At 70.5% G+C, this 115343-nt stretch carries 102 protein-coding genes and 1 pseudogene (2 of these 103 running past the window's edge); 58 read left to right on the forward strand and 45 right to left on the reverse strand.

The genetic code is table 11. From position 1 onward, the window contains the following. Positions 1-233, reverse strand: the 5' portion of a protein-coding gene (locus JOE64_RS01495) for a hypothetical protein (protein ID WP_204962580.1). It extends 61 nt beyond the left edge of the window; 233 of the gene's 294 nt are visible here — the first part of the coding sequence; its start codon is at positions 231-233; its stop codon lies off the left edge, out of view. Positions 234-389: 156 nt separating this feature from the next. On the opposite strand from JOE64_RS01495, the gene JOE64_RS01500 reads away from it, so the two are divergent. Further along, the gene (locus tag JOE64_RS01500) at positions 390-2630 is read left to right on the forward strand and encodes an ATP-dependent Clp protease ATP-binding subunit (protein ID WP_204962581.1); all 2241 of its coding nucleotides are present in this window, start codon (positions 390-392) and stop codon (positions 2628-2630) included. A gap of 376 nt (positions 2631-3006) precedes the next feature. Here JOE64_RS01500 and JOE64_RS01505 read toward each other — a convergent pair whose 3' ends face one another. The 5 genes from JOE64_RS01505 to JOE64_RS01525 all read right to left on the reverse strand — a co-directional run bounded on the left by JOE64_RS01505 (position 3007) and on the right by JOE64_RS01525 (position 7976). Continuing rightward, positions 3007-3870: a UbiA family prenyltransferase gene (locus JOE64_RS01505; RefSeq protein ID WP_307821440.1), complete on the reverse strand. Its 864-nt coding sequence runs from the start codon at positions 3868-3870 to the stop codon at positions 3007-3009. 83 nt (positions 3871-3953) lie between these two features. Next, positions 3954-5216 carry an FAD-dependent oxidoreductase gene (locus JOE64_RS01510; RefSeq protein WP_204962582.1) on the reverse strand — a complete coding sequence of 421 codons (1263 nt, stop codon included), beginning with the start codon at positions 5214-5216 and terminating at the stop codon, positions 3954-3956. Next, positions 5213-5923 carry a methyltransferase domain-containing protein gene (locus tag JOE64_RS01515; RefSeq protein WP_204962583.1) on the reverse strand — a complete coding sequence of 237 codons (711 nt, stop codon included), beginning with the start codon at positions 5921-5923 and terminating at the stop codon, positions 5213-5215. Before JOE64_RS01515 ends, JOE64_RS01510 begins: the two co-directional genes overlap by 4 nt. After that, entirely contained in the window at positions 5920-7290 is a 1371-nt protein-coding gene (locus tag JOE64_RS01520) for a type III polyketide synthase (RefSeq protein WP_204962584.1), read from the reverse strand. Before JOE64_RS01520 ends, JOE64_RS01515 begins: the two co-directional genes overlap by 4 nt. Before the next feature lie 104 nt (positions 7291-7394). Beyond that, positions 7395-7976: a nitroreductase family protein gene (locus JOE64_RS01525; protein WP_204962585.1), complete on the reverse strand. Its 582-nt coding sequence runs from the start codon at positions 7974-7976 to the stop codon at positions 7395-7397. A 694-nt stretch (positions 7977-8670) separates the two neighbouring features. On the opposite strand from JOE64_RS01525, the gene JOE64_RS14745 reads away from it, so the two are divergent. The 4 genes from JOE64_RS14745 to JOE64_RS01545 all read left to right on the forward strand — a co-directional run bounded on the left by JOE64_RS14745 (position 8671) and on the right by JOE64_RS01545 (position 12495). After that, positions 8671-10020 carry a response regulator transcription factor gene (locus JOE64_RS14745; RefSeq protein ID WP_204962586.1) on the forward strand — a complete coding sequence of 450 codons (1350 nt, stop codon included), beginning with the start codon at positions 8671-8673 and terminating at the stop codon, positions 10018-10020. 116 nt (positions 10021-10136) lie between these two features. Further along, positions 10137-10607 carry a ribonuclease E activity regulator RraA gene (rraA, locus tag JOE64_RS01535; RefSeq protein ID WP_204962587.1) on the forward strand — a complete coding sequence of 157 codons (471 nt, stop codon included), beginning with the start codon at positions 10137-10139 and terminating at the stop codon, positions 10605-10607. A gap of 58 nt (positions 10608-10665) precedes the next feature. Further along, positions 10666-11046, forward strand: coding sequence for a VOC family protein (locus tag JOE64_RS01540; protein ID WP_204962588.1), 381 nt, complete (start codon positions 10666-10668; stop codon positions 11044-11046). Between the two features lie 141 nt (positions 11047-11187). Continuing rightward, positions 11188-12495: a cation:proton antiporter domain-containing protein gene (locus JOE64_RS01545; protein ID WP_204962589.1), complete on the forward strand. Its 1308-nt coding sequence runs from the start codon at positions 11188-11190 to the stop codon at positions 12493-12495. Positions 12496-12510: 15 nt separating this feature from the next. Here the strand turns inward: JOE64_RS01545 and JOE64_RS01550 are convergent, their stop codons facing one another. From JOE64_RS01550 to JOE64_RS01565, 4 genes are all read right to left on the reverse strand, one after another. Beyond that, positions 12511-13617 carry an ABC transporter permease gene (locus JOE64_RS01550; RefSeq protein WP_204962590.1) on the reverse strand — a complete coding sequence of 369 codons (1107 nt, stop codon included), beginning with the start codon at positions 13615-13617 and terminating at the stop codon, positions 12511-12513. Then, positions 13614-14498: an ABC transporter ATP-binding protein gene (locus tag JOE64_RS01555; protein ID WP_204962591.1), complete on the reverse strand. Its 885-nt coding sequence runs from the start codon at positions 14496-14498 to the stop codon at positions 13614-13616. The genes JOE64_RS01550 and JOE64_RS01555 overlap by 4 nt, the downstream gene beginning before the upstream one ends. Before the next feature lie 125 nt (positions 14499-14623). After that, a complete protein-coding gene (locus JOE64_RS01560; protein ID WP_204962592.1) occupies positions 14624-15334 on the reverse strand; it encodes a response regulator in 711 nt (236 codons plus the stop codon). Further along, complete coding sequence (locus JOE64_RS01565; protein WP_204962593.1) at positions 15331-16608, reverse strand: sensor histidine kinase; 1278 nt, start codon at positions 16606-16608, stop codon at positions 15331-15333. The genes JOE64_RS01560 and JOE64_RS01565 overlap by 4 nt, the downstream gene beginning before the upstream one ends. Before the next feature lie 159 nt (positions 16609-16767). Between JOE64_RS01565 and JOE64_RS01570 the strand changes: the two genes are divergently transcribed. Continuing rightward, positions 16768-18162 carry a hypothetical protein gene (locus tag JOE64_RS01570; protein WP_204962594.1) on the forward strand — a complete coding sequence of 465 codons (1395 nt, stop codon included), beginning with the start codon at positions 16768-16770 and terminating at the stop codon, positions 18160-18162. Between the two features lie 66 nt (positions 18163-18228). Here the strand turns inward: JOE64_RS01570 and JOE64_RS01575 are convergent, their stop codons facing one another. Continuing rightward, positions 18229-19065: an exodeoxyribonuclease III gene (locus tag JOE64_RS01575; RefSeq protein ID WP_204962595.1), complete on the reverse strand. Its 837-nt coding sequence runs from the start codon at positions 19063-19065 to the stop codon at positions 18229-18231. 266 nt (positions 19066-19331) lie between these two features. On the opposite strand from JOE64_RS01575, the gene JOE64_RS01580 reads away from it, so the two are divergent. After that, entirely contained in the window at positions 19332-19754 is a 423-nt protein-coding gene (locus JOE64_RS01580) for a hypothetical protein (RefSeq protein WP_204962596.1), read from the forward strand. A gap of 233 nt (positions 19755-19987) precedes the next feature. Here JOE64_RS01580 and JOE64_RS01585 read toward each other — a convergent pair whose 3' ends face one another. The 3 genes from JOE64_RS01585 to JOE64_RS01595 all read right to left on the reverse strand — a co-directional run bounded on the left by JOE64_RS01585 (position 19988) and on the right by JOE64_RS01595 (position 24299). Further along, the gene (locus tag JOE64_RS01585) at positions 19988-20836 is read right to left on the reverse strand and encodes a hypothetical protein (RefSeq protein ID WP_204962597.1); all 849 of its coding nucleotides are present in this window, start codon (positions 20834-20836) and stop codon (positions 19988-19990) included. 464 nt (positions 20837-21300) lie between these two features. Further along, positions 21301-22710, reverse strand: a complete 1410-nt coding sequence (pntB, locus tag JOE64_RS01590; protein WP_204964905.1) for a Re/Si-specific NAD(P)(+) transhydrogenase subunit beta — start codon at positions 22708-22710, stop codon at positions 21301-21303. 32 nt (positions 22711-22742) lie between these two features. Continuing rightward, entirely contained in the window at positions 22743-24299 is a 1557-nt protein-coding gene (locus tag JOE64_RS01595) for a Re/Si-specific NAD(P)(+) transhydrogenase subunit alpha (protein WP_204962598.1), read from the reverse strand. A 151-nt stretch (positions 24300-24450) separates the two neighbouring features. Here JOE64_RS01595 and pyrE point away from each other — a divergent pair, with 151 nt between their 5' ends. Beyond that, positions 24451-25026: an orotate phosphoribosyltransferase gene (gene pyrE, locus JOE64_RS01600; protein WP_204962599.1), complete on the forward strand. Its 576-nt coding sequence runs from the start codon at positions 24451-24453 to the stop codon at positions 25024-25026. A gap of 54 nt (positions 25027-25080) precedes the next feature. Here the strand turns inward: pyrE and JOE64_RS01605 are convergent, their stop codons facing one another. Then, positions 25081-25929 (reverse strand): universal stress protein, encoded by an 849-nt coding sequence (locus tag JOE64_RS01605; protein ID WP_204962600.1) that lies wholly within the window; start codon positions 25927-25929, stop codon positions 25081-25083. A 128-nt stretch (positions 25930-26057) separates the two neighbouring features. Between JOE64_RS01605 and JOE64_RS01610 the strand changes: the two genes are divergently transcribed. Continuing rightward, positions 26058-26855, forward strand: a complete 798-nt coding sequence (locus JOE64_RS01610) for a MerR family transcriptional regulator (RefSeq protein ID WP_204962601.1) — start codon at positions 26058-26060, stop codon at positions 26853-26855. 434 nt (positions 26856-27289) lie between these two features. Here the strand turns inward: JOE64_RS01610 and JOE64_RS01615 are convergent, their stop codons facing one another. The 6 genes from JOE64_RS01615 to JOE64_RS01640 all read right to left on the reverse strand — a co-directional run bounded on the left by JOE64_RS01615 (position 27290) and on the right by JOE64_RS01640 (position 33067). Next, positions 27290-27469, reverse strand: a complete 180-nt coding sequence (locus JOE64_RS01615) for a hypothetical protein (RefSeq protein WP_239531667.1) — start codon at positions 27467-27469, stop codon at positions 27290-27292. Between the two features lie 153 nt (positions 27470-27622). Continuing rightward, entirely contained in the window at positions 27623-28831 is a 1209-nt protein-coding gene (locus JOE64_RS14750; RefSeq protein ID WP_204962602.1) for a GDSL-type esterase/lipase family protein, read from the reverse strand. Then, on the reverse strand, positions 28828-29634 hold the full coding sequence (locus JOE64_RS01625) for an alpha/beta hydrolase (RefSeq protein ID WP_204962603.1): 807 nt from the start codon (positions 29632-29634) through the stop codon (positions 28828-28830). The genes JOE64_RS14750 and JOE64_RS01625 overlap by 4 nt, the downstream gene beginning before the upstream one ends. Before the next feature lie 51 nt (positions 29635-29685). After that, entirely contained in the window at positions 29686-31008 is a 1323-nt protein-coding gene (locus tag JOE64_RS01630) for an MFS transporter (RefSeq protein WP_204962604.1), read from the reverse strand. A gap of 153 nt (positions 31009-31161) precedes the next feature. Further along, positions 31162-32238 (reverse strand): LacI family DNA-binding transcriptional regulator, encoded by a 1077-nt coding sequence (locus JOE64_RS01635; RefSeq protein ID WP_204962605.1) that lies wholly within the window; start codon positions 32236-32238, stop codon positions 31162-31164. A 19-nt stretch (positions 32239-32257) separates the two neighbouring features. Next, positions 32258-33067: an HAD-IIA family hydrolase gene (locus JOE64_RS01640; RefSeq protein WP_204962606.1), complete on the reverse strand. Its 810-nt coding sequence runs from the start codon at positions 33065-33067 to the stop codon at positions 32258-32260. A 43-nt stretch (positions 33068-33110) separates the two neighbouring features. Between JOE64_RS01640 and JOE64_RS01645 the strand changes: the two genes are divergently transcribed. Beyond that, positions 33111-34067 carry an SDR family NAD(P)-dependent oxidoreductase gene (locus tag JOE64_RS01645; protein ID WP_271202416.1) on the forward strand — a complete coding sequence of 319 codons (957 nt, stop codon included), beginning with the start codon at positions 33111-33113 and terminating at the stop codon, positions 34065-34067. 526 nt (positions 34068-34593) lie between these two features. On the opposite strand, the gene JOE64_RS01650 is transcribed toward JOE64_RS01645, so the two are convergent. Both JOE64_RS01650 and JOE64_RS01655 read right to left on the reverse strand, forming a co-directional pair. Next, positions 34594-35232 carry a metal-dependent transcriptional regulator gene (locus tag JOE64_RS01650; RefSeq protein ID WP_204964909.1) on the reverse strand — a complete coding sequence of 213 codons (639 nt, stop codon included), beginning with the start codon at positions 35230-35232 and terminating at the stop codon, positions 34594-34596. Between the two features lie 77 nt (positions 35233-35309). Further along, positions 35310-36584: an Nramp family divalent metal transporter gene (locus JOE64_RS01655; RefSeq protein WP_239531844.1), complete on the reverse strand. Its 1275-nt coding sequence runs from the start codon at positions 36582-36584 to the stop codon at positions 35310-35312. Positions 36585-36911: 327 nt separating this feature from the next. On the opposite strand from JOE64_RS01655, the gene JOE64_RS01660 reads away from it, so the two are divergent. Then, the gene (locus JOE64_RS01660; protein WP_204962609.1) at positions 36912-37655 is read left to right on the forward strand and encodes a TrmH family RNA methyltransferase; all 744 of its coding nucleotides are present in this window, start codon (positions 36912-36914) and stop codon (positions 37653-37655) included. A 63-nt stretch (positions 37656-37718) separates the two neighbouring features. Here the strand turns inward: JOE64_RS01660 and JOE64_RS01665 are convergent, their stop codons facing one another. From JOE64_RS01665 to mmsA, 4 genes are all read right to left on the reverse strand, one after another. Further along, positions 37719-39050: an MATE family efflux transporter gene (locus tag JOE64_RS01665; protein WP_204962610.1), complete on the reverse strand. Its 1332-nt coding sequence runs from the start codon at positions 39048-39050 to the stop codon at positions 37719-37721. A gap of 149 nt (positions 39051-39199) precedes the next feature. Beyond that, on the reverse strand, positions 39200-40309 hold the full coding sequence (locus tag JOE64_RS01670; RefSeq protein ID WP_204962611.1) for a substrate-binding domain-containing protein: 1110 nt from the start codon (positions 40307-40309) through the stop codon (positions 39200-39202). A 113-nt stretch (positions 40310-40422) separates the two neighbouring features. Next, positions 40423-41733: a multiple monosaccharide ABC transporter permease gene (mmsB, locus tag JOE64_RS01675; protein ID WP_204962612.1), complete on the reverse strand. Its 1311-nt coding sequence runs from the start codon at positions 41731-41733 to the stop codon at positions 40423-40425. Between the two features lie 48 nt (positions 41734-41781). Continuing rightward, positions 41782-43326, reverse strand: a complete 1545-nt coding sequence (gene mmsA, locus JOE64_RS01680; RefSeq protein ID WP_204962613.1) for a multiple monosaccharide ABC transporter ATP-binding protein — start codon at positions 43324-43326, stop codon at positions 41782-41784. A 270-nt stretch (positions 43327-43596) separates the two neighbouring features. On the opposite strand from mmsA, the gene JOE64_RS01685 reads away from it, so the two are divergent. The 4 genes from JOE64_RS01685 (at position 43597) to JOE64_RS01700 (ending at position 48696) form a co-directional block, all read left to right on the forward strand. Further along, positions 43597-44790 (forward strand): ROK family transcriptional regulator, encoded by a 1194-nt coding sequence (locus tag JOE64_RS01685; protein ID WP_271202417.1) that lies wholly within the window; start codon positions 43597-43599, stop codon positions 44788-44790. Next, a complete protein-coding gene (locus tag JOE64_RS01690) occupies positions 44787-45551 on the forward strand; it encodes an ATP-binding cassette domain-containing protein (protein ID WP_204962615.1) in 765 nt (254 codons plus the stop codon). The genes JOE64_RS01685 and JOE64_RS01690 overlap by 4 nt, the downstream gene beginning before the upstream one ends. A 92-nt stretch (positions 45552-45643) precedes the next feature. Further along, entirely contained in the window at positions 45644-47623 is a 1980-nt protein-coding gene (locus JOE64_RS01695; RefSeq protein WP_204962616.1) for a M13 family metallopeptidase, read from the forward strand. Continuing rightward, a complete protein-coding gene (locus JOE64_RS01700) occupies positions 47620-48696 on the forward strand; it encodes a serine hydrolase (protein WP_271202418.1) in 1077 nt (358 codons plus the stop codon). Before JOE64_RS01695 ends, JOE64_RS01700 begins: the two co-directional genes overlap by 4 nt. A 23-nt stretch (positions 48697-48719) precedes the next feature. On the opposite strand, the gene JOE64_RS01705 is transcribed toward JOE64_RS01700, so the two are convergent. Together JOE64_RS01705 and JOE64_RS01710 are read right to left on the reverse strand one after the other, a co-directional pair. After that, positions 48720-49904, reverse strand: coding sequence for a 4-hydroxybenzoate 3-monooxygenase (locus tag JOE64_RS01705; protein WP_204962617.1), 1185 nt, complete (start codon positions 49902-49904; stop codon positions 48720-48722). Between the two features lie 83 nt (positions 49905-49987). Further along, positions 49988-50737 carry an IclR family transcriptional regulator gene (locus tag JOE64_RS01710; protein WP_204962618.1) on the reverse strand — a complete coding sequence of 250 codons (750 nt, stop codon included), beginning with the start codon at positions 50735-50737 and terminating at the stop codon, positions 49988-49990. A gap of 44 nt (positions 50738-50781) precedes the next feature. Here JOE64_RS01710 and JOE64_RS01715 point away from each other — a divergent pair, with 44 nt between their 5' ends. Together JOE64_RS01715 and JOE64_RS01720 are read left to right on the forward strand one after the other, a co-directional pair. Further along, positions 50782-51195: a DUF3054 domain-containing protein gene (locus JOE64_RS01715; RefSeq protein WP_204962619.1), complete on the forward strand. Its 414-nt coding sequence runs from the start codon at positions 50782-50784 to the stop codon at positions 51193-51195. Between the two features lie 48 nt (positions 51196-51243). Beyond that, positions 51244-51906, forward strand: coding sequence for a nucleotidyltransferase domain-containing protein (locus JOE64_RS01720; protein WP_239531668.1), 663 nt, complete (start codon positions 51244-51246; stop codon positions 51904-51906). 21 nt (positions 51907-51927) lie between these two features. Here the strand turns inward: JOE64_RS01720 and JOE64_RS01725 are convergent, their stop codons facing one another. Together JOE64_RS01725 and JOE64_RS01730 are read right to left on the reverse strand one after the other, a co-directional pair. Next, the gene (locus JOE64_RS01725) at positions 51928-53217 is read right to left on the reverse strand and encodes an MFS transporter (protein WP_372432878.1); all 1290 of its coding nucleotides are present in this window, start codon (positions 53215-53217) and stop codon (positions 51928-51930) included. 130 nt (positions 53218-53347) lie between these two features. Next, positions 53348-54265 (reverse strand): LysR family transcriptional regulator, encoded by a 918-nt coding sequence (locus JOE64_RS01730; protein WP_204962620.1) that lies wholly within the window; start codon positions 54263-54265, stop codon positions 53348-53350. 129 nt (positions 54266-54394) lie between these two features. Here JOE64_RS01730 and JOE64_RS01735 point away from each other — a divergent pair, with 129 nt between their 5' ends. From JOE64_RS01735 to ilvD, 8 genes are all read left to right on the forward strand, one after another. Next, positions 54395-55423 (forward strand): amidohydrolase family protein, encoded by a 1029-nt coding sequence (locus JOE64_RS01735; protein WP_204962621.1) that lies wholly within the window; start codon positions 54395-54397, stop codon positions 55421-55423. A gap of 22 nt (positions 55424-55445) precedes the next feature. Continuing rightward, positions 55446-56153: a 4-carboxy-4-hydroxy-2-oxoadipate aldolase/oxaloacetate decarboxylase gene (gene ligK, locus JOE64_RS01740; RefSeq protein ID WP_204962622.1), complete on the forward strand. Its 708-nt coding sequence runs from the start codon at positions 55446-55448 to the stop codon at positions 56151-56153. A 1-nt stretch (position 56154) separates the two neighbouring features. Next, complete coding sequence (locus JOE64_RS01745) at positions 56155-57120, forward strand: amidohydrolase family protein (RefSeq protein ID WP_204962623.1); 966 nt, start codon at positions 56155-56157, stop codon at positions 57118-57120. A gap of 2 nt (positions 57121-57122) precedes the next feature. Then, positions 57123-58526, forward strand: a complete 1404-nt coding sequence (locus JOE64_RS01750; RefSeq protein WP_239531669.1) for a protocatechuate 4,5-dioxygenase subunit alpha/beta — start codon at positions 57123-57125, stop codon at positions 58524-58526. Next, positions 58523-59488, forward strand: a complete 966-nt coding sequence (locus tag JOE64_RS01755; RefSeq protein WP_204962624.1) for a Gfo/Idh/MocA family oxidoreductase — start codon at positions 58523-58525, stop codon at positions 59486-59488. Before JOE64_RS01750 ends, JOE64_RS01755 begins: the two co-directional genes overlap by 4 nt. Next, positions 59488-60579 carry an aldo/keto reductase gene (locus JOE64_RS01760; RefSeq protein ID WP_271202429.1) on the forward strand — a complete coding sequence of 364 codons (1092 nt, stop codon included), beginning with the start codon at positions 59488-59490 and terminating at the stop codon, positions 60577-60579. The genes JOE64_RS01755 and JOE64_RS01760 overlap by 1 nt, the downstream gene beginning before the upstream one ends. Before the next feature lie 14 nt (positions 60580-60593). Continuing rightward, positions 60594-61412, forward strand: coding sequence for a substrate-binding domain-containing protein (locus tag JOE64_RS01765; protein ID WP_239531671.1), 819 nt, complete (start codon positions 60594-60596; stop codon positions 61410-61412). 696 nt (positions 61413-62108) lie between these two features. Next, a complete protein-coding gene (gene ilvD / locus JOE64_RS01770; RefSeq protein ID WP_204962627.1) occupies positions 62109-64010 on the forward strand; it encodes a dihydroxy-acid dehydratase in 1902 nt (633 codons plus the stop codon). 371 nt (positions 64011-64381) lie between these two features. Here ilvD and JOE64_RS01775 read toward each other — a convergent pair whose 3' ends face one another. The 4 genes from JOE64_RS01775 to JOE64_RS01790 form a co-directional block, all read right to left on the reverse strand. After that, on the reverse strand, positions 64382-65026 hold the full coding sequence (locus JOE64_RS01775) for a winged helix-turn-helix transcriptional regulator (RefSeq protein WP_204962628.1): 645 nt from the start codon (positions 65024-65026) through the stop codon (positions 64382-64384). 7 nt (positions 65027-65033) lie between these two features. Next, positions 65034-65495, reverse strand: a complete 462-nt coding sequence (locus tag JOE64_RS01780) for a VOC family protein (RefSeq protein WP_204962629.1) — start codon at positions 65493-65495, stop codon at positions 65034-65036. A 220-nt stretch (positions 65496-65715) separates the two neighbouring features. Beyond that, positions 65716-66597, reverse strand: coding sequence for a formyltetrahydrofolate deformylase (purU, locus tag JOE64_RS01785; RefSeq protein WP_204962630.1), 882 nt, complete (start codon positions 66595-66597; stop codon positions 65716-65718). A 102-nt stretch (positions 66598-66699) separates the two neighbouring features. After that, on the reverse strand, positions 66700-67881 hold the full coding sequence (locus tag JOE64_RS01790) for a cobalamin-independent methionine synthase II family protein (protein WP_204962631.1): 1182 nt from the start codon (positions 67879-67881) through the stop codon (positions 66700-66702). A gap of 374 nt (positions 67882-68255) precedes the next feature. On the opposite strand from JOE64_RS01790, the gene JOE64_RS01795 reads away from it, so the two are divergent. From JOE64_RS01795 to JOE64_RS14765, 16 genes and pseudogenes are all read left to right on the forward strand, one after another. Then, positions 68256-69131, forward strand: coding sequence for a MurR/RpiR family transcriptional regulator (locus tag JOE64_RS01795; protein ID WP_204962632.1), 876 nt, complete (start codon positions 68256-68258; stop codon positions 69129-69131). A gap of 143 nt (positions 69132-69274) precedes the next feature. Further along, a pseudogene (locus JOE64_RS14925) lies at positions 69275-69696 on the forward strand (ABC transporter ATP-binding protein); the annotation flags it as partial. A gap of 291 nt (positions 69697-69987) precedes the next feature. Further along, positions 69988-70440 carry a TOBE domain-containing protein gene (locus JOE64_RS14930; RefSeq protein ID WP_307821696.1) on the forward strand — a complete coding sequence of 151 codons (453 nt, stop codon included), beginning with the start codon at positions 69988-69990 and terminating at the stop codon, positions 70438-70440. A gap of 76 nt (positions 70441-70516) precedes the next feature. Next, positions 70517-71866 carry an extracellular solute-binding protein gene (locus JOE64_RS01805; protein ID WP_271202419.1) on the forward strand — a complete coding sequence of 450 codons (1350 nt, stop codon included), beginning with the start codon at positions 70517-70519 and terminating at the stop codon, positions 71864-71866. After that, entirely contained in the window at positions 71863-72663 is an 801-nt protein-coding gene (locus JOE64_RS01810) for a tyrosine-protein phosphatase (RefSeq protein WP_204962634.1), read from the forward strand. Before JOE64_RS01805 ends, JOE64_RS01810 begins: the two co-directional genes overlap by 4 nt. After that, the gene (locus JOE64_RS01815; protein ID WP_204962635.1) at positions 72660-73574 is read left to right on the forward strand and encodes a phosphodiesterase; all 915 of its coding nucleotides are present in this window, start codon (positions 72660-72662) and stop codon (positions 73572-73574) included. Before JOE64_RS01810 ends, JOE64_RS01815 begins: the two co-directional genes overlap by 4 nt. An 8-nt stretch (positions 73575-73582) precedes the next feature. Further along, the gene (locus tag JOE64_RS01820) at positions 73583-74536 is read left to right on the forward strand and encodes a carbohydrate ABC transporter permease (protein ID WP_204962637.1); all 954 of its coding nucleotides are present in this window, start codon (positions 73583-73585) and stop codon (positions 74534-74536) included. A gap of 9 nt (positions 74537-74545) precedes the next feature. Beyond that, complete coding sequence (locus JOE64_RS01825) at positions 74546-75463, forward strand: carbohydrate ABC transporter permease (RefSeq protein ID WP_204962638.1); 918 nt, start codon at positions 74546-74548, stop codon at positions 75461-75463. A gap of 23 nt (positions 75464-75486) precedes the next feature. Further along, complete coding sequence (locus JOE64_RS01830; RefSeq protein ID WP_204962639.1) at positions 75487-76197, forward strand: GNAT family N-acetyltransferase; 711 nt, start codon at positions 75487-75489, stop codon at positions 76195-76197. A gap of 177 nt (positions 76198-76374) precedes the next feature. After that, positions 76375-77070, forward strand: a complete 696-nt coding sequence (locus JOE64_RS01835) for a cyclase family protein (RefSeq protein ID WP_204962641.1) — start codon at positions 76375-76377, stop codon at positions 77068-77070. Further along, a complete protein-coding gene (locus JOE64_RS01840) occupies positions 77067-77501 on the forward strand; it encodes a hypothetical protein (RefSeq protein ID WP_239531673.1) in 435 nt (144 codons plus the stop codon). The genes JOE64_RS01835 and JOE64_RS01840 overlap by 4 nt, the downstream gene beginning before the upstream one ends. 81 nt (positions 77502-77582) lie before the next feature. Continuing rightward, on the forward strand, positions 77583-78041 hold the full coding sequence (locus tag JOE64_RS01845; protein WP_204962642.1) for a MarR family winged helix-turn-helix transcriptional regulator: 459 nt from the start codon (positions 77583-77585) through the stop codon (positions 78039-78041). Between the two features lie 94 nt (positions 78042-78135). Next, positions 78136-78558, forward strand: coding sequence for an organic hydroperoxide resistance protein (locus JOE64_RS01850; protein ID WP_204962643.1), 423 nt, complete (start codon positions 78136-78138; stop codon positions 78556-78558). Between the two features lie 44 nt (positions 78559-78602). Then, the gene (locus JOE64_RS01855) at positions 78603-78740 is read left to right on the forward strand and encodes a hypothetical protein (RefSeq protein WP_204962644.1); all 138 of its coding nucleotides are present in this window, start codon (positions 78603-78605) and stop codon (positions 78738-78740) included. An 88-nt stretch (positions 78741-78828) separates the two neighbouring features. Continuing rightward, positions 78829-79962 (forward strand): o-succinylbenzoate synthase, encoded by a 1134-nt coding sequence (gene menC / locus JOE64_RS01860; RefSeq protein WP_204962646.1) that lies wholly within the window; start codon positions 78829-78831, stop codon positions 79960-79962. 422 nt (positions 79963-80384) lie between these two features. Further along, entirely contained in the window at positions 80385-83351 is a 2967-nt protein-coding gene (locus JOE64_RS14765) for a discoidin domain-containing protein (protein WP_204962647.1), read from the forward strand. A 326-nt stretch (positions 83352-83677) separates the two neighbouring features. Here the strand turns inward: JOE64_RS14765 and JOE64_RS01870 are convergent, their stop codons facing one another. Beyond that, complete coding sequence (locus tag JOE64_RS01870) at positions 83678-87217, reverse strand: alpha-L-rhamnosidase-related protein (protein WP_204962649.1); 3540 nt, start codon at positions 87215-87217, stop codon at positions 83678-83680. Between the two features lie 178 nt (positions 87218-87395). Here JOE64_RS01870 and JOE64_RS01875 point away from each other — a divergent pair, with 178 nt between their 5' ends. From JOE64_RS01875 to JOE64_RS01900, 6 genes are all read left to right on the forward strand, one after another. Continuing rightward, the gene (locus tag JOE64_RS01875; RefSeq protein ID WP_204962650.1) at positions 87396-88418 is read left to right on the forward strand and encodes a LacI family DNA-binding transcriptional regulator; all 1023 of its coding nucleotides are present in this window, start codon (positions 87396-87398) and stop codon (positions 88416-88418) included. Between the two features lie 122 nt (positions 88419-88540). Beyond that, the gene (locus tag JOE64_RS01880) at positions 88541-89872 is read left to right on the forward strand and encodes an ABC transporter substrate-binding protein (RefSeq protein WP_204962651.1); all 1332 of its coding nucleotides are present in this window, start codon (positions 88541-88543) and stop codon (positions 89870-89872) included. A gap of 67 nt (positions 89873-89939) precedes the next feature. Further along, a complete protein-coding gene (locus JOE64_RS01885; RefSeq protein ID WP_204962652.1) occupies positions 89940-90851 on the forward strand; it encodes a carbohydrate ABC transporter permease in 912 nt (303 codons plus the stop codon). Next, entirely contained in the window at positions 90848-91732 is an 885-nt protein-coding gene (locus tag JOE64_RS14435; RefSeq protein WP_204962653.1) for a carbohydrate ABC transporter permease, read from the forward strand. Before JOE64_RS01885 ends, JOE64_RS14435 begins: the two co-directional genes overlap by 4 nt. Before the next feature lie 42 nt (positions 91733-91774). Then, a complete protein-coding gene (locus JOE64_RS01895) occupies positions 91775-92860 on the forward strand; it encodes a glycoside hydrolase family 130 protein (RefSeq protein WP_443673341.1) in 1086 nt (361 codons plus the stop codon). Next, positions 92857-93648, forward strand: a complete 792-nt coding sequence (locus JOE64_RS01900) for an HAD-IIB family hydrolase (RefSeq protein WP_204962654.1) — start codon at positions 92857-92859, stop codon at positions 93646-93648. The genes JOE64_RS01895 and JOE64_RS01900 overlap by 4 nt, the downstream gene beginning before the upstream one ends. A gap of 45 nt (positions 93649-93693) precedes the next feature. Here JOE64_RS01900 and JOE64_RS01905 read toward each other — a convergent pair whose 3' ends face one another. Then, entirely contained in the window at positions 93694-95136 is a 1443-nt protein-coding gene (locus tag JOE64_RS01905; RefSeq protein WP_204962655.1) for an SPFH domain-containing protein, read from the reverse strand. A 174-nt stretch (positions 95137-95310) separates the two neighbouring features. Between JOE64_RS01905 and JOE64_RS01910 the strand changes: the two genes are divergently transcribed. Next, positions 95311-95703 (forward strand): DUF4870 domain-containing protein, encoded by a 393-nt coding sequence (locus tag JOE64_RS01910; protein WP_372432879.1) that lies wholly within the window; start codon positions 95311-95313, stop codon positions 95701-95703. Here JOE64_RS01910 and JOE64_RS01915 read toward each other — a convergent pair whose 3' ends face one another. Together JOE64_RS01915 and JOE64_RS01920 are read right to left on the reverse strand one after the other, a co-directional pair. Then, positions 95704-96618 (reverse strand): NAD(+)/NADH kinase, encoded by a 915-nt coding sequence (locus JOE64_RS01915; protein WP_204962656.1) that lies wholly within the window; start codon positions 96616-96618, stop codon positions 95704-95706. 1 nt (position 96619) lies between these two features. Then, on the reverse strand, positions 96620-97627 hold the full coding sequence (locus tag JOE64_RS01920) for an SPFH domain-containing protein (RefSeq protein ID WP_204962658.1): 1008 nt from the start codon (positions 97625-97627) through the stop codon (positions 96620-96622). An 89-nt stretch (positions 97628-97716) separates the two neighbouring features. Here JOE64_RS01920 and JOE64_RS01925 point away from each other — a divergent pair, with 89 nt between their 5' ends. Beyond that, positions 97717-98400 carry an NUDIX hydrolase gene (locus JOE64_RS01925; protein WP_204962660.1) on the forward strand — a complete coding sequence of 228 codons (684 nt, stop codon included), beginning with the start codon at positions 97717-97719 and terminating at the stop codon, positions 98398-98400. Between the two features lie 144 nt (positions 98401-98544). Here JOE64_RS01925 and JOE64_RS01930 read toward each other — a convergent pair whose 3' ends face one another. Next, the gene (locus JOE64_RS01930; protein ID WP_204962662.1) at positions 98545-100110 is read right to left on the reverse strand and encodes a class I SAM-dependent methyltransferase; all 1566 of its coding nucleotides are present in this window, start codon (positions 100108-100110) and stop codon (positions 98545-98547) included. Between the two features lie 159 nt (positions 100111-100269). On the opposite strand from JOE64_RS01930, the gene JOE64_RS01935 reads away from it, so the two are divergent. Next, positions 100270-101658 carry a glycine--tRNA ligase gene (locus JOE64_RS01935; RefSeq protein ID WP_204962664.1) on the forward strand — a complete coding sequence of 463 codons (1389 nt, stop codon included), beginning with the start codon at positions 100270-100272 and terminating at the stop codon, positions 101656-101658. A 226-nt stretch (positions 101659-101884) separates the two neighbouring features. Here JOE64_RS01935 and JOE64_RS01940 read toward each other — a convergent pair whose 3' ends face one another. The 3 genes from JOE64_RS01940 to JOE64_RS01950 all read right to left on the reverse strand — a co-directional run bounded on the left by JOE64_RS01940 (position 101885) and on the right by JOE64_RS01950 (position 105173). Next, a complete protein-coding gene (locus tag JOE64_RS01940) occupies positions 101885-102466 on the reverse strand; it encodes an HhH-GPD-type base excision DNA repair protein (RefSeq protein ID WP_204962666.1) in 582 nt (193 codons plus the stop codon). Between the two features lie 125 nt (positions 102467-102591). Next, entirely contained in the window at positions 102592-104424 is a 1833-nt protein-coding gene (locus JOE64_RS01945; protein WP_204962667.1) for an amidase family protein, read from the reverse strand. Continuing rightward, complete coding sequence (locus JOE64_RS01950) at positions 104421-105173, reverse strand: cohesin domain-containing protein (RefSeq protein WP_204962669.1); 753 nt, start codon at positions 105171-105173, stop codon at positions 104421-104423. The genes JOE64_RS01945 and JOE64_RS01950 overlap by 4 nt, the downstream gene beginning before the upstream one ends. Before the next feature lie 279 nt (positions 105174-105452). Here JOE64_RS01950 and JOE64_RS01955 point away from each other — a divergent pair, with 279 nt between their 5' ends. Continuing rightward, on the forward strand, positions 105453-106469 hold the full coding sequence (locus JOE64_RS01955; RefSeq protein ID WP_204962672.1) for an ATP-binding cassette domain-containing protein: 1017 nt from the start codon (positions 105453-105455) through the stop codon (positions 106467-106469). Beyond that, positions 106466-107290: an ABC transporter permease gene (locus tag JOE64_RS01960; RefSeq protein ID WP_204962674.1), complete on the forward strand. Its 825-nt coding sequence runs from the start codon at positions 106466-106468 to the stop codon at positions 107288-107290. Before JOE64_RS01955 ends, JOE64_RS01960 begins: the two co-directional genes overlap by 4 nt. Positions 107291-107331: 41 nt before the next feature. Here JOE64_RS01960 and JOE64_RS01965 read toward each other — a convergent pair whose 3' ends face one another. Continuing rightward, positions 107332-110262, reverse strand: a complete 2931-nt coding sequence (locus JOE64_RS01965; RefSeq protein ID WP_204962676.1) for an ATP-binding protein — start codon at positions 110260-110262, stop codon at positions 107332-107334. 145 nt (positions 110263-110407) lie between these two features. Here JOE64_RS01965 and JOE64_RS01970 point away from each other — a divergent pair, with 145 nt between their 5' ends. The 6 genes from JOE64_RS01970 (at position 110408) to JOE64_RS01995 (ending at position 114855) form a co-directional block, all read left to right on the forward strand. Next, complete coding sequence (locus tag JOE64_RS01970) at positions 110408-112072, forward strand: protoporphyrinogen/coproporphyrinogen oxidase (protein WP_204962678.1); 1665 nt, start codon at positions 110408-110410, stop codon at positions 112070-112072. A gap of 121 nt (positions 112073-112193) precedes the next feature. Next, positions 112194-112592 (forward strand): hypothetical protein, encoded by a 399-nt coding sequence (locus JOE64_RS01975; protein ID WP_204962680.1) that lies wholly within the window; start codon positions 112194-112196, stop codon positions 112590-112592. A 1-nt stretch (position 112593) separates the two neighbouring features. Next, positions 112594-113004, forward strand: coding sequence for a phage holin family protein (locus JOE64_RS01980; protein ID WP_204962682.1), 411 nt, complete (start codon positions 112594-112596; stop codon positions 113002-113004). Continuing rightward, positions 112994-113266, forward strand: a complete 273-nt coding sequence (locus JOE64_RS01985) for a hypothetical protein (protein ID WP_204962684.1) — start codon at positions 112994-112996, stop codon at positions 113264-113266. The genes JOE64_RS01980 and JOE64_RS01985 overlap by 11 nt, the downstream gene beginning before the upstream one ends. Positions 113267-113506: 240 nt before the next feature. Then, on the forward strand, positions 113507-114310 hold the full coding sequence (locus JOE64_RS01990) for a uroporphyrinogen-III synthase (protein ID WP_204962686.1): 804 nt from the start codon (positions 113507-113509) through the stop codon (positions 114308-114310). 80 nt (positions 114311-114390) lie between these two features. Continuing rightward, entirely contained in the window at positions 114391-114855 is a 465-nt protein-coding gene (locus tag JOE64_RS01995; RefSeq protein ID WP_204962687.1) for a hypothetical protein, read from the forward strand. A 41-nt stretch (positions 114856-114896) separates the two neighbouring features. Here the strand turns inward: JOE64_RS01995 and JOE64_RS02000 are convergent, their stop codons facing one another. Next, a protein-coding gene (locus tag JOE64_RS02000; protein ID WP_204962688.1) for an ABC-2 transporter permease crosses the window boundary here: on the reverse strand, positions 114897-115343 show its 3' portion. 381 nt of this gene lie beyond the right edge of the window; 447 of the gene's 828 nt are visible here — the last part of the coding sequence; its start codon lies off the right edge, out of view; the stop codon is at positions 114897-114899.

Raw genomic sequence — 115343 nt, forward strand, 5'->3', positions numbered from 1 at the left:
TCTGCCGCGCCATCGGCGCGCTTCTGGAGCTGGTCCACACGATCCGCGAGGTCTTTGCGGCGACGATCCCACCCCGAGGCGAACTCGCCCACGGCGGAGGCGAGTCGGGTATGCGGGATCATTCCCGACAGGGCATGCGCATCCCCGTCCGCGGCGGTGAGGGTGCCATGGACGGTCGCGAGCTGGGACGCGAGGTTTCGGAGGTTGTCCGTATTGACGACGAGATCGGCCACGTCGTCACTTTAGGCGGGCGGTCGGCGGGACGCGATGGGGAGTACTGCCCATCGTCCGTGCCCCGTGTCGGCCGCCCCTTGCCGCAGGCATTGCTGTTTGGTAAAGTTGAGCCCAGATGGCTCAAGTTTGAGAATCGCAGATTTCGAGGAGAACGAATGAACGCACAGCCCCAGCCCGGGCAGGACGAGCAGCAGAGCGCGCTCGAACAGTTCGGGATCAACCTCACCGACCGTGCCCGCCAGGGCAAGCTCGACCCCGTCATCGGCCGCGACAGCGAGATCCGCCGCGTCAGCCAGGTGCTCACCCGCCGCACGAAGAACAACCCCGTCCTCATCGGCGAGCCCGGCGTCGGCAAGACCGCCGTGGTCGAGGGCCTCGCCCAGCGCATCGTCGCCGGAGACGTGGCCGAGTCGCTCAAGGACAAGGAGCTCGTCTCGCTCGACATCTCCGCCCTCGTCGCGGGCGCGATGTACCGCGGTCAGTTCGAGGAGCGCCTGAAGAGCGTCCTCAAGGAGATCACCGAGTCCGACGGGCAGATCATCACCTTCATCGACGAGCTGCACGTGCTGATGGGCGCGGGCGGCGGCGAAGGCTCCGTCGCGGCATCCAACATGCTCAAGCCCATGCTCGCGCGCGGCGAGCTGCGCCTGATCGGCGCGACGACCCTCGACGAGTACCGCGAGTTCATCGAGAAGGATGCCGCGCTCGAGCGCCGCTTCCAGCAGGTGTACGTCGGCGAGCCGAGCGTCGAGGACACCATCGCGATCCTCCGCGGCCTCAAGGAACGCTACGAGGCGCACCACAAGGTCGCCATCGCCGACGGCGCGCTCGTGGCCGCGGCATCCCTCTCGAACCGCTACATCCCCTCTCGCCAGCTGCCCGACAAGGCGATCGACCTGATCGACGAGGCCGCATCGCGGCTGCGCATGGAGATCGACTCGGCCCCGCTCGAGATCGACGAGCTGCGCCGCCACGTCGACCGGCTGAAGCTCGAAGAGCTCGCCCTCAAGCGCGAGAAGGATGCCGCGTCGAAAGAGCGCCTCGCGACGCTCCGTGACACGCTCGGGGGCGAGCAGAAGCGCCTCGACGAGCTGCAGGCCCGGTGGGAGCGCGAGCGCGCGTCGCTGAACGCCGTCGGCGACCTCAAGACGCGGCTCGACCAGGCCCGCATCGAGGCCGAACGTGCGCAGCGCGAGGGCAACCTCGAGAAGGCGTCGCGCCTGTACTACGCCGAGATCCCGGCGCTGGAGCGTCAGGTCGCGCAGGCCGAGAACGCCGAGGCCGCCGAAGGGGGCGAGCGGATGGTGAACGATCAGGTGACCGACGCCGACATCGCCGCGGTGATCGCCGCCTGGACGGGCATCCCGGTAGGGCGCCTGCTGCAGGGCGAGAGCGAGAAGCTCGTGCATCTCGAAGCCGAACTCGGCGAGCGACTGATCGGGCAGAAGGATGCCGTGAAGGCGGTCTCCGACGCCGTGCGCCGCTCGCGCGCCGGCATCAGCGACCCGAACCGGCCGACGGGGTCGTTCCTGTTCCTCGGACCGACGGGTGTCGGCAAGACCGAGCTCGCCAAGGCGCTCGCCGAGTTCCTCTTCGACGACGAGCGTGCGATGGTGCGCATCGACATGAGCGAGTACGGCGAGAAGCACTCCGTCGCCCGGCTCGTCGGCGCCCCTCCGGGGTACGTCGGCTATGAGCAGGGCGGTCAGCTCACCGAGGCCGTGCGGCGGCGCCCGTACTCGGTGGTGCTCCTCGACGAGGTCGAGAAGGCGCACCCCGAGGTCTTCGACATCCTCCTGCAGGTGCTCGACGACGGACGTCTCACCGACGGTCAGGGACGGACCGTGGACTTCACGAACACGATCCTGATCCTGACGTCGAACCTGGGCTCGCCGATCCTGATCGACCCGACCCTGTCGCCCGCCGAGAAGCGCGAGCAGGTCATGGCGCTCGTGCGGACGGCGTTCCGCCCCGAGTTCCTCAACCGCCTCGACGACATCGTGATGTTCCAGGCGCTGTCGCAGGACGACCTGGCGCAGATCGTGGAGCTCTCGGTCGACGCGCTGCAGCGGCGCCTGCACGACCGTCGCCTGACGCTCGCGGTGACCCCGGATGCCCGGGCCTGGCTCGCCGAGCGCGGCTACGACCCGATCTTCGGCGCCCGGCCGCTGCGCCGCCTCATCCAGTCCGAGATCCAGGACCGTCTCGCGATGGCGTTGCTGTCGGGCGGCGTGCGCGACGGCGACCTCGTGAAGGTCGACGTCGCCGCGGACGGGTCCGCGCTCGTGCTGACGAGCGCGGGCGCCTCGCCGGAGACCGTCGCGGAGGCCGCGGATGTCTCGGACGCGTCCGCTGCCGATGACGACGTGATCCAGGCCGAGCTCCTCGACGAGTAGGCCGCCCGCCGGGCATCCTGATGCGGGGCTGTGTCGTTGCCGCGCGCGGTCACGCATCGCCACGGCCTGCCGTTGCTGGCCGCCGAGAAACCACTTTCGTCGCGAGAAACCACTTTCGTCGCGAGAAACCACCCCCGCAGGCGTTTCTCGCGACGAGAGTGGTTTTTCGTGTGTGTGGGGCGTCGCGCAGGTGCCTGCGGGCGGGGGCGGCGTCGCGCGCGAGAAACCACGTTCGGGGTGAGGAACCACGGCCGCACGTGTTTCTCGTGTCGGTGTTGGTTTCTCGCGGTGTTCGTGTGGGAACTATGCGCGGGTGCGTCGGGTCTCGCGCTCGGTGATGCGCCTCGCGGGTGACGATCCGAACGGATGCCAGGAATCAGCCCGCGAGGCGCACGCCGGTCAGGGCGAGTTGCAGCACGAGGACGAGTGCGGCGAGCATCACCAGGCGGAAGACGACCCGGTCGGGGTTCCGCAGGGCTCTGACGAGCCCGGTCGCGCCGATCACGACGACGCCCAGCAGCCCCAGTCCTGCGACGAGGACCGCGATCGAAACCTCCCCGCGTGTTCCCGCGAGAAGCGCGCCCCCGAGAGCGACGGCGGCGGCGCCCGCCGTGAGCGCCGCGAACGCGATGATCGCGCTCGCGCGGCCGCCGACACGGTGGGGGAGGCCGCGCACGCCCGTGGCGGCATCGTCGTCGAGATCGGGCAGCACGTTCGAGAAATGCACCGCGATGCCGAGCGCCGCCCCCGCGGCCGTCGCCCACGGCGAGGCGACCATCGGGTCGGCGCCGGCGAGGGTCGCCAGCGATGGGAACAGGCCGAAGCTCACGGCGAACGGCGCAACGGATGCTGCGGTGCGCTTGAGCCACAGGTTGTAGCTCCATGCCGAGGCGAGCGCGACGGCATGCGCCGCGAGAAAACCGGCACCGAGCAGCGCCGACAGGGCCAGGGCGAGGAGGAGCGCGGCGCCCGCGGCCGACCCCACCCCGCGCGCGGAGATCTCGCCGCGCGCGATCGGCTTGTCGAGGCGGCCGACCGTGCCATCCCGCCGCGCGTCGATCGCGTCGTTCGACCAGCCGACCGACAGCTGACCCGCGAACACCGCCCCGACCAGCAGCGCCAGTCGCGAGAGATCGAGCCCCGCCGCGGTGCCCAGCAGGAGCGACAGCGTCGACACGACGACCGTGGGCCCCGGATGGCTCGACCGCCACAGTGCGCCGAGCACGGATGCCCGACGCACTCGGCGCCGTGGTGCACTCCGCTCATCCGCAGACGAGGGCCAGGCGCCGGGGCGGTGCACCGGGCGCCCGCCGCCCGTCGCACTCACCGCGGCACCTCGAACAGTCGCGCGCCGGGGTCGAAGCCCATCGCGTACGCGCGGGCCAGCAGGCCCGCCGCCGGCGTGGCGAGAGCGGCCCGCACCCCCGCCACGGCGACCGGACGCGCCGGTCGGCCGAGCGCCGTGTTGACGCCGGCGATGCGACCGGCGCGCGACGCGGCGGCGAGCCGGGCCCGCTCCCAGGCCGCGAGGGGGCCGGCGACGTCCGCCGGCACAGTCGCGGGGGAGCGGCCGGCACCGACGCCCGCGCCTGGCGCCGTCGACCTGATGGCTCGACCGGATGCCCGTGACTCGGCACGGACCCAGCGCGCGAGCAGGGGGGCGAGTGTGACCGCATCGATGAGGCCGAGATTCATGCCCTGCCCACCGATCGGGCTCACCTCATGGGCGGTGTCGCCGATCGCGATGACACGGCCGGAGCGCATCGCCGCGAGACCCGATCGGGCGACCCCGAACGCGGTCGCATCGCCCACGGCCGAGGCGGCGGCATCCGACGCGGTCCGTGTCGCGACGGCCTCGCGCAGCCGGTCCGCGGGGGCGCCGTCGTCCCCGGGCCCGATCCAAGCGACGTAACGGCGTCGTCCGGCCGGCAGGGGGAACGATTCGAGCACTCCCCGCGCGTCGAGATGAACGACCGCGCGGTCGCCGTCGGGACCGTTGTCGGTGCAGTCGGTCATCAGGTACCGGTCCGGGTATCGGCGCATCCGGGCCGCCAGCGGCAGCAGCCCACGCGCGCGTACGCCGCCGGCGACCACGACGATCCGCGCCGCTCGGGCCGTTCCGTCGGCGAGGCGCACATCGACCCGATCGCCGTGCGGCGCGAGCGCGGTCACCGCCACGCCGCGGTCGGGCGCGGGTGCGCCCCAGTCCGCCGCCGTTTCGACCACCGCGGCCTCGGTCTCGGGTTGGGGGAGGGTGGCGACGTAGGGATGCCGCGTGCGCAGCCGCTCGAAGCGGACGACCCCCAGGGTGCGGCCGGCGCGACGGGCTTCGCCCTCGTGCACTCGCCGCGCGCGGGCGAGCAGTCGATCGGTCGCTCCCGACGGCTCCATCGCCGCGAGCGTGGTCGCGTGCACGCCGACGGCGCGGGTTCGGAGAGCCGCCGCGGCCGGGTCGGCTTCCGAGGCCGCATCGGCCCGGCGCCGTTCGATCACCGCGGCGGAGACCCCGTGGCGCGCGAGCTCTGCGGCGAGCAGCACGCCGACCGGGCCACCGCCGACGATGACGACGTCCTCGAGCGGTGTCATGCCGGGCTCCGGCGGGTCACGAGCAGACGGAATCGACCGCCGTGCTCGACGGTCCAGCCCTCCGGCAGACGTGCGGCGAGCTCGCCGGGTGTCCAGCTGCGCCGGATGGAGCGCAGGCCGTCCGTCCGCAGGAAGCTGCCCGGTGCGAGCGGGGTGATTCCCGCGGCGTAGGCGGCGTATGCGAGACGCGACCGGGAGATGTCGGAATGCACCACGAGCGCCGTGCTCAACGACGCCGAATCAGCGAGTAGACCGCGCAGCTGTGCATCGTCGAGGTGGTGCAGCAGGTGGTTCGAGATCACGACGTCGAACTGGCGACCGCCGCGCTCCCCCTCCGCGACGAGGTCGGCGCTGTGCGCCTGACGGAAGGTGACACCGTCCACGGGACGGCGTCGCGCCACCTCGAGCGCCCGGGCGTCGGGGTCGATGCCGACGCCCTCGAGCGAGATCCCATCCCGTGCTGCGGCGGCGGACAGCCGTCGCAGCACGTCGCCGCCCCCGCACCCGATGTCCAGCACGGTGAGGCGGCCACCGCGCTCGCGGGCAAGCGGGCGCACGTGGCGGCGGTACACATCGCCCCAGCCCGAGACCAGCCGGTTCACGATGTCGAAGCGCTGGAGGGTCCGGCGCAGCCGCGCGGGATCGCACTGGGGGTCGTCCATCAGTTCGCGCAGGTCCGCGTCGCGCCGCCCGAGCCCGGCGCTCATCGCACGGCGACCGCGTCTGCACGGGTGCGTGAACCGTCGGCGACGTATGGGCGGGCGGGCGCCGCGGCATCCGTCTCGTGTGCACCCTGCCGGATGCCGGTGCGCACCGTCATCCGCGCCGACTCGACGGTCAGCCCCGGCGCGAAGGCGACCGCGACGAGCGGGGCGCCGTCGACCGCGCTCGGGTCGTCCAGGAGCCGTTGCAGGATGAACACGATCGTGGCGGACGACATGTTGCCGTAGTCGCGCAGCACCTCGCGCGAGTGGCGGAGCGCGCCGGGGGCCAGAGCGCACGCCGACTCGACACGGTCGAGGATGCTGCGCCCACCCGGGTGCACCGCCCACACGGCCTGCGCGCTCGAAGCCTCCGCCGCCTCCGCCGCCGAAGACTGCCGATGCTCGTCCGCGCCACCGCCCGAGGCAGGCAGCAGATCGCCGGCGACGGGCGCGAGCGCGGCCCGAACCTCTCGCCCGACGATCCGCGGCACCTCGGCGGTGAGGGTCATCTCGAAACCGTGGTCGCCGATCGTCCAGCCCATGGCCGACTCGCCCTCGTCGGTGATCGCGGTCGCGAACCGGTCGAGGTCGATCCGGGGTGTCGTGGGGTCGGATGCCGCCGTCACGACCGCGGCGGCGGCCCCGTCGGCGAAGACCGCCGACGACACGATCTGGTCGGGATCGGTCGAGGCGCGCACATGGATCGTGCACAACTCGGCGCAGACGACGAGGACGACGGCGTCCGGTTCTGCGGCACAGATCCGTGCGGCCGAACGCAGCGCCGGCAGGGCGGCGGCGCACCCGAGGAACCCGAGATGCTCGCGCGAGACGGTCGTGCGCAGGCCCAGGTCGCGCACCAGGCGAAAGTCGGGGCCGGGCGCGAAGAACCCGGTGCACGACGCGGTCACGACGTGGGTGACGGCGGAGGCATCCGTCTGCGACCGCGCGAGCGCGTCACGGGCCGCGGCGGCGAAGAGGCCCGGTGCTTCGCGCACGTAGACGTCGTTGCGGACGCCGGTCGGCGGAGACAGGATGCGCCGGTCGCCGGCGTCGACGAAGGCTGAACCGGCGGGCGCATCCGCGGTGTCGCCGGGGCCTGCGGTGGTCGCCAGCTCGGGCAGCACGCTGTGCCGCGTGGCGATCGAGGACTGGTCGAACGCCGCGCCGATCAGACGCCGGGTCAGTCGGTCGGCTCCGGGCTGCACCGCGAACAGATCGCGCACCGCATCCTGGGCCAGCCGGGTGGGCGGGACGGCGGTTCCGATCCCGATGATCGCGGCCGTGCGCCGCTCACCGATCGGGCGGTCGCCGCCCGCCGGCGGAAATCCGGATCCCGACGCGGGGCGCGGGGGTGCGGAGTGCTCGGCCATATGCGCAGGCTACGTGTGCGAGCCGCGCGGCGACAGACCGGTTGCGCCTCGACGGTGGGTGTGCTGCATCGCGTCGGTCCCGTCCGATGCAGCACACCACCGGATCAGTCGTCGAGAAGGAGCGACTCGGCGATCGGGCGCCGTGTGCGCGGGGCGAGTTCGCGCTCGCGCAGGGCCTCGGGGGCCGTGTCGATGTCGCCGAGAGCGCCGACGGCCATGACCGTCACCGCCGCGAGGTCGTCGCCGAAGCCGAACGCCGCACCGATCGCGTCGCGGTCGAAACCGCCCATCTGGTGCGTGTGCAGTCCCGACGCGTGTGCCTGGACGGTGAAGTGCGCAGCGGCCTGGCCGGTGTCGTACGCGGCCCACGGCAGCGGCTTGCCGTCGAGGGATGCCGCGGCGGCGAAGACGACGAGCGCAGCGGCATCCGCGGCCCACGACTGGTTGAAGCCCATGAGCGCGCCGACGATCTGCGCGTGCGCGGCAGACCCGCGGCGGGCCACGACGAAGCGCCACGGCTGCGTGTTGCTCGCGGACGGAGCCCACCGCGCGGCTTCGAGCGCGCTCGACAGGGCATCTTCGTCGATCGGCGTGGTTGCGTCGAAGATCCGGGTGCTCCAGCGCTCGGCGAGGACGTCGAGGATGGGCGACGCGGTGTCGGCGGTGTGGGTGATGACAGAACTCATGACGACTCCTGAGAACGGTGGGTGGGACATCCGATGAGGGGACGCCGTCGGCCCCGACCGATCCAACAGCATGGACCGTGGATCTGTTCCCACGCTGACGCGGGATGACCGCGGCAGCGCGAGAATGGGGTATCTGCGGGGGTATTTTTCGCCGCGAGGCGGTCGGCGGCACCTGAGGAATCGATGCGCGCCTGCATACTCGACCTCTGATGACACGGTCATCGGCTCTCCTCATCGTGGAGCGCGGCGTTCGCCCTCCCGATGGGTGGCGCCCGACCGGGGATGTCGGGGGGGGGGGGGGGGTCCCCGGCAAGGCGCACAGCGCCCGGGGCGACTGCGGCCCCCGAGGCGGCCTGAACCGGATGGCGGCGGCCGGGGCGGTACGCTCGGTCCGAACGGCCGGCACGGGAGGCATGCGCCGGTGGACGTCCTGCCGAAGGGTGAGCACAGTGAGCGATGCCGGCCCCAGCGAGCTCGACACTCTCGAGGCGTTGCTGATCGAGCGGTGGTACGACATCGACGACGCGGCCGCGCGGCGTATCGTCGCCGCCGCTCGGGAACTGACCGACGTCGACCTGCTGCAGCATCCGACCTTCGCGGTGGGGGCCGTGATCGCTTCGGATCTCGTCCGAGACGCCGGAGGTGCGCCCGGCGGAGATCGTGCGTCTCTGCTGGAGCGTTTTCGTGCCGTGCCGTGGTCGCGGAGGCGATCTCCCTCGAAGCCGGCCATGACTCGAGAACTCCGCGGGGTCCCCGCTGGGTGCTGGCGGGCATGGTCGCCGCGCGCTGGAGCGGGGACTTCGCGACCGCGGAGTCCCTTTCTCCGCGGCTCGCGTCCGTCCCGACCGGCGCCGGCATCCGGGCGCAGCTGTTCGACGAGGCGCACCAGCTCGATCGTCCCGGCCAGATCGCCCTGCAGCGAGGCATCACCGAACTTCTCGTCGGCCGGACCGGCGCAGCCGTGGAGCTCTTCGCTCAGGCCCACCGCGCGGGCGGAGAGCCTCCCTTCCGTCATTTCGCCGGTGTGAACGCCGCAGCCAACGCCGCAATGCTGGCGGCGATCGACGGACACGATGTGGTCGCCGAGACCTGGTTGAGGCGCGCTGGACCGCTGGAGAGTCTTCCTGAGTGGTGCCGCGACCTCGTGGGGCTGGGATCCGTGGTGGCATCCACTGTGCTCGCGGCCGATGCGCTGGATCTCGCGACGGCGGAGGAGCTGGCGGCGCGTCTGGAGAACGCGGGGGACCGCTTCGAGCTCTGGCCGTTCCAGCTGTACGCGCTCACCCAGGTCGATCTCGCCGCCGGTAGACCGGTTCGCGCCTACACCCGGCTCAAGCAGGCCGGATTCGAGCGCAACCTCACCATCGCCACCGAGGCCATCGCCGATCACGTGGTCTTCCGCGCCTATCTGGACACGCTGATCGCCGGCGGCGAGGGCGGACTCGTCTTGAGGCTCGCCGAGCGGCTCGGCACGCCGCTGCGCTCTCTCGTCCCGATCGCTCGGACGCGCCTCCTCGCCGGCGCCGACCTGGGCGCGGCGCGCGTCGCCGCGCGGGGGATGCGGCGGGTGCTCATGCCGAAGCGCGATCTGTGGGAGTCGGCTGTCGTGCACGCGGTCGCCCGCATGCGGCTCGGTGATGCGGAGGCCGCCCGGCGCTCCTTCCACATCGTCGTGACCGACGATCCCCGGTCGCTGCCGTCGATCCTCGCTCGGCAGCGTGCCCAAGACGTCGAAGACCTCTACGCGCTGACCGGCGCCGACGCGCCGGATGTGCCGCGCTACTCGGCCCCGGTGCCGCTGGACGCGAGTGTGGCCGCGCTCACGCCGCGCGAGCTCGGAGTGCTGCAGCACATCGTCGACGGGCTGAGTGTCGCGCAGATCGCCGCCGCCGACGTCACGTCCGAGCACACCGTGCGCACGCACATCAAACGGATCTATCGAAAGCTCGGTGTCTCGGGGCGGCAGGAGGCCATCGCGCGAGCCAACCAGGACGGTATCGTGCGCTGGGAGCATCAGGACGGACGGATGGGCACCCGTGTGTAGAGCCGTCGCCTCGCTGCCGAAAGCTCACGCTGCGCCCTTGCCGCGGCGTGAACAACCGCGGATCTTCCCGTCGGATGCCTCGTCCCCCGCGGTCTCGGGCGGCGTAGCGTGACGTCATGACCACCATCGCCACGGCCGACCTGTACGATGAGCGCGCGGGCGAGGTCGACTCGCTCGCCCTGCAGCTGCACGATCTCGGGGGCCGTATCGCGTTCGACGGGCCTGTTCGCACGATCCGCTGCCACCGAGACAACGCCCTCGTGAAGGCGACACTCGCCTCGCCCGGAAACGGAGCCGTCCTCGTCATCGACGGCGGAGGCTCGCTGGAGTCGGCCCTGGTCGGCGACATCATCGCGGCATCCGCCGTCGCCCACGGGTGGGCGGGACTCATCGTGCACGGCGCGGTCCGCGACCGCGCGGCGATCGCGGACCTGCCCCTCGGGGTCAAGGCGCTCGGCTCCAATCCGCGCACCAGTGCGAAGGAGGGCATCGGCGAGGTCGACGTGCCCGTCGAGATCGCGGGAGTCGTCTTCCGCCCGGGTGCGCACGTCTGGGCCGACGCCGACGGGGTGCTCGTCGAACGATAGGGCTTGCGTCCCGCCGTGCAGAGGCGGAGGGTGGACCCATCGGACGAGGGGAGTCTCCATGATCGCGTTCACCGGTGCCTTCTCCGGATTCTCGGTCGACGACGTCGATGCCGCGGAGGCCTTCTACCGCGACCGGTTGGGCCTCGACGTGGTTCGCAACGAGATGGGCATTCTGGAGATCGCCCTCCCGGGCGGCGGTCGCGTCATCGCCTATCCGAAGCCCGATCACGCGTCGGCCGTGTTCACGGTGCTGAACCTGACGGTCGCCGACATCGACGCCGCCGTGGACGCGCTCAACGAGGCGGGCGTCGTGACCAAGATCTACGACGATCCCGACGACGGCACGGATGCCCGGGGCGTGTCCCGCGGCCGCGGGCCCGACATCGCGTGGTTCCGTGACCCGGCCGGCAACGTGCTGTCGGTGATCGTTCCGGTCTGAGCCGACGTCGACCCGAGGACCCCGGGCCCTCCCTCCGGCATCCGTGCGCCCGATCACACCCGGCGGCATCCGGACGGCGGGCGCGGGCTCGGGCAGACTGTTCCCCGGGGCGCCGCCGGGGTGCCGACGGAAAGGTGCACCGTGCCGCTGATCTTCCTGTGCGGGCTCGTCGTCATCGCGCTGTGGTCGCTGGTCAGCCACCGGTTCGAGCGGAGCGGCGTGGCCGGTCCGGCCGTCCTGGCCGCCGCCGGCGCCGCGCTCGTCTTCATCGATCTCACGGGGTTCGCCGACGCGGTCGGAAGCGATGGGGCCGAGCACGTCGTCGAGCTGATCCTGGCGGTGCTGCTGTTCGTCGACGCCTGCGAGGTCGAGGGTGGGATGTTCGGCGGAGAGGGTCGCGTCATCGCGCGGCTCGTGCTGATCGCGCTGCCGCTGTCGCTGCTCGCCGCCGTGCTCAGCGGCTTCCTGCTGCTGCCCGATCTGAACGTGCTCGTGCTCGTGGTGGTGGCCTGCGTCGTCATGCCGACAGACTTCGCCCCCGCGGCGACCCTGCTGCGCTCGCCGCGGATCCCACCGCGCATCCGGCGGATCCTCAATGTCGAGAGCGGCTACAACGACGGCCTCGTCTCGCCCGTGTTCGGCATGGCGCTCGCCGCCGCCGTCGCGCTGCCCGCGCTGGTGGCCGCCGCCGACGGCACCACGCTCAGCGCCCAGACCGAGGCCGAGCTCGAAGAGCACGCCGCCGAGTTCGTCACCGCGTTCTTCGGTGCCGTCCCTGCGACGCTCGTCGCGATCGTCATCGGGGTCGCGCTCGGCGGATTGTTCGGCTTTCTGGTCCGCGGGGCGGTGCGGCGCGGATGGGCGGATGCCGCGGGCATCCGCTATGCGATGCTCCTCGTGCCGCTCGTCACCTTCGCGGTCGCGACGCTCAGCGACATCGCGGCGAACGGATTCGTCGCGGCGTTCGTCGCCGGCATCGTCTACCGCATCACCCGCACGCGCCGGCTCGAGGACCGGGCGATCCCGCACGCCGAGGTGCTGCTGGTGGAAGAGGCGGGCACCCTCGCCGCGAACCTCGTCTGGTTCGTCCTCGGCGCGATGACGACGATCGTCGTGCTGAACGGCTTCGATGCGCGGATGCTCGTGCTCGCACTCCTCGCGCTGACCCTGTTCCGCGCCGTGCCGGTGTACCTCGCCCTGCTCCGCTCGTCGGTGCCGTGGTCGTCGCGCACCCTCATCGGCTTCGTCGGCCCGCGCGGCACGGCCACGATCGTGTTCGGGCTGCTCGCCTTCAACAAGCTGCCCGACAAGGAGGGGCTCGATGTGCTCGCCCTCACCGTGTTCACGGTGGTCGGCAGCATTGTGCTGCACGGGCTCGTCGCTCCGCAGATCGTGAAGCGGCGGATGCCCCCGTCGGTGTCGACGGGGGCATCCGCCACCCTCCGCTGAGGAAGGTCGCCGCGGTCAGCCGCGGATCGCCTCGCCGAGCTTCACGCGGGCGCCCATCCGCAGGATCGAGTTCTCGTAGATCTTCGCTCCGCCGAGGATCGCCAGCACGCAGGTGACGAGCAGGATCGCGAGCGAGACGAGCGGCTCCCACCACTGCGCCTGGCCGAGGAACAGACGCGTCGGCATTCCGACGGGCGCCGAGAACGGTACGTACGACATGACCGTCAGCACCGTCGGGTTGTTCCAGAAGAAGATCACCAGGAAGTACGGCGCGAGGATCAGGAACATCAGCGGCGTCGTGGTGGAGCCGATGTCCTCCTGACGCGAGACCATCGCCGCCGCCGCCGCGAACAGCGACGCGAGCAGCACGAACCCGAACAGGAAGAAGATCGCGAACCACGCGATCGGCCCTCCGACACCCTGCAGGAAGGCCGTCTGGCCGGTGACGGTGAGGCCGACGACCGCGATCGCGGCCAGCACGAGCACCTGGGCCATGGCCAGGACCGTGTTGCCGATGACCTTGCCGGCCAGAAGCGCCCGGGCGGGTACGGCCGAGATCAGCAGCTCCACGACCCGGGTCGACTTCTCTTCGACCACGCTCTGCGCGATCGTCGCTCCGAAGGTCTGCGCGGCGAGCAGGAAGACGATGCCGAACCCGATCGCGGCGATGTAGCCGATCCAGTCGGTGGCGCTCGACGGGTCGAGGACGACGACGTTCGGCGACTGCGACAGCGACGTCAGCAGCCCGGTGGGGGCATCGGATTCCACGATCACCGAGAACCCGAGCGGCGGGGCGTCGTCGGCGACGACGGCGGCCTTGACGGTGCCGTCGGCCACGAGGGCTTCGGCGGCGGCGCGGTCGCCCACCGTCGTGAGCTCGAGGTCGGGCACGTTCTGCACGTACTGCGCGGCGTCGCTCGTGACGGCGACGGCGGTGGTCGAGGCGTTCTTCGCACTGAAACCGGCCCAGATGACGCCGCCGAGGGCGATCGCGAACAGGATGCCGAACGAGATGAGGAACGCCTTGCTCCGCAGCTTCGAGCCGATCTCACGCTCGGCGACGAGCCACACGCTCTGCGCGAAGCCGGGGGCGGGGGCGAGGGGGGCGGACTGCGCGGTCACTGGATGACCTCCTTGAAGATCTGGGCGAGGGAAGGATGCCGGGGAGCGAAGCTCGCGACGTCGCCGGCGGCCACGGCGCGGCGCAGCACCCGCTGCGCCGTCGCGTCGGAGTCGGCGTCGAACAGGGCGTAGCCGCCGTCGAACTCGACGACGTCGACGCCGGGCTCGTCGCGCAGCCAGCCCGCGTCGCCGGAGGAGACGAGCTCGTACCGGTGACCGGCGTGGGCGGCGCGCAGCGCGTCGCGAGAGCCGGATGCCCGGATGGTGCCGCCGGCGATGATGACCAGCTCGTCGCACAGACGCTCCACGACATCGAGCTGGTGCGACGAGAACAGCACCGCGGTGCCGCTCGCGGCACGCGACTGCAGCACGGCGGCGACGACGTCGACGGCGAGCGGGTCGAGGCCCGAGAACGGCTCGTCGAGGATCAGCACCTCGGGGTCGTGCACGAGCGCTGCGGCGATCTGCGCGCGCTGCTGGTTGCCGAGCGAGAGCGTCTCGATGTTGTCCTGCAGGCGCTCGCCGAGACCGAGTTCGGTGAGCAGCGCCTCGGCGCGCGACGTGGCATCCGCCTTGTCGAACCCGTGCAGCCGCGCGAGGTACACGATGTGCTCGAGCACGCGCATCTTCGGGTAGAGACCGCGCTCTTCGGGCATGTAGCCGAAGCGGCGGCGGTCGGCGGAGGTGACGGCGGCGCCGTCCAGGGTGACCGTGCCGGCGTCGCGGGCGAGCACGCCCAGGACGATCCGCATGGTCGTGGTCTTGCCGGCGCCGTTCCCGCCGACGAAGCCGGTGAGTCGGCCCGGCGCGACGGTGAACCCGACGTCGTCGAGCACTCTCTTCGTGCCGTAGCTCTTGGTGATCCCGCTCAGTTCGAGCATGCGCTCCTCCTCCTCGGATGATGCTTCGACGCTACGGGCGAGTGCGGGTGCGGACCTCCCCCGCGGGGTGGGAATCCGCGGTGGAGGCATCCGCCGTCCGGGGGAGGGCGCGCGGCGGGGATGCCTCAGGCGAGTCCGTGCCGATGCGCCCAGACGACGGCCGCCACCCGGTCGCGGGCGCCGAGCTTCTGCAGCACGTTCGACACGTGCGTCTTGACGGTCGCCTCGCCGATGTAGAGCGCGGCGGCGATCTCGGCGTTGCTGCGGGCATCGGCGAGAAGGCGCAGCACCTCGCTCTCGCGCTCGGTGAGGGGGACGACGGGTGCGAGCGCCTCGTCGTCGGGCGCGATCGGTTCCGGCACCTCCGGGGAGGTCCTCGACGGATGCCCGTGTCCGGTTTCGGTCGCGTGCGCGAAGCGCTCGATCACACGGCGGGTGACCGAGGGGGCGAGCAGCGCGTCGCCGGCGGCCGCGACGCGCACGGCGGTCACGAGGTCTTCGGGGCCGGCGTTCTTCAGCAGGAAGCCGCTCGCCCCCGCCTCGAGCGCCTGGAAGAGGTAGTCGTCGCGGTCGAACGTCGTCACGACGACGACCGCGGCGGTGATCTCGGGCGACGCGACGAGTCGGCGGGTGGCCTCGAGTCCGTCCATGTCGGGCATCTGGACGTCCATGCAGATGACGTCCGGCTGCAGGACGGATGCCTGCGCGAGCGCCTGCGTGCCGGTGCCGGCCTCGCCGACCACACGGATGTCCGGCTCGGCCTCGAGGATCATCCGGAAACCCGCCCGCATCACGGCGTGGTCGTCGACCAGGAGGACGCGAAGCTCGTCGGTCATGTGCGTGCTCCTTCACGGGTGGGTGCCGCCGACGGCAGCGGGACGCGCAGCCGCACGAGGAAGCCGCCGCGGGGCCGGGGTCCGGCTTCGAGCGATCCGCCCGAGGCCGCGGCGCGCTCTCGCATGCCGACGAGTCCCAGGCCCGGTCGGCCGACCAGGTGGGAGCGTCCGGTGTTCGACACCTCGAGTTCGACGGCGTCGGGGGCATAGCGCAGGCGCACGTCGGCCGTCGCCCCCGGCCCGCCGTGCCGGCGGGCGTTGGTGAGGGCCTCCTGCGCGATCCGGTGCACGTTGACCTGCACGAGCTCTGAGACGGAGACCGGGTCGCCGATGACCGTGAAGGTCGTGGGCAACCCGTTCGCGGTGGCGTGCGCGACGAGGTCGGGCAGTGCCGACAGGTGCACGGTCGCGTCGGTGGGCGTCTCGGCATCGGGTGTGCGGAGGGTCTCGAGCAGATGGCGCAGTTCGCCCAGCGCGTCGCGGGCCGACTGCTCGACCGTCTGCAGCGCCTGTCGCGCGGCGACTGGGTTCCGCTCGAGCACGGCGCGGGCCGCGCCGGCCTGCACGCCCATCGCCGAGACGTGATGGGCGACGACGTCGTGCAGCTCGCGCGCGATGCGCACGCGGTCGAGGGCGACCGCCTGCGCGGCCGTGAGCTCGCGTTCGCGCTCGAGCTCGCGGGTGCGCTCTTCCAGCACGTCGCGCGCACGGGCCTGCGCCCAGGCCCGCTCGCCGAACAGGTAGGCGCCGCCGAAGAACGCCGCATTCACCAGGAACTGCAGCAGCATGTACGCCGCGAAGGGGGAGAAGAGTCCCGCTCGCGAGAGGGACTCGTCGTCGATGCTCACCGCGGCCTGGAACGTCGTGGCGACCAGCCACACGAACATGCCGACGATGACGACCAGGCGCACGATCGTGGCGCGACGCCTGTCCGACACCCACGCGCCGACGCTGTACATCGCGATGAACAGCGTCACGTTTCCGACATAGATCTCGGGGATCCGGTACGACACCCCGACGAAGAACGCTGCCGCGACGAGTATCAGCACCAGTTCGGGTGCGCGGCGCCGGTACGCCGTGGGCAGGGTGATCGCCGCCGAGTACACGAGCGCCCACGCGAACGCCGGCTTCTCGGCGCCGTACACACCAGCGACCTGGCCGAGCCAGGCACTGAGGATCGCACTGACGAGCAGAGCGAGCGCGAGCCAGAGGTCGGCTCGCCGTGCGTCGGCGCCGAGAGGCCTCGTCCACGGGAAGCGCTGGGCCGGGGTCATCCCTTTACGCTAGACGGCAGAGGATGCCCGAGCCTCCCCCGCAGGACGGAGAAGAGGTCTCCGCCCGCGCTGTCGCGCGCCCGTGCACTCAGCGAATTGCCAGCAGATCGTCATACGAACTCCACCTGGCTCTCAGTGCATATCTTTACACTCGGTACGGTGACGACTGCCTCCACGGTTCGCCGCGCCACCAGCGCGAGCGGAACAGATTCCCTCGCGTGGCTCCCCACCGGCGCACGACGCCGGGTGGAGCATCTGCTGAGCATGCGCGCCCCGTTGCTGCGCTTCGCCCTGACCCGCCGCGGTCTCATGATCGGCTTCGCCGTCGTGCACGGCGTGTACCTGCTGGGCCTTCTGCCCACGATCCTCGCCGGTCAGGCTCAGGGCGATCTGCCGCTCTACCGCCTCTGGGCCGAGCAGGCCCGTCTCGGCTACTGGCCCGTCATCGACATGCCGTGGGTGTACCCCGCCGGCGCCCTCGCCCCGATCATGGCGGCCATCGCCGCGGGGCCCTTCTACTACCAGCTCGGCTGGTTCGTGCTCATGGTCGGCGCCAACTTCCTGGCGATCATGGCACTCACCGGCAACCTCCGCCGGCGCTCCGGGTATCTCGCCGCGTGGTTCTGGCTCGCGATCCAGGTGCTGCTCGGCCCGGTGTCGATGCTCCGCCTCGAGGGTTTCTCGGCGCCGCTCGCCATCGCGGGTCTCGCGCTCCTCGCCCGTCGCCCCGCGGTCGCCGGGGCGCTCATCGCCGCGGCCACGTGGATCAAGGTGTGGCCGGCGGCCATCGCCGCCGCGGCCGTGACGGTCATGTCGTCGCGTCTGCGCATCATCGGCGGCGGCGTCGTCGTCAGCGTCGTCATCTCGCTCACCGTGCTGTTCTACGGCGGCGGGTCGAACCTGTTCAGCTTCGCCACGATCCAGGGCGATCGCGCGCTGCAGCTCGAGGCGCCCGTCGCGACGCCGTGGGTGTGGGCGACCGTCCTCGGTCTTCCCGGCGCGGAGATCCGCCAGAACTACGTGCTCGCCACGCGTGAGGTCGCCGGTCCCGGCGCCCACATCGCCGGCGACATCGTCGGCATGCTGATGCCGATCTCGTTCGCCGTCATCATGCTGCTGCTGTGGCGCGCGCGCCGGCTTGCGGTGCGCCAGAACCGCCTCACCTCGACGCTCGAGCTCAAGCTCGTGCTGAGCGGTAGCTTCGCGCTCACGGCCGCGCTCATCGTCTTCAACAAGGTCGGCTCGCCGCAGTACATGCTGTGGATCGCCCCGATCGTCGCCGTCGCCCTCGTGGTCGATCGTCAGGCGTGGGCGCGTGCGGCCGGATGGCTGGCGGCGACCTGCTTCCTCACGACGCTCGTCTTCCCGGTGCTGTATGTGCCGCTCATCAACGGTCAGCCGTTCGCCGCCTCGATCCTGTTGGTGCGCAACGTCATCGTGTGCGGCCTGTTCGTCTGGAGCGTCGTCGCGCTCTGGCGTGCGGGCAGCGAGAACGTGCGCGAGAGCGACACCGCTCTTGCCGGCGTTCGCGTCCCGGCTCTCGCCCAGGGCTGAGCCGGGGCGGACCGTCCGGGCAGCCGAGTCGGCCCCGGGGTCGCCGGCGCCGACCGTCCGCTCCGGTCAGAAGATCATCGGCCGATCGTCGTCGTCACCGGCGAGATCGAGGTCGACGGCCACCGGAACGTGGTCGCTCGGGATCTCGCCCTTGCGCTCGTCGCGGTGGATGGATGCCGCGACGACGGCGTCGGCGAAGGCGTGCGATCCGAGGATGAAGTCGATGCGCAGACCCTCGTTCCGAGGAAAACGCAGCTGCTTGTAGTCCCAGTACGTGTACCCGGCCGGCACGAGGGGGCGCACGGTATCGCTGAGGCCGGCGTCGATCAGCGCCTGGAAGGCCTCGCGCTCGGGCGGTGAGACGTGCGTCGTGACGCCTTCGACGACCGTGGGGTCGCCGTTGTCGGCATCCGTCGGGGCGATGTTGAAGTCGCCGGTGAGGGCGAGGGCGCGGTCGGGGTCGTTCCGCAGCGTGTCGAGAGTGTAGCCGCGCAGCGCCTCGAGCCAGTCGAGCTTGTAGCGGTAGTGCGGGTCGTCGAGTCCCCGGCCGTTCGGCACGTACAGGCTCCACAGTTCGACGCCGCTGATGGCCGCGCCGATCGCGCGTGCCTCCTGCGGGGCATCCGGGCCGTCGTAGCCCTTCGCGAACCCGGGCATGTCGGGAAAGCCGATCTGCAGATCCTCGATCGGCTCACGGCTGGCGATCGCGACGCCGTTCCACTGGTTCAGCCCGTGCGCCTCGACGGTGTAGCCCGCCTCCTCGAACGGTGCGTACGGGAACTGCTCCGGCTTGCACTTGATCTCCTGCATCAGCAGCACATCGACGTCGTGGCGCACGGCGAAATCGACGGTGCGGACGACGCGGGCGCGGATCGAGTTGACGTTCCAGGTGGCGATGCGCATGGCATCCAGCGTATTCGCCCGCGCCGACGGTGCCCGCGCGGCGGTCCCGCGCTCCCGCGGTGTTGCGCTACCGCGGTCGGTCGACGAGCTCGAGACCGTGCCTGCGCGTCGAGACCGACGATCCGAGTCACGGTCTCGACGCGGGATCTCTGTGTCGGTGTACGCACGCGGAGTGGGGAGGGGCGTATCCGGGCGTGGGGATGCCCGGGGTTTCTTCCGGCACGGAGCCTGTGGCTCGGGCTCGGGCGCCGCGTAGCGTCGGCATCATGTGGCGCAGGACGCGAGGCATCCGGACCGGGCTGGCGGTCGTCGCGTGGTTCGAGCTCATCTCCTGCCTGATCGGTGCCGTGCTGGGCGTGTTCTTCGGCGGGGCGGGTGTGCCGGATGCCTGGCTCGATGACACCCCGTTCACCTCGTTCGTCGTGCCCGGCCTGATCCTCGGAGTCGTCGTCGGCGGAGCGCAGGCGCTCGCGCTGGTCGCGCATCATCGCCGGCTCCGCCTCGCACCAGGTCTGCACGTGGCCGCCGGGCTCGTGATGATGACCTGGATCTTCGCCGAGATCGCGCTGTTGCAGGTCTGGTCGCCGCTGCAGGGCCTGTACTTCGCGACCGGACTCGTCCAGGTCGCCCTCGCCGTACTCGCCCTCGGCGCGTGGCCGCGCCCCTTCTTCGCCCGCGATCCGGAGTGATCGCGCAGCTCCGGTTCGCCACCGCTCCGATCCGGATGACGGGCGGGCCGCCCGCCCTGGCTCGTCACCGAGACCGCGCTTGCGCGTCGAAACCCGGGTTCCGAGTCACGGTCTCGACGTGAGAACGCGGTCTCGAGGTGAGGCGAGGCGAGGCGAGGCGAGGCGGAGCCCCGGGCGCTGGGTGGCGGATGCCACGCGGCATCCGCCACAGGGGCATCCGCCCCGCGACGGCGTCAGCCGCCGACGCGCGTGAGGGCCGTGAACACGATCGTGAGCACTGTGCCCGCGAAGGCGAGCGCCGCCGCGGCGATCCCGACCCCGATCCACACCATGGTGGGGATTTTGCGACGCAGGCGTCGGTCTTCGCGGGCGACGGTGTTCGTGGCATCCGTGGCCGCCTCGTCGTTCGCGGCGGACGAGCCCTCGAGGGTGAGTGAGGGCGGCGCGGCGCGCTCGTCGGCATAGAGGTCGGTCTGCGACCACGCCTTCTGTCCCACCGTGGCCCGGATGCGGGCGAAGCGCTGCCAGGTCGCCGGATCGGCGAGATCGACGCCGCCCGGCCGCAGCACGATGAGCTGGTCATCGCGCACCTCGACGTCGAGGTCGCCGGTCTCATCGATCAGCAGGGCCATGAGATCCGTCATGAACACGGAGAGCGCGTCACGTTCGTACCCGCGCGGTGCGTACAGGTGGAAGTGTCGGTCGAAGTCGCCCTCGAGCGACAGGCGTCGGTCGCGCGTCGGGCGCTGCCGTCGCTCGCGTCCGTTGCCGGTCGCATCGATCAGCAGGTGCGGCAGTCGGCGCGGCGGCGTCATGGCAAGGTATTCGATGCGCATGCTGCGCTCGGGCGTCGCCACCGAGACGGTGCGCGTGATCGTGAGGCGTCCCCTCTGCTCGGTGCGCGAGGCGCTGCGGTCGCCGCCCGTGATGTTGCCCGCTTCCCAGCCGTCGCCCGACACCTTGTCGCGCACGACGCCGCTGGATGCCTGTTCCCACAGGCCCTCGCCGAGCGCGAGCGGGTCCCCCTCGGCCTCATAGCGCCATCCGGATGCGGCGGCCAGAGCGGCGATCTGCTCGTTCATGGCCCCACCCTATGGACGCGGCATCCCCTCACACCCACGTGCCACGTGCCGCGTGCCGCGTGCCGCGTGCCGCGTGCCGCGTGCCGCGTGCCGCGTGCCGCGTGCCGCGTGCCGCGTGCCGCGTGCCGCGTGCCGCTGGCGCGCCCCCAGCCGTCGAGACCATGGTTTCGCGTCGAGACCGTGACTCGCACACGCGGTCTCGACGCACGGACACGCTCTCGACGGGTGGCGCCCGCGGTCGCGACGGAGGGCTGGGGCCGCACCCCCGGACGCACGCTCAGCAGCCTGGCGGGCGTGTGCCGTCGGCGCGCCCGCCATCGAGACCGTGGTTTCGCGTCGAGACCGTGACTCGTACACGCGGTCTCGACGCACGGACGCGGTCTCGACGGATCAGGTCCGCGCCCGAGCCCCGAGCCCGGGCCCAAGACCCGGCCCGGGGACCGGCGCGGAATGCCCGCGCCGGGTCACAGCGCCGTGACGATCTCCTCCACGCGTTCCTTGGCGTCGCCGAAGAGCATCTGGGTGTTGTCGCGGAAGAACAGCGGGTTCTGCACGCCGGCATACCCCGACGCCATCGACCGCTTGAACACGACGACGTTGTGCGCCTGCCACACGTGCAGCACCGGCATCCCGGCGATGGGCGAGCTCGGGTCCTCGGCCGCAGCGGGGTTGACCGTGTCGTTCGCGCCGATGACGAGTACGACGTCGGTGTCGGCGAAGTCGTCGTTGATCTCGTCGAGTTCGAGCACGATGTCGTACGGCACCTTGGCCTCGGCCAGCAGCACGTTCATGTGTCCGGGCAGGCGCCCCGCGACGGGGTGGATGCCGAAGCGCACCTCGATCCCGCGTTCGCGCAGCTTCTTGGTGAGGTCGGCGACGGGGTACTGCGCCTGCGCGACGGCCATGCCGTAGCCCGGGGTGATGATCACCGAGCGGGCGCCCCGCAGCAGTTCGGCGACCGCTGCGGCATCCGTCTCACGATGCTCGCCCTGTTCCTTGTCGCCGCCGCGCGGCGCTTCGATGCCGAAGCCGCCCGCGATCACCGACAGGAACGACCGGTTCATCGCCTTGCACATGATGTACGACAGGTACGCGCCGCTCGAACCGACGAGGGCGCCGGTCACGATCAGCAGGTCGTTGTTCAGCAGGAAGCCGGCCGCGGCGGCCGCCCAGCCCGAGTAGCTGTTCAGCATCGAGACGACGACGGGCATGTCGCCGCCGCCGATGGATGCCACGAGGTGCCAGCCGAGCGCGAGCGCGAGCACGGTCACGGCGACGAGCAGCCAGATCGAGGGCGTCGCGACGTACCAGACCGTCAGCACGAGGAACAGGACGAGCGCGCCGACGTTCAGGCCGTTCTTGCCCGGCAGCATGAGCGGCTTCGACGACATCCGCGCGGAGAGCTTGAGGAACGCGACGATCGACCCGGTGAAGGTGACGGCGCCGATGAAGACGCCGATGAACACCTCGGCGTGATGGATGCCGACGAGCTCGGGCGCGATGCCCTCGGCGTACAGGGCGCCGTTCCAGCCGACGAGCACCGCGGCGAGTCCGACGAACGAGTGCAGCAGGGCGATGAGCTCCGGCATGCCGGTCATCTCGACGACACGGGCACGCCAGAGACCGATCGCGCCGCCGACGAGGACGGCCGCGACGAGTAGGCCGACACCGAGCCAGGCGGTGACATCGTCGGGCACGAGAGTGCCGCCCGCGACGACGAGCACGAAGGTCGCGAGCAGGGCGATCGCCATGCCGGCGATGCCGTACACGACGCCGCGGCGAGCGGACTGCTGCTTGCTGAGTCCCGCCAGGGCGAGGACGAACAGAAGTGCCGCGACGATGTATGCCGCGGTGGCGATGGACTGGGCCAGCATGAGGCCGCCGGTGTCGCCGACGAGTGCATCGGTCACTTCTGGTCCCCCTTCTGGAACATGGCGAGCATCCGGCGGGTCACGGCGAAGCCTCCGAAGATGTTGATGGATGCCAGCAGCACCGCGATCGCGGCGAGAATCTGCACCACGGGGTTCGGCACGATGATCTGCGTCATCGCCCCGACGACGATGATGCCGCTGATGGCATTCGTGATGCTCATGAGCGGCGTGTGCAGGGCGTGGGCGACCTTGCCGATGACGTAGAAGCCGATCACGACCGACAAGGTGAGCACCAGGAAGTGCTGGGGCAGCGGCGGGGGCGCCACGGCGCAGACGAGGAACAGGGCGGCGATGCCCGCGACGATGAGACCCGTCTTGGCGGCCGGCGACAGGGTCTTCTTCTCTGCCGGAACCGAGGCCGGCGTCGACGCTGCGCCCGGTGCCGCGGCGGGCGCGGCCGAGACCTGGACGGGCGGGGGAGGCCAGGTGACGGCGCCGTCCTGCGTGACGGTGACGGCACGCTGCACGACGTCGGATTCGTCGATGCGCAGGGTGCCGTCCTTGCCGGGGGTGAGCAGGGTCAGCAGGTTCAGCAGGTTGGTGCCGTAGAGCTGCGAGGCCTGCTGGGGCAGGCGCCCGGCGAGGTCGGTGTATCCCAGGACGGTGACGCCGTTCGCGGTGACGACGCGCTCGCCGGCGACAGAGCCCTCGACGTTGCCGCCCTGGCCGGCGGCCATGTCGACGATGACGCTGCCCGGCTTCATCGCTGCGACATCGGAGGCGGTGATGAGGCGAGGTGCGGCGCGGCCGGGGATGAGCGCCGTCGTGATGATGATGTCGACGTCGGCGGCCTGGTCGCTGTAGAGCTTCGCGGCTGCGGCGTCATAGGCGGCGCTCGTCGCCTTGGCGTACCCGTCGGACGAGACTTCCTTCTGCTCGTCGGGGACGACGACCTCGAGGTAGGTGCCGCCGATGGATGCCACCTGGTCGGCGACCTCGGGGCGCGGGTCGGTGGCGCGCACGATCGCGCCGAGGCTCGAGGCGGCGCCGATCGCGGCGAGTCCCGCGACACCGGCGCCCGCCACGAGCACCTTCGCCGGCGGCACCTTGCCGGCGGCGGTGACCTGCCCGGTGAAGAAGCGGCCGAACTCGTTCGCCGCTTCGACGACGGCGCGGTAGCCGGCGATGTTGGCCATCGAGCTGAGCACGTCCATCGACTGTGCACGAGATATGCGGGGAACGGCATCCATCGCCAGTGCGGTCACGCCGCGCGCGGCGAGTGCCGACAGCAGCTCGGGGCGGCGCGCGGGGGAGAGGATGCCCACGAGGGTCGTACCGGGGTGAAGCAGCGCGATCTCGGCATCCGTCGGCGCGGTGACCATGAGCACGACGTCCGCAGCCCACGCGTCATCGCGCGAGGCGACGGTCGCACCGGCATCCGCGTACGCGCCGTCGGGGAACGACGACGCGGCGCCCGCTCCGGTCTCGACGACGACGTCGTATCCGAGCGCGATCATCTTCGCCACGGTGGGGGGAGAGGCGGCGACGCGCGTCTCGCCGGGCTGCTCGCGGACGATGCCGATGCGGGCCATGGTGCTCCTTCGATCGTGCACGGCCGGGGCATCCGGGCCACGCCCGCGCACCGCGCCGGGTGACGTTCCCGACTCTAGGGGGCGGCGTGGATGCCGGGGCCGGGGATGTCGCGGAAATAATCCCGGTTCTTCGATCCGTAGACTCGGGTGCATGACCGCCGCCTCCACGCCCGAGCTCGAGTCCGAGCGCCGCGCCCTCGTCGACCTGATCGCCGCCGAGGCCGTCTTCCACGGTGATTTCACGCTGTCCAGCGGCAAGAAGGCGACGTACTACGTCGACATGCGCAAGCTCACGCTCGATCACCGTGCGGCTCCCGCGATCGGTCGTCTCGTGCTCGACGCGGTGCGCGACCTGAACGTGGACGCCGTGGGGGGGCTCACCCTGGGCGCCGACCCGATCGCGAATGCCGTCATGCACGCGTCGGTCGCCGCCGGCACGCCCGTCGACGCGTTCGTCGTGCGCAAGGAGCCCAAGGACCACGGCCGCGGCCGTCAGATCGAGGGCGCTGAGGTCGCCGGAAAGCGCGTCGTGATCGTCGAAGACACCTCGACCACCGGCGGCTCGCCGCTGAAGGCCGCCGACGTGGCCGCCGCGGCCGGCGCCGAGATCGTCGCCGTCGTCACGGTCGTCGACCGCAAGACCGGAGCGCAGGCCGCCGTCGAGGCCGCCGGCTACGAGTGGCGGTCGATCATCGACCTCGACGACCTGGGGCTGGCCGCGCAGTAACGGGCCGCGCCGACGGGGGCGACGACCGCCGCGGGCCGCCACCGCGGCCCCGCGTCACCGCACGACAGCAGTGACAGTGGCGAGTCGGGCGAGCACCTCCTGGCTGATCGAGCCGAGCAGGAAACGGGCGAGTGCGCCGCGTCCGTGCGTGCCGACGACAGTCATCCGGGCATCCTGCGCCGCCTCGTTGAGCACGTGCGACGGATACCCCTGCACGGCCCGCCGCTCGACGGCCAGGTCGGGGTAGTCGACGGTGAGGCCGGCCAGGGCGAGAGCGAGCACCTCTTCGGTGGCCGCCTGCATGTTCGTCAGGTACATCTCGGGGTACACGGCGAGCGAGTTCCGCGGTGCGGAGAGCGGCGTCCAGGCGCTCACCGCGATGAGCTTCTCACCGAGGCGCGCAGCCTCGGCCGCGGCGAAGCGCAGTGCGTGCTCGGACGACGTCGACCCGTCGACCCCGACGACGACGCCCGACCTCGGCCGCTCCTCGAGAGCGGGCACGACGACGACCGGGCACTCCGCGCCGGCGACGATGCGCACGCCGTGCGCACCTCGCGCGGGACGGTCGGACGATCCGCGGTAGTCGCTGCCGATGACGAGCAGCGTCGCGTCGCGGGATGCCTCGTTGAGCACTCGCACCGGATCGCCCGCCGCGACGCGGGTCGTGATCGAGAGGCTCGGATGTGCCGCGCGCACTCGTTCGACGTGCGTGTCGAGCAGCTCTTGCGCGGCGGTCAGGGCTTCGGCGACGATGTCGTCCTCACCGACCGCACCCACTGCGCCGCCGACGACCGCAACGAGTTCGACGGCCTGCCTGCGGGCGATCGCCCGTTCGACGGCCCAGTCCACGGCGTGGCTGCTGACCTGGGCATCCTTCACGCCGACGATGATCGTGTTGTTCATGGTTCCGTCCCTTCATTGGGAGTGTCCGTGACTCCACGCTACGCGAGCGGCGCGGTGCGTGCCCCGGTGGGCACCGTGAAAACACTCGCTTGACTCTGCCGCAACGGCAATGCCTAGCGTGGGGTGACATGAGCATGCGGACGGATGACGACGCACCGGGAACGGGTGGGAGCGACATGATGGAGTGGCCGATCAGAGACCTCGCCCGGGCGACCGGACTCACCAGTCGCACCCTTCGCCACTACGAACAGATCGATCTGCTGCGCCCGTCCCGTGTGGCGGGCAATGGGTATCGCTTCTACGCAGACGCGGAGGTCGCGCGGCTCTACCGCATCCTCTCGCTCCGCGCGCTCGGGCTCCCGCTCGCGGGCATCCGTCTCGCGCTCGACGACGAGACGTCGCTCGCTTCGGCGATCGAGTCCCACCTCGCGCTCCTCGAGGAGCGACGAGACCACACCATCCACCAGATCGCCGTCGTCCGAGACACCCTCGACGCGGTGAGGAAAGGACGATCCATGTCGATCGACGATGTTTTCTCCGGGGTCGACCCGAGTCGGTACGAGACCGAGGTGCGCGAGCGCTGGGGTGACGACGCCTGGGAGCGCTCGGCCCGGCGACGCGCCGACCTGACCGACGAGCAGCGCGAGGCCGACGACCGCAGGAGTGTCGATGTCAACGCCGCCCTCCGGGCTGCCGCCGATGCGGGGGACGACCCGAGCGGCCCCCGCTTTCAGGCGCTGATCGCCGACCACCACCGGTGGGTCGCCGAGCAGTGGGGCGGACGGTCGCCGGACCGGGCGGCCTACACCGGCCTCGCCGAGATGTACGTGACGGATGCCCGTTTCGCCGCGGTCTACGGCGGTGTGCCCAGCGCCGAGGTCATCCGCGCGGCGATCCACCTCTGGAGCCGCGACCACCTCGCGTGATCGGGCTCGCTCGCCTCGTCTCGTGGGACCCGTATCGTGCGGCGCGTCTCACCCGGCTCGTCTCCCTCGGTTCGGGGTCTGGTGTGGTCGGGTCGGGGTGGTTGGGGCGGCCTCGCGCGGCCCCGAACTGGTGCGAGCGCGGCGCGGCGGGTTTGGGGTCTGGTGTGGTCGGGTCGGGGTGGTTGATGCGGCCACACGCGGCCCCGAACTAGTGCGAGCGCGGCGCGGCGGGTTTGGGGTCTGGTGTGGTCGGGTCGGGGTGGTTGATGCGGCCTCACGCGGCCCCGAACTGGTGACCTGGCGGCCTCACGGGGCCCCGAACCCGTGGCCTGGCGGCCTCGCGCGGCCCCGAACCCGTGCCGGGCGGCCACACGCGGCCCCGAACGTGTGTGGGCGCGGCCGCAGGCGGCCCCGAACGGGTCACACGAGAGGACTCAGCGGAAGATCGGCAGCTGCGACGCGAGGGCGAGCACGAGGCCCGCGAGGGTCAGCAGCAGGATGCCGCGACCGTTCGGCAGCGGGGTGCCCTGCGGGGCATCCCGTCGCCCGCGGACGAACAGGACGAGGGCGACGATCAGCAGGATCATCGCGGTGACGACGAGGACGATCCCCATCAGTCATCGCCCCGATCGCGCCGGCGTCCTCGCACGAACTGCACCACGAAGACGACGAGCGTTCCCGCGAGGATCAGCGCGCTGGTGGCCAGCAGCAGGGTCTGCTCGGTCGGGTTCACGACGCCTCCTCCGCCCGGGCACAGGCGGGCAGTGTCAGCCTAGCTCGCGGCGCGGGACGAGCCCGTCCTCCCCGAACACGGCGGCGGCGAAGCGGGCGGCGATCTCGGCGTACAGCTCCGCGTCGGGGTGCAGGCTGTCGGGCAGCGTGTAGCGGGCCTGGTCGTCGGGTCCGAACAGGCTCAGCCCGTCGAGGTAGGAGATCGGTTCGCCGGATGCCGCGCGCACGCGTGCGACCTCGGCGAGCTGCCGCCGCGACTCCGTCATCGTGAGCGCGCCCTTCGCGACGTCGCCGGCGGCGCCCGTCGTGTGGCAGCGCACACGCCCGCCCTCGAGGAACTCCACATCGGCCGGCCCGGGCACGTCCTCGCTGCCCGGCCAGAGGATCGAGGACGCCAGCACGATCGGCGTGTCGGGGTGGCCGACGCGTACCCGGTCGAGAAAGCCGTGCACCGCCGGGGTGAAGGTGCGCTGGTCCATCGAGCGGGCGCCGACGATGTTGACGCCCACCTTGAGGGAGATGACGTCGGCGGGACTCGCCGCGATCGCATCGGCGACGAATGGATCGAGCATGCACTGTCCGCCGAAACCCAGGTTGACGAGCGACAGGTCACTCCTCCGTGCGGCGATGACCGGCCACGCCCCGGTCGGTGAGGGAGTTTCGACGCAGTGGCTGATCGAGCTGCCATGGTGGATCCACACCGGCGCCCGAGAGGGCTCGGCGGCCGCGACCGGGGCATCCGCGCTCAGATCCTGCAGGTCGACGGTCATGCCCTGCGGCAGCCACACGGTGACGTCCTTCTCGCCGGCGCCGTCGAGGGTGAACTCGAGCGTCGCGGGGGGCGACATGATGGACGAGCTCGCCGCATCCCCCGTCCAGGACAGGCGGCGGATGTCGGTGACCGGCGCCCGCACGACGTGCACCGGCGCGCCGTCGACCTCGACCACGATGTCGTTCACGGGACCGGGGAGCTCGTCGAAGAACAGCTGCGTGCAGCGCAACGTCAGCGACAGCCGCGTCGCCGCCGTCGTGAGGCGCACACGCACGCCGCTCGCGTTCGAGGTGATGGCGCGCAGGATCTCGCCGTTCGGCGGAAAGTGCGCCCCAGCGCGGCGCGGCAGACGCAGCGGGCGGATGCCGTCGGTGTCGTCGATGTCGAGGTGACCTTCGAGCAGCACGTCGACAGCGCCGAGGCGCACGACCTCGCCGATGCCGGTCGCGGGGGCGATGAGCGGAGTGGTCACGAGGCGGTCCTTTCGGAGTGGTTCTGGATGAACGAGACGGTGCGCGCGATGAGGTCGTCGCGCTGGGGCAGCTGCGCCCAGCCGTGGTCGGCTCCCTCGACGACGACGAGTTCGGCGCGCTCGCCGAAGACATCGGCCTGCGTGTACCTCTCGGCGCAGCGCAGGGGCACGAAGTCGGCCGTGCCGTGCAGAAGCAGCGCGGGCCCGCGGTAGGCGGCCGCTCTCGCGTACGGGTCGAAGCCGAGCGCGTCGTCACGCATGGCCGGGCCCATGCGCATGCCGAAGAAGTCGAAGAACCCGCCGGGCGCATCGAGCGCCGCGAGCGAACGGCCCTGGATCTGCCCGGCTCGGATGTCGTCGACGAAGACCGATGCGGTCGACCACATCGTGAGCGAGCGGACGTCCGCCTCCTCGGCTGCAACTGCGGCGGCGATCACCGACCCCAGGCTCATGCCGACCAGGTGCACGTCGTCGGCGTCGACCTCGGGGAGTGCGCGCACCGCGGCGAGCACGTCGCGCGTGTCGGCGATGTCGCCGGATGCCGTCGTGTCGAAGAACTCGCCGTCGCTCTCGCCGTGGCCCGCGCGGTCGAACGCCACGACGCCGATACCCGCCGCGACGAGCGCGCGCGCCAGCGTCACGAAGACACCGGTCGTCTCGACGCGGCTGCCGCCGAATCCGTGCAGCAGCACCGCCGTGGTGCGCGGCGCAACCGGCCCGGTCGGTGAGGGGTCACCGGGCAGGTAGTGCGTGCCGCGGAGGGTGAGCCCGCGGACCTCGGTGGCGAAGGGCTGAACGTTCATGGGGCATCCGATCTCTCGATGGGCGGAACGGGGTGATGTGGCCCGGCTCGGTCAGGGGCGCAGCGGGTCGCCGGCGAGAACCGGCGCGACCGGGGATGCCGCGGTCACCAGTCGATCCTCGACGTCGAACTCGTTGCGCACGCCCCGACGGAAGCCGACCCAGCCGATGAAGAAGCCGAGCGCGGCGACGATCGACACCCCGGCGTACACGCCGCTCGGGTTGAGGACGAGCAGAGCCGGGGTCACGACGTTGAATCCGGCCGTCGCGAAGCGCGCCACGGCGTAGACCGTGCCCTGCGCGGTCGAGCGCAGCATGGTCGGGAACGATTCCTGCGTCCACACCTTCATGATCGTCTCGAAGCAGAACGCTCCCGCGAACGTCGACACGAGCACCGACACGATGAGCGCGGGCAGGGTGAAGCCGAAGACGACCGGCACGAGGTTCGCCGCGACGACGGCGATCGACCCGGCGACGAAGTACGACATCCGCCAGCGCGTGTCGGCCACCGCCATGAACCACACGGCGCCGAGGATCGCGGCGGGCATCGCGAGCAGCGTCCAGGTCTGGTACTCGTTCACCGGGATGCCGGCGACGTTGACCGCCACGAAGGGACCGAAGCTGCCGGCGACGCTGACGGCAACGGAGGCGAGCGTGTAGTACACCAGCAGCGTCACGAACGGGCGGCGGTACGGCGCGCGGCCGAAGTCGCGCAGACGGCCCCGCTCGGCCCGGACGGTCTGCACACCGCTGAGGCGTTCGTCGCGGGCGGCGATCCACGATGCCGACTCGGGGATCGTCAGGCGCAGCAGCAGGACGACGATGCCCACGCCGCCGAATGCGGCGAACATGATGCGGCCTCCGGTCTCGCCGAGCGCGCCGAAGAAGATGCCGATGAGGACGGCCAGCAGGATGCCGAACCCGCCGAGCAGGTTCGAGAAGACGAGGATCTTGCCCCGGTTGCGGTCGGTCGCCGCCTCGGAGATCGAGGCGAGGGCGGCGGGGAGGTCCGCGCCGACGCCGAGGCCGATCAGGGCGATGCCGGGGAGCAGGAGACCGATGGAGACCCCGAGGAACGGGGTGAGGGAACCGAGGACGATGAGGGTCATCGTGACGAGGAAGACGCGTCGGCGCCCGAATCGGTCGGCGAGCCTGCCGCCGACGAGCGAGCCCACCGCGACACCGGCGGTGAGGACACCGGTCAGCAGCCCGACCTGGTCGAACGTGAGCCCGGCCGCTCCCGGAGCCGGTGACTGGAACAGCACCAGAGCGACGGCGATGCCGGTCGTCGCTGCGGCGTCGACGAACGTCGCCATTCCGCAGACGAAGCCCACCCACCAGGGGTTGGGAGAGGTGCGAGCGAGGGTGGCGCTCATGGTCATACTCCTTTGTACGTGCGGATGAAGGAAAACGGCGGCGGCATCCGTGCCCGACATCGGTCCTTCCGGGCATCGGTGCCGTCGAGACACAAGCTATACCGATTTAGCTGGAACGGCAAGACCCGCTCGCACACGACGAAAGAGGGCGATTCAGTCGCGAGGCGGGGCGATCGAGGCGCCGTCGGTCGGAGGCATCCGCAGTCGTTCGACGCGCGCCTCGCCGTGCTCCAGAAGGAGCTCGGCGGCACGGCGCCCGATCTCGACCTGCGGCAGGCGCAGCGACACGAGTGCGGGGTCGGATGCCGCGGCGAGCAGGCCGCCGTCGAACGACACGAGCGACACGTCGGTCGGTACGTGGAGCCCCGCGCGCCGCAGGGCGTTGCCCACGCCGATCGCGACGGCGTCGTTGATGCAGACGAGGGCGCGAGGGACGACGCCGTCGGCCAGCAGTCGCTGCGCGGCGGCGAACCCGTTGCGCACGTCCCAGTCGTCGTCGATCGCGACCTCTCCCGCGAGATCGGTTCCGGCGTCCTGCAGGGCGTCGCGAAGCCCCCGCAGGCGCAGGGGGAGGGCCATCGGCCCCCACGCGTGCCAGGCGTCCCCTCCGGTGCGGCCCGGGGGGAACGTGCCGACGAACCAGATGCCTCGGTCGTGACCCGCCTGCAGCAGCAACTGCGCGGCGGCCGCACCGGCCTGCTCCTCGTCGGGGATCACGGACGAGACGGCCGGGCCCTCCGTCGCTTCGCAGTTCATCAGCACCAGCGGCACCCGCCGGGCCGACGCCGGCACCTCGACGCGGCGCGTGAACATCGACGCGTACAGGATGCCGTCGATGTCGCGTGCGATCAGATCGTCGAGAAAACGCTGTTCGACCTCGGCATCGCCCTGCGTGTCGACCGTGAACAGCAGCAGGCCCGCCTCGCGCAGGCGTTCCAGAGCCCCTCGCACCATCGAGTTGGCGAACGAGGTCGAACTGACGAAGTCCGAGACGAGCGCGACCGTCCCCGATCTGCCCGTGCGCAGCGTCTTCGCCGTGACGTTCGCACGGTAGCCGAGGTCGTCGGCGGCGCGGCGCACGCGGGCCATCGTCTCGGCGGACAGGCGCTGATCCAGGCGTCCGTTCAGAGCGAAGGATGCCGCGGAGCGGGAGACCCCGGCTCTCTCGGCGACCTCGGCGAGCGTGACGCGGCGTCCCGAACCGTCGGGTCTCGCGTCTTCGCTCGTCACTCCGCCGCCTCGGCCCCGCTCACAGGATGTCCGGGTCCTCGGATTCGACCGGCTCGGCGGAGAGCAGGTCGGCGACCGAGTCGAGGACCTCGTCGGGGCGGAAGGGGTAGCGCTCGATCTCGGCGTCGTCCGAGATGCCGGTGCGCACGAGGATCGTGTGCAGGCCCGCTTCGATGCCCGCCACGACGTCTGTGTCCATCCGGTCGCCGATCATCCCGGTGTTCTCGGAGTGCGCGCCGATGCGGTTCATCGCCGAGCGGAACATCATCGGGTTGGGCTTGCCGACGACGTACGGCGCCTTGCCGGTCGCGTGCGTGATGAGCGCGGCGAAAGACCCTGTCGCCGGAACGACGCCGAACGGGGTGGGTCCGGTGGCATCCGGGTTCGTGATGATGAACCGGGCGCCCGCGTTGATGAACCGGATCGCCTGCGTGATGCGGTCGAACGAGTAGTTGCGCGTCTCGCCGACGACGACGTAGTCCGGCTGCGTCTCGGTCATGACGTAACCCGCCTCGTGGAGGGCGGTCGTCAGGCCCGCCTCGCCGATGACGAACGCCGTGCCGCCCGGATGCTGCGAACGCAGGAACTGCGCCGTCGCGAGCGCCGAGGTCCAGATGCGATCCTCGGGCACCTCGAGCCCCGAGATCCGCAGCCGAGCACTGAGATCGCGCGGTGTGTAGAAGGGGTTGTTGGTCAGCACGAGGAAGGGTGTTCCCGTGTCGCGCCACTGCGCGAGAAGCTCCGCAGCCCCGGGGATGGGCTTGTTCTCGTGGACGAGAACGCCGTCCATGTCTGTGAGCCAGCACTCGATATCGGCGCGTGTCCGCATACCCCCCACCCTAGCGGGGGCGCGGGGGCCTAGTCTCAGTCTCGTGGCACGCGACGATTGGCACCCGGACCGCCTCGCCGACCTCGAGGGCAGGCGGTACCTCGTCACGGGTTCGACGGCCGGGCTGGGGTTCTTCGCGTCGCTGCAGCTCGCCGAAGCGCGTGGGCACGTCATCATGACCGGTCGCAATCCGAACCGGCTGGCATCCGCTCGTGCTGCGGTGCGGCGCTTGGTTCCGGATGCCTCGGTCGAGACGCTTCTGCTCGACACCAGCAACCTCGGGTCGGTGCGTGCGGCCGCCGCGACCGTGCGCGGTCGCGCGGGTCTGCACGGCCTGCTTCTGAACGCCGGCATCGTGCATCCGCCCAAGCATCGCGAGACCACTCCGGACGGTCACGAGGTCGTCTTCGCGACGAATGCCCTCGGCCATTACGCGCTCGCGGGCGAACTGCTGCTGCCGCTCGCGGCCGGGCGAGGGCGCATGGTCTGGGTCGGCTCCATGTCGACGTCGATGTGGCCCTACGACCCGCTCGACCCCGAGCTCGAGAACGGCTACACGCCGTGGCGTGCGTATGTGCAGTCGAAGGTCGCGACGGCGGCTCTCGGGCTCGAGGCCGACCGGCGTCTGCGCGCCGCCGGAGTGCCGATCGCGAGTCTCGTCGCGCACCCCGGGTTCTCGATCGGCGGCCGCACGCGCGGCATCGTCGGGATCAACGAGCCGTCGCTCGCCAAACGCTTCACCGACAACCTGCAGGCGCCGATCACGCAGTCCAAGGAGCGCGGTGCCTGGTCGCTGGTGCGCGCCCTCGTCGACCCGGATGCCCAGGGCGGCGACTTCTGGGGACCCTCGCGGATCGTGCACGGCGCCCCGCGACTCGCCACACCGTCGAAGATCACGCGCGACCCGGAGATCGCCGCACGCCTCTGGCACTACTGCGAGCACGCCACCGGCCTTCCGTGGCCCTACCTCAAGGCCAGCCGCGCCCGTCGCCGCCGCTGATCCTGCGGCATCCGTCCCGCTGCCGGGCGTTGCTGGTGCTGCGGGTGCCGCGAGGCGCTGCGAGTTGCTGTGGGTATGTGAGGCGCTGTGGGGTGCTGTGGGTGCTGTGGGTGCTGTGGGTGCCGCGAGGCGGTGCGGGGTGCTGTGGGTGCCGAGTCGGGGCCTTGTCCCCTTTTGTGCGGGTGCATGTCCCACTTTCGGCGGAGCATGTCCTACTTTCTGTCGTTCGGCGAGTGTCCGGACGACAGAAAGTGGGACACGGTGTGGCTGCGGCGGGAGTGGAGCGGAGGTGAGGCATCCATGTCGCGCTCGGGGGACATGGTGGGTGGGATGCCTGGTGAAGCGCATCCGGCTGGGGCAGGCGTGCCCGGCGTGGTCTTCCTTGGCGGGCGTGTCCCATTTTCTGCAGGCTGTGTCCCAGATTGTGCTGTTCGGCGAGGGGCCAAGCGACAGAAAGTGGGACACGGTGGGCGTTTCCGGGGCAGTCGCCGCCCCGAGCTCCCCCCCCGGTCGCGGCAGCGCCGGGTCAGACGGTCAGCCAGACCGCGGATGCCGCGCCGGCGGGCAGTTCCAGGGTCGCGCCGCCATCCACGCGCACCGCATCGCGCCCGGCGACCGTGACGGTGTGACCCACGTCGACCCCCGCGGACTCGAGTGCGCGCAGCAGCGCGGGGTCGCGGTCGCTCACGCGCAGCACGCGTCCGACGTGCCCGATGCGCGCTTCGGCGAGCAAGACGAAGGGCTCACGCACGACCGCGCCCGAGGCATCCGGGATCGGATCGCCGTGCGGGTCGCGCGTCGGATGCCCGAGGCGCGCCGACACCCCCTCGAGAAGCCGGTCGCTGATCGTGTGCTCGAGCACCTCCGCCTCGTCGTGCACCTCATCCCACGCATAGTCGAACTCGCGAACCAGCCATGTCTCGATGAGCCGGTGCCGCCGCACCACGGCCGCTGCACGCACACGCCCGGCCTCCGTCAGCGACACGGGGCCGTACGGCCGGTGCGACACCAGCCCCTGTGCGGCGAGTTTCTGCACCATCTCGGTCACCGTCGAGGGCGCGAGGCCGAGCTCGGATGCCAGCTGCGACGGCGTCACGGGCGCGGTCTGCCACTCGGTGTGGTGGTAGATCGTCTTCAGGTAGTCGTCGACGGCCGAGGACTGGATGTGCACGCACACAGGCTATCCGGCGCGCGGCGGGTGGGCCCTGTCCGCTCTCACCCGCGGGTGGCACCGGTTCGCCCTCACCCGCCGGTGAGCACGAGCCACAGCAGCAACCCGTTCAGCGCGATGAGGAACACGGCGGCTACGGCGCCGGCCGCGGTCGTCCACCACCTGTTGCGCAGCCCACCGAGCACATCGCTGCGGGCGGTGAGGGCGACCAGCGGCACGAGTGCGAACGGGATGCCGAAGCTCAGCACCACCTGGCTGAGCACGAGTGCCCAGGTCGGATCGGCGCCGAGCGCGAGGATCGCGATCGCGGGGACGAGCGTCACGAGGCGTCGCAGGATCATCGGCACGCGCACGCGCAGCAGCGACTGCATGATCTCCGCACCGGCGTACGCGCCGACCGCCGTGCTCGCCAGGCCGCTCGCCAGCAGCCCGACGGCGAACAGCGTCGCGACCACGGCGCCGAGCCCGGTGTGCAGCGCCGCGTAGGCGCCCTCGAGGGTGTCGGTGCCCGGCACGCCCGCGAGGTTCGCCGCGGCCAGCAGCAGGATGCAGAGGTTCACCGTGCCCGCGATCACCAGCGCGACCGTGACGTCCCAGCGGGTCGCGCGCAGCAGACGCGGGATGCCTGCGGCGCGGTCCTCGGGCCGCGCCGACGCGGCCACGAAGCGGTCGCGCGCGAGCGCACTGTGCGCGTAGATCGCGTGCGGCATGATCGTCGCCCCCAGGATCGACGCGGCCAGGAGCACGGAGTCCGACCCCTCGAAGCGGGGGACGAGACCCGCGGCGACGCCCGCGCCATCCGGCGGGGCGGCGAACACGCCGAACGTGAATCCGAGCGCGATGACGGCGAGAAGCCCGATGACGACGAACTCGAACGCGCGCGCGCCGCGCCGTTGCTGCACGAGCAGCAGCACGATCGACACGGCGCCGGTGATCAGCCCACCGAGCGGCAGCGGCACGCCGAACAGCAGCCACAGCGCGACGGCTCCACCGATGACCTCGGCGACGTCGGTCGCGACGGCGACCAGCTCGGCCTGCAGCCAGTAGGCGCGGCGCGCCCAGGGGCTGCGCATCCGATCGCCGAGCACCTGGGCGAGGCTGCGACCAGTGACGACGCCGAGCTTGGCCGACAGGTACTGGATGAGCCACGCCATCGCATTGCCGAGCACGACGACCCAGACGAGCAGATAGCCGAAGCGCGCACCGGCCGTCATGTTGCTCGCGACGTTGCCGGGGTCGAGGTAGGCGACTCCGGCGACGAGGGCCGGGCCGAGCAGCCACGCGGCGCGCTGACCGCGCGGGGTCCCGCCTGTGGGAGCGGACAAGTCGTTTCGCGGGGTGCGCATCGGCCGGGTCGGGACGTCAGATTTCGGCATGCCGAAAAATTAGCAGATATTTCGGGTGACCGAAATATCCGCGCCACGGGCCGAACTCCTCCATATCGGTGGGTGTGGAACACGCGCCCCGCGGCTTTCTGCGGGGCGGTAGCTCCGGAGCGTGCGTGATGGAGGAGTTCGGGCCGGGCCGCGCGCGAAGGGGCCAGGGCGGGGCGGGTGAGGGGCCGGGCGCGGGCCAGGACGGGGTGCGGGTGCGGAGCCGCGCGAGGGGGAAGGGCGCGAGCCAGGACTGGGGCGGGCCGAGGCGGGGGCGGCGCCAACCGTTAGCCTGATGCGGTGAGTCAGACCGAGGACCCGGCGCGCCGAGAGCCGCAGTCGGAGCCCGCGGAGCCCACGGAACCGACGGAGCCCACGGAACAGCCGGAGCCGGCGGAACCGACGGAGCACGCCGAGCCGGCCGAGCCGGCCGAGGTCGAACTCCCCGTCGGAGTCGGCCCCTGGCCGGGCGGGCCGGATGCCTGGCCCTCCGACCCGCGCTACGACCCCGATCTGCTGGCGAACGGCGACCGCCGCAACGTCGTCGACGCGTACCGCTACTGGACCATGGCGGCGATCGTCGCCGATCTCGACGCGCACCGGCATCCGTTCCATGTCGCGATCGAGAACTGGCAGCACGACATGAACATCGGCTCGATCGTGCGCAGCGCCAACGCCTTCGGCGCGGCCGTGGTGCACATCGTGGGTCGTCGGCGCTGGAACCGCCGCGGCGCCATGGTCACCGACCGCTACCAGCATGTCCGTCACCACGACGATGTCGCCGCGCTCGCCGCCTGGGCCCGAGACGCGAGCCTGCCGATCGTCGCCGTCGACAACGTCGACGGCTCGGTGCCGGTCGACCGGGCCGATCTGCCCGAGGCGTGCGTCCTGCTCTTCGGTCAGGAGGGTCCCGGGCTGTCGGGCGAGGCGATCGCCGCGGCATCCACCGTCGTCGAGATCACCCAGTACGGCTCGACCCGCTCGATCAACGCGAGCGCGGCCGCCGCCGTCGTGATGTACGAATGGTGCCGCCGCTGGGCGTGAGCGCTCCGTCTGCTCGCATCGCGGTGAGCCCGCGGGCGATCCGTGCCGCAGAGGCGGCGCCGGTCATGCCCCCGCGGTGAGCCACTGCGGGCGCCGCACACGCCAGCCCAGGGTCGCCAGACGCGCCAGCATGTAGACGCCGAAGAAGCACGCGGCGAGCCACGCGAGGCCGACCGCGCCGGTCGGATGCAGCAGCCAGACGGCGACCAGTGCGGGGGCGTACGGCACGAGGTTGAGGGCGCCCGCGAGCGCGAGGTAGCGGGCGTCTCCCGCTCCCATCAGCACGCCGTCCAGCACGAACACGACACTGCACACGGGCTGCGCGACGGCGAGCACGATCAGCGCGGGCTGCACGAGCGCCGCGACATCCGACGATCCCGTGAAGACGAGCCCGATCACACCCGAGAGAGTGCCGATCGTGCCCCCGACCACGACACCGAACCAGGCGCCCCACGCCACCGTCCGGCCGAGCACGCGGCGTACGAACAGCTCGTCGGCGGCTCCGAGGCCGCGACCGATCAACGCCTGCGCGGCGATCGCCAAGGCATCCAGTGCGAAGGCGGCCGTCGAGAAGATCGTGAAGGCCACCTGCCATCCGGCGAGCTCATCCGTGCCGATCGAGGTCGCCACGACGACGGTTGCGAGGAACGCGGCGCGCAGCGACACGGTGCGCAGGAACAGCCACCCGCCCGTTGCCGCCGACCCGCGCAGCCCCTCGCGCTGGGGCAGAACGGATGCCGCATGCCGCCGTGCCAGGCGCCCGATGACGAACGCGTACGCGCCGACCATCGACCACTGCGCGAAGACCGTGCCCGCGGCCGACCCTGCGATGCCCCAGCCGAACCCGTAGATGAAGAGGGCGTTCAGCGCCGCGTTGAGGGCGAAGCCGATCCCGGCGATCCACAGCGGCGTCACCGTGTCCTGCATGCCGCGCAGAAGGCCCGTCGCGGCGAAGACGATGAGCATCGCCGGAAGGCCCCACATCGACAGCTGCAGATAGATGACCGCCTGGTGGCCGACCGCGGGGTCGGCGCCGAACAGCGAGACGAGGCCCGTCGTGGCGAGAGAGCCGACGACGGCGAGGACGGTGCCGAGCGCGAGCGCGAGCCACAGACCGTCGATCCCGGCGCGCACGGCGCCCCCGTGCTCACCGGCGCCGAATCGGCGTGCGACGGCCGGCGTCGTCGAATAGGCGAGGAACACCATCAGTCCGACGATCGTCTGCAGAATGGCCGATGCGATCCCGAGCCCCGCGAGGGGGACGACGCCCAGATGCCCGACGAGGGCGGCGTCGACGATGAGGAACATCGGCTCGGCGATCAGCGCGCCCAGCGCCGGCACCGCGAGGCGCAGGATCTCGCGATTCAGAGAGCGGGTCTGGCGGGACGTGGGCATGCAGAGAGCCTATGCGCGGTGGCGTGGCAGGGAGGTGCGGCGGCTGGCGGCGCGCGGTGGCGGGCGTGAGCCGGTGCGGACGCGAATGCGAACGACGAAGAAGGCGGTGAGGGGATGCTCCCCTCACCGCCTTCTCTCTCAGACGCTGATTACTTCAGCAGCGCGAGACGCGACGGGTCCTTCGCGAAGACCTCCTGCGCGTTGTCCTTCGTCACGACCACCGGGTCGAGCTGGTAGACGTCGACCTTTCTGGTGCCGTTGTCGACCTGCTCGCTCGGGGCGGGCAGCGCCTTACCGGCCTGCAGGTCCTTGATCAGCTCGATCGTCTTGTCGACGAGCTGGTCGGTCGGCTTCGCGACCGTGGAGTACTGCTTGCCCTGCCAGATCGAGACGATCGACTCGTTCTCGGCGTCCAGACCGGTCACGACCGGGACGTCCTGGCCGGCCTGCTGGGCCGAGGTCAGGATGGCGCGAGCGATGCCGTCGTTGGGGGACAGCACGCCGTCGATCTTCTTGTCGCTGTACGAACCCGACAGCAGCGAGTCCATGCGGGCCTGGGCCTTGGAGTTGTCCCAGTCCTGCGTGGCGACCTGCGTGAACTGCGTCTGGCCCGACACGACCTTCAGGGTGCCGTCGTCGATCTTCGGCTGCAGCACCTTCATCGCGCCCTCGAAGAACGCCGGGGCGTTCGGGTCGGCGGGACCGCCGCCGAAGAGCTCGATGTTGTAGGGGCCGTTGCCCTTGCGAGCGGCGAGGCCCTTGAGCAGCGACTCGCCCTGCAGCTCACCGGTGCGCACCGAGCCGAACTGCACGACCGCGTTGACGGCGGCGGTGTTCTCGAGCAGACGGTCGTAGCCGATGACCGCGACGCCGGCGGCGGCGGCCTTCTCGAGCACCGTGCCGAGCTGCTTGCCGTCGACGGGGCCGACGACGATGACCTTCGCGCCCTGCTCGATCATGGCCTCGATCTGCTGCTGCTGCTGCGGCGCCTTGTTGTCGGCGGCCTGGACGAGAGGCGTGAAGCCCGCGTCCTTCAGCTTGCTGGTGAACAGGTCGTCGGCCTCCTTCCAGTTCTGGGTGCCGAGCCAGGGGAGCGAGATGCCGATGGTCGCGTCGGCCGCGAAGCCGTTCGCGGATCCGGAGGCGTCGGTGCTTCCGGAGGCGTCGCCGCCGCGGCCGCCACCGCTGCAGGCGGTGAGCGCGAGCGCCGTTGCGGCGAAGACCGCCGCGAGTCCGAGGGTTGTCTTCTTCAGCTTCATTGGTGGATTCCTCACTGTTGGGTACTGCGGATGGGTGGGTCAGGGGGTGTTTCCGGCACGCCGGTCACCGCCGTCCTCGCAGGGCGAGGCGGGATGCCCGGTGTGCCGTTCGGTCAGGCCTGGGGAGCCTGGGGGGTCTTGCCTGCCTCGTCGCGACGCAGGCCTGCGCTGACGGCGACCGGCTTCTCGGGGGCGGATGCCCCGCCGACGCTGAGCGGCTGCTTGTTCGCGAAGAGGCGGCCGGTGATCGAGGGGCGGCCCTGCTGCTTGTTGTAGACGTCGAACGCGACGGCGGCCAGCAGCACGAGGCCCTTGATGATCTGCGTCTTGTCGGCGCCGATGCCCATGAGCATGAGGCCCGAGTTGAGGACGGCCATGACGAGGCCACCGATCATCGATCCGATGACGGTGCCGATGCCGCCAGAGACCGCCGCGCCGCCGATGAAGACGGCTGCGATGGCATCCAGCTCCCACGCCGTGCCGTCACCGGGGCCGGCCGAGGTGGAGCGGCCGACGAACAGCAGACCGGCGAGGGCCGCGAGGAACGACATGTTCATCATCACGAGGAAGTAGGTGCGCTTGGTGTTGACGCCCGACAGCGCCGCCGCCGTGCGGTTGCCGCCGACCGCGTAGATGTGGCGGCCGAACACCGTGCGCTGAGTGATCACGTGGTACACGATCACCAGCAGGACCAGGATCACGCCGGGAACGGGGAACGAGGTTCCGGGGCGGCCCGAGCCGAAGATCCAGGTGAGGTAGCCGATGACCGCGGCGATCAGCAGGAAGCGCACGACGCTCACCCACAGGGGCGACGGCTCCGAACCGGAGCGGATGAGTGCGGCGCGGCGGCGGAACTCCGACCAGCCGAAGAAGGCGATCGCGATGAGGCCGAGCAGCAGCGTGGAGTTGTTCATGCCGGTGAAGGTGGGGCCCCACTCGGGCAGGTAGCCGGCGCCGAAGTAGCGGAACTCCTCCGGAACGGGAACGCTGATCGAGTCGCTCATCCAGATCACCGCGCCGCGGAAGATCATCATGCCGGCGAGGGTCGTGATGAAGCCGGGGATGCCGAGCTTGGAGAGCCAGAAGCCCTGCCAGGCACCGATCGCCGCGCCGATCACGAGGCCGAGGATGATCGCCATCCACCACGAGAGCCCGAAGTCCCGGGCCGACAGCGCCGCGGTCATCCCCACGAAACCGGCCACCGATCCGACGGACAGGTCGATCTGCCCGATGACGATGACCATCACCATGCCGATGGCGAGGATGAGCACGTACGCGTTGCCGGAGATGAGGTTCTGGAAGTTGGAAGAGGTCAGCATGCGGCCGTCCGACCACACGTTGAAGGCGAGTAGGAGCGCGACGAGCGCGATCACCATCGTGTACTGACGGATGTCTCCGCCCAGTACTTGCTTGAAAACCTTCATGATTCCTGTCCTTCGGGGTTCGTCATTGAGCTGGTCCGAGAGCTGCGATCAGGCAACGTCGCGGGAAGAGGTGGTCATGAGGCGCATCAGGCGTTCCTGGTCGGCCTCTTCGCGAGCGAGCTCGCCGGTGATGCGGCCCTCGCAGATGGTGTAGATCCGGTCGCTCATGCCGAGCAGCTCCGGCAGCTCGGACGAGATGACGACGACGGCCTTTCCGGCGTCGGCGAGCTCGTGGATCAGCTTGTAGATTTCGTACTTCGCGCCGACGTCGATGCCGCGGGTGGGCTCGTCGAGGATGAGCACGTCGGGGTCGGGGAACATCCACTTGGCCAGCACGGCCTTCTGCTGGTTGCCGCCGGACAGCGTCGAGATGCCGACGTCGACGGAGGGTGACTTGATGCGCAGCGAGGTGCGGTATCCGTTGGCGACGCTGAGCTCTTCGCTGCCGTCGATGAGCCCGCCGCGGACGATCGCGCCCAGGTTGGCGGACACGATCGTCGCCTTGATGGTGTCGAGCAGGTTCAGGCCGAGGGTCTTGCGGTCTTCGGGCACGTAGGCGAGGCCGGCGCGGATGGCTTGCTGCACCGTCGTGGCGTGCACCTCGCGACCACGGATGAACATCTGGCCGGAGCGGTAGATGCCGTAGTTGCGGCCGAACAGCGAGCGGGCGAGTTCGGTGCGCCCGGCGCCCATGAGGCCCGCGAAGCCGACGATCTCACCGGCGCGGACGACGAAGCTCGAGTCCTTGCAGATGTAGCGTCCGGGGATCTGCGGGTGCTCGACGCGCCAGTCGCGTACCTCGAACAGCACGTCGCCGATGTCGGGCGTGTGCTCGGGGTAGCGGTGGTCGAGCGAGCGGCCGACCATCGCTCGGATGATCCGGTCCTCGTCGACGTCGCCGGCGGTCACGTCGTAGGTCTCGACCGTGCGGCCGTCGCGGATGACGGTGACGGAGTCGGACACCTCGGCGATCTCGTTGAGCTTGTGCGAGATCATGATCTGCGCGATGCCGCGCGAGCGCAGCCCCTTCATCAGAGCGAGGAGGTTGGCGGAGTCCTCCTCGTTGAGTGCCGAGGTCGGCTCGTCGAGGATCAGGAGTCGCACGTTCTTCGACAGCGCTCGCGCGATCTCGACGAGCTGCTGCTGTCCGACGCCGAGGTTCTTCACGGCGGTGTCGGGGTCGGCCTCGAGACCGACGCGCGCCATCAGCTCGAGAGCGCGGCCACGGGCCTCGGACCAGTCGATGATGCCGCGCTGGACGATTTCGTTGCCGAGGAAGATGTTCTCGGTGACCGAGAGCTCGGGGATGAGGGCGAGCTCCTGGTGGATGATGACGATGCCGGCGCGCTCCGAGGACTTGATGTCCTTGAACTCGACTTCCTGGCCGTCGAGCAGGATCTCGCCCTCGTAGGTGCCGTGCGGGTACACGCCCGAGAGCACCTTCATGAGGGTGGACTTGCCCGCGCCGTTCTCGCCGCAGATGGAGTGGATCTCACCGCGCCGTACGCTCATCGTCACATCGTCGAGGGCCCGGACACCGGGAAATTCCTTCACGATGTGGCGCATCTCGAGGATGACCGAATGCTCTGTCATGAGAACCCCAACGTTCTAGTTCGTCTTCACTGTCGACCGACAGGGATCACGGTAGGGGTCCGCACCCTCGCGCGCAATTGAGAATTTGATCCGATACCCGTTTGTTATCTTCGAGACTCGATGCCAAGCAGGGGAAAACCGCGGAATCACGGCGGAGTCGGCTGTGGGAATCGCCGAAAATTTGTTTCGAAGAGATTCGAAGACGCGGTTGACTTCGACCACTGAACTCATGGTCGGATGGTTATCGTTCCCACCGCTACCATTCGAGGGGTGAGGACAACGCCGCCGCAGTTGGGATCGCAGCCCGCGCTGCGGGAGGCCAACAGCCAGCGGATCGTCACGGCCATCCGACACCACGGAGCCCTCACCCAGGTCGAGATCGCGGCGGCCACCGGACTGTCCCAGGCGACGGTCTCGACGATCGTCAAGCATCTGGTGGGGCAGGGCGTCGTCGACACCCGGACCACCGTGCGCACGGGGCGTCGGGCGCAGCTGGTCACCCTCGCGCAACGATCCGGTCTTGCGGTCGGCGTGCAGATCGGCAGCCGGTCGCTGCGGGTGCTGGTCGGAGACAGTGGGTACGAGGGCCTCTCCGAGAGGGTGCTGCCGCTTCCCCGCGACCACCGCGCCGACACGACCCTCGACAGGGTCGCGCTGCTGATCGTCGACCTCCTCGAGGACCTCGGCGCCGACCTCTCCGACGTCGTCGGCGTGGGGATCGCCCTGCCCCCCTCCCGAAGCCCCGGGACGGAGCGGCTTCGCCCGGTCGATGCCGCCGACGAGTGGCACGAGACCGATGTCGCAGAGGTGCTCTCCCGACGGCTCGGCGTGCCGGTGGTCGTCGAACAGGATGCCACGGCGGGGGCGGTCGGCGAGCTGCGCTTCGGTGCGGGCCGGGGTGCCACCGACATCCTCTACGTCCGCTGCTCATACCTGGTGAACGCGGGAATCGTGCTCGGCGGCCGGCCTTTCCGTGGCCGCCGCGGTCTGTCGGGCGAGGTCGGTCACGTCGAAGTCGACCCGTCGGGCGCCATCTGCACGTGCGGCAGCCGCGGATGCCTCAACACGGTCGTCGGCGCCGATGCGCTCACCGATCTGCTGCGCATCTCGCGCCCGCGGATCACGCTGCGCGACCTCATCGCCCTCGCTCTCGAGGGCGATGCGGGTTGCCGGCAGGTGATCGCGGACGCCGGCGCCGCGATCGGCGCGGTCGTGGCCGGACTCGCCCTCGCCCTCGATCCCGAAAAGGTCGTGGTCGGTGGCGAGCTCGCCCAGACCGGCGAACTGCTGATCGGTCCGCTGCGCGACGCGCTCTCCCGACGCGTGCCGTTGGCGGGCGTCGGCGGGGTGGACGTCGTCGCGGGCGAACTCGGCTCCGAGTCGGAAGTGCAGGGTCTGGTCGCCCTCGCCTTCGATGCGGCGGCCACGGGGGCGACCGCCTCCGCAGGAAAGGAACAGACATGAGCGATCGCGGTGCTCCGCTGCTCGAGTTGTGCGGCGTCACGAAGCATTTCCATGCAGTCGAGGCGCTCGTCGACGCGGAGCTGGTCGTCGAGCGCCGCGAGGTCGTTGCGCTCGTCGGCGACAACGCGGCGGGCAAGTCGACTCTCGCACGCATCGTGTCGGGCGTGTACACGCCGGATGCCGGTGTCGTGCGCCTCGACGGGGAGGAGGTGTCGCTGTCGACGCCCACCGAGGCGTTCCGCAACGGCGTCGCGGCGGTGTTCCAGGAGCTTGCCCTCGCGGAGAACCTCGACGTCATCTCGAACATCTTCCTGGGGCACGAACTTGTCCGCGGCGGCCTGCTCGACATCGACGAGATGACGCGGCAGTCGCGCGCCTTCCTCGATCAGCTCGGCGGGGGCGTGCCCAATCTGCGGGTGCCGGTCTCGGAGCTCTCCGGCGGGCAGCGCCAGTGCGTCGCGATCGCGCGCACCCTCGTCGGGTCGCCTCGGCTGGTCGTCCTCGATGAGCCCACCGCTTCGCTCTCGGTCGCGCAGTCGGCGCAGGTGCTCAGCTACATCGAGCATCTGCGCGAGCTGCGCGTCGGGGTGATCTTCATCAGCCACAATCTCGCCGACGTGCGCGCGGTCGCCGATCGCATCGTGGTGCTGCGGCACGGCCGCAACAACGGCATCTTCGATGCGGCCTCGAGTCGGTACGAGGACGTGATCGCCGCGATGACCGGGGCCCGTCGGTTCGACGAGAACGGCGAACCGCGCTGACGCGCAGAGCGGGCGGCATCCGCAACCTATGACCCTCCCGTGACCTCGCCCGCGGGCTCGGCGGCGTCGGGGGTGCCGCGTACTCTGGAGCCATGACCGAGAACTCCCCCCGCTCGGGGATCGAGCTGTCCGAGTTGAGTGCCGATGTCCGCCCCCAGGACGACCTCTTCCGCCACGTCAACGGCGCCTGGATCGAGCGCACCGAGATTCCCGACGACAAGGCCCGCTGGGGCTCGTTCCACCTCATCGCGGAGCAGGCCGAGAAAGATGTCCGCGCGATCATCGAAGAGTCGGTGTCGGCCGAGCCCGGCACCGAAGCGCGCAAGATCGGCGACCTCTACACGAGCTTCATGGACACCGAACGCATCGAGCGGCTCGGCGCGGCACCGCTCGCCGCGCAGCTCGCGCGCGTCGACGCGATCGACTCGGTGCCCGCTCTGCTGCGCACCGTCGGCGAGCTCGAGCGCGAGGGCATCGGCGGGCTGTTCGGCACGTACATCGAGCCCGATCCGGGCAACCCGCAGCGCTACGTCGTCTTCATCGTGCAGTCGGGCCTGTCGCTCCCCGACGAGAGCTACTACCGGCTCGAGGGGTTCGACAAGACGCGCGTCGCCTTCCGCGAGTACGTCGCCGGAATCCTGGAGCTGGCGGGGGTCGCGGATGCCGCGGCGCAGGCCGACCGCGTGCTCGCGATCGAGACCGAGATCGCGAGTCACCACTGGGACAACGTGCGCAGCCGCGACGCGGTGGCCACGTACAACCTCATGACGTGGGGCGAGCTGGAGGCTCTCGTCGGCCTCGACCTCGCGCCGTGGCTCGACGCCGTGGCGCCGGGGCACCGCAGCGGTTTCGCCGAGGTCGACGTCAATCAGCCCAGTGCGCTCGAGGGACTCGGCACACTCCTCGTCGAGGATCGCCTCGACGACTGGAAGGCGTGGCTGCGACTGCACATCGTCCGGGCATCCGCGGCGTTCCTCTCCCGCGCCTTCGTCGACGCCAACTTCGCGTTCTACGGCACCGAGCTCACCGGCGTTCCGGTCAACCGCGAGCGGTGGAAGCGCGCTGTGAGCTTCGTCGAGGCGGCGATGGGAGAGGCCGTCGGCAAGGTCTACGTCGAGCGGCACTTCCCGCCGCAGGCGAAGGTCGAGATGGACGAGCTCGTCGCGAACCTGATCGAGGCCTATCGGCAGTCGATCTCGACTCTGGAATGGATGACGCCCGCGACGCGCGAGCGCGCTCTCGAGAAGCTCGCCGCCTTCACCCCGAAGGTCGGCTACCCCGTGCGGTGGAAGGACTACTCGGCGCTCGAGGTCGACCCCGCCGACCTCATCGGCAACGTGCTGCGCACGAACGCCTGGGAGCACGATCGCCAGCTCGCCAAGCTCGGCGCGCCCATCGACCGCGACGAGTGGTACATGACCCCGCAGACGGTCAACGCCTACTACAACCCGCTGATGAACGAGATCGTCTTTCCGGCGGCGATCCTGCAGTATCCGTTCTTCGATCCCGAGCGGGATGCCGCGGCGAACTACGGCGGCATCGGTGCGGTCATCGGGCACGAGATCGGTCACGGCTTCGACGACCAGGGTTCCGCGTTCGACGGCGCCGGAGCGCTCAACGACTGGTGGACGGACGAAGACCGGGCGGCGTTCCAGGAGCGCACCGGGGCGCTCATCGCCCAGTACGACGCGCTCGTACCGCAAGGACTCGCCGCCGAGCATCACGTCAACGGCGCGCTCACGATCGGCGAGAACATCGGTGACCTCGGCGGGCTCGGCATCGCGCTCAAGGCCTACCGCCTGCACCTCGCGGCGTCCGGCGAGGACGGCGACGGTCCTGTGATCGACGGGCTGACGGGCATCCAGCGCCTGCTGCTGAGCTGGGGGCAGATCTGGCAGCAGAAGGGCCGCGAGGCCGAGACGATTCGTCTGCTCACCATCGACCCCCACTCGCCGAACGAGTTCCGCTGCAACCAGATCGTGCGCAACGTCGACGAGTTCTACCGCGCGTGGGACGTGACCGAGACCGACGGTCTGTGGCTCGACGCCGACAAGCGCGTCACGATCTGGTGACCGAGAACTCCCGCCTCCGGCGGCGGGGCTCGGACGCGTCGGGCGACTCCGCGGCGGCGCGTGCGGCGTCATCGGGCGAGCGTGCGTCGGCCCGCCAGGCGCGCTCCGACGTGCCCTCCGTCGTCCGCAGCGGCGGAGCGGACGCGGGATCGACGATCGACGCACCCGGCGCCGCATCGCGCAGATCGACGCGAGGGCGACACGCAGCACCGGAGGGGCAGCCGCCGCGGCGGGCGTCCCTGCGTACGCGGTCGTTCATCGGCACGCTCAAGGCGCTCGAGCAGCTCGTCGCGGCCGGAGCAGTAGTCGCCGTCCGGATCACCGACCTCGACAGCGGTGACGAGATCCTGAGCGGCGACGACCACGTGACGCTGCCCGTCGCCGGTCTCGGGATCGTGCCGCTCCTGATCGAGGTCGCCGCGCAGATCGAGTTCGGCCAGCTCGATCCGCTCGAGATCATCGACCGCAGCGCCCTCGAGCCCGTTGCGGTCGCGGGGCTCTGGCAGCATCTGGCCGCCCCCGCGCTGCCGGTCGCCGACCTCGCGGTGCTCGCTGCGGCGGCCTCCGACGCCTCGGCCGCGAACGCCCTGATCGGCAGGGTCGGGCTCGAGGCCGTGCGTGCGCGGATGGAGGCCATCGGCCTCGCGAAGACGGCTCTGCTCGACCGCTTTCGCAACGTGCGCGGCCCCGATGACGCGCCTCAGGTCGCGCTCTCGTCGGCCGGCGAGCTCGCGCGCCTATTCGCGTCGCTCGTGAACGCGCAACTGGTCTCGCCGGGCGTCAGCGCCCAGGTCGCCGAGTGGCTCAACCGGGGCCAGGACCTCGCTCTCGTCGGCGCTGCGACCGCGCTCGATCCGTTCTCACACGAGGATGATCGGCACGGGCTGCTGTTCGTGAACAAGACCGGTCGCGCCGACGGCATTCGGGCCGAGGCGGGTGTGCTCGCCGGTCCGCGCGGAGGTGTCGCCTACGCCCTGATCGTGTGCTTCGACGACCTGTCGATAGCCCACCGGCTGCGCGCGCACGAGGCCTTCCGGGCGCTGGGACTCGACCTCATGGAGCACGTGTATTGACGCCGGCGGTGCGGCGCCACCGATCATGCGGCGACGAACGGCCACCCCGTGTACGCCTCGGCGATGAACGTGCGGCCCGCCTCGGACTCGACGACGCTGCGCAGCTCACCCGCCTGGCGGCGGCGGTCGAAGTCGGTGGCATCCGGCGCGGTGTGCAGCATGCTCGTCATCCACCACGAGAAGTGCTGCGCCTTCCAGATGCGCCGCGACGCCAGCTCGGCGTAGTCGTCGATGAGACGCTCGTCGCCGTCGGTCAACAGGGCGTCCAGCGCGCGGGCGAGGATCACCACATCGGCCACGGCGAGGTTCATGCCCTTCGCCCCGGTCGGCGGGACGGTGTGGGCCGCATCGCCCACGAGGGCCGCGCGACCGCGCCGCAGCTCGCGCGCGACGAAGCTGCGGAAGCGCAGCACATCGCGCTGGAAGATCGGCCCCTCGACGAGGGTCGTGCCCGGGACGCGGGCCTGCAGGGCCTGCCAGATCTGCGCCTCGGACAGGGCGTTCGGGTCGGTGGCGGGGTCGCACTGGAAGTACATACGCTGCACCTCGGCGCTGCGCTGGCTGATGAGGGCGAAGCCGTCGGCGGAGTTGCTGTAGATCAGCTCGTCGGCGCTCGGCGGCGCGTCGCAGAGGATGCCGAACCACGCGAACGGGTACTCGCGGAAGTAGCCCTCGCTCGATGCGCCCGCGACGACCGGGCGGACGACGGAGCGCGACCCGTCGGCGCCGACGACGAAGTCGGCGTCGATCTCGAAGGACGCGCCGTCGGCATCCTGTGCGATCACGCGCGGACGGAGGGTGTCGGCATCCTCGACCCGCAACGCCGTCACGCCGAAACGGAGGTCCTGCCCCGCGCCGATGCGCAGGGCCAGCAGGTCCTTCAACGCCTCGTGCTGCGGGTACAGCCACACACTGCGCCCGACGAGCGAGGGGAAGTCGATGCGGTGCGGCTCGCCGTGGATGCGCAACTCGATGCCGTCGTGGCGCTGACCGACGGAGTGCACCCGCGTGTTCGGGTCGATCTCGGTGAGCAGGTCGGCCGTGCCCTGTTCGAGGATGCCCGCGCGGATCGTGGACTCGATGTCGGTGCGGGTGCGCTGATCGATGACGACCGACGAGATGCCGGACTGCTCCAGCAGGTGCGACAGGATCAGCCCGGCGGGGCCGGCGCCGACGATCGCGACCTGCGTGCGGACGGTGGTGCTCATGACGTCTCCTTCGACGGATGGGGGCTGGCGACAAGTGTGCCCGGAGCGTTCCGTGAAAAAGTGCGATATCCCGTTGAACGGGATCAGCGTGTGTCGCGGAGGTCGGCTTCGATCGCCGCTCCGGCGTCGCGCAGCGCCGTGAGCGCCTCGTCGGGAGAGCTGCTGCGCGGCAGCACGACAGAGACGGCGGCGACGACCTCTCCCCGGTCGCGGATCGGCACCGCGACTCCCGTCGAGACCGACTCGACCGACCCGGGTGCGATCACGTAGCCGGCGCGCCGGACCGCGCGGAGGATGCCTCGGAGCACCCCGGGGTCGGTGACCGTGTCTCGCGCGACGAGGCGAAGGGGTGCCGCGAGCACGCGCTCGCGGAGGTCCGCGTCGGCGTAGGCCAGCAGGACGAGGCCCGACGATGACGCGTGCAACGGCAGGCGCCCGGCGATGCGGGTGATGTTCGCGCCGGCATCCGGATGCGACAGTCGCTCGAGGAAGAGCGCCTCGTCGCGCTCCAGGACCGCCAGCTGCGTGTGCTCGCGGACGATTTCCTGCACGCGCGCCATGTGAGGCAGGGCCGCCTGGCGAAGGCGCAGCGCGCGTGAGCCGCGCAGTCCCAGTTCCCACAGTCGCATGCCGAGGTGCACGCGTCCGTCTTCGTCGCGTTCGAGCAAGCCGGAGATCGTGAGCTCGGCGACGATGCGGTGGGCCGTGGACGAGGGCAGCCCCGCGCGACGTGCGATGTCGCTGGCCGTCTGCACCGTGCGATCGGTGTCGAATGTCTCGAGGACGCGCACGATGCGCGCCGTCATCGAGTCGCCGGAGCGCGAGTTCGCCACGGGGGTAGCCTCTCACGCGCCCGTGCGGAACGTACGCTGGAGCCATGACCGTGCCGTCCTCCCGCACCCGCCCCGCATCGATCGGCCCCGCCGCACCCCCGCGGGCGGTCGTCGTCTCGGCCGCGTTCGATGTCGTGCTGGTCGTCGTGTTCGCCGCGATCGGGCGGGCGAGCCACGGCGAGGACGTCTGGGGCGGCCTCGCCGTCACCGCGTGGCCGTTCGTCGTGGCGCTCGTGCTCGGGTGGCTCGTCGTGCGCGCCTGGCGCGCCCCGGATGCCCCGGTTCGCACCGGGCTCGCCGTGTGGGCGGTCACCGTCGCCGGAGGCATGGTGCTGCGTGCCGTGAGCGGTCAGGGCGTGCAGGTCGCCTTCATCATCGTCGCCGCGGTCGTCCTCCTGCTGTTCCTCGTCGGGCGCCGCGCGCTGACGCGCCTCATCGCGCGCGTCGGGCGGCGCTGAGCGCAGATCCCGGGCGAACCGGCGCCGACGGCGCGGTAACCTCGTCGCATGCTCCGCCCCGACGACGCTGCCACGGACGCCGACCCGGTCACCTGGCGCGCGCTCGACGTCGACGGCGTCGTGCGGCTCTTGCATGAGGCATCCGTCCGCTGGTGGCTGTCGGGAGGAGCGGCGCTCGATCGGTGGGTCGGGCATCCGATCCGGCCGCGGACCAACATCGACGTCAGCGTCACCGCGGGCGACCTCGCGGGGCTGGTCGCCGCGCTCCCCTCCGGGGTGTCGGCGTGGGCCACCGTCGGCGACGACGTCGTGTCATTCGACGAAGCTCCGGAAGACGCCGACCTGCAGCCCGTGCTCGTGCGCGACGACGCGTCGGGTGCGACGATCCTGCAGATCAACGCCGAGGACGGTGCGCCCCGCGCGTGGGTCTACAAGCGCGACCCGCGGCTGCAGCTGTCGTGGGTCGAGGCCGTGATCGACCTCGACGGGGTGCCGACCGGAGCGCCCCAGGTGCAGCTCGTCTGGAAAGCGCTGCGCCCGCGACCTGAAGACACGCTCGACAAGGATGCCGTGCTGCCGACCCTCTCGCCCGAGGCGGTGGCGTTCTACGAGACGGCGCTGCTGCGCATCCACCCGCACTCGACGTGGTCGATCCACGTGCGGAGCCCGTTCGCACCCGCCAAGGCGAGCTGGAACAGGCCCCGCGCGTAGGCGCCGCGTGGCGAGGGTGGGCTACGGCTCGACGACGCCGTCGGCCACGGCATCCGCGACGTCGACACGCTGCGGCACGAACGCCAGGGCGGCGACGGCGAGCGCCCCGGCGACGGCGAACACGTAGAACCCGGCGGGGTAGGCGATGCCGGCGGCCACGAGGGTTCCGGTCACGGCCGGCCCCACGATCGCCCCGATGCGGCCGACGCCGGCGGCGAAGCCGAGCGCCGTGCCGCGCAGGCGCGCCGGGAAGAGCTGGCTCACCCAGGCGTAGACGAGCACCTGCGCGCTGAAGACGAACACGCCGGTGACGAACACCGCGATGTTCAGCAGGATCGGATTCGGGATCTGGATGCTGAGCACGGCGAGAAGCACCGCCGAGACACCGAACCACACGAGGACGATCCGCTTGGCGCCGTGCTTGTCGGCCAGGAAGCCGGCCAGCAGCAGGCCCGCGACGGCGCCGAGGTTGAGAACGAGCAGCAGCGTCAGTCCCGTGCTGACCGGGTAGCCGGCGGCGGCCATGAGCTGCGGCAGCCAGGTGTTCAGGCCGTACACGAGCAGCAGCCCCATGAACGAGGCGATGCCGATGCACAGCGCGATCAGCGGGTAGGGCTTGCGCGCTAGGTCGCGGAAGCGCGCTCGCGGCGCCGGAGAGGATTCGGCGGCGGCATCCGTCACGGTGCGGCGAGAGCGTGCGGCGGGCGTACCCGCCCCGGGCAGCGACTCGGGGAGCTTCGCCCAGAGGAACGGCAGCAGAAGGAGGCCGGCGGCCCCGCCGATGATGAACATGAGGCGCCAGTTCGGGATGATCGCGATCGCGAGCAGCGCCGTCGCGACGGCGCCGACGTGGTAACCGGTCATGGTGCGGGTCGTCGAGGTTCCGGCGGTACCGGTGCGCGCGTAGTCGTTCATGTAGGCCAGCGCCGCGGGCAGGCAGGCGCCGAGACCGAGGCCGGCGAGCAGTCGCAGGGTCGAGAACACGGCGACGTTCGGAGCGAAGGCGACGGCCAGGGTGAACAGCGAGAAGCCGGCGACGCAGGCGATGAGCAGTCGACGCCGCCCGAAGGTGTCGGACAGGGGCGCGATGAACAGAGCTCCGAGGCCCACGCCGACGAGCGAGATCGTTGCGGCGAACGTCGCCCCGACGGCCGTGAAGCCGAGGTCACCGGTCGAGATGAGCGTCGGGATGACGGTGCCGAGGACGACGAGATCGAATCCGTCGAGCACCATGGCGAACCAGCAGAGCCAGACCGGCCACGCGGATCGGGTCGACCGGGCGGGATCGGACAGGGAGGACAGCGATGACATAGGGACCTCGGCACTTCGTCGTGGGGAGTCCGAGCCGCAGCGGCGGCCCGTCGGTGAGGCAAGTAGTATCTCCAGGTCGTGCGCAGCGGCGCGAAGATTCCCATTGAACGGAATGCGTCGGTGGGATGCCTCAGCGCGCCGCGCCCGACCGGTACCGGCCGGCGGCGACGGCGTCGAGTACGAGCGAGCGGAACCACCGCTGCACCGGCGACAGGCTCGCCTCGCGTCGGGAGTACAGCGACACGGGCGTGCTCTGTGCGGGCCAGGGGAGTTCCGCGATCCGGAGCCCGGCGAACCACCCGCAGAAGACCTCGGCGACGTGCCGAGGCAGCAGCACGACGAGGTCGGTCGCCTGCAGCACAGCGGGTACGGTCGCGTACTCCTCGACGGTCAGGGTCACCTGGGGCATGAGGCCGTGCTCGGTGAGCGCTTCGAGGGGGAAGACGTGGCCGCCGCGCGAGGAGACCCGCAGAAAATGCCGCCCGGCGAACATCTCGGGCCCCGCCGCGGGAAGGGGATGCGCTCGCGACGACAGCGCGACGTACTCGACGGCGCGCACGTGGGTGCGCCACAGGCGCGGGCTGTCGATGAGCGAGACCGTCATCGCCAGGTCGACGTCGCCCCGGATCAGCCCCTCCTCGACCTGGTCGGAGTCGAGGCGCTCGACCTGCAGGTGGGGGCGGGAACTCTGCCGGGCGAGCGCGGTCATGATCGGCGGCAGGAAGGTCTGCTCGCCGATCGAGGTCAGCCCCATGCGGATTCCCCCGGTGAAGGAGGCCGGGTCGAAGGCCTCGGCGTCGTCCACCGTACGGTCGATCTGGCCCAGGGCCTCGTGCAGCGGCGCGAACAGCTGCGTCGCCCGCGCGGTCGGCACCATGTCGTGCCCCTCGCGGCGGAACAGATCGTCGCCGAATCGTTCGCGCAGACGCCGCAGGGTGTAGCTCACGGTGGGCTGGGTGACGTGCAGTGCCTCGGCGGTCGCGGTGACGCTGCGCAGTTCGTACAGCACCACGAACGTTCGCAGCTGGTTGAGATCGGTGAGAGGCATCGATAGATCCGATCTATGGAGAGTGCGTTGAGTATCTATTGGACTGTATACAGGGGGCGACCTAGAGTCGTCCACATCCGGCACCCAGCGACGGGCTCCGCGACCAGACAGTGACAAGGACGACACGCAGTGATCATCGACATCCACGGCCACTACACGACCGCCCCTGCTCCGCTCGGCGCGTGGCGGGACCTGCAGATCGCCTTCGCGAACGGCTCGGGCGAGAAGCCCGACCCGGCCGCCCTGCGCATCGGCGACGACGAGATCCGCGAGACGATCGAGGCGAATCAGCTGCGCCTCATGGACGAGCGCGGCAGCGACCTCACGGTGTTCAGCCCCCGGGCATCCTTCATGGCGCATCACATCGGCGATCTCGAGGTCAGCGAGACGTGGGCCCGCATCTGCAACGACCTGTGCGCCCGCGTGAGCGAGCTGTTCCCCGACCGTTTCATCCCGGGCGCGATGCTGCCGCAGTCGCCCGGCGTCGACCCCGCGACGACCGTCGCCGAGCTCACCCGCGCCGTCGAGGAGCTCGGCGCCGTCGCGGTGAACCTCAATCCCGACCCGTCGGGCGGTCTCTGGAGCGCACCCGCCCTCACCGACCGTTCGTGGTACCCGGTCTACGAGAAGCTCGTCGAGTACCAGATCCCCGCGATGGTGCACGTCTCGACCTCGTGCAAGAGCGTCTTCCACACGACCGGCGATCACTACCTGAACGCCGACACGACGGCCTTCATGCAGCTGCTCAAGGGCGACCTCTTCCGCGATTTCCCCGACCTGAGACTCGTCATCCCGCACGGCGGCGGCGCGGTTCCGTACCACTGGGGCCGCTTCCGCGGCCTCGCGATGGCACTCGGCAAGCCCGAGCTCGAAGAGCATCTGCTCGGCAACGTCTTCTTCGACACGTGCGTCTACCACCAGCCGGGCATCGACCTGCTGACCGAGGTGATCCCGACCGAGAACATCCTGTTCGCGAGCGAGATGATCGGCGCCGTCCGTGACATCGACCCCCGCACCGGCCACCACTTCGACGACACCAAGCGCTACGTGGATGCCACGCCGAATCTGTCGGACGACGAGCGCGCCCAGGTCTTCGAAGGGAACGCCCGCCGCGTCTACCCCCGCCTCGACCGCGCGCTCGCCGCTCGCGGACTCTGACCGGATCCGGAGAGGAACCACCATGACCACGACACCGCAGCGCCTGAACGACCTCGGCATCGTCCGCACGAACATCGAGCGCCCCGACCCCGACGACGTCGCCCGCCTGTCGCAGTTCGGCATCGCGACCGTCCACGAGGCGATGGGCCGCGTGGGCCTCCTGCGTCCCTACATCCGCCCCGCCTACACGGGAGCGAAGCTGTGCGGTCCCGCCGTCACGGTGCTGCTGCAGCCCGGCGACAACTGGATGTTCCACGTCGCCGCCGAGCAGGTGCAGTCCGGCGATGTCGTCGTCGCGGGATGCACGACCGAGAGCGAGGACGGCTTCTTCGGCGACCTGCTGGCCACCTCGCTGGCGGCGCGCGGGTGCGCCGGCCTCGTGATCGACGGCGGCGTCCGCGACGTCGCCGACCTCGAGAAGATGGACTTTCCGGTGTTCTCCCGCGCGATCAACGCGAAGGGCACGGTCAAGGCGACGCTGGGCTCCGTCAACATCCCCGTCGTCGTCGCGAATGCGCTCGTGAACCCGGGCGACGTCGTCGTCGCCGACGTCGACGGCGTGGTCGTCGTGCCGCGCGCGCTCGTCGGCGCCGTGGCGGATGCCGCGGCCGCCCGCGAGGCGAACGAGGGTTCCAAGCGGCAGAAGTTCCGCGAGGGCGTGCTCGGCCTCGACCTGTACGGCATGCGGGCCCCGCTCGCCGCCGCCGGCCTCGTCTACGTGGAGGACTGACATGGCGCACGGAGAGACCACGGGCGGCTTCGAGAAGACCCCCGGCTGGCTGGACTGGTACGACGGCCCCGCGACGCCGACCTTCCGGCTGCCGGCGGGGGCCGTCGATGCCCACTGCCACGTCTTCGGTCCGGGCGCCCAGTTCCCGTACGCGCCGGAGCGCAAGTACACCCCCTGCGATGCCTCGGCCGACGAGCTGTTCGCCCTGCGCGACCAGCTCGGCTTCACGAGCAACGTCATCGTGCAGGCGACCTGTCACGGGGCCGACAACAGCGCCCTCGTCGACGCGCTGCGCCGTGCCGGCGACCGGGCGCGCGGCGTCGCGACCGTCCGGCGCGACGTCACCGAGCAAGAGCTCGCCGAACTGCACGACGCGGGTGTCCGCGGCGTGCGCTTCAACTTCGTCAAGCGCCTGGTCGACCGGGTGCCGACGGATGCCCTGGAGGAGATCGTCGCGAAGATCGCGCCCCTCGGCTGGCACGTCGTCATCTACTTCGAGGCCGACGACCTGCCCGAGCTGTACGACTTCTTCTCCGCGATCCCCACCGACGTCGTCGTCGACCACATGGGCCGCCCCGACGTCACGAAAGACCCGGACGGTCCGGAGTTCGGCCTGTTCCTGCGGTTCTTGCGCGAGAACCCGAACGTGTGGACCAAGGTGACCTGCCCCGAGCGGCTGAGCGTCACCGGTCCGCGCGCCCTGGACGGCGAGCAGGATGCGTACCGCGACGTCGTGCCGTTCGCCCGACGCGTGGTCGAGGAGTTCCCCGACCGTGTGCTCTGGGGCACCGACTGGCCGCACCCGAACCTCAAGGACCACATGCCCGACGACGGTGTGCTCGTCGATGGCATCCCCCGGATCGCGCCGACCCCCGACCTGCAGCGTCGCCTGCTCGTCGACAACCCACGGCGTCTGTACTGGCCCGGCACATCGTTCGACCCGAGCGCATCATCCGAAGGAGCATGATCATGGCACTCGACAAGCCCTACAAGAACATCCCCGGCACGATCATCTTCGATGCCGACCAAGCACGGAAGGGCTACCACCTCAACCAGTTCTCGATGTCGCTCATGAAGCCCGAGAACCGCGAGCGCTACCTCGCCGACCGCGAGGCCTACCTCGACGAATGGCCGCTGTCGCCCGCGCAGCGCCAGGCGGTGCTCGACCTCGATCTGAACGCGATGATGGCCGAGGGCGGCAACATCTACTTCCTGTCGAAGATCGGCGCCACCCACGGCATGAGCTTCCAGCAGATGGCGGGCTCGATGACCGGCATGAGCGAGGCCGCGTACCGCGACATGATGATCGGCGGCGGCCGTCGCCCCGAAGGCGCGCGGCTGAAGGATCTCGACGGGTGGACGCCCCCGACGAACGAAAAGTCCGAGGTCATGCGCCCGGATGCCCCCGCCCGTTTCACCTCGGCCCTGTTCACGTCGCACGTGCCCGCGATCGGCGCGGCGATGGACCTCGGCAAGACCGAGGAGCCGTACTGGAAGAAGGTCTTCGACGGGTACGAATGGACGCGCGCGTGGGTGAAGGAGAACACGCCCGACGTCATCATCCTCGTCTACAACGACCACGCGACCGCGTTCGACTCCAACATCATCCCCACGTTCGTCCTCGGCACCGGTTCGCACTACCCCGTCGCCGACGAGGGGTACGGGCCGCGCCCCGTGCCCGACGTCAAGGGCTACCCGGAGCTCGCGGCGCATATCGCGCAATCGGTCATCCAGGACGACTTCGACCTCACCCTGGTCAACGAGATGGTCGTCGACCACGGCCTGACCGTGCCGCTGTCGCTCGTCTTCGGCGACGTCGAGGAATGGCCGTGCCGGGTCATCCCGCTGCCGGTGAACGTCGTGCAGTACCCGGTGCCCTCGGGACGGCGCTGCTACGAGCTCGGCAAGGCGATCCGCCGGGCCCTCGACAAGTGGGACGGCGAACCGCTCAACGTGCAGATCTGGGGAACCGGCGGCATGAGCCACCAGCTGCAGGGCCCGCGCGCCGGACTCATCAACGAAGAGTGGGACAACGCCTTCCTCGACCACCTGATCGCCGACCCGCTGGGCCTCACCGAATGGCCGCACATGGAGTACGTCGACGAGGCGGGCTCCGAAGGCATCGAGCTCGTCGACTGGCTGATCGCCCGCGGCGCGATGGACGACCAGTTCGGCGGCGGCGCCCCCGAGGTGAACCACCGGTTCTATCACGTCCCGGCATCCAACACCGCCGTCGGCCACCTCGTCGTCTCGAACCCGAGCGCCATCGTCGACACGGCCGCCGCCGACGCGGTCGAAGTTGCCGTCGAAGCGGCAGCCGACGATGCTGACATCACCCCTGAGCAAGCCCGTGAGGCGGAGGTCCCCGCATGAGTGAGAAAGTCCGCATCGCCGTCGTCGGCGCCGCCGGCGCGTTCGGTATGAAGCACCTGGACGGTCTGGTGAACATCCCGGATGCCGAGGTGACGGTCGTCAGCGGCACGCGCCCCGAGGCGACCGAGGCCGTCGCCCGTCAGTACGGCGTGCCGGTCGCGGTCAACGGCCTCGAGGCCGTCCTCGAGCGCGACGACGTCGACGCCGTGATCCTCGCCACCCCGACGGGGCTGCACGCGAGTCAGACGCAGGCGGTGCTCGCCGCGGGCAAGCACGTGCAGGTCGAGATCCCGCTCGCCGACTCGCTGGCGGACGCCGAAGCGACGCTGGCGGCGGCGGAGGCATCCGACCGCGTCGCGATGGTCGGGCACACGCGCCGGTTCAACCCCTCGCACCAGCTCGTGCATCAGAGGATCGCCGCGGGCGAGTTCGCCGTGCAGCAGATGGACGTGCAGACGTACTTCTTCCGCCGCTCGAACACGAACGCGAAGGGCGAGCCGCGCACCTGGACCGACCATCTGCTGTGGCACCACGCGGCGCACACGGTCGACCTGTTCGCCTATCAGACCGGCCGCATCGTGCAGGCGAACGCGATCCAGGGGCCGATCCACCCCGAGCTCGGCATCGCGATGGACATGTCGATCCAGCTGAAGAGCGAGACCGGCGCGATCTGCACGCTGTCGCTGTCGTTCAACAACGAGGGCCCGTTCGGCACGTTCTTCCGCTACATCGGCGACACGGCCACCTATCTCGCGCGCTACGACGACCTGTACACCGGCAAGGACGAGCAGATCGACGTCTCGCAGGTTGCGGTGAGCATGAACGGCATCGAGCTGCAGGACCGTGAGTTCGTCGCCGCGATCCGCGAGGGCCGCGAGCCGAACTCGTCGCTGCGTCAGGTCATCGACTGCTACCGGGTGCTGGGCGCGCTGGAGGAGCAGCTGTCGGGGTCGCCGGCGTGATGCTGCCCCGGATCGGTCTGGGGTGCATGAACCTCAGCCACGCCTACGGGCACGCCCCGAGCGATGCGGACGGTCTGGCGCTGCTGCGTGCGGCGCTCGACGACGGGGTCGCGATGTTCGACACCGCGACCCTCTACGGCGCGGGACGCAACGAGGAGCTCGTCGGTCGTGCCCTCGCCGGCCGTCGTGACGAGGTGCTGCTCGCGAGCAAGGGCGGCATGGCGATCGTCGACGGCGTGAAGGTCATCGACGGGCGTCCCGAGACGCTGCGCACGCAGGTGGATGCCTCGCTCCGCCGCCTCGGCGTCGACCACATCGACCTGTACTACCTGCACCGGTGGGACAAGACCGTGCCGATCGGCGAGAGCGTCGGCGCGCTCGCCGAGGCCGTCACCGCCGGGAGGATCGGGGCGATCGGCCTCTCGGAGGTCTCCGTCGCGCGCCTGCACGAGGCGTTGCGGGTCGCTCCCATCGCTGCGGTGCAGAACGAGTACTCGCTGTGGAGTCGCAACCCCGAGCTCGGCATGCTCGAGGCGACGCGCGAGGCGGGCATCGCCCTCGTCGCGTTCTCGCCCGTCGGGCGGGGCTTCCTCGCGGACGGGATCGGCGAACCGGCGCTGCTGCCCGAGAAGGACATCCGGCGGGGCATGCCGCGGTTCCAGGGGGCGCATTGGGTCGCCAACGCTGCTCTGCTGCCGGCATGGCGTGCGCTCGCCGCGGAGGCCGGCGTCACGCCCGCCCAGCTCGCGCTCGTCTGGCTGCGCTCGCGCGGCCCGCACGTCGTCTCGATCCCGGGGACGACGAGCATCGCGCACCTTCGGGAGAACGCCGCCGCGGACGACCTCGTGATCGACGCCGGTCTGCTCGCGCGGGCGGGTGACCTGATCGACACCTCGACGGTCTCGGGGGAGCGTTACGCGCCCGGGCCCGCGGCGGAGGTCGATGCCGAGACGTTCGGCGATGCGGCATCCGACGCTCCTGCGGATGCGGTGGCCGCGGATGAGGCGGCGGGCGGGTCTGATCTGTCGCGCGGGTCTGCTGTGTCGTCTTGGGCGCGGTCCGCGGATGGGGCGACCGGAGCTCCCGCGTGAAGGCGATCTCGTCGATGGCGACCCGCCGGGTGCTCGCCGAGCTCGCCTCTTACGCACAGGCCGCAGGCCTTCCTGCGCTCGAGATCGAGTCCGTCGGCGGTGTCGACGCGGCTGCGCGAGTGGCATCCGGTGAGCCGTTCGACCTCGTCTTCCTCGCCGCGGATGCCCTCGCCCGCCTCGCGGGGGCGGGTCACGTCGTTCCGGCGTCGGTGACCCCCTTGCTGCTGTCGCAGACCGCCGTCGCGGTGCCGTCGGGGGCAGGGGACCCGGCGGACGCGCACCGTGCGGTGGGCGCTGGCGCGGGGGATTTCGGCGCGGGGTATCGTGGCGCGGCGGATTCGGGCGTGATGGATTCCGGTGCGGCGGCTTCCGGTGCGGCGGATTCCGGTGTGGCGGCGCCGATCGACGCCGCGGGCGGGATCGCGCCCGCGTTCCCCGATGCCGCCGCGATGCGGGATGCGCTGCGCGCAACGTCCCGCATCGGATATTCGACGGGGCCGAGCGGCACGGCACTCCTCCGCCTCGTCGAGCAGTGGGGCCTCTCCGACGAGCTGCACGGCCGCTTGGTGCAGGCGCGTCCTGGCATCCCTGTCGCGCGCTCTCTCGCCAACGGTGACGTCGACCTCGGATTCCAGCAGCTCAGCGAACTCGTCGGCGCGGACGGCGTGCGGATCCTGGGTGTGCTTCCGACCGACTGCGCGATCGACACGGTCTTCGCGGGAGCCGTCGCGTCAGCCGCCGCCGATGCGGCCGCCGCTGCGGACATGCTGGAGTTCCTGCATGTCGCCACCCGCCGCGGCGCGGCAGCCGCGCACAGCTTCATCGCGCTCTGACCTTCATCGCGCTCTGACCTTCATCGCGCTCTGACCCGGGTCGCGCTCTGACCCGGGTCGCGCTCTGACCTTCATCGCGCTCTGACCCGGGTCGCGCTCTGACCCGGGTCCCTCAGAACGGTCGTGCTCTGGCCTGGTCCGCTCTGGCCGGGCTCGTCACCTCGCAGCTGTGCTCCCGCCGCCGGGCCGTGTCCCACTTTCTGTTGTTCCGGATGCCTGGAAGCGACAGTTTCCGGGACATGCCCCACCGCAATGGGGACATGCTTCGCCGAAACGGGGACGCCTCCGGTTCGGCGCGTGAAAGCCACGGCACGGCGCGCCCGCATCTCACCCGGTCGTGTCCCACTTTCTGTCGTTTCGGATGCCTGCGAGCGACAGAAAGTGGGACATCCTTCACGTCAATGGGGACGGCCGTCGCCGAATCTGGGACATGCCTCACAGACGGGGGCGTCGCCGGTCTGGAGCGCGGATGCCAGTGTGGCGTGCGCCCCGGCGGAGTGCGTACCCCTCGGGCCGTGTCCCACTTTCTGTTGTTCGGGACGCCTGGAAGCGACAGTTTGTGGGACATCCCTCACCGAAACTGGGACATGGCCCGCAGAAAGTGGGACACGGGGGCGGAGAGGCGCCGCCGGCGGAATCGCCGGTCTCGCACCGTCGAGAGCGACTCGGGTCCCGCGGGCAGGGCAGAATGAGAGAATGCCCGCTCTTCGTTCCCGCACTGTCACCCACGGCCGCAACATGGCCGGCGCCCGCGCACTGCTGCGCGCTGCCGGCGTCGACGCCGCCGACTTCGGCAAGCCGCTCATCGCGGTCGCGAACAGCTTCACCGAGTTCGTGCCCGGCCACACGCACCTCGCGCCGGTCGGACGCATCGTCTCCGAGGCGATCCACGCCGCGGGCGGCATCGCGCGCGAGTTCAACACGATCGCCGTCGACGACGGCATCGCGATGGGCCACGGCGGCATGCTCTACTCGCTGCCCTCGCGCGACCTGATCGCCGACTCGGTCGAGTACATGGTCAACGCGCACTGCGCCGACGCCCTGGTCTGCATCTCGAACTGCGACAAGATCACGCCCGGCATGCTCATGGCAGCGCTCCGACTGAACATCCCCGTCGTGTTCGTCTCGGGTGGACCGATGGAGTCCGGCCGCGCCGTCCTCACCGACGGATCGGTGCGCACGCTCGATCTCGTCGATGCGATCTCGGATGCCGTCAACGAGAACATCTCCGACGCCGACATCCAGCGCATCGAAGAGCAGGCCTGTCCCACGTGCGGATCGTGCTCGGGCATGTTCACCGCGAACTCGATGAACTGCCTCACCGAGGCGCTCGGGCTCTCGCTCCCCGGCAACGGGTCGGTCCTCGCGACCCACACGGCGCGCAAGGCCCTCTACGAGAAGGCCGGCGCCCTCGCGGTGCAGCTCGCGCACCGCTACTACGACGAGGACGACGCCTCGGTGCTGCCCCGCAACATCGCGACCCCGGGCGCGTTCGCCAACGCCATGACCCTCGACATCGCGATGGGCGGGTCGACCAACACGATCCTGCACCTGCTCGCGGCCGCGCACGAGGCGGGCGTCGAGTTCGGTCTCGATGAGATCGATGCCATCTCGCGCCGCGTTCCGTGTCTCGCGAAGGTCGCGCCCAACCCGGCCTACGGCCGCATGTACTACATGGAGGACGTCCACCGCGCCGGCGGCATCCCCGCCATCCTCGGCGAGCTCCGCCGCGGCGGCCTGCTCGACGAGTCGGTGCACACGGTGCACGCGGATGGTCTCGACGACTGGCTCGGCATCTGGGACATCCGCGGCGGCAGCGCGTCGGACGAGGCCCTCGACCTCTGGCATGCCGCGCCCGGCGGGCGCCGCTCGTCGACCGCGTTCTCGCAGTCCGAGCGCTGGACCGAGCTCGATGAGGATGCCGCGGACGGCTGCATCCGCGATGTCGCCCACGCCTACTCGGCGGACGGTGGCCTCGCCGTGCTGCGCGGCAACATCGCCGTCGACGGTGCCGTCGTCAAGACCGCCGGCGTCGACCCGTCGATCTGGACGTTCTCGGGCCCCGCGGTCGTCTGCGAGTCGCAGGACGAGGCGGTCGAGAAGATCCTCGCCAAGCAGGTGAAAGCCGGCGACGTCGTCGTCATCCGTTACGAGGGCCCCAAGGGTGGTCCCGGTATGCAGGAGATGCTCTACCCGACGTCGTTCCTCAAGGGACGCGGCCTCGGTAAGCAGTGCGCGCTCATCACCGACGGTCGCTTCTCGGGCGGCACCTCGGGCCTCTCGATCGGGCACGTCTCGCCCGAAGCGGCATCCGGCGGCGTCATCGCGCTCGTCGAGGACGGCGACATCATCTCGATCGACATCCCGACGCGGGCGATCTCGCTCGAGGTCGAGCCCGCCGTGCTCGAGGAGCGGCGCGCGCGTCTGCTCGAGGAGGGCGGCTACCGCCCTCGCTCGCGCGAGCGCGTGGTCTCGCCCGCGCTCCGGGCCTACGCGGCCATGGCGCTGTCGGCCGACAAGGGTGCCGTGCGCGATGTGGATGCCGTCGAGCGCGCCATGGCCCGCGTCGCCCGCGACGAGGCCTCCGTCACCGTCTGACCTCGCCGGCGCACGCGTCGGCGCCGATCGGACCACGCTCCTGCGCCTGCCGGCACAGGAGGATCGGCGAGAACAGGACGTTCGTGCGCCCGGGCATCCTGTGTTCGCCGATTGTCCTGTTTTCCTCGACGTCGTTCGCAACACGCCTCGACGTCGTTCGCAACACCCGTCGGCGCCGCCCGTGACACGCGTCGGCGTCTTTCGGTACAGGAGAATCGGCCAGAACAGGATGCCCGTGGCGCGAAGCATCCTGTCGTCGCCGATCCTCCTGTTCGGGGAAGCTCCACCCGCCGCCGCCGCCGCCGGCACCCGCGCCATTCGTACCGGCCGCCGGCCCCGCTCCCGCACCCGCCGCCCGAACGCGCCCCGGCCTACGCCGCGACGCGGAACGTCCGCGCGAAGCGGTCGAGCAGTTCGGGGGCGCCGGTGAGCACCCGCACGATCCCCGTCTCGATCGCGCGCGCGGGGGCGAGATCGCCCGACAGAAGACGTCGGATGCCCGGACCCGCCGCGAACGACAGATCGACGTCCTCGGCGCCGCCGCGCGCGATCGCGAGAGTGGGGCCCGCGACGCGCACCTGCAGGTCGACCTCGCCGAGCCGTGCCGCGTACGCCGTCGCCGGGAGCAGTGCTGCGGCATCCGCCTGGAACGTCGAACGCAACGCAATCGTGAGCGCATCGGGAGTCACGACCTGCTCGTCGCGTGGTTCGTCGAGCGCTTTGAAGCCCCACGCGCTGAGCGCGAGCACCACCGGTTCGAGCTCGTGCCCGTACGCGGTGAGCTCGTAGATGATGATCCGCGACCGCGGGGCCCGGCGGATGATGCCTGCCGCCTGCAGTTCTTTCAGCCGCGTTGCGAGCACGTTCGAGGGGATGCGCGGCAGCCCCGCCGCCAGTTCGCCGTAGCGCCGCGGCCCCACGAGCAGGTCGCGGACGATGAGCAGCGCCCACCGTTCACCGACCAGCTCGAGGGCGCGGGTGACCCCGCAGTACTGGCCGTACTCGCGCGCCGCCACGGATCGCTCAGTCGCCCGACTCGGCGTGCGGGTCGGCTCCCGAGGACTCCAGGTACGCGGCAGGTCCCTGCTCGGCGGCGATCGGATCCATCCAACCGAAGTCGATGATGTTGCCGTCCGGGTCGGTGACGTTCCGCTGGTACATGAAGCCGTAGTCGGACGGCGGCTGGGCCTCGGTGCCGCCGGCGGCGAGGCCGCGCTCGACGGCGGCATCCACGTCGGCGCGACTGTCGAGGAAGATCGAGGTGCCGCTCGTCGGGTTCTTCGCGGGATCGCCCAGCGGCAGGTCGGTGAAGGTCTGGTAGAACTCGCGCGTGACGATCATGGCGTAGCTGTGGTCCTTCTCGATCACGACGCAGGCGGCGTTGTGGTCGGTGAAGGCGGGGTTGATCTCGAACCCGAGGGCTTCCCAGAACGCCTTCGAGCGATCGAGGTCGGTGACGGGCATGTTGATGAACAGAGTGGGCATGGATGCCTCCGGTCTCGTCGGGTCCGATGCGGACACCGCTCACACTTGCAAAAAGCAAGTGACCCGTCAAGAGGGGATCGCGCGAACATGGGCGCAGACCGACGCGATCGCCCGCTTCGCGAGGGTGCGCGGACCGTCGCGTCGTCCGGGTCCAGGACGGCGACGTCCGCCCGCACGGCGACCGTCCCGCCGCCGGAGGGGGCGTCCGGGAAGGTCCCCGTCAGAAGATGATCGTGTGGTTGCCCTGCCGGATGACGCGGTCCTGAGCGTGCCACAGCACCGCGCGCGAAAGCACCTGGCGCTCCACGTCGGCGCCGCGCCGGGCGAGCTCGGCCGACGACTCCGCGTGTGTCACGCGCACCGTGTCCTGCTCGATGATCGGGCCCTCGTCGAGGTCGCCGGTCACGTAGTGCGAGGTGGCGCCGATGAGCTTCACGCCGCGTTCCTTCGCCTTCTTGTACGGCTCGGCGCCGATGAAGGCGGGCAGGAACGAGTGGTGGATGTTGATCACCGGCACACCGAGGCGGTCAAGGAACTCGGGCGAGAGGATCTGCATGTACCGCGCCAGTACGACGAAGTCGACGTTGCCGACGAGGAGCTTCAGGATCTCCTCCTCCGACGCCGACTTGTCGGGGCCGACGACCGACGGCACGTGGAAGAACGGCACGCCGAAGCTGCGCACGTCTTCGGCGGTGGCGGTGTGGTTGGAGATCACCATCGGGATCGTCACCGGCAGGTCGCCGCGACGGTGCCGCCACAGCAGGTCGAGCAGACAGTGGTCCTGCTTCGAGGCCAGGATCGCCATGCGTTTGGGGACCGACTGATCGGTCAGCGACCACTCGAGCCCGAACTCCCCGAGCGTGCGGGCGATGTCGGCCTCGATCGCCGGCCGGTCGGCGGCGAAGTCGGGGCGGTGGAACACGATCCTCTGGAAGTACGCCCCGCCGCGATGGTCGTCGGAGAACTGGTCGAAGGCCACGATGTTCCCGCCGATGCGCGTGATCATCGCCGACACCGCGGCGACGATCCCCGGCTGATCGCTGCCGTAGGAGACGAGGCAGGCGTGATCGGTCGGCAGGTGGGCGCTGTGTTCGGGAGCCATTCTTCGATTCTGCCGCAGGCGAGGGGGCACCTCGGCATCGGCGTCCGCGCGACCTCGACGCGTCGGGTCTGCGCGGACGCCGGTGGGGGAGCCGTGACGGACTCAGGCGCGGCGCGCGCCTTCGCCGAGGGTCTGCAGCTTCGCCCACGCGATATCGGGGTGGATGCGCCCGCCGAGCCCGCAGTCGGTCGAGGCGATCACCCGGTCGGCGCCGACGATGTCGGTGAAGCGGCGGATGCGCTGCGCGACGAGCTCGGGGTGTTCCACCACGTTGGTCGCGTGGCTCACGACGCCGGGGACGAGCACCAGGTCGTCGGGCACCGCGGCATCCGCCCATGCGCCGAACTCGTGCTCGTGACGGACGTTTCCCGCCTCGAACGAGATCGACCCGACGTTCGCCTGCAGGACGACGGGCAGGATGTCTTTCAGCTCGACGTCGGTCGTGTGCGGACCGTGCCACGAGCCCCAGCACAGGTGCAGGCGCACCTGCTCTTTCGGAAGGCCCGCGATCGCGTGGTTGATCGCGTCGATGCGGATCCTCGTGAATGCCTGGTAGTCGGCGATCGAGGGCTCGGGGCTGATCTGGTCGAAGTTCTCGGCGAGCGACGGGTCGTCGAGCTGCAGGATGAGTCCCGCCTCGACGATGGCCCGGTACTCCTCGCGGAGGGCGTCGGCCCACGCGAAGATGTGCTCCTCGTCGGTCGCGTAGTACTCGTTGCGCACGCGTGCCGCAGATCCGGGCGCGATCGCGGTGAGGAAGCCCTGCTCGCCGCCCCGGAGCGCGGCGGTGAGGTTTCGGATGTCGGATGCCACCGCGTCCTGCCCGCGGTAGGTCAGCGGGCCCGTCGTCGTCGGGAAGGCGGTCGCCGTCTGTCCGGCCTCGACGGCCTCGGCGTAGACGGCCGGGAAGAGCTGGCGGTCGCGACGGCCGAGGAAGTTCGTCAGCCGGACGTTCCCGGGAGACGACTCGACCGGCGGCTCGTTGAACGCGTTGACCTCGGTCAGCGACAGGCCGGCCACACGCTGGAAGGAGTACGACCACCAGGCGCCGTAGTCGACGGCGTTCGACATCGCCTTGCCGAATTCGCCGTCGCCGACGAGCGTGATGCCCGCCGCGCGCTGCCGCTCGACGACGTCGGCGACGGCCGCTGCCGTGAGAGCGTCGAACTCCGGCGTCGACTGCAGCGTGAAGCCGTCATCGGCGAGCGTTCGTGCGCCGTTCGCGTCGATGAGCGCGGCGGTGCGGGGCAGGCTGCCCGAAGTGGTGGTGGGGACGGCGGACATGGCGAAGCCTCCGGTTCGAGACGGGATGGGATTTCCGAGGAACATGGCTCTCGCCGCGGGCGTCGTCGCGAGCGGCTCAAGGCGGAGGATTCCGGTTCGCGAGCCGACTCCAGCGTAGAGCGGGCGGCGTGCGCGTCGTCGGCGTGTGACGCTCCGAGTCGCCCGCCGTACCGCGGATCGGACAGCGTCCCCCGCGCTTCGCCGCCCTGCGGGAGAGGCCGCGCGGTGCGAGGCCGTGCGTGAAAACAGCTTGCATGGGATGCTCCTTTCGTGACCGATTCGTTCATCTCGCGTTCGCCGGTGCGCCGACGGGGTTTCCTAAGGTGTGCCGATCCGCGCGGCGTCGATCGCCGGATGAAGGGGGAGGGGAGCCGGTGAGCGCCCACACTGCCGATCCGCCGCTCGGGGGGACGATCGACCACATCCTGTCGTTGCTGCCATCGTTGACGCCGGCTGCCCAGAGAGCCGCGCAGATCTGCGTCGAGCGCCCGGGCGAGGTCGCGGAGATGTCCGGCGCCGATCTGGCCGACGCGGCGGGCACGTCGGCGGCCGCTGTGAGTCGGATGAGTCAGGCGCTCGGGTTCCGCAGCTTCCAGCATCTGAGGCTGACGCTGGTGCGCGATCTCGGCGCCGCCGCGCCCGAGGGGGACGAGGACGGAGATGACGACGTGTCGCGCCTGCGCGGGTACGCCGAGCGTTCCGCGCGCATGCTGCAGACCTCGCTCGCCTCGATCGATGCCGACGTGTTCGCCGCATCGGCCGTCGCCATCGCGCAGGCGCCACGGCTGCTGCTCGCGGCCACCGGTGCGTCGCAGCCGTCGGCGCAGGCCGCGGCGGTGGCCTTCACGGTGAACGGCCGGTCGTGCGAGGCTCCCAGCGACACCGTCATGCAGCAGCTCACCGCGAGCGTGCTGCGTCCGGGCGACGTATGCGTCGCCGTCAGCGCCAGCGGCGCCAACACCAACACGCTCGCGGTCGCTCAGGCGGCTGCGCAGGCCGGTGCCACGGTCGTCGTCGTCACCGGGTTCGCCCGGGCTCCCCTCACCGTCGTCGCCGATCTCGTTTTGGTCGCGGGAGCGCGCTCAGCGTCGTGGGAGCACTCGGCGATGGCTTCCGGCATGGTGCAGCTGCTCGTCCTGTCGGCGCTGCAGCGCGCCGTCGCCGACCGAATGGCCGACGCCGCGGCGCGTGCGCGTTCCGCGGTGCAGCACGAGGTGCTCGGGATCGTCGCGGACGACGTCGAGCCGTGAGAGGCCCGGGGCCGGGAGAGTTCGCCGTGAAAGCGCGTTCCGTTGTTCGCGCGTTTCACTGCAATTCACTTTCACAAATGACACTCACTCTGTAAGCGAATTGCGGAGATGGTCTCCCATGGATCGCTTGCGAGAGGCGAGCCATGGGAAAGATCCAGCTGAGCGGCATCGGCCGCGCGTTCGGCACGACGGTCGCCGTGCGAGACATCGATCTCACGATCGATGACGGCGAGTTCGTCGTGCTGCTCGGCCCGTCCGGCTGCGGAAAGACGACGCTGCTGCGGATGATCGCGGGCTGCTCGAACCGACCTCCGGGCGCATCCTGCTCGACGGCGACGACATCACCGAGCGGCCGTCGAAGAAGCGCGACCTCGCGATGGTCTTCCAGAGCTACGCGCTCTACCCGCACCTGAGCGTCCGGAAGAACCTCGCCTTCCCGCTGCGCGTGCAGCGTCTGACGAAGGCGGAGGTCTCCCGGCGAGTGACGGAGGTCGCTCAGACCCTGGAGATCGATCACCTGCTCGACCGCAAACCGCGCGAACTCTCCGGCGGCCAGCGTCAGCGCGTCGCCGTCGGACGCGCCCTCGTGCGTCAGCCCCGTGCCTTCTTGATGGACGAACCTCTGTCGAACCTCGATGCGAAGCTGCGCACGCACACCCGCCAAGAGCTCACGGCACTGCACCGGAGGCTGCAGGCGACGTTCGTCTACGTCACCCACGACCAGGTCGAGGCCATGACGATGGCGACCCGGATCGTCGTTCTCGATCAGGGGCGCATCGAGCAGTTCGGTACCCCCGAGGACGTCTACGACCGGCCGGAGACCGTCTTCGTCGCCGGGTTTCTGGGGAGCCCCGCCATGAACCTGCTCGACGCACGCGTCGCGGGAGCGGCGGGAGCCGTCGGTGTGACCGCCGACGGCGTGGCGGGCGATCTGTGGGACGGTGACACCGCCGAGCTCGACGTCGTGCTCGGCATCCGTCCCGAGCACCTCGAGATCGCGCCGGCGGTCGCCGGCCGTCGAGGCGTCACGCTCACCGCTGTCGCCCAGGTCGTCGAGAACCTCGGCGCCGAACTGATCATCACCTGCCTGCTTCCCTCGGGTGCCCGCGTCCACGTCCGTGCCGACCGGGCCGTGCCCGTGGCGCCGGGAGACGCGGTTCGGTTGCATGCCGACCCCGAGCACGTCCACCTGTTCGAGCGCGCATCCGGCCGACGGCTGGAGTGGGTGCCCGATGCGTCCCCCACGGATGCGTCGTCGCCGGATGCCTCATCGCCCGATGCGGCCTCCGTCCTCCCCGTCCTCACCTGATCCGATTCCCGAGCGCGGTCCCGGCCGCGACGCATCCCCCTGCACGACCCCACATCCGCATTCCACAGGAGAACACGTGAACACCACTCTGCGAGGCGCATCCGTCGCCGCGCTCGCCGTCGCCGGTCTCGTTCTGGCGGGCTGTTCCACCGCCACGGCGGGCGCCCCGGCATCCACCGGCTCGTTGCAGCCGCTCGCCGACGATCAGAAGGTCCAGATCGTCTTCGAGTCGTACAACCTCGCCAACGTCGGCACCTGGGCCGACACCATCAACGGGCTGCTCGACGAGTTCCGTGCCGCCCACCCGGGCATCACGGTGGTCGCCCAGCCGAGCGACACCGCCGCCGGAACCGCGGCCAGCGTGCAGAAGCAGCTGCTGGCGGGCGCGGCGCCCGACGTCGCCCAGCTGACCTTCAACGAGCTCGACTTCGCCGCCACCCAGCTCGGGGCGCAGAACCTCACATCGCTGGTCGGCGAGCAGGGGCTGTCCGACCAGTTCGGCGGCGAGTACCCCTACCACCCGCGTGCCGCCACGCTCGCCGACTGGAACGGTGCCACCTACGGAGTTCCCTACGTCTTCTCCACCCCGGTCATGTGGCTCGACGAGGCGAAGTTCGCCGCCGCGGGGATCGACCCCGCCACCGTCGACCTGTCGACGTGGGATGCCGTGGCCGACGCCGCGGCGAAGATCACGGCGGCGACCGGTGCACCTTCGCTGAGCGTCTCGTGCGTCGTCACCGGAGGCAGCTGGTGCATGCAGGGACTGTTCCGCTCCCACGGTGCGCAGGTTCTGAGCGATGACCGTGCGACGATCGGCTTCGGCTCTGACGATGCCGTCGCCACGGTGAAGACGTTCCGTGACATGTACGACCGCGGCATCCTCAGCAACGACAACGCCACCTCGCAGTACGAGGCGTTCGCCCAGGGCAAGACCGCGATCCACATCAACACCTCCGCTCTGCAGGGCGCCTTCATGAAGGGCGCGAAGGCGGGTGGGTGGGCCCTCTCGGCGCGCACCCTGCCGGCATTCGCGGGTCACGAGGTCGTGCCGACGAACTCCGGTTCGTTCCTCGCGATGTTCTCGACCGACCCGGCCAAGCAGGCCGCCGCGTGGGAGCTCATGCAGTTCATGACGAGTCCGCACGCTTACGAGGCCATCTCGACCAAGATCGGCTACCTGCCGCTGCGATCGAGCATGACCGAGGGGTCGGGCCCGCTCGCCGCCTGGGTCGCACAGAACCCGCTCGTGAAGCCGAGCCTGCAGCAGCTCGACAGCCTGCAGCCGTGGGTGTCCTACCCCGGGAACAGCTACGCGCAGGTCGATCAGGTGCTGGCGACCGCCATCGAGCAGTCGGTCTTCTACGGTGCCGACCCGGCGTCGACGATGACGGATGCCGCGACGCGCGCTCAAGGGCTCATCAAGTGAGCTCCGCCACCGTGACCACCGGGGCGGCAGCGTCCGCCCCGGTGCGCCGCCGGGAACTGCCCGGCGTGTACAACCTGCGCGACACCGGCGGCTACCGTGCCGCCTCGGGGAGCACCCGCTGGGGCACCCTCTTCCGGTCGGATGCGCTGCACCTCCTCGACGACGAAGGGCGAGAAGCCCTCGTCGCCCTCGGCATCACGCAGCTCGTGGACCTGCGCGGCGACGACGAACGCCACGCCGCACCGAGCGCCGTCGCGGGGCTCGGAATCGCGATCCGACACATTCCCGTGTTCGACGATGCGTCCCCCGTCGTGATGGCCCACGCCCCGGTGAGCCTCGAGAGCGTGTACCGGCACATGGTCGACGACCGCGGTCCTCAGCTCGCCGCCGCCGTCCGGGCACTCGTCGACGCGGCGCCCGGACGAGCCGTCCTCGTGCACTGCACCGCGGGCAAAGACCGCACGGGGCTCGTGATCGCACTCGCTCTGGCCGCCGTCGGCGTCGATCGCCAGGAGGTCGTGGACGACTACGCCGCCACCGCCGCCCACCTGGTCGGACCGTGGGCGCAGCGGATGCTCGCGGGCCTGACCGAACGGGGCCTCGAGGCGACACCCGAGATCGTCGAGCTCGTCACCGCCAGCCCCGCTTCTCTTCTGAACGGACTCCTCGATCGCATCGAGGCCGAGCACGGCTCGATCGGCGACTACCTCCGCTCCCACGGTCTCACCGGCGACGAGCTCGCCCGTCTGCGGGCGGCGCTCGTCGACGACTCCGCTCCCGAAAGGAACAACGCATGATCCCCGCCGGCCAGCACGGCCCCGCCGAGCACTTCATCCTGCACCTCTCCGACACCCACTTCGTGGCGACCGGTGACCTCCTGCACGACAGAGTCGACTCCGACCGCAATCTCATCGCGCTGTTCGAGGGTTTCGAGAAGTCCAGCGCCCGGCCCGAGGCCATCGTGTTCACGGGCGATCTCGCCGACACGGGACGCCCCGACGCGTATGAGCGGCTGCGCGCCATCGTCGAGCCCGCAGCCGAGCGCCTCGGCGCCCAGGTGATCTGGGTGATGGGCAACCACGACGAGCGCGTCGCGTTCCGGCGCGGGCTGCTCGACGAAGACGCGGATGCCGCGGAGCCCGTCGACCGCGTCTTCGACATCAACGGGCTGCGGATCATCGCGCTGGATTCCACGGTTCCCGGCCATCACCACGGCGAGATCACCGAGACGCAGCTCGAGTGGCTCGCGCACCAGCTCGAGGTCCCCGCCCCGCACGGAACCCTGCTCGCACTGCACCACCCACCCGTGCCGAGTCCTCTCGGATTGCTGGCGCTCGTCGAACTGCGCGACCAGGACCGGCTGGCGGCGGTCGTGGAGGGGACGGATGTCCGTGGCATCCTCGGCGGTCACCTGCACTACTCGACGCATTCGACGTTCGCCGGCATCCCCGTCTCCGTCGCCTCGGCGACCTGCTACACGCAGGACCTCCAGGTCGTCTATCCCGGAGCGCGTGGCCAGGACGGCGGACAGTCGTACAACCTCGTGCACGTCTACGGCGATCGCGTGCTGCACTCGATCGTGCCCCTCGGGCAGTTCCCCACGGTGTACGAGATGACGCCGGAGTCGCTCCAGCGCTTCATGGCGATGAGCGCCGACGAGCAGATCGCGGCCGTGGGCGCGTCGGTCCTCGACACGGCCGAGGCGTAGGCGAAACCATGTTCGTCATCGCCCCCGTCGCTGCGGCATCGGACGCGCCGGTCGAGGCGGAGCCGGCGCGGCGGCCGCGCCGGCTCCGCCCGCAGGCGCTCGTGCCCTATCTGTATCTGGTGCCCGCCGTCGTGTTCCTGATGGTGTGGACGTACAGCCCGCTGGTGCAGACGTTCTCGCTGTCGATGTTCGATTGGAACCTGCTGCCCACGAGCCGCAAGACCTTCGTCGGGGCGGGCAACTACACCCAGGTGCTGCAGCTGCCCGAACTGCACACCGCGATCGCCAACACAGTGCTGTACATCGCGGCCTTCCTCGTGTTCTCGCTGGTGCTGCCGATCCTCATCGCGATCCTGTCGCGCCAGGTGACGGGGCGGGTGCGCACCGTCTACCAGGCGCTCATCTTCGTGCCCTTCCTCATCACGCCGGTCGCGACCAGCGCGGTGTGGCGGTGGCTGTTCGCCGAGCAGGGCGTGGTCGCGACGGTGCTCGCATCATTCGGCGTGCACATGCCGAACGTCTTCCGCGACGCCGACCTCGCGATCTGGGCGGTCATCGTCATCGTCGGCTGGCAGATGCTGGGGTTCGGAGTGCTCGTGGTCGCCGCGGGTTTCGCGGGGATCAGCCCCGAGTACGGCCAGGCCGCATCGCTCGACGGGGCAGGAGCGGCGATGATCCTCCGACGGATCACGCTGCCGCTGCTGTCGCCGACGATCGTGTTCCTCGCACTCATGACCATCCTGCTGGCTGCGCAGTGGACCTACCCGATCATCGATCTGCTGACGCAGGGCGGTCCGGCGAACTCCACGACGAACATCTACTACCTGCTCTACCAGTTCGGCTTCCAGAACTTCGACGTCGGCATCTCCGCCGCCGCCGGAGTCGTCTTCTTCCTCGGATTCGGGATCATCGCGCTGGTGTTCCTCGAGCTGCAGGAACGACTGAGCTTCTACGACAACTGAGGACCGACCATGGCATTCGTCACGCTCGCCCCTGCCTCCCCCCGCTCCGCATCGGGGGACGATCCGGCCGGCCCGGCGGCGACGCCGCGCGCGGCGGCGGACGATCGCCCCGTCGCCTCGCGCTCCCGCGTCGGGACCGTCATCGGCCACATCGTGCTGATCGCGATCGCGCTGTTCAGCATCTTCCCGGTGTATTGGCTGTTCGCCACGGCCCTGCGTGCCCCCGAGAACGCGCTCGACCAGACGCTCCTGCCCTGGCCGCTGAGCTTCGAGAACATCGCCTACGTGTGGCAGACGATCCCCATCGGCGGCATGCTCTGGAACACGTTCTGGATGTCGCTCGTCCTCGCCTCTCTGCAGCTGTTCTTCGCGGTGCTGGCGGCGTACGCGTTCGCGATGTGGGAGTTCCGGGGCCGCAAGATCCTGATGTTCCTGTTCATCGGCTCGTGGCTCGTGCCGTTCCAAGTGACGATGATCCCGAACTACCTCCTCGTCGGGCAGCTCGGGCTGCTCGGGACGGTCGGCGGCGTCATCGTGCCGCAGATCGCGGGAGCGTTCGCCGTGCTCCTCATGGTGCAGCACATGAGCGCCTTCCCGCGTGAGCTGATCGAGGCGGCCCATCTCGACGGGCGCGGCAGCTGGGCGACGCTGTGGACGGTCGTCGTGCCCAACATGAAGCCTGCGCTCGCCGCGCTCGGGATCATGGGGTTCATCTCGGCGTGGAACGAGTACCTCTGGCCGTCGCTCGTCATGCGCCAGGGCGACGCTCTCATCCAGGTGGGCGTGCGCGGGTTCCTCTCCGCCGAAGGGAACAACTGGGGGGCGACGATGGCCGCAGCCGGGCTCGCCTGCATCCCCGTCCTGCTCATCTACGTCTTCTTGCAGCGCTACGTCGTCGACGCCTTCGTGCGGTCAGGGCTGAAGTGAACCCGCGGGCGTAGGGTGCTGGAATGACCGATTCCGGGGAGTCCGCCGCCGCGCCCGCCATCCGCGAGATCACCACCGTCGAGCAGACCTTCGCCGCCGCCGAGGTCCTCCGCGAGGTCTGGGGCGAAGAACACCCCGGAATGCCGGCCAACCTGCTGCGTGCGCTCGCGCACTCGGGCAACTACGTGGTGGGCGTCTACGACGGCGAGCGGATGGTCGGGGCATCCGTCGCCTTCTTCGCGGCCCCCGCTGCGCGGTCGATGCATTCGCACGTGACCGGCGTCCTCGACGGTTACCGCGCCCAGGGGCTCGGCCGGGCCCTCAAGCAGCACCAGCGCGCCTGGGCATTCGCCCGCGACGTCGGCCACATCACGTGGACCTTCGACCCGCTCGTCGCGCGCAACGCCCACTTCAACCTCAGCGTGCTGGGCGCGCGGGCGACCGAGTACCTGGTCGACCAGTACGGTGCGATGGATGACGACCTGAATCGCGGCGACGAGTCCGACCGGCTCATGGCGTCGTGGGCGCTCGCCGCCCCGGCATCGGCTCCGCGCGAGCAGGATGTCGTGACGAGCGTCGAGGTGCCCGCCGACATCGAGTCGCTGCGACGGGACGACCCCGCCGCGGCGCTCGATTGGCGCTACCGCGTGCGCGACGCCTTTCTCGGTCTACTCGAGGACGGTCTCGTCGTGACCGGCTTCGACGAGCGCGGCTACCTGTTCGGGCGCGGCTGAGCGTTACCGCCCCGGCTGTTCCGGCTTTTCCGGCCGCCCCGCCGGCCTCTGCGCGTTCCGGGCACAGCTCCGGAGATCCTGCCGCCGGGCGCACGATTTCTGCCGATTCCGCCCCTGTCGACACCAGATCTCCGGAGTTGTGAACGAGGCCCTGACTCATCGGCCTACGATGGCGCCATGCCCGCTCGCGCCGAGACTCCCGCCCGCATCGTCGATCTGAGCCACCCGATCCGGGCCGGGCTCGTGACCTACCCCGGGCTGCCGGCTCCCGAGATCACGCCCTTCCTCACCCGAGAGGACTCGCGCGGAAAATACGCCCCGGGAACCGAGTTCGCGATGGATGTCATCACGATGATCGGCAATACGGGCACCTACCTCGACTCGCCGTTCCACCGGTACGGCGACGGGGCCGATCTCGCGGGCCTCGACCTCGCGACCCTCGTCGACCTGCCGACCGAGGTCTTCCACCTCGGTGCGCTCATCTCGCCTGAGCGACGCGCCATCACGGCCGACCTCGTATCGGGTCGCGACGTGCGCGGCGCCGCGGTGCTGCTGCACACCGGATGGGACCGGCTGTTCGCCACCGAGGCCTATGGTCACGGAGCGCCGTTCCTCACCGGCGAGGCGGCGCAGGCGCTCATCGACGGGGGTGCCGTGCTCGTCGGCATCGACTCGGTCAACATCGACGACACCGAGTCGGGCGGCGAGCGGCCGGCGCACAGTTCGCTGCTCCGCGCCGGCGTTCACGTCGTCGAGCACCTCACCCGACTCGGCGACCTGCCCGAGCGGGGCGCGCGCTTCACCGCCGCCCCTCCCGCCGTCGAAGGGTTCGGCACGTTCCCGGTCCGCGCGTTCGCGCGGGTGATCGCATGACCGGGGAAGAGGCCGCGGGCGCGGACGGCACGGACGGTATCGGCGCGCCCCGCGTCACGGGGGAGGGCATCCCGCACCGCCGCGAGGACCGCGAGCTGGTCGGCTGGATCCATGCCGACGGCGACGACTGGACGGCGGTCGATGTTCTGGGCCGCGTCGTGGTCCGTGCCGTCGACTGGCTCTCCGCCGAAGAGGCTCTCGAAGAGCGCGGGCTCGCGTTCCTCGCCGACCCGTGGATGCTCGAGCGCGAGGATGCCGCGCCGCTGCGGGTGCGACTGGTCGAGGTGACACCCGAGCGCATCGTCGTCAAAGCCGAGGACTACGGCGATGTCTCGCACGCGAGCGAGCGGATCGTGCTGCCCTGGCCCCTGCCGAGTCGGCTGCGTCCACCGCGCCGCGGCGATCCCGACGGGTTCACGCTCCACCGCTGAGAGTCGTCGCGGACGCACTCCGAGACGATCGTCGCGATCAGATAGATTGCGCGCAATTCAATTGCGTGCAATGCTTATTGCATGAGCGCTCCGCACCCCGCCTCGATCGACGACTTCGTGTGCTTCGCGATGTACACGGCCTCGCACGCGACCACGCAGGCCTACCGCGAGGTGCTGAAGCCGTGGCGGCTCACCTACCCGCAGTACCTCGCCCTCGTCGTGCTCGCGACGGGGGAGCGGTCGGTCGGCGAGCTCGGCGATGACCTCGCGCTCGACTCGGGCACGCTGTCGCCGCTGCTGCGTCGTCTCGACGACCGGGGTCTCGTCGCGCGCCGCCGCGATGCCGACGACGAGCGCATCGTGCGGGTGAGCCTGACCGACGCGGGCCGCGCTGTCCACGACGAGGTCGTCGCCGCCGCCGGATGCCTCGTGCCGGCCTTCGTCGACAGCGGACGCAGCCTCACCGACCTCCTCGACCAGCTCGGTGCCATCGCCCGGAACATGCGGGCCCTGGCCGCAGATCTCCGCACCGCGGCCTGACGGCGTCGGCTGACGCCCCGCCCTCGCTCCCACCGTCAAAAGTCTCGCCGCCGAAAAAGGCGTCGCCCTCGAACCCTCCACGAAAGGCAGAACCATGGACATCGTCTACACCGCAGAAGCGCTCGCCACCGGCGGGGGCCGCAACGGCCACGTCCGCACGAGCGACGGCATCCTCGACACGGACGTGCGCGTCCCCAAAGAGATGGGCGGCACCGGCGGAGCCCCGAACCCCGAGCTCCTCTTCGCTGCCGGCTACGCCGCGTGCTTCCACAGTGCACTGCAGGCCGTCGCCCGCGCGCAGAAGGTCACGATCGAGGGGTCCAGCGTCGGCTCGCGCGTCGGCATCGGCTCGAACGGTCAGGGCGGGTTCGGTCTCGCCGTCGAACTCGAGGTGAACATCCCCGAGGTCGCCCACGACGTGGCCCAGCAGCTCGCCGATGCCGCGCACCAGGTGTGCCCGTACTCCAACGCGACCCGCGGCAACATCGAGGTCACCGTCACCGTCGTCGACGACTGATCGCGAAACCCGCGTCATAATGCGCGGCATCCGTCGTCTCATCGGTGAGAACCGAGAACGAGAGGACGGATGCCGTGCGCACGTTCATCACCACCGTGGCGGCCGCCTTCCGCCCCCGCGCCCCGCGGCGCGCGACCTTCATCGCCTCGCAGGACTGGCGAGCGGCACGCGCGGTGCGCTGACCGCGGCCCCGCGGCCATGGCCCGGAGCCGTGGCGTGGACGGCACCCCGCGCGCCGGCGTGCTCGTGAGCGCGGCGTAGCCTGAGCGCATGCCGATCACCCGCCCCGCTGCACCCGTCCGCCTCGAGGCCGTCGAGCTGCGGGTGCTGCACCTGCCCCTCGTGTCGCCCTTCACCACGTCGTTCGGCACCGAGAGCGTCCGCGAAGTGATCGTCGTGCGTGCGCGCACCTCCGACGGCGAGGGGTGGGGCGAGATCGTCACGCAGGAGTCCCCGCTCTATTCCAGCGAGTACACGCGCGGCGCGTGGGACGTCGCGAACCGCTTCTTGGTACCGGCGCTGCTGGACGCCGGCAGCCTCGCGCCGGAGGATGTCTCCGGCATCCTCGCCCCGTGCGTCGGCCACCGGATGGTGAAAGCCGGGCTCGAGCTCGCCGTGCTCGACGCCGCGCTCCGCGCGGAGGACCGGTCGCTCGGCGCCTATCTCGGCGCCGCCGTCGACCGCGTGCCGAGCGGGGTGTCGGTGGGCATTCAACGCGACCCGGCGGCGCTCGTCGATGCCGTCGGCGGCTACCTCGACGAGGGCTACGTGCGCATCAAGATCAAGATCAAACCCGGCCGCGACGTCGCCGACACCGCCGCCGTGAGGGATGCCTTCGGCGCCATCCCGCTGCAGGTCGATGCGAACTCGGCCTACACCCTTGCCGATGTCGACACCCTCGCCGAACTGGACCGCTTCGACCTGCTGCTGATCGAACAGCCCTTGCAAGAGGACGACATCGTCGACCACGCGACCCTCGCCGCCCGGCTGCGGACACCCGTGTGCCTCGATGAGTCGATCGTGTCGGCGAAGGCCGCCGCCGACGCGCTGGCGCTGCGCGCGGCATCCGTCATCAACATCAAGGCGGGACGTGTCGGCGGCTACCTCGAGGCCGTGCGTGTGCACGACCTCTGCCGCGAGGCGGGGGTGCCGGTCTGGTGCGGCGGCATGCTCGAGACCGGGATCGGCAGGGCCGCGAACGCGGCTCTCGCCGCCCTGCCCGGATTCACCCTGCCCGGGGATGTCTCGGCGTCCGACCGCTTCTACACCCGCGACATCGTCACCGAGCCGATCCGGCTCGAAGACGGCCACGTCCGCGTGCCGACGGGGCCGGGGATCGGCATCGAGATCGACCCGGTCGCCCTCGATGACGTCACCGTGGATCGCGTCGAGCTGAGGCGCTGACCCGGCCTCTCGCTTCTGCCGTTCGGAGGCGCCGCTTCGCGGGTGTCGTCGCGCAGAACCCGCGCATCGGCGCCTCCGAACGCGCGGGGGATGCCTGTGAGGGCAGCATGCACCGAAACGCTTCGGTGCGGGCGAGGGGTGCCTTGTTCCTTGTGAAGTCGGGGCACTTCTCATCGGCGGCGAGATGCAGCGGGGTTGGCGGGGGTGGATCCTCTGGCGTTCGACGCTGATTACCGATACGTTTCGGTAAGGCGGGGCATGGATGCCACGTCGATGTAAGCGGGGCCGCAGACCGCCGCACCGCATCTCGCGTTCGAATCGACGACGACCCAGTGAGAGAAGAGCCCATGAGCACAGCATTCCCCCCTCCATCCCGACGACATGGCAGCCGCCGGTGGATTACTCCCCTGGCTGCGGCGACCGTGGTTGCGACGATCGCCGGCGGCGGTGTCGCCACGGCCGCCCAGGCGAGCGACGGCGTCACCACGGCCGCGCCGGCGCGCGCTTCGCTCGCGGTGATCGACGACTTCCCGCGCGATCCCGCACCCTGGAGCGACTTCGACTGGGCGCAGCGCGCGCGTGACTTCGACTCCTACCTGTACGACTGGACCGATCGCGGCGTGTACACGACGATCTACGACGACCCGGCACCGCTGAACATGCCCGCGGGCTCGAAGAGCTACCGCGTCCCCGCGTATTACGGCGACACGCGCGTCCTGCAGGCCGAAGGGCACCAGGAATCCGTCGCGCAGATGGCGTCGGTCGTGGGCGCGACGCTGGTCGGGATCGACAAGTCGAACCAGGGCGGCCGCAACTACGTCGACATGCTGCGCACGTTCTTCCACCCCGAGCTCGGCGTCGCCCGCAACACCCCCGACGGCAGCGACGACGCTCCGGGAAGCCAGTCGATGTGGTACGCCACGACGGCGAACGTCCTGTACTCGATGCTCGGCGCCCAGTACCCCCACGCCACCGACATGGACCAGATCCAGCGTTCGATCGCGGACAAGCACTACGAGATGCTGCAGACTCTCGGCGGACCGAACGCCGACCTCACGATGCAGGACTTCGACTTCGCGACCATGACGCCGCATCGAGGCGGACGCAACGAAGGCGGCGACGTCGCGGCCGGGACCTCGGCGATTCTCTTGTGGGCGTATGAGAGGTTCGGTGACACGAAGTACCTCGACGGCGCCACCTGGGCGATGGACTATCTCGCCCGCGCCAAGAGCAGCCTGTACTACGAGATGCTTCCCGTGCTCGCCCCGTACGTCGCGGCTCGGCTCAACGCCGAGGCCGGAACGGACTACGACGTCGTGCACATGTTCTCGCAGATCCGGCTGGGGCTCGAAGGAAACGTGCGCCCCAACTGGGGCATCATGGGCGGCGACGGCTGGGACGGCTTCGACACCCAGTCGCTCTCGGGCAGCCGCACCGACATGCAGGGCTACGCCTTCGCGATGAACTCCTTCGCGACGCCCTGGCTCGCCGCGACGGCGAAGTACGACACGCGATTCGCGGATGCCGTGGGCCTGTGGATGCTCAACCTGTACAACGCCGGGCGGTTCTTCTACGCCGACCAGATGAGCCCAGCCCTGCAGCAGGATGGGGATCGATTCATCAACGATCCCGCTCATGTGATCGCCTATGAAGGGCTGCGTCACCGTGCCCCCGGGCGCAGTAGCCTGGTGGCATCGGCCGACGTGTACGACCGTGCCGGCAGTTGGGGCCTGAACCCCGCGACGACCAACCTCGGAATCTACGGCTCGAGCTGGGTGGGGTGGATGGGCGGCACCGTCCACCCGACGAACGTGTCGAAGGTGCTGCGCACCGACCTGAACGCGCTCGACATGTACTCGGGCAGCTACCCGACCTCGCTGTACTACAACCCCGGCACGTCCGACGCCGAGGTGGAGGTCGCCGTCGACGGCACGCGCGATCTGTACGACTCCGCGCGCGATGCGATCCTCGCCTCCGCGGCGACCGGCACGACTCGTATCACGGTGCCGGCCGGTTCGTCTATCGTGCTCGTGCAGCTGCCCGCGGGCGCACCGCGCACCACGTCGGGCCATGAGGTGCTCGTCGACGGCGTCGGCGTCCGCTGGGACACCGACCCGCAGCGCGACCTCGCTCTCGGCGCGTCCGCCCAGGCGAGCGTCGGCGATGCGGCCGCCGTCACCGACGGCGATCCCGGCACGTTCTGGTCCAGTTCGCGCGCGGATGAGCAGCAGGTGCGCGTCGACCTCGGCGAGACCCGCCGCGTCAGCGAGGTGTCGGCGCAGTGGCGCAACCGTCCCACCGGCGACGTGCGCGTCGACACCTCGATGGACGGCCAGTCCTGGTCGCCGCTCGGCGAGGCATCCGCCCCCGTCGACGGCGCGTTCACCGGGATCGCGCGCGACGCGCGCTACGTGCGGCTCTCGGTGGACGGTGGCGGGCTCGGGCAGCAGCAGCTCGTCGCTCTCGAGGTTCGGCAGCGCGACCTCGCGCTCGGCGCCCCTGCGACGGCGAGCTCGACGGCCAACGCCCTGAACGTCCCGGCGCACCTCACCGACGGCTCGGACTTCACACGGTGGGAGTCCAACGCGAGCGATCCGCAGTGGGTGCAGCTGGACCTCGGGCGGGTGAGGGCCGTCGGCAGCGTGCGGCTGAGCTGGGAGACGGCGGCAGGCAAGGCCTACCGCGTCGAACTGTCCGACGACGGTTCGACGTGGGCCACAGCGGCACAGGTCGACAACGGAGACGGCGGCATCGACGAAATCGCCCTCGCTGCCGGCTCGACCGGTCGTTACCTGCGAATCATGGGCACCACGCGCCTGACCACATGGGCCTACTCGCTCTACTCGGTCGAGGCGTACGCTCCGGCCGCCGTGCCGGCGACGTCGCAGCCTGCCCCGGCGATCTCCCTCGACGCCGCCCGCATCGGTGCCGGGGGAAGCGTGACCGTCACGGGAACCGGGTTCGACGCGGGGGAGCGGGTGCTGCTCGAGCTCCATTCGGATCCGGTGGCGCTCGGGGATGCCACGACGGGCCCGGACGGGACGTTCACGCGGACTGTCGTCATTCCCGCGGGAACCGCCGCCCAGGCGCACGAGATCGTCGCCCGAGGGGAATCGTCGGGTCGCGCGGCTCGCGCCGAACTGGCCGTGTACGAACAGGGTGGCTCGAACGGAGGCAACCCGTCCGATGGCGGCAACGGCAACGGCAACGGCAACGGCAACGGGCAGGTGCTTCCGAGCCCGAGCCCGAGCGCGGCCGGCGACACGCAATCCCTGGCCAGCACCGGTGGGTCCGGTGTCGCCGGCGGCCTCCTGGCCGGTGCGCTCGCGCTGATCGGTGGAGCGTTGCTCTTCGCGGTACGCCGCTCGCGGGAGCGCGCCGAGGACTGAGCGCGGCATCGACAGAGCCCCGAGCCGGAATGGCTCGGGGCTCTGTCGCGCGCTCAGCGCGGTCGCCGCCGGTCCCTCGGCAGCGCCTGTCACGCACGAGTGCCTGCCCCCGGCAGCACCCCGCACCTCGGCGGTGCCCGCCCGTCCGGGTTGCCCGTCTCGCGGAGTGTCCGCGCTGCCCCGCCTGTCACCCGGTGCGGTCGTACCGGCGCCAGATCGGCGACCGTGACGTGTCGGGGCGCGCGGAGGGCGACCACCCCGGCGAGGCGGCACGCAAAGAGGGGCGGCATCGGTGAACCCGGTGCCGCCCCTCTTTGCGTGCGGTTCTACTCGCCGTGCTCCGCCGAACCCGTCCGGGACGAGCCGTGCGTGGCATCCGCGGTCGCCGCCCGGCGACGCGAGACGCGCAGGACGATGAGGCCCGCCGCGAGCGCGGCCGCCGCCATCAGCCCCGGCAGCAGCACCGAGAGCAGATCCCCACCGGTCGAGGCGAGACCGTTCGCGCCGGTCGACGTGCCGTTCGAACCCGCCGGGGCGCCCGGCGTGCCGTTCGAGCCCGGCGTGCCGCCGGTGCCGCCGTCGTCACCGCCGGGGGTTCCGGCCGGCGTCACGGCGAGGCCCGCCTGACCGCTGGCGACGCCAGAGGTCACGACGACGGTGTGGGCGCCGGTCTCGACACCCGCGGGGATCGTCACCTCGAGATCGAGGGTCCCCTCTGCGGTGGTCGTCGCAGTCCCGAGAAGGAGCGGGTCGGAGTGCAGCTCGACGCGCACCGGTGTCGACGCGGGCAGCTTCGACGCGTGCAGGGTCACCTTCTCGCCGGCCGCGACGCTGGTCCGCGACAGCGTCACCGGCGCGCACGAGGTCGACAGCGCGATCGACTGACCCTCGGTGGCATCGACTCGGTCGCATACCCCGGGCTGGCCCGCGGCATCTCCGGTGAGTGCGATCTGCGTGCCGTCGATGCCGACCGCGAGCGGGCGACCGAGGTAGTTGAGGCCGCTCACGCCGCCCGTCGCACCGGGCAGCCGCACGAAGGTCGGCGTCCCCTCGTCCGAGCGGAAGCCGTTGAGGATCCACAGGTTGTCGATGACGTGGGCCATGCCGAATGTGGTCGGGCTCTCGCCGCGCGAGATCGGCTCTGCGCCGTTCTTGCCGGCCTGGTAGACCTCGCTGAACTTGTGCGTCCGTGTGATGTCGCGGAGCGTCGCCTCGAGGTACACCTGCGCCTTCCGCGTCTGCCCGTGCTCGAGCAGGCCGTAGGCGATGAACTGGGCATCGGGCGCCTTGAGGGCGTCCGACGCCGTGCCCGCGAACTGCTGCGAGGGGTCGTACTCCTCGTCGAAGCGCGCCATGATCGCCGCGGTCTCGCCATCGGTGAGGCCGGGAAGGTGCAGGCCGGTGCCCACGTAGTTGACCGTTCCCTTGCGCTGGTCGTACGTGGCGTCGGGCCGGCTCGTCCAGTAGTACTGCACAGCCTTACCGTCCGGCATGAAGAACCACTCCTGGTACTGCGCGAGGAGGGTGTTCCGCAAGGTGGTGAAGCCCTCGGCATCCGCATCTCGTCCGAGCACTCGTGCGCTCTGCGCCGCGTACTGCAGGTCGATGGCGAGCGAGTTGACGAACTCGGCGTCGCGCTCATCCGCTGCAGACACACCGCCGCCCGGGAAGTGCGAATCGATGTTCCACGCCAGGTGCTCGCTCGACCACGTCATGTGCGCCTTGACGGCGGGGTAGACCTGCGCGAGCTTCTCGGCGTCGCCGGTCACCGAATACAGCATCCACGCCGTCTGCGCCTTGCGGCTGGGCAGGGACTCGCCGTTCAGGCCGCCGTCGCTCTCGACGTCGGCGAGCATGCCGATGAGCGAATCCCAGGCCAGATCGGGTTCGGTGTACGCGAGGTACTGGATGCCGAGCAGCGAATCCCAGCTCGCCGATGCGCGGTTGCGCGCCGAGCCGCCGTTGTAGGTCGCGGCCTTGCCGGTGGCCACCTGCGAGTGGCTGATGCCGCTCTCGGGCTGCGGCGGGACGACGGTCTGGGCGAGGGCGACGAACGCCCGGTAGTAGATCGCCCGGATAGCCTCGGGTGAGACGCCGACGGCGTCCACCGCGTGCAGGGAGAAGTCTGTCACGGCAGGAACACGGGCGAGGTAGTCGTTCCACTCCTGCGTGCGCGAGTCGAGTGCGGCGCGCACGGCGGAGGTGTCGGTGCCGGCTACCGCGCTCGCCGCCGCGGCGCGCGCCGGAGCATCGCCGGTGCCGTAGGCGTAGCCGAGCCCGATCGCGCTCTCGCGGTCGGCGGGCAGGAGCGCCAGCCACGTGCGGCTCGACGTCGTCGGAGCGGTCGTGCCGCCCGCACCCAGGGAAGCTGCCGCGAGCGTGTCGAAGAACAGCACCTGCGCGTCTGCGGGGAACCCGACCGCTCGGGTGAAGCCGTCGCGTGTCACCGTCAGTGCGCGGCCGGCGGCATCCCACGAGGCCGCATCGGAGAAGTTGCCGGTGAGAGTCGGCGCGCCGCCGCGCAGGCCTGCCGGTGAGACGAGGCGAGAGACGGTGTCCGCGTCGACGAAGACGTCGCGCGTCGAGTACGACCCCGCATCGCCGTACGTGCCCGTCCAGTCGAGGGACTGCGGGTTCCACGTGTTTGTCGCCGCGGTGGGGGCCTGCGTCCAGCTGTTCGAGCCGTGGAAGGAGATGCGCGTGAACGTCGCGGAAGTCGGGGTCGGCGTCTTCGTCGAGAAGAGCTTCACCCCGAAGGTCTGCACTCCGGTCCGCCCCGTCAGCGCGGCGATGTCGTAGCTGAACACGCCGGTCGCGGCGGTGTCGTTCTGGATCGTCGCGAAGTCACCGGAGCCGTCCGTTCCGGTGAGCTTCAGAGCCCACTGCGACCCGGTGCTGAGAGGTCCGACCGCGAGCGTCAGCACGGGGCTGGCGGACAGATCCACGGTCACGGTGCGTGCGACCGCGCCGAACCCGTCTCGCGATGAGCTGGTGATCGTCGCCCCGTGCCCGGATGCCGCAGGAGCGATCGTCGCGCCGTTGTTGGACTGGACGTTCGTGCGCCACGCGCTCAGGTCGGAGAAGTCGTCGACGAAGGCCGGGCGCGCGTGCACCGAGACGGCGCGGAACGTCGCCGCACCGTTGCCGGACGCGAACAGCTTGATCGTCGCCTTTCCGCTCGGGATGCCCAGCGCCTTGAGGTCGTAGGCGAACGTCCCGGTGGTCGCGACGTCGTTCTGGACGACGATGTCGCCCTTGCCCTCGGGCGCGATCTTCAGCGCCCATTTGGCGGCCGCGGCCACCGACACGAGCAGGACGGGGTCGGTATCAACATCGAGCGTGAGGTCTCGCCCGACCGCGCCCCAGTCCGTGCCGGGGGCCGGCGTGACGACGCCGCCCTGCGCGGTCGCACTGATCGTCCCGCCGTTGTTGGTGCTCCTCCAGCGAGAAGAGGTGCCTTCGCCGAACGTCTCGCTCAGCAGCGGCGACGCGTCGCCCTCGTCGTAGACCGGTGGGACGGATGTGGGCGCCTCGCCCTGCGTGAATGTGTTGCGCACGACGCCATCGGTCGTCCTCTTCTGCTGGTCGGCGTAGAACATCGTGTCCAGACCGTTGTCCGCCTTCGGACGGGCGTCGTCGGTCTGGCTGTGGCTCGGATTGAGCGCGATCCGGGAATCGGGTTCCGAGATCCAGCGCTGCTGGGCGCTGCTCGAATCGGCGAGGTCGGCCACCGTCACGGGGGCCGTCGAGGCCGCGTCGGGGGGCGAGGCGGCCAACGCCGTCTGCGCGGGGATCGCCAGCGCGCCGACGGACAGCACAGCGGCGACCGTTCTCGCCGCGAAGCGGTGGGACGTTCTGTCCTTCATCAGTCTTCCTTGTCTGATCGGTGTTCGGCTGCGCGTGACACGTAGCACGATTGCCGAAACGTTTCGGCACAATCGCCACCCTATTGACGGCTCCGCGAGGGTGTCAAGCACTCCGGACGCGCGCCGACGCGGTCTGATCTAATGTCGGAGGAATGACGCCAACCTCCGAGAGGGATGCATGGCCGGTCGAGTGACGATCACCGATGTCGCCGCGCACGCGGGCGTCGCCATCAGCTCGGTCTCGAGCGCGTTGAACGGGCGTCCCGGCGTCTCGGAGCAGACTCGGCAGAAGATCGTCGAGGCGGCCCGTGAGCTGGGCTTCGTTCCGTCTGTGCGGGGCAAGAGTCTCGCCGGCAAGAAGACGTTCGCCGTCGGGCTCGTGGTGCATCGCGATCCGGACGTGCTCGAGCTCGACCCGTTCTTCGGTGCATTCATCAACGGCATCGAATCGTGGATCGACGAGCGTGATTTCGCGCTCGTGCTGCAGACGAGTCCGGATGCCGCGGGCACCCTCGAGCGCTATCGACGCCTCGCGGCGGGGCGGCGGGTGGATGGCGTCTTCCTCAACGAGATCGAGATCGACGACCCTCGTGTGGAGCTGGTGCGCGATCTCGGACTGCCCGCGGTGGGCATCAACCCCGACGCGGGTTTTCCCCTGCCGAGCGTCCGGCAGGACCATCGCGCCGGCATCGAGCAGCTCGTCGCCCATCTGGTCGAGCTCGGGCACCGTTCCATCGGCTTCGTCGGGGGGCCCGACCGCTTCATCCACTCGCGACAGCGCGAGGCCGCATGGCGGGACTCCCTCGCCACTCATGGGCTCGAGCCCGGGCCGGTGGTGCAGGGGTCCTTCACCTACGAGGGGGGGATCGAGGCGGCGACCACGATGCTCGCCGCCCGCGCCCGCCCCACGGCCGTGATGTGCGCGAACGATCTGTCGGCGATGGGCTTCATGGCTCAGGCGCAGCACCTCGGCTACGACGTCCCGGGTGATCTGTCGGTCTCGGGGTACGACGGCATCCAGCTCGGTGAGTATCTGCGTCCCGCGTTGACCACGATCCAGACGCAGCCGCGCAAGACCGGCTGCGAAGCCGGAAGGATTCTGCTCGAGCTCATCGACGGACTGCCTGCGGCGGACGTCGACATCGCTCCGGCCGCTCTCGTGGTCCGCTCGTCGACCGGTCCTGCCCGCCCGGTGGGCTGAGGCCGCCGCCTCCACAACGTGCTCGCGCGAGGGTTGCGCTCCGACGGATCGCATGACATGCTGTCGATAACCGAAACGTTTCGGTTATCGACAGCAGAGTCGCAATCACGGAGGAGAGAAGAATGGCAACGAAGAAGTTGCGGGCCACACGCGTGATCCGTCGCGGGGCTGCGGCGGCCACGGCGATCGCCACGGTCGCCGCGCTGACGGCGTGCGCCGGTGGGGGCACCCCGTCGGGCGGCGGGAACGTGTCGGGCGAGCTCCAGATCCTCGTCTCGAGTGCGGATGCCTCCGACGCGGCGTTCAAGCTGATCAACGATGGATTCCAACAGAAGTACCCCGATGTCAAGGTCACCTTGTCGTCGGTGTCGAACGACAACTACCCCGCCACCAAGTCCTCGCGTCTGACGGCGGGGAACGTCGACATCATCGTCGCGAAGAACATGGTCGAGGTGCCCGACTTCGCGAAGGACTCGACCTCCGACGACGTGCTCCTCGCGCGATCGGGAGGTCTGCTCGACCTCACCGACCAGCCGTTCATGAAGAAGTACACCCCGAGCGTGCTCGAGGCGCAGGCGATCGACGGCAAGCAGTACGCCGTGCCCACCGGCCTCAGCTACTCCACGGGCGTCTACTACAACAAGGCGATCTTCGAGAAGAACAACCTCACCGTCCCCACCACATGGAGCGAGCTGGAGAAGGTCATGTCCACTCTGCAGGCCGGTGGCGTCGCGCCGTTCGGCATCGGCGGCAAGGACACCTGGCCCGCGGGTCTGGCGATGCTCGGCGCCGTCGCCGGCACCTACCCCACGGTGGATGACAAGGCGCAGCTCGTCGAGGGCCTGTGGAAGAACACCGCCAGCCTCACCGACCCGAAGCCGCTGTCGATCCTGCAGAAGACCGAAGAGATCCTGCAGCACGCGCAGCCCAATTTCGCCGGCACGGGCTATGACGAGATCCCGGCCGGCTTCGCCGCCGGGTCGTACGCCATGACGATCGACGGCACCTGGAACGAGCCGACGATCAAGGCGGCCGTGGGGGACAAGTTCGGCTACGGCTACTTCCCGCTCCCCGCCTCCGACAACGCCGCGGACAACGCTTTGCTCAACGGCAAGATCGAGCTCCAGCTCGCCGTCGCGGCCGGCGCCAAGAACAAGGACGCCGCGCTCGCGTGGCTGGACTACTTCTCCGACGCCACGAACTACAAGCAGTTCGTCGACCGCTCGGGCTTCTCGCCGGCCCAGCAGGGCATCCAGACGAGTGACTTCCTGACGTCGATCGAGCAGTACACCAGCACGTTCCAGCCCGCGTGGGACCAGAAGTGGGTCGCCAACAACAAGGCGGGCCAGGACGCGGTGTACCCGTTCAACTACCCGGCGCTGGCGCCTCTCGGATCGAGCGACGCGGCGCAGGCAGCCCAGGCGGCGGAGACCGCCTGGAAGGCCGCCTTCTAGGACCCCCCTGTGGTGGCTCCGGCGTCACCGCCGGGGCCACCACCCCATCGATCTCGTCGAGGTATCCGTGTCTCAATCCTTTCCGTTCCCACGACGTGGGCCGGTCCGGCTGACGTTCGGGATCGGCCTGCTGATCCTGACCGTCTTCGGGCTGGTGCCCGCCGTCGCCGTGCTGGCCGTCTCGTTCACCGACCTCCGCGGCCTGCCCTATCTGCCGGTCCACTGGGTGGGCATCGAGAACTACGTCAGCTTCTTCTCGCCGGCGAAGTGGTCCGACAGCCTCAATGCGCTGCGCAACACCCTGATCTTCGCGGTCGTGAGTACCGTCATCCAGATCGTGCTCGCGCTCGCCGTCGCCATCCTCCTCAACCGTCCGCTGCGTGGGCGCAACTTCTACCGAGCCGTCGTGTTCATGCCGACCGTGCTCGGCGTGACCGTCACCGGACTGGTGTGGTCGCTCATGTTCAACGTGACCGGAGGCCCGGCGGCCAGCATCCTGTCGCTGTTCGGTCAGCAGTCCGCGTTCTTCGGCGACCCCAAGATCGCTCTGGCCCTGGTCATCGTCGTGCAGATCTGGATGGTCGTCGGCATCTCGGTGATCATCTTCCTGTCCGGCCTGCAGGCGATCCCCGAAGACCTCTACGAGGCCGGCTCGATCGACGGGGCATCCGGATGGCAGCGCTTCCGGTTCATCACGATCCCTATGCTCGCGCCCTCCATCACCGCCAACGTCCTCCTCGGCATCGTCAACGCGCTGCAGAGCTACCAGCTCACCTACGTGCTCACCGGGCCGAACAACAAATCGACGCAGGTGCTGTCGCTCCTCGTCTACGTCCAGGGCTTCGGCGGGGCATCCGGTACGACCCTGTCGCAGTCCCAGGGCTACGCGGCGGCGATCTCCATGGTCCAGTTCGCGATCGTCGGGATCGTCAGCCTCCTGGCCCTCTGGTACCTGCGCAAGAGAGAGGCGAAGCTGTGAGCACCACGACCGCGACACCCGACACCACTGCCGCGGCGCCGACGCCGCGCGGGGATGCCTCCGGAGCCCGACGGCGGCGACGCTACCCGGTCGGGGCGTACATCTGCGTCGCGCTGCTGCTGATCGTCTTCGTGTTCCCGATCCTGTATCTGCTGAACACCGCGCTCAAGAGCAACGCGGACTTCGTCGCCGACCCCGTCGGGATCGTCACCGACCCGCAGTGGGGTAACTTCCTGCAAGCCTGGAACCAGGGCAACTTCGGTGCCTACATCCTCAACAGCGTGCTGTACACCGTGGTCGGCTCGGTGCTCGGAACCCTGATCTCGGTGGTCCTGGCCTTCCCCGTATCGCGCGGCTACATCAAGGGCGGCAAGTTCTGGTCGGTGCTGTTCGTGCTCGTTCTCTTCCTGCCGAACGCGCTCATCACGCAGTTCCAGTTGCTGCTGCGGCTGGGGCTCTACGACAACCAGCTCGGCTACATCCTGATGGTGGGCGTCGGTGTGGGCGTCGGGCCTCTGCTGTTCAGCGGGTTCGTGAAGTCCATCCCGCGCGAGCTCGATGAAGCCGCCGCCATCGACGGCGTCGGGTACTGGCGCTACCTCGTCTCGTTCGTCGTGCCGCTGTCGAAGCCGGCGCTGTCGACGATCCTGATCCTGCAAGCGGTGTGGATCTGGAACGAGATCATCCTGGCGACGGTGCTCCTGGCAGACCCGGCGAAGTTCCCCGTCACGGTCGGGCTCTACGCCTTCAAAGGCACCTACTCGAACCAATGGCCGCTGCTGGCGGCGGCGACCTTCATCGTGGCCGCCCCTCTGATCATCGGCTACATCTTCATCCAGCGGTACCTCGTCAGCGGCGTGCTCGGCGCTGTCAAGGGCTGACGCCTCCTCCGGACCCCCGCACACTCCTCGAAAGAACCCAGCGTGACCGACACCATTTCTCAGACCCCGACCATCCCCTACACCCTGGAGCGCCTCGGCGTCATCATGCGCCCCGACCCCTCCGACCCGCGCGAGGCCGAGGGGGTGCTCAATCCCGCCACGGCCTGGGGCCCGGACGGGCGCCTGCACCTCTATCCGCGACTGGTCGCCGAGGGGAACATCTCGCGCGTCGGCATCGCCGAGGTCGAGGTGACCGGCGGTGTGCCGACCGGCGTGACGCGGCGCGGTGTCGTGCTCGAGGCCGATCGTGCCTGGGAGCGCGGTACGGGCCACGGCGGCGTGGAAGACCCGCGCATCACGTGGATCCCGTCGCTCGACACACACGTCATGACCTATGTGGCCTTCGGGCCGCTCGGACCGAAGCCGGCGCTCGCGATCTCGAAGGACGGGCAGGACTGGACCCGTCTCGGACCCCTGCAGTTCGCATACGAGGATGCCCTGGACACCGACCTCAACCTGTTCCCCAACAAGGACGTCGTCTTCTTCCCCGAGGTCGTACCGGGCCCGGACGGCGTGCCGAGTTACGCCCTGCTGCACCGACCGATGTGGGACTTCAGCTTCGTGCGCCCCGAGGAGCAGCCTCCCCTTCCGGCCGGAGTGACGGACGACCGTGCCAGCGTCTGGATCTCGTACATCCCCGCCGAGGACGTCGTGGAGGACATCCGTGCGCTCGTGCGCCCCGGCGGACACCGGTTCGTCGCGGGCCCCGAGTTCGAGTGGGAAGCCCTGAAGATCGGAGCAGGCCCCGCCCCGCTGCGCATCGACGAAGGGTGGCTCGTCCTCCACCACGGCGTCACGGGAACCGTCGTGGGCGGAGCGTTCGTGCCGCAGAACAACGTCGAGTACGTCGCCGGCGCCCTGCTTCTCGACGCCGAGGACCCCTCGAAGGTGATCGCCCGGTCGAGCCAGCCGATGCTGGTCCCCGAGACCGAGGAGGAGACCGAGGGGACGGTGGCCAACGTCGTGTTCCCGACGGCGATCGAGAAGATCGAGGGGGCTCACTACGTGTTCTACGGGATGGCGGATTCGGCGATCGGCGTCGCCCGGCTGTCGCGCGTCGACGCGTGAACGCTCTTCCCGCCATCGTCGCGTTCGATCTCGACGACACGCTTGCACCGTCGAAGTCGCCGTTGGCGCCGGAGATGGCCGAGTTACTCGCGGAGCTCGTCGCCCGCACGGACGTCGCGGTGATTTCGGGCGGTCGCTTCGCGCAGTTCGAGTCGCAGCTGATCGCGCCCTTGGCCGCGGTCGGTGTGCGGGAGCCCGCGCGCCTGCACGTGCTGCCGACCTGCGGAACCCAGTACTACCGGTTCGCGGCGGGAGGCTGGGACCGGCTCTACGTCGAACGGCTGTCGGTGGACGAGAGGGAGCGGGCGTTCACCGTGATCGAGCAGGTCGCTCGCGACCTCGACCTGTGGCCGGCCCTTCCCTGGGGGGCGGTGATCGAGGATCGCGAGTCGCAGATCACCTTCTCCGCGCTGGGGCAGCTCGCCCCGATCGACGAGAAGGCGAACTGGGACCCGACCGGTGACCGGAAGCGCCGGCTGCGCGATGCCGTGGCCGTCCGGCTGCCTGATCTCGAGGTGCGCACGGGTGGGTCGACCTCGCTGGATGTCACGCGGCGCTGGCGGGACAAGGCGTATGGAATCGGGCGGCTGTGCGAGCAGACAGGGCGCCGGCTCGACGAGATCCTGTTCTTCGGCGACCAGCTCCAGCCCGGAGGGAATGACAACCCGGTGCTCGAACTCGGTGTGGCCTGCGTCGCGGTGTCGGGCTGGCCCGACACCGCGCGCCAACTGCACGCGAGGCTCGGCCATGCGCCGACCACGGCGGGCTTCACCGCCGCAGCCCGCTGAATCGGTTCGCCGGACCCCGCGCCCGGCGAACCGATACCGGCGTCGTTACTCGGCGGCGACAGCCTCGGGAGCCGCGGCAGCATCCGCTCCGGGTTCGGTCGTGGTGCTCGCCCGGCTCGCCCTGCGTGCGCTGGCCGCGGCATCCTCTTCGCGGATGCCCTGTGCGATCCCGCGACCGGTCGCCTGACCCTGGATGACCTGACGCAGGTCGATCCCGGTGGCTGCCTCGATCGCGTCGAAGCTGGCCCGCATGCTCGAGGCGGACTCCGCGGCCATGTGGCTGGATGCCCCTTCGCCGCCGAGCACCGTGATCGAGCCGACCTTGTCGAAGCCGCGCGCGAACTCGGTCATCATCGGCACGAGCGCCTCGAGGGCCCGCTGGGCGAGCAGTGCCTCCTGATTCTTGGAGAGCGCCTCGGCCTCGGCCTCGATGGCCGCGGCCCGGGCCTCGCCGACCAGGCGCACCGCGTCGGCCTCGGCCTGGGCGCGAAGCCTGGTGGCCTCCGCCTCCTGCGCGGCGATCTGCGCACGGGCCTCGGCGGCCTTGACCTCGCCGTACGCGGTTCCGTCGGCCGCCCGCTGACGCTGGTACAGGTCCGCGTCGGCGACCTTCTTGATGTCGGCGTCGAGCTGGGCCTGCTTGTTCTCGGCGCCCTGCAACAGCACCGCCTGCTCGCGCTCGGCACGGGCCAGGGCCTCGGCCTGGTCCGCCTCGGCACGGGCCCGTCCGACCTCGGCGGCCGCGGCGGCGGAGTTCTTGTCGAAGGCGGTCTGCTCGACGAGGTTCGCCTCGTCGGTCGCGATCTGACGCGCGCGCACTTCGCGAGCGGCGTTGATGCGGGCGACCTCGGCCTCGCGGCGGACGCGCTCGACCTCGGTCGCGCCGAGCGCGTCGATGTAGCCGTTCTTGTCGGTGACGCCCTGGATCTGGAACGAGTCGAGGATGAGGCCCTGGGCGAGCAGGTCGCTCTTGATGCCTTCGGCGATCTGGTCCGACAGCTTCTGCCGGTCCTTCATGAGCTGCTCGACCGTCAGCGTCGCGACGACGCCGCGCAGGGCGCCCTCAAGCTGCTCCGTGGTGAACTGCTCGATCGCGCCATCCTGGGAGAGGAACCGCTCGGCGGCGCGGCGGACGAACTCCGGATCCGAGCCGATCTTGACGAGGGCGACACCCGACACGTTGACGGTCACGCCGTTGGATGCCTGGGCGGTCGGCTCCATCTTGATCTGCCGCGCACGCAGCGAGATCATCTCGGCCCGCTGGGTCAGCGGGTTCACGAGGGCTCCGCCCCCGGTGATGACCGAGATGCGCGACGATTCGCCGCTGGCGCTCTTCTGGTTCTTACCGACGACCACGAGCGCCTGGTCGGCCTTGGCGACCTTGTACCAGGCCCGCACCATGATGAGCAGGAAGATCAGGAGGATGATGGCGGCGACGACGGCGATCGAGACGATCACGAGCGTGCCGCCGGCGGCGAGGATGTCCATGGAGTGAACCCACTTCCTTGTCGATGTCCTTCGACCGTATCCGGTGTCGCGGGCCGCTCGCTTCCCTCGCGTGGCGGATATCCGGCAGCGTGCCGACGGCTGCGCCGGGGCATCCGTCGACATCTTCCGGTTATCCCCCGGGACCCCCCGACCCCTCGCCCCTAGGCTGGAGCCATGACGACTCCGCCCCCGAATCAGCCGCCGTACCCGCCGCAGGGCTCCGCGACCTACCCCGCCGCGCAGCCGATGAACCCCGCCGACGAGAAGATGTGGGCGACGCTTATCCACATCGGCGGCGTCTTCTACTTCCTGCCGTCGCTCATCGGGTACCTCGTGCTGAAGGACCGCGGTCCGTTCGTGCGCGCGCACACCGCGACGGCGCTCAACTTCCAAATCACGATGCTGATCGCGTCGGCCGTCGGCGGCATCCTCTCCATCATCGGCATCGGACTGCTCATCCTGGCGCTCGTCTGGGTCTTCAACGTCGTCTTCTCGATCATCGCTGCGGTCAAGGCGAGTCAGGGGCAGTGGTACACCTACCCCCTGTCGATCCCGATCGTCAGCTGATCACCGCGTGGGGCGCGGGGCCTCGACCGTCCGCAGCGTCCGCTCGGCGATGGTGACGCTCACGCGCTGACCCCACGAGAGCGTGAGGCGGTCGTCCTCCATGCCGTCGCCGAAGGCGACGAGGCGGTCGGACTCGACGCGCAGCGTGAGTCCGCCGCCTGCCGCGTCGTCGTCGAGACGCCCCGCGAGCAGGTCCGCTCCGGTGCTCGGAGAGGGCCAGGGCTCGCGCACGAACCAGGCGAGCGACCGGTCGGTGGGGGAGGGCAGGGGCAGCCCGGGGGACTGGATGCGGGCGATCGAGGCGCACCATCCGGTCGCGCCGGTTCCGGTGCCGACGATGACGCCTGAGGACGACTGCCGCTCGCGCCGCGCCGCGACATCCAGCGTGTAGCGCGCCGATTGATGCCCCGGCTGGCCGATCATCACCTCGTTCAGCGCCGTGAGCGACTGGCCGTCGTCGGTGCGCACCTGCACCATCGTGCGCTCGCAGACACGCGCCGCCCCGGCCTGTGCGGTCTCGGCGAGAGCGACGCCGGCCGCGGGCGTGTGCGGCACGAGCACGCCCGCGTTGACGCCGGGCAGCGGGTCGATGCCGATCACGCGCTGCGCGCCGAGGTACTTCGCCGCGTTGGCGACGAGACCGTCCTGCCCGACGACGAGGATGACGTCGTCGGGCTCGAAGACGAAGCGGGCGAGCTCACCGCGCTCGACGGATGCCCGGCGCCAGTCCACGGGAAGGCCCGCGGCGACGTCGGCGAGCGCGGCGCGGGTGCGTTCGTGTCGTTCCTCGACGGCGGCCAGGCTCTGGCCACGCTGGTCGAGGAAGAACGCCACCTGACCGCGGGTGCCGTGCCGGGCGAGCAGTTCGGTGAGCTCGCTCGCCCGGTGCACGATCACCGCGCGGGGGGCGGACATCTCAACGACCTCCGGCGCGGGCGCCCAGGCGGCCGACGAGATCGGTCAGCAGGTCGGGCGTGACGGTGAGGTGCTCGATGCGGGGCAGGTTGCCGGCCAGCTCACGCAGGGCGAGAGCGGTGAGCACGTCGACGGGCACGCTCTGGAGTGCCGCCATGCGGGCCTGTTCGGCGGCGCCGGCGGCCTCGCCGAGGGCCCGTTCGGCATCGGCGCGGGCATGGGCGTTCGTGCGGGTGCGCTCGGCTTCGGCATCGACGGCGATCCGTGCCGCGACGGCGGCCTGTTCGGCCTCGATGCGGGCGTTGCGGCCGCGTGCGGTGACCAGCTCCTCCTGCCGGCGTGCCAGCTCGACCTGGTTGGACAGCTCGTTCTCGCCGATGGCCGCTTCGCGCTCGACCGCGACGGCGCGCCGGGCGAACGTCGCCTTGTCGGCGTCCTGCTGGATCGCCTCTCGGGCGGGGGTCTGCAGTGCGCGCTCGACGTCGGGTTCGGCGCGCAGCAGAGAGAACCGCACACCGACGATCGCGATCCCGAGGTCGGTGAGGCGGGTGTCGGTCGCGAGCATGGCGGTCGCGGCTGCGCCGAGGTCGGCGAGGTCGGCGCGCAGCGCGCTGTCGAGGGTCTTCGGCTGCAGCAGGTGCACGACCGCGGCGGTCGTCGCCCCGTGCAGCGGTGCGGCGATCGCGTCGAGGGGCCGCTCGGCCCAGATGCCCGTGGACAGGTCGATGGAGAAGTCGATGCGTCGTGCGGCGAGCTCGGGGTCGACGATCCGGTACGTCGCCGTGGCCGGGGCGGACAGCTGCTGCAGGTCGGCGGTGCGCAGGTTCACGACGACCGACAACTCGCGGTCATCGAGGGGCACCTCGCTGATTGCGGCGTCGAGCGCGCGGAACCAGAAGGCCTGTCCGGCGCCGGCGTGGCGCAGCGCCCCGCGGCGCAGGTGCGTCACGTGCATCGTCGGCGTGGCGCTCAGGTGCCGGAGGAACGGGCGGGTGGTGATGGTGGCCATGGCATCCTTCTTTCTCTCTTGATGTCACTCTGACGATAACTCCGTGAGCGGCTTATCGTCAAGATGACGATTTGAGGTAGTCTGAATCCGTGGATCCCTTCTCGTTCGCGGTCGCCGCCGACCTCGTGGTGCTGACGATCCGGGATCGGGCTCTCCACGTGCTGCTCGTCGAGCGCGGGATCGAGCCGGCTGCACGCGCGTGGGCGTTGCCCGGTGGGTTCGTGCTCGCGGACGAGGATGTCGAGGCGGCCGCGTACCGGGAACTCGCCGAAGAGACGGGGGTGGCGGCAGGCATCCACCTCGAGCAGGTGCGCACCTACGGACACCCGGCCCGCGATCCTCGCGGTCGCGTCGTGAGTGTCGCGTGGCTCGCGCTCGCGCCCGACCTCGCCGAGCCCTTCGCGGGCTCGGACGCCCGGTCGGCGCGGTGGTGGCCGGTCGCCGCGGTCGAGAGCGGCGCCCTGCCGCTGGCGTTCGACCACGTCGCGATTTTCGCGGATGCCGTCGAGCGCGCCCGTGCGAAGCTCGAGTACTCCGCCCTCGCGATGGCGTTCTGCCCGCCCGAGTTCACGATCGCCCAGCTGCGCGCCGTCTACGAGGCGGTGTGGGGTGTGCCGGTGGATCCCCGCAACTTCCACCGCAAGATCACGGGGGCGCCCGGATTCGTGGAACCCACCGGCACGCTCTCGCGCGAGGGAGGGCGACCCGCCCAGCTGTTCCGCGCCGGGCCGGTCGGCCAGTTGCAGCCGCCGCTCACCCGCCTCGGGCACTGAGCCGGCGCGCCGGCTCGGCGCGCGGCGCGTCACCAGAATTGGAGACTGCGCTCAGAATCGGATGCCAGGGCCAGAATCGTCCGCATCTGGCCGCATCCTCCGGTTCTGCGGCACCCTCCGGTTCTGCGGCACTGGGCGCGCCCCTCAGGCGGGCCGTCGGGCGACCAGCAGCAGGTGCGTGTCGGGCCAGTCGAGCGGCTCGTCGTCGAGGTCGGTGAGGGATGCCGCGGGCGCGAAACGATTCTCGACGAGCCAGTCGTTGCGCCACGGCCCGGACCGCTCGTCGATCTCGAGTCCGACCGAGGCGACCAGCACGCGCCAGTCCGCCCACGACAGGGCGCAGAACCTCTCGTGCATCTCGGACAGCCAGTTGTGCGTGTACGAGACGGTCTCGAGGAACTCCATCGCGTCGCCCAGGCGCAGCTCGATCGTCCGCTCGTCGCGCACCTCGTACTGCCACGGGGCGCCGCTGAGCGCCGTGAAGTCCTGCGCGAACTGCGCGACCCGGCTGCCCACCGGCAGGGCGTCGAGCGAGGCCGCGATCTCGTCGTTCGACCCGGTCAGCTCGCGCGCCGGCGTCGTGACATCGCCGCCTGAGAAATGCAGCCGCACGAGTCGGTCGGGGTCGGCCGGGCCGCACACGTCCGAGTTGATCCACACGCCGCCGGGCATCGTGTGGTCGGCGATCGCCTGCGCGAAGGACTCGAGTGAGGGCATCCCGTCACCGTACGAATAGATCTCGTGGGTCAAGGCGAAGCTCAGCGTCGTCGCGATGGTGCGATCGGGAAAGAGCCTGCCGGCGAGGATGTTGCGTCGGTAGAAGAACGTGTTGGGGTTGGCGAAAGCGCCCTCCGACTTCTTGTGCTCGCACTGCGCGAACAGGTCGGGAGCGACCTCGACGCCGATCAGGTCCGACTCGGCGAGCGTCGGCTCGCGCGAGGCGAGTTCCAGCATTGCGCCGGTCGCGCAGCCGAGGTCCGCGATCCGCCCGGGCACGACCCAGGGGCGTGCCTGCGCCCACTTGCGCTCCGCGGCATCCTCGAACGCGCGGCTGTAGGTGCGGTAGTCGCGGGTCTGCGTGAGGCCCCGCTCGTCGCCGATCACGGGGTCGGCCGCGATGCGCCGCGCCAGCTCGGCCAGCCCGTAGCGGTCGACGATGTCGAGGCTCGCGGGGTGGGCGTCGGTGCGCCAGGCATCCGACCCGGCCATCAGCTCGTCGAGCAGCTGCCAGGGCGTGCGGGGCGCGTCGGGGTGGCCGTGCTCCATCGGAGCGATGCGATACCCGAGGGTGCGGTACATCTCGGCGACCTGCGGGGTCGAGGTGGCGACGACGGTGGTCTCCGGCGACGGCGTGACCCGCTCATCGGTCGCGTACGCGATCTCCTTGAGCGTGATCTCGGCGAACCGCGGCGTGGGGGCCACGTCGACCACGGGCACCACGAGGGAGGGGATCCGCTCGACGTGCGCCAGGATCTCGATCGCGGCTTCGCGCCGGTGTGCAGCGAACGGGTTCCGCCGGGTCATGGCATGGTTCGCGCTGGTGACGGCCCAGACGACGACCGCGTCGGGGGCGACGGCGATCGATGCGCCGTTCTGGTCCGCGATCTCGCCGGCGAGAAGGCGCCGCAGGTAGTCCGCCTGGAACCGCGTCAGCAGGTGGTGGCGTCCGGGAACGATGACGTACTGGGCCTCGTGACGGCGTGAGCTCACCCGCCCCACGTTAGTCACCGCGCCCCCCACCCCCGTCGACACCCGCCGATCACCGGCGCGCCGAAAGCCCGCGATGGGGCGCGGCTAGACTTGACGGATGCCGCCTCACGCGGCATCCGCATCCTTTCGCCTTTCCGGCACGACCATTTGGAGCCACCTGTGGCCGAGCAGTCCCGCCTCGACAAAGTCATCGCCCTCGCCCGTCACCGCGGGTTCGTGTTCCAGGCCGGTGAGATCTACGGCGGTTCGCGCTCCGCGTGGGACTACGGCCCCCTCGGCACCGAGCTGAAGGAGAATATCCGCCGGCAGTGGTGGCAGACCTTCGTGCGCGGCCGCGGCGACATGGTCGGCCTGGACTCGTCGATCATCCTGCCCAAGCGCGTGTGGGAGGCATCCGGCCACGTCGCCACCTTCTCCGACCCGCTCGTGGAGTGCCTGCACTGCCACAAGCGGTTCCGCGCCGACACGCTCATCGAAGACTTCGAAGCCCGCAAGGGCCGCGCCGCCGAGAACGGCCTGGCCGACGTGCCGTGCCCGAACTGCGGCACGAAGGGTCAGTACACCGAGCCGAAGGACTTCTCGGGCCTCGTGAAGACGTACCTCGGCGTCGTCGACGACGAGTCGGGCCTGTACTTCCTGCGGCCCGAGACCGCGCAGGGCATCTTCGTGAACTTCTCGAACGTCCTCACCGCGTCGCGCAAGAAGCCGCCGTTCGGCATCGGCCAGGTCGGCAAGGCATTCCGCAACGAGATCACGCCCGGCAACTTCATCTTCCGCACGCGCGAGTTCGAGCAGATGGAGATCGAGTTCTTCACGCCGCCCGCCGAGGCGCAGGAATGGTTCGAGCACTGGGTCGCCGCGTGCTGGGACTGGTTCATCGACCTCGGCATCGACCCCGACAACATGCGTCAGTTCGACGTGCCGCAGGAGGACCGTGCGCACTACTCGGCCGGCACGATCGACGTCGAGTACCGCTTCGGCTTCCCGGGCAAGGAGTGGGGCGAGCTCATGGGCATCGCCAACCGCACCGACTACGACCTGAACTCGCACATCGAGGCATCCGGCCAGTCGCTGACCTACTTCGACCAGGCATCCGGCGAGAAGTACGTGCCCTTCGTCATCGAGCCCTCGTTCGGTCTGACGCGCTCGATGATGGCGTTCCTCGTCGACGCCTACCGCGAGGAGGAGGTGCCCAACGCCAAGGGCGGCACCGACACCCGCACCGTGCTGAAGCTCGACCCGCGCCTCGCGCCGGTGAAGGTCGCCGTGCTGCCCCTCTCGCGCAACGAGCGGCTGTCGCCGCTGGCGCGCCAGGTCGCCGACTCGCTGCGTGCCCAGGGCTGGAACGTCGACTTCGACGACGCCGGCGCGATCGGCCGCCGCTACCGCCGTCAGGACGAGATCGGCACGCCGCTGTGCGTCACGATCGACTTCGACTCGCTCGACGACAACGCCGTGACGGTGCGCGACCGCGACACCATGGGTCAGGAGCGCATCGGGCTCGACGCCCTCGTCGCGTACCTGGGGGAGCGTCTGCGCGGCGCCTGAGCCGGTCCGCTTTCGCCGGGGGGGGGTGTGTCCCATTTTCGGCGCGCCATGTCCCGAGTTCGGTGGGGTGTGCCCGGTGAGGGCTAGCGTGTCCCGATTTCTGCAGGCCGTGTCCCACTTTCGGTGAGCCATGTCCCAGAAAGTGCTGCTCGGGATGCCTCGAAGCAGCAGTTAGTGGGACATGCCCCGGATCCGGCGCCAAAGCCGCCGCGAAGACGGCGAGCGGTCAGGCCTTGCCGGCTGAGGTCTTCGCGGCGGCTTTCGCGGCCTGCTTGAACGCCCGCACCTTCGCGAGCGAGTCGGGCGAGACGATGTCGGCGACCGAGCGGAACGATCCTGCTTCGCCGTAGGGGGCGGATGCCTCGCGCCACCCCGCGCCGTCGAAACCGCACTGCTTGCCGAGCAGGGCGAGGAAGATTCTGGCCTTCTGATCGCCGAATCCCGGCAGGGCTTTGAGGCGCTTCAGGACGGTCGCTCCGTCCGGATCGTCGCGCGTCCACAGTTCCGCCGCATCGCCGCCCCAGTCCTCGACGAGTGCGCGGCAGAGCGCCTGTACCCGCGTCGCCATCGATCCCGGATAGCGATGCACGGCCGGGCTCTGACGGAACGATGCCTCGAAGTCCTCGGGATCGATCGCGGCGAGCGTCGCGGCATCCATCGCGCCGGTGCGCTGCTCGATCTTGAGTGGCCCGGTGAACGCGGTCTCCATCGCGATCTGCTGGTCGAGCAGCATCCCGATCAGCAAGGCGAGCGGGTTCTCGGTGAGCAGGGTGTCGGCGTCGGCGTCGTCGGTGATGTGCAGGGCCATACGTCGAGTGTCGCACCGCGCGTGCCGGTTCCCAACCGTGGGCAGGTGTCGCCGCCCGTACGGCCGACCGGGCCCGGCACCCCTCGGAGGAAGGATGCCGGGCCCGGTCGCGAGGCTCCGACGGTTCAGTCGGTGAGCGCGGGGTAGAGCGTGGGAGAGGTGCGGTAGTGCGTCGCCTGCTCGAAGTCGTACGCGAGTCCGAGGAGCGGCGCCTCGTGGAAATCGCGTCCGAGCCACTCGAGGTTGACACCGACCTGTGAGCCGCCCTGGCCTGCTCCGGTCGATCCCATCGGCAGGGTCACGGCCGGCATGCCCGTGTTGGGGCTGAGGCGCATGTTGGTGCCGATGGTTCCGTAGGCGTTGGTGCTCGGGTAGATGATCGCATCGAGGTCGTTGTCGTCCATGAGTTTCGTGACGAGTGCCTTGCCGGCGGCGAGCTGCCGCGTGTGCGATCCCTCCGGTCCCGCCCAACTCTGGTAGGTGGCGTCGGTGACCGCGTTGCGCTGCACGTACGTGCTCTTCCGGCTCGGCACGAAATAGCCGCCGTCGATGATCTGCTGCAGGCTGCGCTGCTCGACGGCCGGTGACAGGTGCGTCGCGATGTAGCCGTTGAGATCGTGCAGGAACTCGTTGGTCGACCCGGAACCCTCACCGAGGACGTTGCTGAAACCCGCCGGTGCGGAGAGCTCGACGACGGTCGCTCCGCGCGCGGCGAGCGTGGCCTTCGCCTGGTCGAACAGACCCGCCGTGGCCGAGTTCGTGCCGATCATCGAGGAAATGTAGCCGATGCGTGCTCCCTGGAGCGCCGTGCCGGAGAGGTCCGACGTGTAGGACTCGGGCACGAGCCCCGCTTGGCGTGCCGTCACGGGGTCGGCCGGGTCGGCGCCGACGACGGCGTCGAGGGCGACGGCCGCGTCGAGCACCGAGCGCGCGATGGGGCCGCCGGTGTCCTGCGAGAGCGCGAGAGGGATGATCCCGTCGCGGCTGGTGAGGCCGACGGTCGGGCGGATGCCCACGAGCTGGTTGTACGACGAGGGCACCCGGATCGAGCCGCCGGTGTCGGTACCGAAGCCGACCCCGGCGAGGTTCGCGGCGATCGCGGCGCCCGTGCCGCCGGACGAGCCTCCGGCGCTCTTCGACGTGTCGTACGGAGAGGCCACGAGGAGGGACGAACCGGGGGTCTGGAAAGCGGAGAACTCCGAGGCGAACCCGTACGCGAACTCGTCGAGCGAGGCCTTCGCGAGGATGACCGCTCCCGCGGCGCGGAGCCCCTTCACCATGAACGCGTCGGTCGAGGTCTGGTTCGCGTTCCAGCAGCCGCAGCCGCCGGTGGTGACCATGTCGGTCGTGTCGTAGTTGTCCTTCAGTGCAACAGGCACGCCGAGCAGCATGCTCGTCATACCGTGTGCGGCGCGCTCGACGTCGGCTGCGGCGGCGGCTGTGAGAGCTGCGTCGCTGACGGTGATGATCGAGTTGAGCGGACGGGTCGCACCGGCCGGGGTGGTGCGATCGTATGCCGCAATGCGGTCGATGTACGCCTGCGTCAGCTTCACCGACGTGGTGACTCCGGCGTTCATGGCTGCCTGCATGTCGACGGTGGATGCCTCGACGATGTTGAACGGGCCGTCGTCGTAGATCATCCGGCGGGACAGACCCGCGAGGTCGATGACGGTGATCTTGCCGTCATGGTCCAGGTCGATGGCCGAGACGGCGCTCCAACCGGCATCCGTCGATCGGAGTCCCAAAGACGCCGACGCGATGTCCAGATCGGCGGTGGTGACCTGACCGTCGCCGGTGAGGTCGAGCTCCGTGTAGTACGGGGCGAGCAGCGGTGCCGACGAAGTGGCGGTCGACGTGTCCGCGAAAGCAGCGGGTGCGCCAGCCATGCACAGGGCGCTGACGCCGGTGATGGCGACCGCGGTGCGAAGGCGGCGGCGGAACTGGGGCGAGCGGGTCATCGGAGGGCCTCCCGACGGCGACGGATGATGAGGACGGTGCCGAGCGCCAGAAGGGCGACGGCGATCGCGCCGGCGATGAGCGGCGCGACGAAGCTCGAACCGGTCACTGCGAGCGGGTCGGAGTCGGTCTCGACGGCGGCGGCGGAGACCGAAGGTGCAGGCGAGGCACTCCCTACGCTGCCTGTGGGGGCAGCCGATGAGGGGGACGGCTCGACCACGGGAGATGCGGTGAGCGCGATGTCGCTCACCGCGGGCCGGGGGAGGGAGGTGGACCCACCCATCGAGTCGACGAACGTCGCGCTCGCGAGCTTCACCGAGGTCGCTCCGCCGCCGAGCACCGTGAACGAGACGCTGACGAGGTTCTGCGCGCCGCTGAGCCCGGGTGACGTTCCCAGGCGGGTGTCGGTCAGATGGACGGTTCCGGCGCCGCCGGCCACCGAGCTGTGCCCGCCGGTCGGGAACGCCGCCGAAGCCTCGTCGAGGTCGAGGAGGGCCGGGTCGTAGCGCAGTTCGAGGTCGTACGCGTACAGGTCGGTCGAGCCGTCGACGGGGATGCTGACCGTGATGGTGTCGCCCTGGTGGGCCGCGCCCGGGGCGGTCACCGTCACGGTGCCGATCTGGCCGCCGGCGGCGAGAGCTGCGGGAGAGAGTGCGAGCGAGGCGCCGACGAACCCGACGGTCGTTGCAACGATGATCGCTGCTCGACCGCCGAAACGGCGCAGGCTCGCATGCATGCGAGATGCAGACATGCGGATGCCATTCCTTTCGGGTGGGAATGGACACGACCGAGGCGGGTCGCGGCGAGACGCATCGCTGCGAGTCGCGTCGGTGCGTCCGGGGGTGCTCGAACGATCCCACGCGCGTGTTTCCCGGATGTTGCCGCGTGTTTCCCCGCTGTCACCCCGCGATTCGCCGCCGTGGGATCCACCCGCGCCCGCCACCCCACGCCACTCCCGTGACAGTGCGCTGACAGCGGGCCCCGCACGACGACAGCGCCCCGACAGGGCGCGCGGCGCACAGTGGATGCCATGACCACTTCCTCCTCCTCAACGCCCACCCTCGCGGTGCGAGCCGAGGGCCTCGTCAAGGTCTTCGGCGACAACCGGGCCGTGGACGGCGTCGACCTGCGGGTCGAGGCCGGCACCGTCTACGGCGTGCTCGGCCCCAACGGCGCGGGCAAGACCACCACCATCAACATGCTCGCCACCCTCATGCGCCCCGACGGCGGACGAGCCGAGATCTTCGGCCACGACGTCACTCGTGAGCAGAACGTCGTTCGTCAGCTCATCGGCGTGACCGGGCAGTTCGCGTCGGTGGACGAGACGCTCTCGGCCACCGAGAACCTCATGATCTTCGGGCGCCTGCTCGGTCTCTCACGGGCCGAGGCGAAGGCCAAGTCCGCGGATCTGCTCGAACGCTTCGCGCTGACGGATGCCGCGCGCCGCCCCCTCAAGAAGTTCTCCGGCGGCATGCGCCGTCGCCTCGACCTCGCGGCATCCCTCCTCGCCCAGCCTCCGCTCATCTTCCTCGACGAGCCGACGACGGGCCTCGACCCGCGAACGCGCGGCCAGATGTGGGACACGATCCGCGAGCTCGTCGCGACCGGGTCTACCGTTCTGCTGACGACGCAGTACCTCGACGAGGCCGACCAGCTGGCCGACCGCATCGCGGTGATCGACCACGGACGCGTCGTCGCGGAGGGCACCGCCGACGACCTCAAGGCATCCGTCGGCACGTCCTCGCTCATCCTGCGCCTGGCGGACGCCGCCGACACCGACGACACCCTGCGCGCGATCGAGCAGGTGCTCGGCGTGCGCGGAGCGCTCTCGCCCGAGGCCTCGCGCATCACCGCGCCGATGGCCGACGCCGACCGCGTCGCCGACCTGCTCATCACCCTGCGGGAGGCCGGCATCCACCTCACCGAGATGAGCGTGCAGAAGCCGACCCTCGACGAGGTCTTCCTCACCATCACCGGTCGTCCGACGGACGCCACCGGCACCGAGTCCGCGCCCGAGGGCGCCCGCACCGAGGATGTGCACGCATGACCGCCATCGCCCTGACCCCCATCACCCCGGCATCCGAACGCCGACTCACCAACCGCACGAGTCTGCGCCAGACGGTCGAGAACACCCTCACGATGGCCTATCGCGGGCTCGTCAAGATCCGCCGCACGCCCGAGCAGCTCGTCGACGTGACGGTGCAGCCGATCATCTTCACGCTGATGTTCGCGTACATCTTCGGCGGGGCGATCGCCGGAGACGTGCAGAACTACCTGCCGGCGCTCATCCCCGGCATCCTCGTGCAGACGGTCATCACGACCTCGGTCGTCACCGGGACCCAGCTGCGCGAAGACATGGACAAGGGGGTGTTCGACCGCTTCCGGTCGCTGCCGATCGCGCGCATCGCGCCGCTGTCGGGCGCGCTCCTCGCCGACACCCTGCGCTACGCGATCGCGACGACGATCACCTTCGTCGTCGGGTTCCTCATGGGCTACCACCCGGCCGGGGGCCTCGGGAAGGTCGCGCTCGCCGGATTGCTGGTGATCGCGTGCTCGTGGGCGATCAGCTGGATCTTCGCGTTCTTCGGCGTCATCGCCCGCACTGCCTCGAGCGTGCAGGGCATCTCGATGCTGATCCTGTTCCCGCTGACGTTCCTCTCCAACGCCTACGTGCCGGTCGACTCGCTGCCGGCCCCGCTCGCCTGGTTCGCGAACATCAACCCGATCTCGCACCTCGTGACGGCGGTGCGCGACCTCGCGAACGAGGGCGCCATCGGCGGCGACTTCTGGCTGTCGCTGCTCGGCGCCGCGGTGATCGTCCTCGTCTTCGCGCCGCTCACCGTGCGCGCCTACATGCGCAAGGCTTGATCGGTCGGCGGACGGACGGACGCGGGGGATGCGGCGGACGCTCAGTCCAGCAGGGCGGCGATGACCTCCGGGTCGTCGTCGCCCTCGTCGGTCGTGCGGCCCGGAGCAAGCGGCTGCGTCGGATCGGGCTCGCCGAGCGCGGCGCGGAGCTTCTGGAACATCGGGTTCGTGGCATCCGCGCCGCCGCGCAGGCGCACGGATGCCGCGAACACGCGCCGGGCGGCATCTCGGCGGTCGGCGTCGACGAGCCACAGCGCTGCGGCGGCCACCACGTCCGCGGCGATCGGATGATCGCCCGACGCGAACGCGAGCGGGAGCGCATTGCGCAGGCTCTCCCGGGCCTCGGCGCCACGGCCGAGTGCGAGCAGCGCCTGCGCGCGGCGCGAGGCCGTCCAGGCACGCAGTTGCGCCTCGCCACCCGAACGCGGGGTCACGGCGATCGCGTCGAGATGCGCGAGGGCCTCGGCCGGCTCGCCTGCACTGACGGCGAGGGTCGCCGCGGCCGAATGGAACTGCAGCAGCGAGCGTGCGGATCCGTCGGCTTCGGCCATGAGACGTAGTCGTTCGAGCCGCTCCCGCGCCTCGGCGAACCGGCCGAGACGGGCGAGGACGTCGAGGGCCATGCCTTCCTGCTGGATGACGTCCCAGACCGACGTGAGCCCGGCCAGCCCCGCCGACGCGTCGTCCGACACGGCGAGAGCCTCGTCGATGCGTCCCTGCATCACGAGCCATTCCGATCGCAGCCGACTGGCGAGCGCGATCCCCCACGGGTCACCGGCCTCGGTGAACAGTTCGAGGGCGCGGGCGCTCTCACGACCGAGGGCGTCGACGGCGCCGTTGTTCTGCGCCGAGGCGGCACGCAGCACCGTGACGAGGGCCCGTGTCCACAGCGGGGCGCCGGCGACCTCGTGGTCGGCGACGAGCACGTTCCAGGAGCGCATCGCTCGACCCTCATGGGCGATGAGGTTGCGTGCTGCGGCGGAGAGGACGGCCGAGAGGGCGAGAGCGATGTCGGACGGATGCCGCCGCGCGCCCTCCGCAATCTCGGCGGTGCGACGCGCGAACGCACGCACCTCGACGGGCGTCAGGTCGGTGTCGATCGAGGTGAATGCGGGAAGCATGAGGCGCATCGCCGCGAGGACGGTTTCGGCCTCGCTGTCCGGAACGCCGGGACCGAGGGTGAAGGTCTCGGCCGATCGTCGCAGGTCGTCGACGCGCTCGCGTATGAACGACGGCCACACGATGACGCGCGTGAGGCGGATGCCGAGGGGCCGCAGCGCCGGGTCGGCGCACGCGAGCTGCGCCGCCGCGCCCAGGGACTCCTCGTTCGCATCGAACCACGACAGCGCCGCGCGCACCTGCGGTCCGCGCAGCAGCGGCTCCTGGGCCTCGGCGAGCGTTGCGAGCACCCCCGCGGCGCTCAGCCGTGCCGCGTGCTCGCGACCGTCGGCGCGGAGCCGGTCGATCCCGTACTCGCGGACCGTCTCGAGCATGCGGAACCGGCCGTCGGTGCGAGTGAGCAGCGACCGGTCGACGAGCCGGTCGAATGCGCCGCCGTCGGTGCCGAAGGCGGCGCCGACGGCGTGGGCGTCGCCGGCGCCGATACCGTCGGGAAAAACGGATGCCGCCAGCAGTGCGGCCCGCTCGTCCGGCGGCAGGGGCTCCCAGCTCCAGTCGATGAGGGCGCGCAGGGTCTGGTGGCGCGGATCGGCGGCGCGCGGACCCGTGCTGAGCAGCGCGAAGCGATCGTCGAGGCCCGCGTCGATCTCGGCGAGGCTGAGAGTGCGCGCCTTCGCCGCCGCGAGCTCGAGGGCGAGGGGCAGACCGTCCAAGCGCCGGACGATCCGGCCGACGGTCGGTTCGTCCTCGGGCGAGGGTGCGGATCCGCGGGCGGACCGGACGCGGCGGGAGAAGAGCTCCACGGCATCCGCCATCGGCAGCGGGCCGAGATCGACGAACGCCTCACCGGGCACGCTCAGCGGTTCGCGGCTCGTCGCGAGGATGCGGACTCCGGGGAGAGTGGTCAGCACCTCGATCGCGACGGCAGAGGCGGCGGCGCTGACGTGCTCGCAGTTGTCGAGTACGAGCAGCACCGAGCGGCCACGCAGCGCCTCGATCACGCGATCGTGATCGGTCTGCTGTGCGCGCGCGGCGCTGTCGCCGAGGCGGATGCCGCGACCTGCCGCGCCGGCGAGGACCGCCCAGATCTCGCCGGCCGTCGCCGGAGCCAGCTCGACGAAGAGTGCGTCGGGTGTGCGGCGCGCCGTCTCGAGCGCCAGGGTGGTCTTGCCCGCGCCGCCCGGCCCGAGGAGGGTCACGAGGCGATCGCTCGTGAGCTGCGCGGCGATGGCGGCGAGCTCGTCGGCGCGTCCGACGAGCGTCGTGAGCGGAGCGGGGATCGACGTCGACGAGGCGGGGTCGGATGCCGGGGGCAGGGCCGAGTCGTCGGCCTTGCGCGGTGCGGTGGCCGTCTTCGTGAGGGGGTCGGGCGTGCCCGCAGTGCGCGCCGAGCCCGCCGTGATCGACGCGGCGAGACGCTCGGCGTGTGCGCGATCTTCGAGCAGATCGCGGCGCACCCAGTCGAACCCCTCGGGCACCCACGGCTCGCCCGTCCACAGTCGCAGCGCCTGGCGGGCCGCGTCGGCCGAGTCGTGCGCCCGGGCATCCGCGACGAGATCCGCGAAGCGCGTGAGGTCGATGTCGGCGCGATCGAGGTTCAGTCGGTACCCTCCCGAGACCGCGTCGATGGAGGGCGATCCGAGCGCTCGGCGCAACCTCGACGCGAGCGACTGGAGTGCAGCGCGCGGATCTGCGGGCGCATCGAGCGGCCAGACATCCTCGGCGAGGGCTCGGTACGAGACGACCGTGCCGGCGTCGATCGCGAGGCGGAACAGCAGCGCCTCCTGCCCCCGCCCGCGCACCGGCAGCGGGCCGGCGTCCCAGGCCGGGCCGCCGAAATAGGTGAGCCGCACGAGTCAACTCTAGGCACCGTGCCCTCGCCGGTGCCCAACTCCTCCATTCCGCCACCCGTCGGGGTCGCACGCGCCGGATTCCGCCCGGGTGGGCCGCAGGTGGAGGAGTTCGGTCCGACGCCCGGCGCAGTGGGAGGATGGAGCGATGACCGAGCATGTCGATCCCGACCTCGCCGGGCGGGCCGCGGCGACGCGCGTCGTCGTCGTCGGGGGCGGGATCGCGGGGCTCGTCGCGGCGTGGGAGTGCGCGCGCATCGGCATGCCGGTGACCCTCCTCGAGGCGACCGGCCGGCTGGGCGGGTCGATCGAGACGGTCAGGCTCGACGGCATCGCGGTCGACCTCGTCGCCGACGCCGTCCCGCGCGGTCCGGGAGCGCTCGCCGATCTCATCGACGACCTCGGTCTGCGGGAGCTCGTCGAGCCGGCCGCGACCGAGGTCGTCGCCATCGCCGCCGCGGCGCCGAACAGGCCGGCCGGCGCCGTGCAGGTGACCCCGCTGCCGCAGCACCTCGCCGGCATCCCCGCCAACACCTGGGCCGAACCGGTGCGACGGATCGTCGGGGCCGCTGGCGTCTGGCGCGCCTATCTCGATCGGCTGCGACCTCCGCTGACGATCGGCCGCCAGCGGAGCCTCGGCGATCTCGTCCGCACTCGGATGGGTGCCCGCGTGCGCGACCGGATGGTCGCCCCCCTCTCCGTCGGGCTGTACGGCGTCGAGCCCGAACTCGTCGACGCCGATCTCGCCGTGCCGGGTCTCAGCGCCGCCCTCACCCGCGCCGGTTCGCTCTCCGGAGCCGTAGGACAGCTTCTGCCCGACGCGCCGTCGGGCGACGGAACGGATGCCGGGGCCACGACCTCCGGCCATCCGCGACGGGGCACGCTCCGCGGCGGACTCTCGACATTGGTCTCCGCGCTCACGGAACGCCTGCGCGACCTCGACGTCGACATCCGGCTCGACGCCCCGGTCGTGGAGCTACGGCCTCTCGACGACGGCTGGGCGATTCGCACGTCGACGCCCGCGTCGTCAGCGGGTACCGAGGGGGCGGGTTCGGCAGAGGAGGGGGCCGGAGCGCCCGTCGGCACCACGGCGGACGGGGGCGCCGACCGCGCAGCAGGCGCGGAGGCATCCGGCTCGCCGACACCGACGGACATGACCGCGGACATCGTCGTGCTCGCGGCGACCGCCGGTTCCATCGCGGCCCTGCTCACGACGCTCGGCGTGCGGGTCGAGGTGCCCGTCGCTCCCGTCCGCGACGTCGTCACGCTCGTGACGGATGCCGCGACACCGACGTCGGGACCGGATGCCGGGCGAGCGGCCCCCGCCCTCGTCTGCGCGGTGCCGGGGGCGTCGGCCGCGGCGACCCTCGTCGACGCGGCCGCGATGTGGCCGAGCGTCGCCGCGGCGGCGGGGCCCGAGCGTCGCGTGCTGCGGGTGGCTCTCGTCGCCGGCGATGGCGATGGCGATGGCGGCGGCGATGACGATGACGACGGCTACGCCACGGGGCGGGCTGCGGGCGTCGAGTCCGATGCCGCGCTCGTCGCGCGGGCGTATCACGAGGCCGTCGCGGTATTCGGAAGCGGGGTCGGCGAGGTCCGCGCGGCCGCGCATCGCCGGGTGACGCTCATGCCACCGGCATCCACTCTCGATCACGCCGATCGCGCGACCTCCGCGCGTGCCGCAGTCGCCCGGCTCGGGGGCGTCGCGGCGGTCGGATCGTGGCTGTCGGGCGGAGGTCTCGCGACCGTCGTCGGCGACACGGTCGAGGAGATCGAGTCGGTGCGCCGAGAGACGCTGTTCGGGCGTCACTAGCACAGAGAGCGGACCGCCGACAGCCCCATGACGGGGCGGATGCCCGAATCGGAATATGGGGCTACCCTGGAGGACGAGGCACCACCGGGTCGAACACACGGGTCGAACACGAGGAGACGCCATGAGGGGCAAGATCGGGATCGTCGTCGGACTGGCGGCGGGCTACGTGCTCGGTTCCCGCGCGGGTCGCGAGCGGTACGAGCAGATCAAGACCGGCTTCCTGACGGTGTGGAACGCCGATCCGGTGCAGAAGCAGGTGGGCAAGGCCAAGGGCCTCGTCGCCTCGGCTGCTTTCGCGTTGCCGAGCGCACTGTGGGACGGCGCCGTGAAGATCACGAAGGCCGCGACGACGCCGGGCCGCACTCCGGGCCAACGCCTCGACTCCGCCATCAAGACCGGCAAGGCGTCGTCCGACGATGTCGCCCGCGGGGCGCGGACCTCGGCGGCTGAGGTCAAGAAGGCCGCCGACGAGGCGGTCGCCGCGGCGAAGGCCGAGGCCAAGAAGACGGCGGACAACTGACATGACCACGCCTCGCGGATTCCGCGATCGCGCCGACGACAGCCTGTTCACCCTGCTCGGCGAGATCCCCGAGCTGGTCCGGAACCTCGTCGTCGCGGAGATCGACTCGGCGAAGACCTGGGCCAAGCGCGCCGGCAAGCAGGCCGGCCTCGGCGGCGCCTGGTTCATCGTCGCGATGTTCTTCCTCTTCTGGCTGATCCCTGCGCTGGGCGCGTTCGCCATCATCGGGCTGTCGTCGTGGATGCCCGCATGGGCGGCATCCCTCATCGTCGTCGGTCTGTTCCTCGTCATCATCGTCGTGGCGGCGCTGCTGGGGCTGCAGCGTTTCAAGAAGCTCAGCAAGAGCGAGAACCCCGCCCAGGCGATCACCGTGGATGCCCGCATCGTGAAGGACGTGGCAGATGAGTATTGAGACTCCCGTTCCCCGCACCGCCGTCGCCCTCGGGATCACCGACCCGGTCGAGCGTGCCCGCGCCGAGCTCAAGGCGGCGCTGTCGGCGATCGAAGAGAAGACCAACGTGCCCAAGCGCGTCACCCGCGTGGCGGATGACGCCGTCACGACGGCGCGGTCGTTCGCGCGGCGCAATCCGACGGGTGCCACCGCGGCCGTCGTCGGCGTCGCTCTGGCGGTCGGCACCGCCGTGTGGGGGATCGTCCGCCTCTACACGCGCTGATCGCCGCCGCCACAGCGATCGTCGACGCCAGCCCACCGCGGACGGTTGCGGCGCTTCATACCGTTCCTGTATCGGCCCGTTCTCGTCGTCCCGGGCCGGGGGTATGCTCATCACCAAGGCAGTGGCGATGGGGCAAGGCTGCCGACCTGTAGACCCGAACCGCACAGCAGCTGGCATGCGGGCCCGACAAGGTCGGACGCGCGATTCCGTGTATCCGACGGAGTACCACGAGAGTCGAGCATGAACCAAGACGTCCACTCCGCGGCCACCGCGAAGCCTCTCAAAGGCTGGCGTGTGCTCGTGCCGCGCGGGGGTCCCTGGGGTGACTCGGTCGCCGCGACGCTGCGCTCGCAGGGAGCGGTCCCCGTCATCGCGCCCCTCATCAACTTCGCCCCCTCGACCGACCAGACCACTCTCGAGACGGCGCTCGCCGATCTGGCCGCGGGGGCCTTCGACTGGGTGACCCTCACCAGTGCCACGACCGTCGACGTCCTCTATGCCTATCGCGCGCAGATCCCCCCCACGACCCGCGTCGCCGCCGTGGGCGAGACGACGGCTGCTGCGCTGAGCGCGGTCGGCTACCGTGTCGATCTCGTACCCGACGACGACAATTCCGCAGCCGGGATGGCGTCTCAGCTCATCGACCTCGAGCCCACGCCGCGCCGCATCCTCACGCTCCGCAGTGAGATCGCCAAGCCCGTCCTCACCCGCCGTCTGAGCGAGGCAGGGCACGATGTGCGCAGTGTCGTCGCCTACCGCACCGTCGGCGTACCCGTGACCGAACGCATCGCCCACGACGTGGAGTCCGGGCGAATCAACGCGATCCTCGTGACGAGTGGGTCCGTCGCCGAACAGGTGCGTCAGCAGTTCCCGCACATCCCGGCATCCACGATCATCGCGGCGATCGGCCCGCGCACGGCCAAGGATGCCCGCAAGGTCGGGCTCGGGGTCAACGCGGTCGCGCGCGAGCAGACGGTGGATGGACTGATTGCGGCGGTGCAGCGCTTTCCGCTGCCGCACGCCAGCGACGAGTTCTCGCTCTGAACCCCGGCGACGACGGTGCGCTCGCGGATCGTTGCCGGGCTGTGAGCATTCGTTCATCCTGACGCTGGCAGACTGGAAGCATGGTGACTCTGCTGCTCGATTCGACGCAGCTGGAGGTCGTGCTCTCTCCCTTCGAGCGCACTCTGGCGCGTCGTGTCGATCCGGTGCGCGTCGAGCGGGCATCCATCCGCAAGGTGCAGCTGACCGACGACGCCTGGACGTGGCTGCGCGGTGTGCCGAACCCCGGCACGCGCGTGCGCGGCACGATCGCGATGGGCACCTGGCGCTCGTCGGGAGGCGACGATTTCGTCGTTGTGCGGCGCCGGCAACCCGCTGCGGTGATCGATCTTCTACCCGATGCCGAGTTCGCCCGCCTCGTGCTCACGACCCGGCACGGCATCGCTCTCGTGCAGGCGCTGCGGCTCGAGGGAGAGGATGACCCTCTCGACGTCGCAGAGATCGCCGCCGCCGCCGAGAGCGAGGAATCGGTCTCGCCGCGCCCGCGTCGCCGACGACGCGCCGCGCCGTCAGCCGTCACGGCCTGACGCGAGGGCCGTCTCGAGCGGCGAGCCGCGGCGGCGCGTGGTCAGCTGACGTCGCGACGCCAGCTGACCAGCCAGCCCGCCACCAGAAAGACCGCCGCGTAGCCGAGCATCAGCAGCCCGCCGACCCACCACTCGAGGGCGCCCTGGGGGGCCTGTCCGCCGAGGTTCGTGTAGATGCTCGCCCCGACCAGTGTGTCGGACGACGCGCCGGGCAAGAGGCGCGTGATGTTCGAGACCCCGTCCACGAACCCGCCGACGGTGCGCAGGATCGGCTCGATGAACTGCGTGAACGCCAGGACCCCGACGACCGCCGCGATCTGGTTGCGCACGAGCGTGCCGACACCCACGCCGATGAACACCCAGAGCACGAAGGCCAGCGCCATGCGCCCGATGAGCGCCCACGTCGCCGGCTCGGTCAGTTGGGTGTCGATGCCGAACAGCGCCAGCAGCGCAGCGCCCGACCCGACCGCGGCTACGAGCGCGAGCCC

This window comes from Microbacterium dextranolyticum (assembly GCF_016907295.1).
Taxonomy (GTDB): Bacteria; Actinomycetota; Actinomycetes; order Actinomycetales; family Microbacteriaceae; genus Microbacterium; species Microbacterium dextranolyticum.

Coding starts and splice junctions, on each gene's coding strand:
- JOE64_RS01755 (WP_204962624.1), top strand. CDS start 58,523: ATGAGTGAGAAAGTCCGCATCGCCGTCGTCGGCGCCGCCGGCGCGTTC.
- JOE64_RS01905 (WP_204962655.1), bottom strand. CDS start 95,136: ATGGACATCCTCGCCGCCGGCGGCACGCTCGTGATCGTCTCGATCGCC.
- JOE64_RS01950 (WP_204962669.1), bottom strand. CDS start 105,173: ATGTCTGCATCTCGCATGCATGCGAGCCTGCGCCGTTTCGGCGGTCGA.
- JOE64_RS01980 (WP_204962682.1), top strand. CDS start 112,594: ATGACCACGCCTCGCGGATTCCGCGATCGCGCCGACGACAGCCTGTTC.
- JOE64_RS01790 (WP_204962631.1), bottom strand. CDS start 67,881: ATGTCCGCCGTCCCCACCACCACTTCGGGCAGCCTGCCCCGCACCGCC.
- JOE64_RS01565 (WP_204962593.1), bottom strand. CDS start 16,608: ATGACCCCGGCCCAGCGCTTCCCGTGGACGAGGCCTCTCGGCGCCGAC.
- JOE64_RS01880 (WP_204962651.1), top strand. CDS start 88,541: ATGGCAACGAAGAAGTTGCGGGCCACACGCGTGATCCGTCGCGGGGCT.
- JOE64_RS01640 (WP_204962606.1), bottom strand. CDS start 33,067: ATGCGGACACGCGCCGATATCGAGTGCTGGCTCACAGACATGGACGGC.
- JOE64_RS01830 (WP_204962639.1), top strand. CDS start 75,487: ATGACCGATTCCGGGGAGTCCGCCGCCGCGCCCGCCATCCGCGAGATC.
- JOE64_RS01815 (WP_204962635.1), top strand. CDS start 72,660: ATGATCCCCGCCGGCCAGCACGGCCCCGCCGAGCACTTCATCCTGCAC.
- JOE64_RS01920 (WP_204962658.1), bottom strand. CDS start 97,627: ATGGCCACCATCACCACCCGCCCGTTCCTCCGGCACCTGAGCGCCACG.
- JOE64_RS14930 (WP_307821696.1), top strand. CDS start 69,988: ATGAACCTGCTCGACGCACGCGTCGCGGGAGCGGCGGGAGCCGTCGGT.
- JOE64_RS01555 (WP_204962591.1), bottom strand. CDS start 14,498: ATGCTCGAACTGAGCGGGATCACCAAGAGCTACGGCACGAAGAGAGTG.
- JOE64_RS01605 (WP_204962600.1), bottom strand. CDS start 25,929: ATGAACAACACGATCATCGTCGGCGTGAAGGATGCCCAGGTCAGCAGC.
- JOE64_RS01705 (WP_204962617.1), bottom strand. CDS start 49,904: ATGAGCACCACCGTCCGCACGCAGGTCGCGATCGTCGGCGCCGGCCCC.
- menC (WP_204962646.1), top strand. CDS start 78,829: ATGCCGATCACCCGCCCCGCTGCACCCGTCCGCCTCGAGGCCGTCGAG.
- JOE64_RS01840 (WP_239531673.1), top strand. CDS start 77,067: ATGACCGGGGAAGAGGCCGCGGGCGCGGACGGCACGGACGGTATCGGC.
- JOE64_RS01985 (WP_204962684.1), top strand. CDS start 112,994: ATGAGTATTGAGACTCCCGTTCCCCGCACCGCCGTCGCCCTCGGGATC.
- JOE64_RS01560 (WP_204962592.1), bottom strand. CDS start 15,334: ATGACCGACGAGCTTCGCGTCCTCCTGGTCGACGACCACGCCGTGATG.
- JOE64_RS01515 (WP_204962583.1), bottom strand. CDS start 5,923: ATGAGCGCCGGGCTCGGGCGGCGCGACGCGGACCTGCGCGAACTGATG.
- JOE64_RS01845 (WP_204962642.1), top strand. CDS start 77,583: ATGAGCGCTCCGCACCCCGCCTCGATCGACGACTTCGTGTGCTTCGCG.
- JOE64_RS01870 (WP_204962649.1), bottom strand. CDS start 87,217: ATGAAGGACAGAACGTCCCACCGCTTCGCGGCGAGAACGGTCGCCGCT.
- JOE64_RS01940 (WP_204962666.1), bottom strand. CDS start 102,466: ATGGCCCTGCACATCACCGACGACGCCGACGCCGACACCCTGCTCACC.
- mmsA (WP_204962613.1), bottom strand. CDS start 43,326: ATGACAGAGCATTCGGTCATCCTCGAGATGCGCCACATCGTGAAGGAA.
- JOE64_RS01625 (WP_204962603.1), bottom strand. CDS start 29,634: ATGAACGTTCAGCCCTTCGCCACCGAGGTCCGCGGGCTCACCCTCCGC.
- JOE64_RS01720 (WP_239531668.1), top strand. CDS start 51,244: ATGCTCCGCCCCGACGACGCTGCCACGGACGCCGACCCGGTCACCTGG.
- rraA (WP_204962587.1), top strand. CDS start 10,137: ATGACCACCATCGCCACGGCCGACCTGTACGATGAGCGCGCGGGCGAG.
- JOE64_RS01910 (WP_372432879.1), top strand. CDS start 95,311: ATGACGACTCCGCCCCCGAATCAGCCGCCGTACCCGCCGCAGGGCTCC.
- purU (WP_204962630.1), bottom strand. CDS start 66,597: ATGGCTCCCGAACACAGCGCCCACCTGCCGACCGATCACGCCTGCCTC.
- ligK (WP_204962622.1), top strand. CDS start 55,446: ATGACCACGACACCGCAGCGCCTGAACGACCTCGGCATCGTCCGCACG.
- JOE64_RS01520 (WP_204962584.1), bottom strand. CDS start 7,290: ATGGCCGAGCACTCCGCACCCCCGCGCCCCGCGTCGGGATCCGGATTT.
- JOE64_RS01970 (WP_204962678.1), top strand. CDS start 110,408: ATGACCGAGCATGTCGATCCCGACCTCGCCGGGCGGGCCGCGGCGACG.
- JOE64_RS01610 (WP_204962601.1), top strand. CDS start 26,058: ATGAGCATGCGGACGGATGACGACGCACCGGGAACGGGTGGGAGCGAC.
- JOE64_RS01745 (WP_204962623.1), top strand. CDS start 56,155: ATGGCGCACGGAGAGACCACGGGCGGCTTCGAGAAGACCCCCGGCTGG.
- JOE64_RS01655 (WP_239531844.1), bottom strand. CDS start 36,584: ATGCGCACCCCGCGAAACGACTTGTCCGCTCCCACAGGCGGGACCCCG.
- JOE64_RS01875 (WP_204962650.1), top strand. CDS start 87,396: ATGGCCGGTCGAGTGACGATCACCGATGTCGCCGCGCACGCGGGCGTC.
- JOE64_RS01990 (WP_204962686.1), top strand. CDS start 113,507: ATGAACCAAGACGTCCACTCCGCGGCCACCGCGAAGCCTCTCAAAGGC.
- JOE64_RS01525 (WP_204962585.1), bottom strand. CDS start 7,976: ATGAGTTCTGTCATCACCCACACCGCCGACACCGCGTCGCCCATCCTC.
- mmsB (WP_204962612.1), bottom strand. CDS start 41,733: ATGAAGGTTTTCAAGCAAGTACTGGGCGGAGACATCCGTCAGTACACG.
- pyrE (WP_204962599.1), top strand. CDS start 24,451: ATGACCGCCGCCTCCACGCCCGAGCTCGAGTCCGAGCGCCGCGCCCTC.
- JOE64_RS01690 (WP_204962615.1), top strand. CDS start 44,787: ATGAGCGATCGCGGTGCTCCGCTGCTCGAGTTGTGCGGCGTCACGAAG.
- JOE64_RS01665 (WP_204962610.1), bottom strand. CDS start 39,050: ATGCCCACGTCCCGCCAGACCCGCTCTCTGAATCGCGAGATCCTGCGC.
- JOE64_RS01955 (WP_204962672.1), top strand. CDS start 105,453: ATGACCACTTCCTCCTCCTCAACGCCCACCCTCGCGGTGCGAGCCGAG.
- JOE64_RS01500 (WP_204962581.1), top strand. CDS start 390: ATGAACGCACAGCCCCAGCCCGGGCAGGACGAGCAGCAGAGCGCGCTC.
- JOE64_RS01750 (WP_239531669.1), top strand. CDS start 57,123: ATGGCACTCGACAAGCCCTACAAGAACATCCCCGGCACGATCATCTTC.
- JOE64_RS01820 (WP_204962637.1), top strand. CDS start 73,583: ATGTTCGTCATCGCCCCCGTCGCTGCGGCATCGGACGCGCCGGTCGAG.
- JOE64_RS01580 (WP_204962596.1), top strand. CDS start 19,332: ATGTGGCGCAGGACGCGAGGCATCCGGACCGGGCTGGCGGTCGTCGCG.
- JOE64_RS01630 (WP_204962604.1), bottom strand. CDS start 31,008: ATGAGCGCCACCCTCGCTCGCACCTCTCCCAACCCCTGGTGGGTGGGC.
- JOE64_RS01695 (WP_204962616.1), top strand. CDS start 45,644: ATGACCGAGAACTCCCCCCGCTCGGGGATCGAGCTGTCCGAGTTGAGT.
- JOE64_RS01960 (WP_204962674.1), top strand. CDS start 106,466: ATGACCGCCATCGCCCTGACCCCCATCACCCCGGCATCCGAACGCCGA.
- JOE64_RS01575 (WP_204962595.1), bottom strand. CDS start 19,065: ATGCGCATCGCCACCTGGAACGTCAACTCGATCCGCGCCCGCGTCGTC.
- JOE64_RS01975 (WP_204962680.1), top strand. CDS start 112,194: ATGAGGGGCAAGATCGGGATCGTCGTCGGACTGGCGGCGGGCTACGTG.
- JOE64_RS01595 (WP_204962598.1), bottom strand. CDS start 24,299: ATGGCCCGCATCGGCATCGTCCGCGAGCAGCCCGGCGAGACGCGCGTC.
- JOE64_RS01615 (WP_239531667.1), bottom strand. CDS start 27,469: ATGGGGATCGTCCTCGTCGTCACCGCGATGATCCTGCTGATCGTCGCC.
- JOE64_RS01715 (WP_204962619.1), top strand. CDS start 50,782: ATGACCGTGCCGTCCTCCCGCACCCGCCCCGCATCGATCGGCCCCGCC.
- JOE64_RS01995 (WP_204962687.1), top strand. CDS start 114,391: ATGGTGACTCTGCTGCTCGATTCGACGCAGCTGGAGGTCGTGCTCTCT.
- JOE64_RS01760 (WP_271202429.1), top strand. CDS start 59,488: ATGCTGCCCCGGATCGGTCTGGGGTGCATGAACCTCAGCCACGCCTAC.
- JOE64_RS01945 (WP_204962667.1), bottom strand. CDS start 104,424: ATGACCCGCTCGCCCCAGTTCCGCCGCCGCCTTCGCACCGCGGTCGCC.
- JOE64_RS01585 (WP_204962597.1), bottom strand. CDS start 20,836: ATGAACGAGCAGATCGCCGCTCTGGCCGCCGCATCCGGATGGCGCTAT.
- JOE64_RS01725 (WP_372432878.1), bottom strand. CDS start 53,217: ATGTCATCGCTGTCCTCCCTGTCCGATCCCGCCCGGTCGACCCGATCC.
- JOE64_RS01780 (WP_204962629.1), bottom strand. CDS start 65,495: ATGCCCACTCTGTTCATCAACATGCCCGTCACCGACCTCGATCGCTCG.
- pntB (WP_204964905.1), bottom strand. CDS start 22,710: ATGCTGGCCCAGTCCATCGCCACCGCGGCATACATCGTCGCGGCACTT.
- JOE64_RS01670 (WP_204962611.1), bottom strand. CDS start 40,309: ATGAAGCTGAAGAAGACAACCCTCGGACTCGCGGCGGTCTTCGCCGCA.
- ilvD (WP_204962627.1), top strand. CDS start 62,109: ATGCCCGCTCTTCGTTCCCGCACTGTCACCCACGGCCGCAACATGGCC.
- JOE64_RS01915 (WP_204962656.1), bottom strand. CDS start 96,618: ATGTCCGCCCCCCGCGCGGTGATCGTGCACCGGGCGAGCGAGCTCACC.
- JOE64_RS01835 (WP_204962641.1), top strand. CDS start 76,375: ATGCCCGCTCGCGCCGAGACTCCCGCCCGCATCGTCGATCTGAGCCAC.
- JOE64_RS01730 (WP_204962620.1), bottom strand. CDS start 54,265: ATGCCTCTCACCGATCTCAACCAGCTGCGAACGTTCGTGGTGCTGTAC.
- JOE64_RS01850 (WP_204962643.1), top strand. CDS start 78,136: ATGGACATCGTCTACACCGCAGAAGCGCTCGCCACCGGCGGGGGCCGC.
- JOE64_RS01510 (WP_204962582.1), bottom strand. CDS start 5,216: ATGACACCGCTCGAGGACGTCGTCATCGTCGGCGGTGGCCCGGTCGGC.
- JOE64_RS01825 (WP_204962638.1), top strand. CDS start 74,546: ATGGCATTCGTCACGCTCGCCCCTGCCTCCCCCCGCTCCGCATCGGGG.
- JOE64_RS01765 (WP_239531671.1), top strand. CDS start 60,594: ATGGCGACCCGCCGGGTGCTCGCCGAGCTCGCCTCTTACGCACAGGCC.
- JOE64_RS01540 (WP_204962588.1), top strand. CDS start 10,666: ATGATCGCGTTCACCGGTGCCTTCTCCGGATTCTCGGTCGACGACGTC.